The sequence below is a fragment of the Asticcacaulis sp. W401b genome (genome assembly GCF_046503825.1).
Taxonomy (GTDB): domain Bacteria; phylum Pseudomonadota; class Alphaproteobacteria; order Caulobacterales; family Caulobacteraceae; genus Asticcacaulis.
The window spans coordinates 339,825-439,803 of the sequence record NZ_JBKFEE010000004.1 but is presented as its reverse complement, the minus strand read 5'-3'; the positions used below and the strand labels follow the sequence as shown (position 1 = coordinate 439,803).

The 99,979-nt window shown below is 59.7% G+C and carries 98 protein-coding genes, 5 tRNA genes and 3 pseudogenes (1 of these 106 running past the window's edge); 57 read left to right on the top strand and 49 right to left on the bottom strand.

Annotated features, from left to right (window positions below; all coding sequences use genetic code 11):
• Positions 1–657: 657 nt before the first annotated feature.
• Together ACK8OE_RS11945 and ACK8OE_RS11940 are read left to right on the top strand one after the other, a co-directional pair.
• Positions 658–1,470, top strand: a pseudogene (locus ACK8OE_RS11945) (beta-N-acetylglucosaminidase domain-containing protein); the annotation flags it as partial.
• A gap of 169 nt (positions 1,471–1,639) precedes the next feature.
• A complete protein-coding gene (locus ACK8OE_RS11940) occupies positions 1,640–1,804 on the top strand; it encodes an Arm DNA-binding domain-containing protein (protein WP_410272676.1) in 165 nt (54 codons plus the stop codon).
• 114 nt (positions 1,805–1,918) lie between these two features.
• On the opposite strand, the gene ACK8OE_RS11935 is transcribed toward ACK8OE_RS11940, so the two are convergent.
• The 3 genes from ACK8OE_RS11935 to ACK8OE_RS11925 are packed head-to-tail and all read right to left on the bottom strand — an operon-like array spanning position 1,919 to position 3,938.
• Positions 1,919–2,734, bottom strand: coding sequence for an ion transporter (locus ACK8OE_RS11935; RefSeq protein WP_410272675.1), 816 nt, complete (start codon positions 2,732–2,734; stop codon positions 1,919–1,921).
• On the bottom strand, positions 2,731–3,711 hold the full coding sequence (locus ACK8OE_RS11930) for a TerC family protein (RefSeq protein WP_410272693.1): 981 nt from the start codon (positions 3,709–3,711) through the stop codon (positions 2,731–2,733). Before ACK8OE_RS11930 ends, ACK8OE_RS11935 begins: the two co-directional genes overlap by 4 nt.
• Positions 3,711–3,938 carry a zf-TFIIB domain-containing protein gene (locus ACK8OE_RS11925; protein ID WP_126419865.1) on the bottom strand — a complete coding sequence of 76 codons (228 nt, stop codon included), beginning with the start codon at positions 3,936–3,938 and terminating at the stop codon, positions 3,711–3,713. The genes ACK8OE_RS11930 and ACK8OE_RS11925 overlap by 1 nt, the downstream gene beginning before the upstream one ends.
• Before the next feature lie 253 nt (positions 3,939–4,191).
• Between ACK8OE_RS11925 and ACK8OE_RS11920 the strand changes: the two genes are divergently transcribed.
• From ACK8OE_RS11920 to ACK8OE_RS11905, 4 genes are all read left to right on the top strand, one after another.
• On the top strand, positions 4,192–4,947 hold the full coding sequence (locus ACK8OE_RS11920) for a Bax inhibitor-1/YccA family protein (RefSeq protein ID WP_410272674.1): 756 nt from the start codon (positions 4,192–4,194) through the stop codon (positions 4,945–4,947).
• A 15-nt stretch (positions 4,948–4,962) separates the two neighbouring features.
• Entirely contained in the window at positions 4,963–5,136 is a 174-nt protein-coding gene (locus tag ACK8OE_RS11915; RefSeq protein WP_013478614.1) for a hypothetical protein, read from the top strand.
• 226 nt (positions 5,137–5,362) lie between these two features.
• Positions 5,363–6,883 (top strand): ATP-binding protein, encoded by a 1,521-nt coding sequence (locus tag ACK8OE_RS11910; RefSeq protein WP_410272673.1) that lies wholly within the window; start codon positions 5,363–5,365, stop codon positions 6,881–6,883.
• Positions 6,880–7,584 carry a response regulator gene (locus tag ACK8OE_RS11905; protein WP_290792749.1) on the top strand — a complete coding sequence of 235 codons (705 nt, stop codon included), beginning with the start codon at positions 6,880–6,882 and terminating at the stop codon, positions 7,582–7,584. The genes ACK8OE_RS11910 and ACK8OE_RS11905 overlap by 4 nt, the downstream gene beginning before the upstream one ends.
• A 3-nt stretch (positions 7,585–7,587) precedes the next feature.
• Here the strand turns inward: ACK8OE_RS11905 and ACK8OE_RS11900 are convergent, their stop codons facing one another.
• Genes ACK8OE_RS11900 through ACK8OE_RS11885 form a run of 4 tightly spaced genes read right to left on the bottom strand, consistent with a single transcriptional unit; the run spans position 7,588 to position 11,746 of the window.
• Complete coding sequence (locus ACK8OE_RS11900) at positions 7,588–8,031, bottom strand: response regulator (RefSeq protein WP_290792747.1); 444 nt, start codon at positions 8,029–8,031, stop codon at positions 7,588–7,590.
• A 10-nt stretch (positions 8,032–8,041) separates the two neighbouring features.
• The gene (locus tag ACK8OE_RS11895) at positions 8,042–9,976 is read right to left on the bottom strand and encodes an ATP-binding protein (protein WP_410272672.1); all 1,935 of its coding nucleotides are present in this window, start codon (positions 9,974–9,976) and stop codon (positions 8,042–8,044) included.
• A complete protein-coding gene (locus ACK8OE_RS11890; protein WP_410272671.1) occupies positions 9,973–10,629 on the bottom strand; it encodes a response regulator in 657 nt (218 codons plus the stop codon). The genes ACK8OE_RS11895 and ACK8OE_RS11890 overlap by 4 nt, the downstream gene beginning before the upstream one ends.
• 10 nt (positions 10,630–10,639) lie before the next feature.
• Positions 10,640–11,746 carry a sensor histidine kinase gene (locus ACK8OE_RS11885; RefSeq protein WP_410272670.1) on the bottom strand — a complete coding sequence of 369 codons (1,107 nt, stop codon included), beginning with the start codon at positions 11,744–11,746 and terminating at the stop codon, positions 10,640–10,642.
• A 161-nt stretch (positions 11,747–11,907) separates the two neighbouring features.
• On the opposite strand from ACK8OE_RS11885, the gene ACK8OE_RS11880 reads away from it, so the two are divergent.
• The 3 genes from ACK8OE_RS11880 (at position 11,908) to ACK8OE_RS11870 (ending at position 13,891) form a co-directional block, all read left to right on the top strand.
• Positions 11,908–12,498, top strand: a complete 591-nt coding sequence (locus ACK8OE_RS11880) for a phosphoribosyl-AMP cyclohydrolase (protein ID WP_410272669.1) — start codon at positions 11,908–11,910, stop codon at positions 12,496–12,498.
• A gap of 94 nt (positions 12,499–12,592) precedes the next feature.
• Positions 12,593–13,267, top strand: a complete 675-nt coding sequence (locus ACK8OE_RS11875) for a DUF2490 domain-containing protein (protein ID WP_410272668.1) — start codon at positions 12,593–12,595, stop codon at positions 13,265–13,267.
• 12 nt (positions 13,268–13,279) lie between these two features.
• The gene (locus ACK8OE_RS11870) at positions 13,280–13,891 is read left to right on the top strand and encodes a hypothetical protein (protein WP_410272667.1); all 612 of its coding nucleotides are present in this window, start codon (positions 13,280–13,282) and stop codon (positions 13,889–13,891) included.
• A 13-nt stretch (positions 13,892–13,904) separates the two neighbouring features.
• Here ACK8OE_RS11870 and ACK8OE_RS11865 read toward each other — a convergent pair.
• From ACK8OE_RS11865 to ACK8OE_RS11840, 6 genes and pseudogenes are all read right to left on the bottom strand, one after another.
• A pseudogene (locus tag ACK8OE_RS11865) lies at positions 13,905–14,490 on the bottom strand (IS5 family transposase); the annotation flags it as partial.
• A 106-nt stretch (positions 14,491–14,596) separates the two neighbouring features.
• Positions 14,597–15,715, bottom strand: coding sequence for a pectinesterase family protein (locus tag ACK8OE_RS11860; protein ID WP_410272666.1), 1,119 nt, complete (start codon positions 15,713–15,715; stop codon positions 14,597–14,599).
• Between the two features lie 4 nt (positions 15,716–15,719).
• Positions 15,720–16,679 (bottom strand): alpha/beta hydrolase, encoded by a 960-nt coding sequence (locus ACK8OE_RS11855; RefSeq protein WP_410272665.1) that lies wholly within the window; start codon positions 16,677–16,679, stop codon positions 15,720–15,722.
• Between the two features lie 55 nt (positions 16,680–16,734).
• Positions 16,735–19,746 carry a TonB-dependent receptor gene (locus ACK8OE_RS11850; protein WP_410272664.1) on the bottom strand — a complete coding sequence of 1,004 codons (3,012 nt, stop codon included), beginning with the start codon at positions 19,744–19,746 and terminating at the stop codon, positions 16,735–16,737.
• A 123-nt stretch (positions 19,747–19,869) separates the two neighbouring features.
• Positions 19,870–20,835, bottom strand: coding sequence for a FecR family protein (locus tag ACK8OE_RS11845; RefSeq protein ID WP_410272663.1), 966 nt, complete (start codon positions 20,833–20,835; stop codon positions 19,870–19,872).
• Entirely contained in the window at positions 20,810–21,385 is a 576-nt protein-coding gene (locus ACK8OE_RS11840; RefSeq protein ID WP_410272662.1) for an RNA polymerase sigma factor, read from the bottom strand. The genes ACK8OE_RS11845 and ACK8OE_RS11840 overlap by 26 nt, the downstream gene beginning before the upstream one ends.
• Positions 21,386–21,734: 349 nt before the next feature.
• On the opposite strand from ACK8OE_RS11840, the gene ACK8OE_RS11835 reads away from it, so the two are divergent.
• The 11 genes from ACK8OE_RS11835 (at position 21,735) to der (ending at position 30,793) form a co-directional block, all read left to right on the top strand.
• Entirely contained in the window at positions 21,735–22,322 is a 588-nt protein-coding gene (locus tag ACK8OE_RS11835) for a hypothetical protein (protein ID WP_410272661.1), read from the top strand.
• Positions 22,253–22,567 carry an ABC transporter permease subunit gene (locus ACK8OE_RS11830; RefSeq protein ID WP_410272660.1) on the top strand — a complete coding sequence of 105 codons (315 nt, stop codon included), beginning with the start codon at positions 22,253–22,255 and terminating at the stop codon, positions 22,565–22,567. Before ACK8OE_RS11835 ends, ACK8OE_RS11830 begins: the two co-directional genes overlap by 70 nt.
• 16 nt (positions 22,568–22,583) lie before the next feature.
• Positions 22,584–23,894, top strand: a complete 1,311-nt coding sequence (locus tag ACK8OE_RS11825) for a nitrate/sulfonate/bicarbonate ABC transporter ATP-binding protein (protein ID WP_410272659.1) — start codon at positions 22,584–22,586, stop codon at positions 23,892–23,894.
• 43 nt (positions 23,895–23,937) lie between these two features.
• On the top strand, positions 23,938–24,285 hold the full coding sequence (locus ACK8OE_RS11820) for an ArsC family reductase (RefSeq protein WP_290792711.1): 348 nt from the start codon (positions 23,938–23,940) through the stop codon (positions 24,283–24,285).
• Between the two features lie 140 nt (positions 24,286–24,425).
• Positions 24,426–24,821, top strand: a complete 396-nt coding sequence (locus ACK8OE_RS11815; protein ID WP_290792709.1) for a DUF6249 domain-containing protein — start codon at positions 24,426–24,428, stop codon at positions 24,819–24,821.
• Positions 24,822–24,849: 28 nt separating this feature from the next.
• Entirely contained in the window at positions 24,850–25,437 is a 588-nt protein-coding gene (locus tag ACK8OE_RS11810; RefSeq protein ID WP_410272658.1) for an RNA polymerase sigma factor, read from the top strand.
• Between the two features lie 4 nt (positions 25,438–25,441).
• On the top strand, positions 25,442–25,867 hold the full coding sequence (locus tag ACK8OE_RS11805) for a hypothetical protein (protein ID WP_410272657.1): 426 nt from the start codon (positions 25,442–25,444) through the stop codon (positions 25,865–25,867).
• Positions 25,868–25,914: 47 nt separating this feature from the next.
• Positions 25,915–26,736 carry a 3-methyl-2-oxobutanoate hydroxymethyltransferase gene (gene panB, locus ACK8OE_RS11800; RefSeq protein WP_410272656.1) on the top strand — a complete coding sequence of 274 codons (822 nt, stop codon included), beginning with the start codon at positions 25,915–25,917 and terminating at the stop codon, positions 26,734–26,736.
• Between the two features lie 189 nt (positions 26,737–26,925).
• Entirely contained in the window at positions 26,926–27,657 is a 732-nt protein-coding gene (locus tag ACK8OE_RS11795; protein WP_410272655.1) for a tetratricopeptide repeat protein, read from the top strand.
• Positions 27,658–27,698: 41 nt separating this feature from the next.
• A complete protein-coding gene (locus tag ACK8OE_RS11790; protein WP_410272654.1) occupies positions 27,699–29,114 on the top strand; it encodes a PQQ-binding-like beta-propeller repeat protein in 1,416 nt (471 codons plus the stop codon).
• A gap of 92 nt (positions 29,115–29,206) precedes the next feature.
• Entirely contained in the window at positions 29,207–30,793 is a 1,587-nt protein-coding gene (gene der, locus ACK8OE_RS11785; protein ID WP_410272653.1) for a ribosome biogenesis GTPase Der, read from the top strand.
• Positions 30,794–30,828: 35 nt separating this feature from the next.
• Here der and ACK8OE_RS11780 read toward each other — a convergent pair whose 3' ends face one another.
• The 7 genes from ACK8OE_RS11780 to ACK8OE_RS11750 all read right to left on the bottom strand — a co-directional run bounded on the left by ACK8OE_RS11780 (position 30,829) and on the right by ACK8OE_RS11750 (position 39,416).
• Positions 30,829–31,665 carry a PhzF family phenazine biosynthesis protein gene (locus tag ACK8OE_RS11780; RefSeq protein WP_410272652.1) on the bottom strand — a complete coding sequence of 279 codons (837 nt, stop codon included), beginning with the start codon at positions 31,663–31,665 and terminating at the stop codon, positions 30,829–30,831.
• Positions 31,662–32,993, bottom strand: coding sequence for an aminotransferase class III-fold pyridoxal phosphate-dependent enzyme (locus ACK8OE_RS11775; RefSeq protein WP_410272651.1), 1,332 nt, complete (start codon positions 32,991–32,993; stop codon positions 31,662–31,664). Before ACK8OE_RS11775 ends, ACK8OE_RS11780 begins: the two co-directional genes overlap by 4 nt.
• A gap of 83 nt (positions 32,994–33,076) precedes the next feature.
• Positions 33,077–33,814 carry an SDR family NAD(P)-dependent oxidoreductase gene (locus ACK8OE_RS11770; protein WP_410272650.1) on the bottom strand — a complete coding sequence of 246 codons (738 nt, stop codon included), beginning with the start codon at positions 33,812–33,814 and terminating at the stop codon, positions 33,077–33,079.
• 20 nt (positions 33,815–33,834) lie between these two features.
• Complete coding sequence (gene purF, locus ACK8OE_RS11765) at positions 33,835–35,331, bottom strand: amidophosphoribosyltransferase (RefSeq protein ID WP_290792690.1); 1,497 nt, start codon at positions 35,329–35,331, stop codon at positions 33,835–33,837.
• A gap of 115 nt (positions 35,332–35,446) precedes the next feature.
• Entirely contained in the window at positions 35,447–35,944 is a 498-nt protein-coding gene (locus ACK8OE_RS11760) for a CvpA family protein (protein ID WP_410272649.1), read from the bottom strand.
• Positions 35,945–36,259: 315 nt separating this feature from the next.
• Positions 36,260–37,633, bottom strand: coding sequence for a DNA repair protein RadA (gene radA, locus ACK8OE_RS11755; RefSeq protein ID WP_410272648.1), 1,374 nt, complete (start codon positions 37,631–37,633; stop codon positions 36,260–36,262).
• A gap of 307 nt (positions 37,634–37,940) precedes the next feature.
• Positions 37,941–39,416 (bottom strand): replicative DNA helicase, encoded by a 1,476-nt coding sequence (locus ACK8OE_RS11750; RefSeq protein WP_126423676.1) that lies wholly within the window; start codon positions 39,414–39,416, stop codon positions 37,941–37,943.
• A 155-nt stretch (positions 39,417–39,571) separates the two neighbouring features.
• On the opposite strand from ACK8OE_RS11750, the gene ACK8OE_RS11745 reads away from it, so the two are divergent.
• Positions 39,572–40,063, top strand: coding sequence for a hypothetical protein (locus ACK8OE_RS11745; protein ID WP_410272647.1), 492 nt, complete (start codon positions 39,572–39,574; stop codon positions 40,061–40,063).
• On the opposite strand, the gene ACK8OE_RS11740 is transcribed toward ACK8OE_RS11745, so the two are convergent.
• The 4 genes from ACK8OE_RS11740 to ACK8OE_RS11725 form a co-directional block, all read right to left on the bottom strand.
• The gene (locus ACK8OE_RS11740) at positions 40,064–40,432 is read right to left on the bottom strand and encodes a hypothetical protein (protein WP_410272646.1); all 369 of its coding nucleotides are present in this window, start codon (positions 40,430–40,432) and stop codon (positions 40,064–40,066) included. It abuts the gene before it with no gap.
• Entirely contained in the window at positions 40,432–42,066 is a 1,635-nt protein-coding gene (locus ACK8OE_RS11735; RefSeq protein ID WP_410272645.1) for a S41 family peptidase, read from the bottom strand. Before ACK8OE_RS11735 ends, ACK8OE_RS11740 begins: the two co-directional genes overlap by 1 nt.
• 127 nt (positions 42,067–42,193) lie before the next feature.
• Positions 42,194–44,590, bottom strand: coding sequence for a TonB-dependent receptor plug domain-containing protein (locus ACK8OE_RS11730; RefSeq protein ID WP_410272644.1), 2,397 nt, complete (start codon positions 44,588–44,590; stop codon positions 42,194–42,196).
• Positions 44,591–44,910: 320 nt separating this feature from the next.
• Positions 44,911–44,994, bottom strand: a tRNA-Leu gene (locus tag ACK8OE_RS11725).
• A gap of 134 nt (positions 44,995–45,128) precedes the next feature.
• On the opposite strand from ACK8OE_RS11725, the gene ACK8OE_RS11720 reads away from it, so the two are divergent.
• On the top strand, positions 45,129–45,665 hold the full coding sequence (locus ACK8OE_RS11720) for a DUF1697 domain-containing protein (protein ID WP_290792669.1): 537 nt from the start codon (positions 45,129–45,131) through the stop codon (positions 45,663–45,665).
• On the opposite strand, the gene ACK8OE_RS11715 is transcribed toward ACK8OE_RS11720, so the two are convergent.
• Together ACK8OE_RS11715 and ACK8OE_RS11710 are read right to left on the bottom strand one after the other, a co-directional pair.
• Positions 45,666–46,976 carry an MBL fold metallo-hydrolase gene (locus ACK8OE_RS11715; RefSeq protein WP_410272643.1) on the bottom strand — a complete coding sequence of 437 codons (1,311 nt, stop codon included), beginning with the start codon at positions 46,974–46,976 and terminating at the stop codon, positions 45,666–45,668. It abuts the gene before it with no gap.
• Positions 46,973–47,665, bottom strand: a complete 693-nt coding sequence (locus ACK8OE_RS11710) for a class I SAM-dependent methyltransferase (protein ID WP_410272642.1) — start codon at positions 47,663–47,665, stop codon at positions 46,973–46,975. The genes ACK8OE_RS11715 and ACK8OE_RS11710 overlap by 4 nt, the downstream gene beginning before the upstream one ends.
• Positions 47,666–47,845: 180 nt before the next feature.
• Between ACK8OE_RS11710 and ACK8OE_RS11705 the strand changes: the two genes are divergently transcribed.
• Together ACK8OE_RS11705 and ACK8OE_RS11700 are read left to right on the top strand one after the other, a co-directional pair.
• Complete coding sequence (locus tag ACK8OE_RS11705) at positions 47,846–49,090, top strand: dicarboxylate/amino acid:cation symporter (protein WP_290792663.1); 1,245 nt, start codon at positions 47,846–47,848, stop codon at positions 49,088–49,090.
• A gap of 3 nt (positions 49,091–49,093) precedes the next feature.
• The gene (locus ACK8OE_RS11700; RefSeq protein WP_410272641.1) at positions 49,094–49,432 is read left to right on the top strand and encodes a hypothetical protein; all 339 of its coding nucleotides are present in this window, start codon (positions 49,094–49,096) and stop codon (positions 49,430–49,432) included.
• Positions 49,433–49,474: 42 nt separating this feature from the next.
• Here the strand turns inward: ACK8OE_RS11700 and ACK8OE_RS11695 are convergent, their stop codons facing one another.
• Positions 49,475–50,017 (bottom strand): hypothetical protein, encoded by a 543-nt coding sequence (locus ACK8OE_RS11695; RefSeq protein WP_410272640.1) that lies wholly within the window; start codon positions 50,015–50,017, stop codon positions 49,475–49,477.
• A gap of 219 nt (positions 50,018–50,236) precedes the next feature.
• Here ACK8OE_RS11695 and tig point away from each other — a divergent pair, with 219 nt between their 5' ends.
• The 3 genes from tig to ACK8OE_RS11680 all read left to right on the top strand — a co-directional run bounded on the left by tig (position 50,237) and on the right by ACK8OE_RS11680 (position 52,985).
• Positions 50,237–51,577, top strand: a complete 1,341-nt coding sequence (gene tig / locus ACK8OE_RS11690) for a trigger factor (protein WP_290792657.1) — start codon at positions 50,237–50,239, stop codon at positions 51,575–51,577.
• A 121-nt stretch (positions 51,578–51,698) separates the two neighbouring features.
• Positions 51,699–52,220 carry a DUF2059 domain-containing protein gene (locus ACK8OE_RS11685; protein WP_410272639.1) on the top strand — a complete coding sequence of 174 codons (522 nt, stop codon included), beginning with the start codon at positions 51,699–51,701 and terminating at the stop codon, positions 52,218–52,220.
• A 135-nt stretch (positions 52,221–52,355) separates the two neighbouring features.
• On the top strand, positions 52,356–52,985 hold the full coding sequence (locus ACK8OE_RS11680; protein ID WP_013480178.1) for an ATP-dependent Clp protease proteolytic subunit: 630 nt from the start codon (positions 52,356–52,358) through the stop codon (positions 52,983–52,985).
• Here ACK8OE_RS11680 and ACK8OE_RS11675 read toward each other — a convergent pair.
• Positions 52,982–53,584, bottom strand: a complete 603-nt coding sequence (locus ACK8OE_RS11675) for an HAD-IB family phosphatase (protein ID WP_410272638.1) — start codon at positions 53,582–53,584, stop codon at positions 52,982–52,984. The two genes, ACK8OE_RS11680 and ACK8OE_RS11675, sit on opposite strands and share 4 nt — an antisense overlap.
• A gap of 259 nt (positions 53,585–53,843) precedes the next feature.
• Between ACK8OE_RS11675 and clpX the strand changes: the two genes are divergently transcribed.
• From clpX to ACK8OE_RS11660, 3 genes and pseudogenes are all read left to right on the top strand, one after another.
• Positions 53,844–55,103 (top strand): ATP-dependent Clp protease ATP-binding subunit ClpX, encoded by a 1,260-nt coding sequence (gene clpX, locus ACK8OE_RS11670; RefSeq protein WP_013480180.1) that lies wholly within the window; start codon positions 53,844–53,846, stop codon positions 55,101–55,103.
• A gap of 213 nt (positions 55,104–55,316) precedes the next feature.
• Positions 55,317–55,748: pseudogene (locus ACK8OE_RS11665) on the top strand (PAS domain-containing protein); the annotation flags it as partial.
• Between the two features lie 24 nt (positions 55,749–55,772).
• Positions 55,773–56,831, top strand: coding sequence for a methyl-accepting chemotaxis protein (locus ACK8OE_RS11660; protein ID WP_410272692.1), 1,059 nt, complete (start codon positions 55,773–55,775; stop codon positions 56,829–56,831).
• Positions 56,832–56,927: 96 nt separating this feature from the next.
• Here ACK8OE_RS11660 and ACK8OE_RS11655 read toward each other — a convergent pair whose 3' ends face one another.
• From ACK8OE_RS11655 to ACK8OE_RS11645, 3 genes are read right to left on the bottom strand one after another with little or no spacing between them, the layout of a single operon-like run.
• Positions 56,928–57,062: a hypothetical protein gene (locus ACK8OE_RS11655; RefSeq protein WP_410272637.1), complete on the bottom strand. Its 135-nt coding sequence runs from the start codon at positions 57,060–57,062 to the stop codon at positions 56,928–56,930.
• Positions 57,063–57,070: 8 nt separating this feature from the next.
• Entirely contained in the window at positions 57,071–57,319 is a 249-nt protein-coding gene (locus ACK8OE_RS11650) for a hypothetical protein (RefSeq protein WP_410272636.1), read from the bottom strand.
• On the bottom strand, positions 57,316–57,492 hold the full coding sequence (locus ACK8OE_RS11645) for a hypothetical protein (RefSeq protein WP_410272635.1): 177 nt from the start codon (positions 57,490–57,492) through the stop codon (positions 57,316–57,318). Before ACK8OE_RS11645 ends, ACK8OE_RS11650 begins: the two co-directional genes overlap by 4 nt.
• Between ACK8OE_RS11645 and ACK8OE_RS11640 the strand changes: the two genes are divergently transcribed.
• From ACK8OE_RS11640 to ACK8OE_RS11625, 4 genes are all read left to right on the top strand, one after another.
• Positions 57,491–58,018 carry an RNA polymerase sigma factor gene (locus tag ACK8OE_RS11640; RefSeq protein WP_410272634.1) on the top strand — a complete coding sequence of 176 codons (528 nt, stop codon included), beginning with the start codon at positions 57,491–57,493 and terminating at the stop codon, positions 58,016–58,018. The two genes, ACK8OE_RS11645 and ACK8OE_RS11640, sit on opposite strands and share 2 nt — an antisense overlap.
• Entirely contained in the window at positions 58,015–58,950 is a 936-nt protein-coding gene (locus ACK8OE_RS11635; protein ID WP_410272633.1) for a FecR family protein, read from the top strand. The genes ACK8OE_RS11640 and ACK8OE_RS11635 overlap by 4 nt, the downstream gene beginning before the upstream one ends.
• A gap of 117 nt (positions 58,951–59,067) precedes the next feature.
• Positions 59,068–62,226, top strand: coding sequence for a TonB-dependent receptor (locus ACK8OE_RS11630; RefSeq protein ID WP_410272632.1), 3,159 nt, complete (start codon positions 59,068–59,070; stop codon positions 62,224–62,226).
• Positions 62,227–62,285: 59 nt separating this feature from the next.
• The gene (locus ACK8OE_RS11625) at positions 62,286–63,647 is read left to right on the top strand and encodes a fibronectin type III domain-containing protein (RefSeq protein WP_410272631.1); all 1,362 of its coding nucleotides are present in this window, start codon (positions 62,286–62,288) and stop codon (positions 63,645–63,647) included.
• Between the two features lie 124 nt (positions 63,648–63,771).
• Here ACK8OE_RS11625 and ACK8OE_RS11620 read toward each other — a convergent pair whose 3' ends face one another.
• Genes ACK8OE_RS11620 through ACK8OE_RS11605 form a run of 4 tightly spaced genes read right to left on the bottom strand, consistent with a single transcriptional unit; the run spans position 63,772 to position 68,700 of the window.
• Positions 63,772–64,098: an ArsR/SmtB family transcription factor gene (locus tag ACK8OE_RS11620; protein WP_290792613.1), complete on the bottom strand. Its 327-nt coding sequence runs from the start codon at positions 64,096–64,098 to the stop codon at positions 63,772–63,774.
• Positions 64,095–67,337, bottom strand: a complete 3,243-nt coding sequence (locus ACK8OE_RS11615; protein ID WP_410272630.1) for an efflux RND transporter permease subunit — start codon at positions 67,335–67,337, stop codon at positions 64,095–64,097. Before ACK8OE_RS11615 ends, ACK8OE_RS11620 begins: the two co-directional genes overlap by 4 nt.
• The gene (locus ACK8OE_RS11610; RefSeq protein ID WP_410272629.1) at positions 67,334–68,335 is read right to left on the bottom strand and encodes an efflux RND transporter periplasmic adaptor subunit; all 1,002 of its coding nucleotides are present in this window, start codon (positions 68,333–68,335) and stop codon (positions 67,334–67,336) included. The genes ACK8OE_RS11615 and ACK8OE_RS11610 overlap by 4 nt, the downstream gene beginning before the upstream one ends.
• Positions 68,336–68,349: 14 nt before the next feature.
• Positions 68,350–68,700, bottom strand: coding sequence for a rhodanese-like domain-containing protein (locus tag ACK8OE_RS11605; RefSeq protein ID WP_290792604.1), 351 nt, complete (start codon positions 68,698–68,700; stop codon positions 68,350–68,352).
• Positions 68,701–68,838: 138 nt separating this feature from the next.
• On the opposite strand from ACK8OE_RS11605, the gene ACK8OE_RS11600 reads away from it, so the two are divergent.
• The 3 genes from ACK8OE_RS11600 to ACK8OE_RS11590 are packed head-to-tail and all read left to right on the top strand — an operon-like array spanning position 68,839 to position 70,687.
• The gene (locus ACK8OE_RS11600) at positions 68,839–70,128 is read left to right on the top strand and encodes an NAD(P)/FAD-dependent oxidoreductase (RefSeq protein WP_410272628.1); all 1,290 of its coding nucleotides are present in this window, start codon (positions 68,839–68,841) and stop codon (positions 70,126–70,128) included.
• 11 nt (positions 70,129–70,139) lie between these two features.
• Positions 70,140–70,343 carry a DUF2892 domain-containing protein gene (locus ACK8OE_RS11595; protein WP_410272627.1) on the top strand — a complete coding sequence of 68 codons (204 nt, stop codon included), beginning with the start codon at positions 70,140–70,142 and terminating at the stop codon, positions 70,341–70,343.
• The gene (locus ACK8OE_RS11590; RefSeq protein ID WP_290792594.1) at positions 70,340–70,687 is read left to right on the top strand and encodes a carboxymuconolactone decarboxylase family protein; all 348 of its coding nucleotides are present in this window, start codon (positions 70,340–70,342) and stop codon (positions 70,685–70,687) included. The genes ACK8OE_RS11595 and ACK8OE_RS11590 overlap by 4 nt, the downstream gene beginning before the upstream one ends.
• Positions 70,688–70,859: 172 nt before the next feature.
• Here ACK8OE_RS11590 and ACK8OE_RS11585 read toward each other — a convergent pair whose 3' ends face one another.
• From ACK8OE_RS11585 to ACK8OE_RS11570, 4 genes are all read right to left on the bottom strand, one after another.
• Complete coding sequence (locus tag ACK8OE_RS11585; protein WP_410272617.1) at positions 70,860–71,249, bottom strand: hypothetical protein; 390 nt, start codon at positions 71,247–71,249, stop codon at positions 70,860–70,862.
• A 153-nt stretch (positions 71,250–71,402) separates the two neighbouring features.
• Positions 71,403–71,597: a hypothetical protein gene (locus ACK8OE_RS11580; RefSeq protein ID WP_410272626.1), complete on the bottom strand. Its 195-nt coding sequence runs from the start codon at positions 71,595–71,597 to the stop codon at positions 71,403–71,405.
• Positions 71,594–71,815, bottom strand: coding sequence for a hypothetical protein (locus tag ACK8OE_RS11575; protein ID WP_410272625.1), 222 nt, complete (start codon positions 71,813–71,815; stop codon positions 71,594–71,596). The genes ACK8OE_RS11580 and ACK8OE_RS11575 overlap by 4 nt, the downstream gene beginning before the upstream one ends.
• Before the next feature lie 26 nt (positions 71,816–71,841).
• Positions 71,842–72,159: an HNH endonuclease signature motif containing protein gene (locus tag ACK8OE_RS11570; protein ID WP_410272691.1), complete on the bottom strand. Its 318-nt coding sequence runs from the start codon at positions 72,157–72,159 to the stop codon at positions 71,842–71,844.
• 381 nt (positions 72,160–72,540) lie between these two features.
• Between ACK8OE_RS11570 and ACK8OE_RS11565 the strand changes: the two genes are divergently transcribed.
• Positions 72,541–72,810: an excalibur calcium-binding domain-containing protein gene (locus ACK8OE_RS11565; RefSeq protein ID WP_410272624.1), complete on the top strand. Its 270-nt coding sequence runs from the start codon at positions 72,541–72,543 to the stop codon at positions 72,808–72,810.
• Between the two features lie 5 nt (positions 72,811–72,815).
• On the opposite strand, the gene ACK8OE_RS11560 is transcribed toward ACK8OE_RS11565, so the two are convergent.
• On the bottom strand, positions 72,816–73,433 hold the full coding sequence (locus ACK8OE_RS11560; RefSeq protein WP_410272690.1) for a recombinase family protein: 618 nt from the start codon (positions 73,431–73,433) through the stop codon (positions 72,816–72,818).
• A gap of 545 nt (positions 73,434–73,978) precedes the next feature.
• On the opposite strand from ACK8OE_RS11560, the gene ACK8OE_RS11555 reads away from it, so the two are divergent.
• Together ACK8OE_RS11555 and ACK8OE_RS11550 are read left to right on the top strand one after the other, a co-directional pair.
• The gene (locus tag ACK8OE_RS11555) at positions 73,979–76,495 is read left to right on the top strand and encodes a hypothetical protein (RefSeq protein ID WP_410272623.1); all 2,517 of its coding nucleotides are present in this window, start codon (positions 73,979–73,981) and stop codon (positions 76,493–76,495) included.
• Between the two features lie 121 nt (positions 76,496–76,616).
• Positions 76,617–78,257: a hypothetical protein gene (locus ACK8OE_RS11550; protein WP_410272622.1), complete on the top strand. Its 1,641-nt coding sequence runs from the start codon at positions 76,617–76,619 to the stop codon at positions 78,255–78,257.
• Positions 78,258–78,420: 163 nt separating this feature from the next.
• Here the strand turns inward: ACK8OE_RS11550 and ACK8OE_RS11545 are convergent, their stop codons facing one another.
• Positions 78,421–79,425 carry a DNA-methyltransferase gene (locus tag ACK8OE_RS11545; RefSeq protein WP_410272621.1) on the bottom strand — a complete coding sequence of 335 codons (1,005 nt, stop codon included), beginning with the start codon at positions 79,423–79,425 and terminating at the stop codon, positions 78,421–78,423.
• Positions 79,426–79,630: 205 nt separating this feature from the next.
• Between ACK8OE_RS11545 and istA the strand changes: the two genes are divergently transcribed.
• The 5 genes from istA to ACK8OE_RS11520 all read left to right on the top strand — a co-directional run bounded on the left by istA (position 79,631) and on the right by ACK8OE_RS11520 (position 83,345).
• Positions 79,631–81,124: an IS21 family transposase gene (istA, locus tag ACK8OE_RS11540; RefSeq protein WP_410272620.1), complete on the top strand. Its 1,494-nt coding sequence runs from the start codon at positions 79,631–79,633 to the stop codon at positions 81,122–81,124.
• Positions 81,121–81,888, top strand: coding sequence for an IS21-like element helper ATPase IstB (istB, locus tag ACK8OE_RS11535; protein ID WP_410272619.1), 768 nt, complete (start codon positions 81,121–81,123; stop codon positions 81,886–81,888). Before istA ends, istB begins: the two co-directional genes overlap by 4 nt.
• A 125-nt stretch (positions 81,889–82,013) precedes the next feature.
• Positions 82,014–82,145, top strand: a complete 132-nt coding sequence (locus ACK8OE_RS11530; RefSeq protein WP_410272618.1) for a hypothetical protein — start codon at positions 82,014–82,016, stop codon at positions 82,143–82,145.
• A gap of 153 nt (positions 82,146–82,298) precedes the next feature.
• Positions 82,299–82,688 carry a hypothetical protein gene (locus ACK8OE_RS11525; protein WP_410272617.1) on the top strand — a complete coding sequence of 130 codons (390 nt, stop codon included), beginning with the start codon at positions 82,299–82,301 and terminating at the stop codon, positions 82,686–82,688.
• A gap of 48 nt (positions 82,689–82,736) precedes the next feature.
• Positions 82,737–83,345: a DUF6538 domain-containing protein gene (locus ACK8OE_RS11520; RefSeq protein WP_410272616.1), complete on the top strand. Its 609-nt coding sequence runs from the start codon at positions 82,737–82,739 to the stop codon at positions 83,343–83,345.
• Positions 83,346–83,440: 95 nt separating this feature from the next.
• Here the strand turns inward: ACK8OE_RS11520 and ACK8OE_RS11515 are convergent, their stop codons facing one another.
• From ACK8OE_RS11515 to ACK8OE_RS11505, 3 genes are all read right to left on the bottom strand, one after another.
• Complete coding sequence (locus ACK8OE_RS11515) at positions 83,441–84,388, bottom strand: toll/interleukin-1 receptor domain-containing protein (RefSeq protein ID WP_410272615.1); 948 nt, start codon at positions 84,386–84,388, stop codon at positions 83,441–83,443.
• An 85-nt stretch (positions 84,389–84,473) separates the two neighbouring features.
• Entirely contained in the window at positions 84,474–85,862 is a 1,389-nt protein-coding gene (locus ACK8OE_RS11510) for a DUF6538 domain-containing protein (protein ID WP_410272614.1), read from the bottom strand.
• A gap of 300 nt (positions 85,863–86,162) precedes the next feature.
• A tRNA-Thr gene (locus ACK8OE_RS11505) sits at positions 86,163–86,238 on the bottom strand.
• A 183-nt stretch (positions 86,239–86,421) separates the two neighbouring features.
• Between ACK8OE_RS11505 and metG the strand changes: the two genes are divergently transcribed.
• Both metG and ACK8OE_RS11495 read left to right on the top strand, forming a co-directional pair.
• Positions 86,422–88,140 carry a methionine--tRNA ligase gene (gene metG / locus ACK8OE_RS11500; protein WP_410272613.1) on the top strand — a complete coding sequence of 573 codons (1,719 nt, stop codon included), beginning with the start codon at positions 86,422–86,424 and terminating at the stop codon, positions 88,138–88,140.
• A 63-nt stretch (positions 88,141–88,203) separates the two neighbouring features.
• Positions 88,204–88,575 carry a DUF805 domain-containing protein gene (locus ACK8OE_RS11495; RefSeq protein ID WP_410272612.1) on the top strand — a complete coding sequence of 124 codons (372 nt, stop codon included), beginning with the start codon at positions 88,204–88,206 and terminating at the stop codon, positions 88,573–88,575.
• Between the two features lie 17 nt (positions 88,576–88,592).
• Here ACK8OE_RS11495 and ACK8OE_RS11490 read toward each other — a convergent pair.
• A tRNA-Gly gene (locus tag ACK8OE_RS11490) sits at positions 88,593–88,666 on the bottom strand.
• A 45-nt stretch (positions 88,667–88,711) separates the two neighbouring features.
• Positions 88,712–88,795 (bottom strand) — tRNA-Tyr (locus ACK8OE_RS11485).
• 161 nt (positions 88,796–88,956) lie between these two features.
• On the opposite strand from ACK8OE_RS11485, the gene rlmB reads away from it, so the two are divergent.
• Positions 88,957–89,925, top strand: a complete 969-nt coding sequence (gene rlmB / locus ACK8OE_RS11480; protein ID WP_410272611.1) for a 23S rRNA (guanosine(2251)-2'-O)-methyltransferase RlmB — start codon at positions 88,957–88,959, stop codon at positions 89,923–89,925.
• Here rlmB and ACK8OE_RS11475 read toward each other — a convergent pair.
• A complete protein-coding gene (locus tag ACK8OE_RS11475; RefSeq protein WP_410272610.1) occupies positions 89,873–90,493 on the bottom strand; it encodes a class I SAM-dependent methyltransferase in 621 nt (206 codons plus the stop codon). The genes rlmB and ACK8OE_RS11475 overlap by 53 nt on opposite strands.
• Positions 90,494–90,710: 217 nt before the next feature.
• On the opposite strand from ACK8OE_RS11475, the gene ACK8OE_RS11470 reads away from it, so the two are divergent.
• Both ACK8OE_RS11470 and ACK8OE_RS11465 read left to right on the top strand, forming a co-directional pair.
• Complete coding sequence (locus ACK8OE_RS11470; RefSeq protein ID WP_410272609.1) at positions 90,711–91,481, top strand: YjbE family putative metal transport protein; 771 nt, start codon at positions 90,711–90,713, stop codon at positions 91,479–91,481.
• Between the two features lie 153 nt (positions 91,482–91,634).
• Positions 91,635–92,498 (top strand): dienelactone hydrolase family protein, encoded by an 864-nt coding sequence (locus tag ACK8OE_RS11465; RefSeq protein WP_410272608.1) that lies wholly within the window; start codon positions 91,635–91,637, stop codon positions 92,496–92,498.
• Positions 92,499–92,509: 11 nt separating this feature from the next.
• Here the strand turns inward: ACK8OE_RS11465 and ACK8OE_RS11460 are convergent, their stop codons facing one another.
• Positions 92,510–92,926: a DUF805 domain-containing protein gene (locus ACK8OE_RS11460; protein ID WP_290792576.1), complete on the bottom strand. Its 417-nt coding sequence runs from the start codon at positions 92,924–92,926 to the stop codon at positions 92,510–92,512.
• A gap of 164 nt (positions 92,927–93,090) precedes the next feature.
• Between ACK8OE_RS11460 and ACK8OE_RS11455 the strand changes: the two genes are divergently transcribed.
• The 7 genes from ACK8OE_RS11455 to nusG all read left to right on the top strand — a co-directional run bounded on the left by ACK8OE_RS11455 (position 93,091) and on the right by nusG (position 98,898).
• Positions 93,091–93,441 carry a YbaN family protein gene (locus ACK8OE_RS11455; protein WP_410272607.1) on the top strand — a complete coding sequence of 117 codons (351 nt, stop codon included), beginning with the start codon at positions 93,091–93,093 and terminating at the stop codon, positions 93,439–93,441.
• Positions 93,442–93,515: 74 nt separating this feature from the next.
• Positions 93,516–95,741 (top strand): S9 family peptidase, encoded by a 2,226-nt coding sequence (locus ACK8OE_RS11450; RefSeq protein ID WP_410272606.1) that lies wholly within the window; start codon positions 93,516–93,518, stop codon positions 95,739–95,741.
• A gap of 109 nt (positions 95,742–95,850) precedes the next feature.
• Positions 95,851–96,693, top strand: a complete 843-nt coding sequence (locus ACK8OE_RS11445; protein WP_410272605.1) for a GIN domain-containing protein — start codon at positions 95,851–95,853, stop codon at positions 96,691–96,693.
• A gap of 242 nt (positions 96,694–96,935) precedes the next feature.
• A complete protein-coding gene (locus ACK8OE_RS11440) occupies positions 96,936–97,733 on the top strand; it encodes an SPFH domain-containing protein (RefSeq protein WP_410272604.1) in 798 nt (265 codons plus the stop codon).
• A 105-nt stretch (positions 97,734–97,838) separates the two neighbouring features.
• A tRNA-Trp gene (locus ACK8OE_RS11435) sits at positions 97,839–97,914 on the top strand.
• 98 nt (positions 97,915–98,012) lie between these two features.
• Positions 98,013–98,315: a preprotein translocase subunit SecE gene (gene secE, locus ACK8OE_RS11430; protein WP_290792561.1), complete on the top strand. Its 303-nt coding sequence runs from the start codon at positions 98,013–98,015 to the stop codon at positions 98,313–98,315.
• Between the two features lie 13 nt (positions 98,316–98,328).
• The gene (gene nusG / locus ACK8OE_RS11425) at positions 98,329–98,898 is read left to right on the top strand and encodes a transcription termination/antitermination protein NusG (protein ID WP_126423915.1); all 570 of its coding nucleotides are present in this window, start codon (positions 98,329–98,331) and stop codon (positions 98,896–98,898) included.
• Positions 98,899–99,426: 528 nt separating this feature from the next.
• On the opposite strand, the gene ACK8OE_RS11420 is transcribed toward nusG, so the two are convergent.
• Positions 99,427–99,979, bottom strand: the 3' portion of a protein-coding gene (locus ACK8OE_RS11420) for a hypothetical protein (RefSeq protein ID WP_410272603.1). Its footprint extends 212 nt past the window's final position; 553 of the gene's 765 nt are visible here — the last part of the coding sequence; its start codon lies off the right edge, out of view; it ends in the stop codon at positions 99,427–99,429.

Below are 99,979 nucleotides of genomic sequence, written 5' to 3'. Positions count from 1 at the left end.
GGTCGAAACATGGCGAATTTTGGGGTACATAGTACCGTAAAAATTTGAAAAGTTGAAGGCTTAAGGATTAAATATATTATTTGGAAATCTTTGTTTACGAGGCGAAATTCAATAGATGCAGATGGCGGTTGATAGTAAAAATAGCGCGAAAAATGCCCTAGATAAAAATACCGTTGAGAATCAAGAATAGTTTATTTTGACGGTATATTTTGCGGTTCAAGTTATCCACAAAAATTAATTCTCGAGCCGTTTCAAGTAACTAGTAGGGCCGTCATTATCGAGTGGGATAAGTCCACCGGGATCGGCCACCCCGTTCTCTTGCATCGACCGGGAAACCTTCGACGCCGTGGCGGCGAGCCCGGATCAGCGCGCCTACATGAACATCGACCGGACGAGACTCGGACACTGAGGTTACTCCTTAGAAAAACACTCGCCCAGAAGAGGTGCCATGATGGCTCGACGATGTTACTCCAGGATTAAATCCACCACCATAACTTGTAGGTGAAGATCTGCCGTTCCACGGTGGGGGGACAGTTGGAGACAAGAGGCGGGACCTGGGTGCAGGACGGCTATAAGCGATTTGGGCGGGTTGCTGGAAGATAGGGAGAACACGGACCCTCCCTCCCATGACCCCCACCAAAATCCTTTTCGGGGACGGACACCGTGCCGCCGTCGATTTCGGTGGCCGATGCGCGTAACGCCACCAAGGCCTTCGGGGGCAAGACCCTGCTATGGGACAATTATCCGGTCAACGATTTTGGCGAATCCGCCGGTCGTCTGCTGATGGCGCCTTATGCGCGGCGTGAAGCCGGCCTGTCGGCAGAGCTGAGCGGCATTGTCTCCAACCCTATGAATCAGGAGGTGGCCAGCCGCCCGGCGGTGACGGGGCTGGTGGCCTTTGCGTGGAACGATCAGGCCTATGACGGCGAACGCACCTGGCGGGCAGCGGCGCGTGATCTGGCCGGGAATGATCCGCAGGTGACCCAGGCGCTTCTGACCTTTTTCGATACGCAGCATCTGGCTCCCACCTTTGGTAATCAACCGTGGCAGACACAGGTGCCACAACTGAGGGCCGCCATCAACCGCGTGCGCGACGCGTTGGCCGGGACGGATATGGCCGAGCGTCAGGCAGCGCTGAGCGCCCTGTCGCAATGGGCCGATGATCTGAGCAACGCGCCGGACCGCATCCGCGCCGGGGTGACGGACAAAGGCTTTGTCGAAGAGGCCACTCCTTGGCTGACGGCCACCGCCCTGTGGTGCAAGGCGCTGCGCCTGACCGTCGATGGGCTTCAGGCCGCCGATGCCCAAACGGCTGCGGACCACTTTGCGGCGGCGCAAGGCCTGGCGGCCGAGGCCTCCAAACTGCGCACCATACCCGGCGCCACGCGCCCCGAAGGCCCGATCAGGATCGCCGACGGGGTGCTCGATGTGTTTATCACTGAGGCCCCGAATCTGGTCTACTGGCCCTGACTATCCTTTTGCAGGCGGTGACGTAGATGCAGGCTAACACCGTGCGGTGCTCCGGTCTTGACCCACACCGCGTCGTAGCGGACCTTGAAACTGAAGGCGTTCTTCATAATTCGCGACGAACCTCAAAAGCAAGATCCCAAAATGTCACTTTCGGACGCCGCAATCCGTTGTGTTAAAAGCAAAAAAAAAGGAATTCAAACTGTTCGATGAGGCGGGGCTTTACCTGCTGATTAAGCCCCCTGGATCGAAGCTTTGGCGATTCAAATATCACATCCACGCCACGGCTTTGAGGCTGCGCACCTCGACCACCTCACTGGGTTCGTCTGGCGGGTGAAACAGGCCCGCGGGCGTGTTGATACCGATCAGAAAATGCTTCGTGAGGTCCAGTCCAACGCAGGATAATGAAGCCTCTTACCTTCTGGTGGATCGATTTGGCCGTAGTGGCGGGTTACCTGTCCGGACGCGTAAGTATCCAGGTGAGCGCTTCGATCTGTTCCTTCAGGGCGGCGACTTCCGTCGTCAGCTCGCCAATGGCTTCGGCCTCCGTGGCAGGGGGCGACGGCGTGCCCTTGTCCGCCTGAACCCGCTGCATGGCCTCCAGCATCACACCGATAAACAGGTTCAGCACGGTAAAGGTCGCCACCAGAATGAAGACGATCATGAAGGGAATGGCGGCGGCGTGGGTGGCCGCCAGACTGCGCGCCATGTCGGCCCAGCCTTCGAGCGTCATGATCTGAAACAGGCTGAACAGGGACGCATCCAGCGTGCCGAACCACTGCGGGTGCGTGGCCCCAAATAGCTGGCTGGCCATCACCGCCGAGACGTAATAGATAATCACCAGTATAGCGCCGATGGACCCAATACCGGGCAGGGCCGCCACTATGCCGCCGATGACGCGCCTCAAGCTGGGGAAGACGGAAATCAGACGCAAGACCCGCAGCACCCTGAGGGCGCGCAGGACGCTGAAGGCACCTGCGGCCGGAAGCAGAGACACGATGATGATGCTCGCATCAAACAGGTTCCACGGGTCACGAAAGAACCGCCAGCCCTGAGCAAACAGGCGCAGACCCAATTCCAGCACAAAGACGGACAGCAGGATCTGATCAATGGACGATAGAAACGCGCCCGCCGAAGCCATGATGGCGGGATAGGTCTCCAGCCCCAGAACGAGCGCGTTGAGAATAATCAGCGTGACGACCGTCGCGGTAATGGCAGGGTGTTCGATGATCGTCAGGACCTGACGCCGTGCGGACCTGAACGTCATGGCCTGTGACCTCCCGGTTTGTGGGTCTTGATGAGCGAAATAATCACACCGGCGGCAATCAGGCCCAGCGTTACCCCCAGCGAGATATTGGCGGGAAACTTCTCCAGACCCATGGCATCGGCGATAAAGGTCTTCGAGCCAATGAAGATCAGCACGATGGCCAGAGCGGGTTTCAGATAGCGGAAGCGATGGATGATCGCCGCCAGCGCAAAGTACAGCGCGCGCAGTCCGAGAATAGCGAAGATATTGCTGGTGAAGACGATGAAGGGGTCCAGCGTGATGGTGAAGATGGCCGGCACGCTATCAACCGCAAAGATCAGATCAACAAATTCGATCAGGGCCAGCGCGACCAGAAGCGGCGTGGCATAGGTGCGCCATTTGCCGGTTTTGGGATCAGGCTGTCGGGTCAGGAACTTTTGCCCGTCGAGGCCCGCGCTGATCGGAAAGACGCGCCGCATCAGCTTCAGCAGCGGATTGTTGCCGATGTCCGGGTGCTTGTCGCCGACAAACAGCATCTTGATGCCGGTGAAAATCAGGAAGACGGCGAAGACGTACAGCACCCAGCTGTATTGCGACACCAGCGTGGCCCCCAGCGCGATCATGAAGCCGCGCAGGACGATCACGCCCAGTATCCCCCAGAACAGCACGCGGTGCTGATAGAGGGGCGGGATGGCAAAATAGGTGAAGATCAGCGAGATAACGAAGACATTATCGAGCGCCAGTGTCTTTTCGACGATAAAGCCCGTCAGATATTCCTTACCGGCCTGATCGCCCAGCGACCACCACACCCAGCCCCCAAAGGCCAGTGCGATGGCAATATAGAAGGCCGACATCCACAGGCTTTCGCGGATGCTGACCTCATGCGTCTTGCGATGCAGAACGCCGAGGTCGAAGGCCAGAAGCGCGATAACGATGCCGATGAAACCGGCCCACATCCACAGGGGCTTGTCCATCACCGGCGTGACGAGAAAGTCCATCATACGGATCGATCCTGTTCATCAGAAAAGCGGGCGGTGTGGGGGCGCGCCGGACGCTGACGGGCATAGATGGGCATCAGTCCGTCGAGATTGAGCGCCACGATCTGGTTCATTTCGCCCTTATCGAGCCAGACGCCGCGGCATTGCGGGCATTTGTCGATCCGGACGGGTCCATGAGTCTTTTCCTTGAGCGGTATCTGGCAGTCGGGACAGCAGCGCAGGGGCATGGGGTCGCCTGTTTGGAGTGAATATCAACCTGTCATTTTTAGCGCGGCCCGATGCTGCATTTCCGTTGGGAAGTCAGGCCGATGGCGCTGTTTTTCCGTGGCGTCATTTTTACGGCGCGTTTACAGCCCGGCGGCGCGAAAACAGCGAACTGAGGCCCTGTTCGATACAGCGCCTTGGCGTATCGGCACGCTAGGGTGAAGGGGCTCAGAACGAAAGCGAGCCTTTCAAGCGAACCCCTCAAAGGAGATGACAATGCAACCCCGCGGCCACTCCCGCGACCTGTTCAGTGGGAGCGGAGCCACCACCAGAACCCTGAGCATGGACGGCGATCTGCGCCGCTACATGATGGGCATATATAACCGTATGGGTCTGGCCTTGCTGATCTCAGGCGGTGTCGCCTTTCTGGCGGCGCAGTCCCCCGGCTTCATCAATGCGGTATACGTCATGTCGGGCGACCGCATCAGCGGCCTGACGGGCCTCGGATGGGGTCTGGCCTTTGCGCCCCTGGTGATGGCCATGGTGTTAGGCTTCGGCGTGATGCGCATGAGCCTCGCCACAGCGCAGTTCAGCTTCTGGGTCTTTGCCGCCATTATGGGCCTGTCGCTGACCTCGATTGTGCTGGCCTACACCGGTGCGTCCATCGCGCAGGCCTTTCTGATCACGGCGATCACCTTCGGCCTGACCAGCTTCTGGGGCTACACCACCAAACAGGACCTGACGCGTTTCGGCGGGTTTCTGATGATGGCCGTCATCGGCCTGATCGTCGCCAGTCTGGTCAACCTGTTGCTCCAGAGTTCGTGGCTGCAACTGGCCTTGTCGGCTCTCGGCGTGCTGATCTTCACCGCGCTGACGGCCTATGACACGCAACGCCTGAAGGGTCTCTATTGCGATCTGTCCGATCAGGGGGAGACCCGCGGCAAGATCATGATCCTGGGGGCCCTGTCGCTCTACATCAACGTCATCAACATCTTCACCAGCCTGCTGCACCTTACCGGTGAGCGGCGATAACCGGGAGAGACGACCATGGACTACGATGATTTTTACTTCGACGAAACCGGCAATCCCTACCGCGAGCGCCGCTCCCGCCGGGCCGCCGAACGTGAAGAAGACATCCTGATCGACACTCTGAGTTTCCGCTCCTCGCGCCGCGAGGCCCGCAAGCGCACCGAGCGCATGAACAACAGATTGTTGCGATAAAGGGATCGGTTCCCGCGCCATCGCCCCCCCAGCGCAGGGAACCGTTTTCGCCCGGATCGGCTGAATAAAGCCGGATCACGGGCCGTCCAGCGGTAGGAGAGACCGCTGCCGGAAGCCGCCGGGCTGGTGCACCGGCGGCTTCCATTTTTTTGATGGATCGCCTCTCAGGGGTTTCGACCGACAGTTCCGCTATCCTTTCGCCCCAAACGGATTTAGGCTCAGCCTCATGCGTCTGCCGCCCTTTCTGGATCATCCTCCCTTGCCGGTGCTGCGCGGCCAGCGCGCCTTGTGGCAGGAAGCGCTGCTGAGCCTTGTCATGGTGTTTGCGGCCGCCTGCGTCAGTTATGTTCTGATGCAGTCCGGCTTTCCCTCGCCCGAAGCCTTGAGCATCCTGTTTGTCCTGCCCGTTCTGGCGGCGGCGATCTTCCTTGATCTGCGGCTGGCGCTGGTGACCGTGGCGCTCAGCGTCATCACCTACAATCTGGTGCTGCTGCCGCCCTTCTGGACTTTCGACCTGACCAACCCGCAGGCGGTGGCCAAGATCGTGGTGCTGCTCATCGTCACGCTTGTGGTCAGTGCCCTGACGACGCGCCTGCGCCGCATCACGGGCGAAAGTCAGGCGCGCGAAAACGTCCTGGGGGGACTTTATCAACTCAATCAGGACCTTGTCGGCAAAACCACGGTGGCGCAGGTGCAGGCGGCCAGCGAAGCCTGTCTGAGCGCCCTGACCACCGTGCCCTGTCAGATCTGGTATAAGGATGTGCCCGTTGATGACCCGCTGTTGTCCGAAGCGGCGCAGGAAGGCGCGTCAGCCGGGGCCGGTCAAGTGCTGGCGCCGCACGACCCGCGCCTGATCCTGCCCCTGATCGATGGCGAAAACACGCTGGGGGTGCTGGTCTTTACGCCGCAAGACCATGCGCCGTTTCCGGTCGAATTGTTCCCCCCCAGCCTGTTGCCGACCCTGGCCGCGCAGGTCGCCAGTGCCCTCAGCCGCGCCGCTTTGGCCGAAGCGCACGAACAGCAGGTGCGTCAGGCCGACCGCGAGCGCTTCATGAGCGCCATGCTGTCCTCGCTGTCGCATGACTTCAAGACGCCGCTGGTCGGCATAGTCGGCGCGCTGGAAGCGCTGGAAGGCCGCGTGGATAGCGAGGCGCGGGACATTGTCGCGGATGGTCTGGCCGAAGCTCTGAGGCTGAACCGCTATGTGGTCAATCTGGTCGAAATCAGCCGGCTTGAGTCCGGTGTGCGACCACGCAGCGAGCCCTTGCATATCCGCGACGCCGTTTCCGGGGTTCTGCGTACCCTGCGCCCCCTGATCGGCCGCCAGAAGTTTCGCATTACGGTCGAAGCGGGGTTTCCCCTTCTCAACCTCAATGCCTCGCTGTTTGACCTTGTCCTGCTGAACCTGATTGAAAACGCCCTCAAATACGGCCCGCCCGAAGGCGAGATCACCATTGATGCCCGCGTCACTTCGGACGGCGTTGAAATTGACGTCGATGATGAGGGGGCAGGCATTCCGCCGCCATTGCGTGAGCCGGTTTTCACCAAGTTTTATCGGGCCGTAGAGGGTGATCGCAAGATAGCCGGCACCGGGCTGGGGCTTTACATCTGCCGCGAGATCGTGGCCTCCTATGGCGGGCGTATCGAGGCCATAGACCCACCCGATGGCACAGGGGCCTGTATGCGCGTCTGGCTGCCGGAAGCGGCGACACTGCGTCTGGCGACCCTTGAGGAGGAGACGGAATGAGCGGTTTGCAGCCCAAGGTGCTGGTCATCGAAGACGATCCGCAGGTGCGCAAATTTTTGACCATCACACTGACCTCTCACGACTACACGGTCATCCCGGCCGAGACAGGACGCGAAGGCATTCGTCTGGCGACCTCGGTCAAGCCGGACGCTGTGCTGCTGGACCTCGGTCTGCCCGATATCGACGGCACGGAGGTCATAGGCTCCATCCGCAGCTGGTCCAAAATGCCGATTCTGGTCGTGTCGGTGCGCGATCAGGAAGAGGAAAAGGTGAAGGCCTTTGATCTGGGGGCCAATGACTACGTCACCAAACCCTTTGGCACGGCGGAACTGATGGCGCGCCTGCGGGCCTCTTTACGCGACTCCATCGTCGCTTCCGTCGAAGATACGCGGGTCGAGGTCGGCGATCTCTGTATCGATCTGGCGGCGCACAAGGTGTCCGTCCGCGACACCCCCATCAAGCTGTCGCCCAAGGAGTTCGCCCTGCTGAAGGTTCTGGCCACTCACGCCGGAAAACTGCTCACCCACAAATATCTGATGCAGAAGGTATGGGGCGAGGCTCAGGCCGACGACAACCAGTATCTGCGCATCTATATCGCCCAGTTGCGTCAGAAGCTCGAAATCGACCCGGCGCGCGATCAGTTCATCGTCAATGAGCCCGGCATTGGCTACCGGCTTGAGGCCACGTCAAAGACCAGCTGAAACTCAGGTTTGTTGCGCGCGCAGGCGCTGGTACAAAAGCCGGGTTTCCAGAAGGTTCGAAATGCGTAAAGCCACTTCGATCACGTCGAAAGGCTTGGCCACAAAGTCCTTGGCCCCCAGCGACAGGGCGCGGCGGCGGGCCTGAAGCGTCGTATCCGCCGTCAGCACCAGAACCGGGCGGTATTCATCGGCGCGTTCGTGGCGACCAAAGGCTTCCAGAAGCTGAAACCCGTCCACTTCGGGCATCATCAGGTCGAGTAGCACCAGATCAGGCGCGAGGTCGATATAGGCCTGCATGGCACGCGCCGGGTCGGTAATGCCGTGCACATCATTATAGCCTTCGCGTTTCAACAGCGCGATCAGCAGCAGCACATTGGCCTCTTCGTCGTCGATGACGAGGATACGGCGTGACAGAAGGTCTCCCGGTGCGATCAGGTGTCCCGGCATGGTCGTGGTCTCAGGTCTCTGGTTTATCGGATGTCGATGAGGCTGCGGGCAGGGTGAACCAGAAGCGCGCGCCCTGCGCCGGGGCCTCATAGCCAATCTGCCCGCGCATGGATTCCACAAGGCGCTTCGACAGGGCCAGCCCCAGCCCCGTCCCCTCAACCCGCGTCTTTGATTGCTGACCCAGCCGGTCAAACGGCGTGAACAGGCGTGAGGCCGCCGACGGGTCGATGCCTTCGCCATCGTCTTCGACCTCGATGCGAATGTCGTCGCCCTTGCGCCCATAGGCCAGACGCACGCAGGTGCCGGTACGGTTATATTTGGCCGCATTGGCAATCAGGTTCAGAAGGACCTGTATCAGCCGCCGCCGGTCGGCCTGGGCGATCAGGCCCGGCTCGGCCGCCTCAAGCTGGAAGCTCAATCCGCCCGTAGCCACAATCGGCGCGGCCAGCGCGTGCACCTCCTGCACCACGTCGTCCAGATCGACCGCTTCGATCGACATGTCGGTCGCCCCGGCCTCGATGCTCGAAATATCGAGCAGGTCGTTGATCAGCGACAAAAGATGCCGTCCGGCCTTCATGATCTGCTGCACGGCGGCCCGGTGCGGCGGCGACAGCGTCTCTTCATCCAGCTCCAGCAACTGCCCGAAGCCCAGAATGGCGCTCATCGGCGTGCGTAGTTCGTGGCTGGTCCGCGACAGGAATTCGCTCTTGGCCAGATTGGCGGCAATGGCGTCCTCACGCGCCATGCGCAGCGCCTCTTCGCTACGGCGGCGCTCAGTCATGTCGCGCGTCACCTTGGCAAAGCCGCGCACCTGACCATTATCGTCGTGCAGGCTGGTGATCACCACATTGGCCCAGAAGCGCGAGCCGTCCTTGCGCAGACGCCAGCCCTCGTCTTCGACCGTGCCGCGGTCGCGTGCCCGTTGCAGCATCTGGGCGGGCAGAAAGTCGCGCGTTTCGTCGGGGTAGAAACGGCTGAAATGCTGCCCCAGAATTTCCGGTGCCGTCCAGCCCTTGATGCGTTCCGCCCCCAGATTCCAGCTCGTCACCACGCCATCGGGATCAAGCGCAAAAATGCCGTAGTCACGTACCTCTTCGATCACGAGGCGGAAGCGTTCCTCGCTTTCGCGCAAGGCCTGTTCACGGCCACGCAGGAGCGCGCTGGCGCGCGTCAGGCGCTGCGCCAGCCGCCCGATCTCATCGGCGTCCTGCGGCAGGTCGTTCAGCGCCTCGCCCTGCGCCAGTCGCTCGGCATTGTCCTCAAGGTTGCCGATACGGCGCACAATGCCGGTCGAGAACAGATAGACGGCCGCCAGACTGCCCAGAAGGCCGACAATGGCGCTGATGGCCGTGAGGAACAGGAAGCGGTTGCGCACCTCTTCCACGCGGCGCAGCCTTTGATCGAGAAGTGCGTTTTCGCGCACCTGAATGCGGTCGATTTCCTGCCGCATGGCGTCGAGCACGATCTTGTTGGACACCAGCGCGGCCTCGATCTCAGCCGTATGGCGTCCGTTACCGGGCCGCCCGTCGGCCAGTTCGACAATGGTGTGCAGGCCTTCGCGTTTGCGCACCGCCAGCGAGCGGATGCGCTCAAAACGCTGACGGATTTCGGCGTCGCGGATGATGCCATCCAGTCTGTCAAAGGTCGACGGCAGATCGGCCTCGGCCTTGCGATAGGGTTCGAGAAACCGCGCCTGCCGCGTCAGCACATAACCGCGCACCCCGGCGGCGGCTTCGGCCAGAAGGGCGTGCACCTGATAGGTGTCGCGCTGCACGGCGAAGGCGCGGCGCACATCGTCTTCGGCCTCTTCCTCGGCATGGCTGGCCTGAAACAGCAGGCTCAGCGACACCAGCAGGATGGCCAGCGGCAGAGCCACCACCACCAGTCCCTTGAGCGCCAGCGGCCGGTCGGCCCAGAAGCGGGTGAGAAAGCGCGCCAGCCTCATGCCTCACGCCCCCCCGGCAGATGCCGCGATGCCAGCACCGCCGCCTGTGTGCGGTCTGTGACCCCCAGCTTGGCGATCAGGCGCTCGACATGCGCCTTGACCGTCGCCGGGCTGATGCCTAAGGACCGCCCGATCTCCTTATTGGTCATACCTTCGGCGATCAGATGGACGATTTCGCGCTCGCGCCCGGTCAGGCTGGACAGGGTAGCCGGGTCGCGTTCAACCGGTTCTGGCGCGCGCATGGCGGCGCTGACCAGATCGAGCGGCAGGGCGGTCTGCCCCTGCGCCACACGCACAATGGCCGCTTGCAGATCGTCAATGGCGGTATCTTTCAGGACATAGCCCGCCGCACCCGCCGCCAGAGCTTCGCGCACATAGGCGGGCAGGTCGTGCAGGGTGAGCATCAGCACGCGCGCCGACAGCCCCAGGGCCGCGATGCGTCGCGTGGCTTCAAGGCCGTCCATATCGCCCTTCAGGCGCACATCCATCAGCACCACGTCCGGGCACAAGGCCTCGGTCAGGGCAATGGCGGCCGGGCCATCGGCGGCTTCGCCCACCACGCTGAATCCGCTGCTGGTCAGCACGGCCTTCAGCCCCTCACGCGCCAGGGCGTGGTCGTCAACAATCAGGATGCGCAAGGGATCGGCGGTCAAAAGGATACCTTCACAAGGGTTGGGGGAGGTGGGCGGTAACGCTGACGCCTTCGGGACCGGCCTCCCACAGGAGGTGTCCGCCAATGGCCAGCATGCGTTCGTGCATGACTTCACGCCCCACATGCATCCCCTGCTGCGCCTGCGTGCCGGTGGGCTCCGTGTGACTCAGGCCGCGCCCGCCATCGCTTATACGCAAGGTGATACCCGCAGGCGCATCGGCGCTTAAGCTCAGGGTGACCGGGCAGGGGCCCCCGGCGTGCTTACGGATATTGCTGACAGCCTCCTGCGCCACACGAAACAGGGCGGTTTCAACGGCGGAGGGCAGGGGCATGGCCCCCTCGGGCACGTCAAAGGTCACGGTATAACCGTCCGTCTCCAGTGCCTCGGCCAGATAGCGCAGGGCAGCACGCAGCCCCAGATCGTCGAGCAGGGTGGGGCGCAGTCCGCCGATAATGGCGCGGATTTCCTGCACCAGCTCGCGCGCAATCTGCGCCAGACGCGCCCGCTGCGGTCCGGCGACGGGTTCCTGCGCGCGATCCGTCCCGCCTTCGAGCAGGCGGACCAGCGCCGTCGCGGTCTGAGCCACGCCATCGTGCAGTTCGTGCGAAAGGCGGCGGCGTTCGTCTTCCTGCGCTGTGAACAGGCGTCCGACGACGTATTCCAGCCGCTGTTCGCGCTCACGCAAGGCGGCGGTCAGGCGGCCGCGTTCGGCCTCACGCTCGATGCGGCTGGCCGTGGCCCCCATCAGTTCCAGAACGAGCCGCACCGCTTCGCGGTCCTCGCCATCCGGAATGTCGCTCAGATCAGCGAAGCCGTCGATAATGACGAAGGCGAAGGGAGCCGTAGCCATGCCTTCGCTCTGACCCGGCGCGCGCAGACCCAGCCCCGGCCCCTGTGGCGCGATAGACGCCCGGCCCCGCCCCAGAAAATGCGCCAGTCGCCCGGCGCAACTCTGAAGCACGGTCTCGACCGTGGTCATCTCGGCCAGCGCCAGTTCGCCCCCGGCCTGCGACAACAGCCGCAGACGCGCCGCCCGCGCCTCGGCTGCGCGATAAAGCTCGCGCAGTTCGGCGACGGTTTCAATCTGCGCAGATAGCAAAGGGGAGGCGCTTTCCATTGCCTGTCTCTATACCGGGAAAGCCCTGTTGTGCATAGGCCATCCGGCCTAGGCCGCAAGGCGCGCCAGTCGGCGGATGCGCTGCCGTCCCGTCTGCCCCTACCTTCTCCTCACAAGCCGCAACGACGTTGATGGCGTTTGAAGAGGAAAGGTGCAACATGATGAAAAAGATGAACTTGAAGGCCGCCTGTCTGGCTCTGGCCCTGCCGCTGGCCTTTGCCGGCGCCCCGGCGCTTGCGGCTGGTAATGCGGCTCAGATCAGCCCGGCCGTCTATGCCCCGATCACCGTGGCCGAAGTCGAAGCCGCTCAAAAGGCCTGGGGCGAGGCGCTGGTCGCCATTTCGACCGAAAATGACAAGAACGGCTACGCCGCTGCCAAGCGTCTGGCGGAAAAGGTGCTGGATAGCGCCTATGGCTACAATTACGGTCCGGTGCTGTTCAAGCCGACCCTGACGGTGGCCCCGCAAACCTTCCGCACGACCCGTGACGGCGCGCTGGCCTATTTTGTCGGCGGCGACACCAGGTTCCCGAACGACAAGGGCTTTGCGCTCAAGAGCTGGCGTAGCTTCAAGATCGACAATGCCGGCATCGTCATCACCGGCGACAGCGCCATTTCCATGGGCAATGTCACCCTGACCGATGCCAAGGGCAATGTCACCGTGGTGGACAAGACCTGGGGCTATGTGCGTGACGGCGAAGGCAAGCTGCGCATCGTTCTGCACCACTCCTCCCTGCCCTATTCGGCTAAGTAATACCCCCCCTTACTTAAGCCGTGCGCAGGCGGGTCAGGCGCTGACCCCCCGTCTTCTGACCCGCCTGCGTCTTTTTTCTTTCAAGGTCCGTTTGATGTTTCGCATAACCCGGCTGGTGCCGCTCGCTTTTGGTTGTCTTTTGCCTTTTGGCGCTCAGGCGGCGAGCGAAGACACAGCCGTGTGGGGTGGCCTGCATTCCCAGTTCAAGCTGAACGACCGGGTCTCCGCGACGGTAGAAGTGCAGAAGCGCTTTAACAATGACGCCTCGCGTCTGGGGCAGTATCTGATCCGCCCCAGCGTTAGCTATGCGTTCAGCCCGACCACCCGCGGGAGCTTGGGCTATGCCTTCGTGCAAACCAATCCGCCGGGACCGGCCAAGACGGATGAACACCGTCTGTGGCAACAACTGACTTACCGCGTGGCGGCCTTTGAGGGCGGCGCGGTTCTGAACGGGCGCACGCGTCTGGAGCAAAGGCAAATAGATGGGCGCGACGACATGGGCTGGCGTCTGCGTCAGCAGATACGTTTCAGCAAGCCGCTCACTCAAAAAGTCACGGGCGTGGTGTGGAGCGAGGCCTTCTGGGCCGCCAACACCACGGACTGGGGGCAACGCGAAGGCCTTGAGCGCTGGCGCAACAGTGTGGGCGTATCTGTTCCTCTGACGTCCCGGCTGACGCTTGAGCCGGGCTATATCCATCAGTGGGTGCGCCGTCCCCGCGAAGACGCTGTTGACCATATTGTCAGCCTCAGCCTGACCGCGCAGTTTTAAAGGATTTTTCGTATGAGTGCCGTGCATCTGGCCGTCATGGCCGCGTTTTTCTTTGCCCCGTCTGACTCGACTCCGGTCGAAAACATGCGCCTGTCCAAGGGCCTGGCGAAGCTTGAACCGGCGCATTTTGCCCGCCGCGCCCTCATCAAGGGCGACCACCTCGACGACGCCATTCTCTTGTCCACCGTGAAAGCGACGCGCAAACCGGGGCCAGCTAATGGGGCCTATATCTGGGACGGCCACGTTCAGGTGCGTATAGAGCGGCAGACGGGTCAGGCGCGCTGGGAGGTCTGGCACGACCTGACCTATAGCGGGGCGCGCCGCGAGATATCAGAGGTGCGCTATCAGATCGGTGACCGCCTCGTGAAGGTCAAACCGAGCACGGTGACGCACTGGATCGACTACTGCCCGGCGTTTGAAATGCCCGGCGAATGCAGCCAGTTCACCCGCGTGGTGTTCGAGGTACCCGAAGAGGATATCCGTGCCATGGCCCAGTCCTATCAGCCGCAATCGCGCGCGCCGTGGCTGATCCGTCTGAAAGAAGCCCGTGGAGAAGATGTGACGATCGGCGTGGCCCCCGCTGAGGTGGCGGGTGCGTGGCAGGCGCGCTATGCGTTGAATTAGGGTTTGTGGGGATTCATTTTGAGTTTATGACGGCGGCTGCGAGATAGATCATGGCCTTGAAGCTGTTATCGGTTTTGTCTGCTCTCATGGCGATGCGTTTGAACTCTTTGAGTTTGCAAAAGAAGTTCTCAACCAAGTGTCGCCATTTGTAGATTTCTTTGTCGATGTCCAAAGGCTTTGAACGCCGTGGATGTTGGGAAATGACGATCTTCGCCCCGCGTTCATTGAGATTATCGACGATCGAGTTGCTGTCAAAAGCCTTGTCGGCCAACAAGGCTCCGAAGCTGATGTCTGTCAGAAGCGGTTCAACGCCCACCGTATCGAACCGATGCCCAGGCAACAGTTCAAAGCGCACGAGATTGCCAAGAGCATCCGTCAAGGCGAGGATTTTGGTGGTCATGCCGCCCTTTGAGCGGCCTATGGCGTGGCTCTGAGTCCCCCTTTAGCGCCCGGCCATGACGGTGGACCTTGACTATCGTGGCGTCGATCATCGCGTATTCCATATCTGGATCATCCGAGGATGCATCAAATATCCTTTTAAAAACATCGGCTTTGCGCCAGTCACTGAAGCGGCGAAACGCTGTGCTCCAGTTGCCGTAAAGTGGAGCTTACTTTTCGGCATGAGGTTCTAAAAAAAACCGCCCTGTCGTGAGACAAGGGCGGCCAGTGCGACGCATCAACGGGGAGCCGAAGCGTCAGGAAGGGTTATTTCACCTGCGGCCAGCCGTCGGAGAGCTGACGGCGTACCGTGGCCATATCCGGGGCGTCTTTCCAGCGGATGCCGATGTCGCGGTGTCTGGCGCCCGGTCCGGTCGAGCCGCTTTCAAAAAAGCGTGAGTCCTGCGGATGGAAGACGGCGGTTTTGGTGCCGTCGCGCGCCGTGCCGCCCATGCTGGTCCAGTGGTCGGGGTGGATATGGGCGTCCATCACGCAGTCGATAAACAGGGCCTGCCCCACGGCGTTGGGATCGGCATAGCGTCCGTCCGGGAAGGTGGTCGTCGGGTGCCAGGGCCGGGCCAGCGCCACCGCGCCGTCGGGCACACCGGCTTCGCGCGTCAGGCGCGACCGATAAACGACGAGGCCGATGGGCTGGCTCAGGGGCGTGGAGGGGGCCAGCAGGAAGGAATGGAACTCCCCCGGCGGGGTGGGCGCGCCGCGATTGCGGGTGCGCAATTCGCTGTCTTCGATCAGAAGCTGCCCATTGCCGAAGATGAAGTCGATATTGCCGGCGATCAGGCTGTCGCGGATCACCGCCCGCTTGCCATTGGCGAACAGCGTGTCCTGATAGCCGAGCATCGCGGTCTTGCGGAACAGCACGCGGTCGCTGTCGATATCGAGCAGCACGGCGACACCTTGCGAATTCTTGATCTTCAGCGGGTCGTCGCTCGGTCGCGCGTCGTTGCTGAGATAGTCGAAGGTGTTTTCGATGGTCAGGCCCTCGACCGTCACCTGATCGGCATTGAGGGTCAGGGTGGCTGAGCCGGGCGTGCCCCAGTTGCGGCGGTGGTACTTGCCCGCCGTTTCAGCCACCGCGTTAAAGTGCAGGCGGGTGCGCGTCGCCCCAGCCCCTCTCAGGCGCACCTTGGGGCGGCTGACCGTCACCTTTTCATAATAGTCGCCCGCCGCCACCTCGATCACCACCCAGGTGTCGCTTGTGTCCTTTTGCGCGGCGTCGAGCGCGGCCTGCACCTTTGTGAAACAGGCTTTTTGCGTGCCGCAGTCCGGGCGCACTGTAAAACGGGTGGCGGCCTCGGCGGGGAGGCTCAGCGCCGCAAGGGTCAGACAGGCGACGGCGCTGGCGAGCAGGGTGGGGCGTACAGACATGAGCTCAGTGTTCCGACAGAAAACCGTCAATCAGATCGACAATGCGGCTGAACCACGGATCGAACAGCCAGATGTCGTGGGGGGCGTTGTCAAACGCGGTATAGCGATAGGCGATGCCCTGCGCTTTCAGCTTGGCCTCGACGTCTTCGTGACCGGCGGTAAAGCGCGTCAGGCCGCTGCTGATGACGAGGGTCGGCGGCGCGGCGGCGCTGACGTGCTTCGCGGCACTGGCTTCGCGCCAGCGGTCGGGCACCTTTTCCATCGCACCGCCCAGCCACAGACCGGCGGCAGAGCTGTCCCCGGCGGCGTTTTCGTATTGCAGGGCCAGTGGTGTGGTGAAGTCGAGCACGCCGTCAATGTCGATCAGGGCGCTGACGCGCGTATCGTCGCCCGCCTGGCTTTTGTAGAGTGGGGTGTCCGCCGTATAGGCCAGAAGGGCGGCCATCTGCCCGCCGGACGAGGCCCCGCCAAGGGCCAGCCGCTTGGGGTCGATGCCAAAGGTCTGCGCCTGCCATTTGACCCAGACAAGGGCGTCATTGACGTCGATCAGACCCGCCGGATAGGGGGCTTCGGGCGACAGGCGAAACTCCGGCAGGAAGACGGCATAACCGCGCTGCGCCAGCCGGCTGGCCAGAGCGTAGAAATGCGACTTGTTGCCTGAGCGCCAGCCACCACCGTGCACCAGCAGGATACCCTTGCCATTGGCGCGCCCGGCGACCGGCAGGAAGACGTCGATATGCAGTTCGCGCCCGCCGATACTCTTGTAACGGCTGTCAAACAGCACCTTTTGCCCGCTCTGGAACTCGGCCACGGGCCAGCTGATGCCTGCATACTGATCCTTATAGCGCTCAAACCGCTGCGAGACGGTGTAGCTGTCGTCCACGGGGATCAGGTCGGCGGCGAGGGCAGGGGTCAGGAGCCCCAAACCCAGCGCGGCGACGGTAAGGGCGGGCAAAAGCCGCATGGTTTACTCCTGTAGAGGCGGCCACCGGCGGGTGCCGATGGCCGCTTTATGTTTATCAGTACTTATAACGCAGACCGAGGATCCACTGCGCTCCGGTGTGGGTATATTCGCGCGTCAGATCCATGTCGCCCGTATCGCCGGTGCCATAGATGCGCTCCACTTCGTCGGTGATGTTGATACCCTCAAAGGTCAGGGTCAAGCGCGGCGTGACGTTGTAGAAGGAGGCGAAGTCTACGTGGGTGGGGCCGTATTTGCGCTCCTGCACGTGACCATTGCCGCCCGGTTCGCTGAGCAGATAGTCGTCACGCTTGTTGACCGACAGACGCGCCCCGAAGGTCTCGGTGTCGTAATAGACGGTCAGGTTATAGGAGTTGGGCGACAGGCCCGTGGAGTCTTCGGCCGAGACGTGGGTGTAGTTGGACGCGATGCCCAGCTTCGACCACGGCCCCGGCAGGAAGGTGAAGGGCTGGTTATAGGTAAGTTCGAAGCCCTTGACGCTGTTGCCCTTGTCGCTGTTGACCGGAATGGTGAAGGTGTAGGGCACCTTGGCCGGGTCGGCATTGTAGGAGGTGTCGTACAGCGGGTCGGCATAGATGGCCGGCCAGAAGGACGGGTCGATCATCTGCTTGACCACATCGGTCTTCAGCGAGCGTACAATGTCCTTATGGAACACAGTGAAGGCCAGAAGCCCTTCGTCACCGAAGTACCATTCGACGCCCAGATCCACATCGTTCGATTCATAGGGCTTCAGCGACGGGTTGCCGACATTGCCCACGGTGCGCGTGGTGTAGCCGAAGACCGGCCCGGCGATGTTCAGCGAGCTGAGCCCCGGACGCGTCAGGCTGCGGCCATAGGAGGCACGCACCACAAGGTCGCTGCGCACGTCCAGCGCCGCATTGATCGAGGGCAGGTAGTTGTCGTAATCGACATTGACCTCGACCGGCGTGCCGCTGACGCGTGCCTTGGAACTGACCTTGGTCTTGACGTAGCGCAGACCGGCATTGGTGCGCAGGCGCATACCAGCGATGTCGTATTCGGCGTTCAGTTCGCCATAGGCCCCAAGCGTTTCTTCGCCGACGGTCCAGCCCGCCCCGGTGTTGTCCGTATAGCCGCCCTTGATGATCCCTGCGGCGGCAATGGCGTCGAAATCGGCGACGCGGAAGGGCAGCAGGCCCGGACCGTCCAGCCCCTTGCCGAAGTTGGAGACGGGGAAGGGACGGGTATAGTTCGACGGGTCGAAGCTGGGCGTTGCGCCCAGACCTTCGCCATAGCTCACCTTGCGGTCATTATAGCTGAGACCGGCCTTCAGCGACACGTTGTCGGCATTGTAGGTGGCGTCAAAGCGGGAGGTGAAGTTTTCCTTCTTGACCGTATTGATGCGGTTCGAGGCCGTCAGGGCGTTGATATAGTTGCTGGCCTTGTTGGGGTCGTAGGTGCCGAAGCTGATGCTCGGTACGTAAGCGTTGCCGCTGTAGTCATAGGCGTAATAGTGCGGCACCGACCGGTAGTAGAAGCGCAGTTCTGTGCGGTCGGCATCATCGACCGCCGACCCGGCCATGGCGTCGAGCGTCAGGCGCTCATTGAGCTTGAAACGGCCGGACAGGACGACCTGATCGAAGGTCGATTGCGAGTCCTGACGACGGCTTTCGTACCACGAGGTGACGTCGTTAAAGGCGGCGGCGACCAGGGTCTTGCCGTCGGCCCCGATCTTGAACGACAGCGGCGTCTGACCCGTAAAGTTACCGGCGGTGCCGTGCGTCAGCAGCCATTCCATCGAATTATAGCTGTCGCGGTCATTGGTCAGTTCCGAATGCAGGACGTCCAGCGTGATCAGGGCGTTTTCGGTGGGCTTGTATTGCAGCGAGCCGGTGACCCCGATGCGCTTCTGATCATTGCCAAAATAGTCGGCGCGCGGCAGGCGCGGGGCCCACAGGCAGTCCAGCGCACTGGCGGCCCCGCAGGCCTTCGGCGTCCCCGTTACGGTTGGATTGCTCTTTGCCCACGAGTCGCCGTTGACGTAGGGCGAGGTCCAGCGGACGCTGGAATAGCCTTCCTGATGCACGGTGCGGTTGGAAGCCGCCACCGACAGCAACGCACCGAACTTACCGTCGGCAAACGTCTTGCTGACCAAAAGAGCGACGCGCGGATCGGCCTTCTGATTCAGAGTGTTGTAATTGGCCTGCGCCGAGGCGGAGACGGTAAAGTCGTCGCGGAAGTCGAACGGGCGCGCCGAATAAAGGTTGACCGTTCCGGCAATGCCGCCTTCTTCGGTCGAGGCCTTCTGCGATTTTTCGATGTCGATACGGTTGAACAGTTCCGAGGCGAACAGGTGGAAATCGAAGGCGCGGCCCGCATTGAGGGTGACGCCGCCGCTGTCGAGGCCGTCGCTGCTGGCCGGGACCTCCATGCCGTTCAGCGTGGTGCGCGTAAAGTCCGGACTGAAGCCGCGCAGGGTGATGTTGCGCCCTTCGCCGCCTTCGCGCGACATGGCCACCCCCGGTACGCGCTGGATGGACTCAGCCAGGTTGAGGTCCGGCATCTTGCCGATGTCTTCGGCCACAATGCTTTCGACCGCATTGGCGGCGCGACGCTTGATCGAGCGCGCCTTGCTCAGCGACCCACGGATGCCCTTGACCACGACCACGGTTTCTTCGGGGGCGGCGGCGGGCTCGTCAGAGGCGGTGGTGTCGGCCGCATAGGCGGTGCGGGTGATGGGGATGGCGTTGTCGCGCGCTGCCGGGATCTGCTCAGCCAGAACAATAATGCCATTGGAGCGGGTAACCGGTGTCAAATTCGTGCCCGCTAACAGGCGCGACAGGCCTTCGCGCACCGGCATATTGCCCTGCACGGCGGCGGTCTGCTTGCCCTTCACGACCTTTTCCGGCGCCATAAGCTGGATATTGGCCTGCTGGGCGAACTGAGGAATGCCGCGTTCGGCCGCCTGAGCCGGGACATTGAACGACTTGACCGCGTCCTGTGCCTGAGCCGGCACGGCGGAAACCATAAGCAACGTGCCGCCGGCAAGCAGCAACGGGCCATTAAACGCGCGCATAAATGCATTCGTCATTAGAATTTTCCCTGTAGAAGCGCCCCGTGGTGCGCATTATTATTATTGAAGGTCCCGGTTATTTTAAATCTGGGCCTTCCTGAGTTACGATGTCTGGCAATCGGAATTCCGTATGCGGCGTATTTATTTTTTTGTACCGATCAGGATGGCCTTGTCGGTCTTGTGGATATTTGCGCCGAAGGCTTCGACCAAGGCTCCCGAAAAGGCTTCCGGATCATTGGCGCTCAGCCGTCCGATCAGGCGCTCGCGCCCCAAAGCCTCGTCCTCAATGACGATCTGGATGCGGTTATAGCGATTAAACTCTGCCGCCACCTGCGACAGGGTCTTGCCGTTCAGGGCAATCTGCCCTTCGCGCCACGCCAGATCGCTGTCGATGGCGTCCGGGGCGTGGACGATCTTGACCGGCTGATGTTCACGCAGGACGGTGCGTTCCCCGGCGTGCAGCAGGACGGCCTCACGACCATCGGCGACCGACCAGGCCTGCACCGTGCCTTCGGTCACCAGCACCTCAACCCCATCGGGATGTTTTTTGACCGAAAAGGCAGTGCCGACGGCCTTGATGCGGCTCTGACCGGCGCTGACGATAAACGGACGCTGCCGGTTGTGCGCCACCTTGAACCACGCCTCGCCCTCGATCAGCTCGATGCGGCGCTCGCTTTCGGCCATGTCGATACGCAGGCGGCTATCGGTATTCAGCGTGGCGATCGAACCGTCGCTCATCGGCAGGCGGCGGATTTCGCCCATATGGGTTATGGCCTCGTCCTGACGCAGGGCAAAGACGGCCAGAAGGCTGGCGGCGATCAGCCCGCCACCGGCCGCCGCGGCGGTCAGGAGACGCCGGCGTGACGGGAGGGGAAACAGACGGGCGGCCGTGTCCTGCCAGTGGGCGGACGGCCCCAGAGCCCGCGCCCGCGACAGGCTGTGCCAGCCGGCCTCAGCCCGCAGCAGCGCCCCGCGCCGCCGCGGATCACCGGCCAGCCACGCGTTCAGCGCCGCCGCGTCCTCCGGCGAGAGCGGACGTGGCTTGACCGCCCACAGGCTGGCCGCGTGCGCAATCTGCTCGCTAGTTTCGACCGGCGTCGGTGCCACGCATAAACTCCTTTCGCGGCTGGAGACGGGGTTCGTCTTCGGCCATGGCCTTCATGATCAGACGCAGCGCCTTGGCCGCGTCATTTTCCACCATATGCTCACTCAGGCCCATACGGCGGGCGATTTCCTTTTGCGGCAGGCCCTCGATCTTGCGCATCTCGAACACCTGACGGCAGCGCGCGGGCAGGGTGGCGATCACCCGCTTCAGACGCGCCAGATCGGACCGGGCGACGCTGACCTGTTCCGGCGAGGGCAGGTCGCTCATGACCTCCAGCCGGTCGATCTCGTCCACGCTTTCGATGCGCACGATGCGCGCCCGCCGCAACCGCATCAGGGCGATATTGCGCGCCACCGTGAAGAAGTAGGCGCGCGGCGAGGTGATGTGCTCGATATGGCTTAGCTCCGCCATGCGGCAGTAGGATTCCTGAAGAATATCCTCAGCGTCGTCACGCCCCAACCGGGCACGCATCAGCCACGCCCGCACATCCGCCTCATGAGGCAGGATCTGCGAAGCCACCCAGTGAATGATGTGATCCGGCGCGGACTCCATTCAGGCCTCCCGATACTATGATGCCTGAGCGGGTGACTTCCGTAAATTTATGTTTGGCGATGGCCGAAAGGCACGCCGCAATAGTTTTGATCTTAAAGGCCTGTGCGCCGCTCACGGGTCGCGTGGGAACCACCCCTTTTCGTTTGACAACGATTGCGCGCGGGCCTAATGGCCGCGCGCAATCCTGTTTCCGAGGGTATCCTACCCTTCGGAACAGGCTTATCAGGAACCTAAACCCATGCCCGACGACAGTCGTCGATCCACATTGCCGCAAGGACCGCGCATCGGGTAAACGGGTTTCCGGCTTACCGATACCGGGCTTTGCGGCCTCAGTATCAAAGGTAAGCCGATGGTCTTCTTTTTCGAAGATAGTCAGGGCGCGCGTCCGCTCGTGCGTGCCTCCCGCGCCGACCGCTACGGTGTGTCCTTCGCCGATCTCGCCGCCTTCCTGCTGCTGGCCGGGGTCGCGGTGCTGGTCTTTCATGGTGCGTCCGCCATGGATCAGCCGCTTTCCCAACTGCGTTCCGCACCGGTAACGCTCGATCTGGCGCAACTGCCTGAATATGCCCTGCGCTCGACGCTGCGCATGTTTGCGGCACTGGCGGCGTCGCTGGTTTTCACCTTCACCGTGGCCACTCTGGCGGCCAAGAGCCGCCGGGCGGCCCTTCTGATCATTCCGGCGCTCGATATCCTTCAGTCCGTCCCGGTTCTGGGCTTTCTGACCTTTACCGTGACCCTGTTCATGGGCCTGTTTCCGGGCAATCAGTTAGGGGCCGAAGCCGCCGCTATCTTCGCCATCTTCACCAGTCAGGCGTGGAACATGGCCTTCAGCGTCTATCAGTCGCTGACCACCCTGCCGACACGCAGATGTTCCGCACCCGGGGCTGGCAATGGTGGCGTCAGATCGCCCTGCCGGCGGTGTTTCCCTACTATGTGACCGGTGCCCTGACGGCTTCGGGCGGGTCATGGAACGCCAGCATCGTGGCCGAGGCCGTGGACTGGGGCCATACCCACCTCGAAGCGGCGGGCCTTGGGGCCTATATCGCCCGCGCCACTGCGGCGGCCGACTATCCCCGCGTGGTGCTGGGCATCGCAGTGATGAGCCTGTTCGTCATCGCCTTTAATCGCATCGTGTGGCGCCGCCTCTACGTCTTCGCCGAACGCCGCCTGCGTCTGAACTGAGGAAAGGTACTTTCCCATGACCCACACCCAATTCACCCCCGCTTGCCCTCTGGTCGAACTGCGTCAGGTGTCGCACGTCTATGAAAAGGGCAAATCCACGGGCCACACCGTGCTGGACAATGTCGATCTGACCCTGAATGCCAATGAGATCGTCGGTCTTCTGGGGCGCTCCGGCTCGGGCAAATCGACCCTGCTGCGCACCGTAGCGGGCCTGATCGAGCCCAGCGCAGGCACGGTCCACTTCCCCTCTGCGCCGGACGGGCAGGCGAATGTCGGCATGGTGTTTCAGAGCTTCGCCCTGTTCCCGTGGCTGAGCGTGCTGCAAAACGTCGAGGTCGGCCTTGAGGCGCAGGGCGTAGCCCCGGCGATCCGCCGCGAACGCGCCCTGAAGGCTATCGACCTGATCGGGCTCGACGGCTTTGAAAACGCCTACCCCAAGGGGTTGTCGGGCGGGATGCGTCAGCGCGTCGGTCTGGCGCGGGCTCTGGTCGTCGATCCGGATATCCTTTTGATGGATGAGCCCTTTTCGGCGCTCGACGTGCTGACGGCGGAAACCCTGCGCACCGATTTGCTCGACCTGTGGTTCGAAGGGCGCACGCCGCTCAAGTCGATCCTGATCGTCACGCACAATATCGAGGATGCGGTGCTGATGTGCGACCGCATCCTTGTCTTTTCGTCCAATCCGGGGCGGGTAGTGGCTGAAATCACCGTCGATCTGCCGCAACCGCGCGATCGTCTGGACCCGGCTTTTCGCGCGTTGGTCGAAGACATCTACCGCCGCATGACCACGCGCACGCCCAAGGCTCCGGTGCAGGAAGGCCTGTTTGCGGGCATGGGGATGGCCATGGTGCTGCCGCGCGTTTCGACCAATATTCTGGCCGGTCTGATGGAGGCCCTGGCCGGGACGGCCTATGCCGGTAAGGCCGCCCTGCCGGCGCTGGCGGCGGAGCTTCAGTACGAGGCCGACGAACTCTTCCCCATTGCCGAAGTGTTGCAACTGCTGCGCTTTGCCGAACTGGAAGGCGGCGATCTGCTGCTGCTGCTCGCCGGTCAGGCCTTTGTCGAAGCCGATGTCGATGGCCGCAAGTACCTGTTCCGGCAACAGCTTCTGACCCATGTGCCGCTGGCGACCCATGTCCGTCACGCGCTCGAAACCGGCGGCGAGGCCGGGCTGAGTGCGCGGCGCGTGCGCGACCAGTTGCAGACGCACATGTCTGAAACCTTTGCGCAGCAGACCCTGCGTTCAGTGGTTCAGTGGGGGCGTTATGCCGAGGCCTTCGACTATGACGAAAAGGCGGACCGTTTCAGCCTTGAGGACGTGGTGTAAGCCGTTTAGGGAGGGGGCTCAGTTCACAGACAAGAGTCCCCTCATGGCCTTAACCCTCTACGGCATCAAAAACTGCGATACGATGAAGAAGGCGCGGCTGTGGCTGGACGGGCAGGGGCTGGCCTATGCCTTTCACGACTATAAGGTCGCGGGGATTGATGAGGCGCATCTGAAGGATTGGGTCAAGGCGGTGGGCTGGACCGTCCTGCTCAACAAGGCGGGCACGACCTTCAAGGCTCTGCCCGAAGCCGATAAGGCTGACATTGACGAGGCCAGGGCCATCCGCCTGATGCTGTCCAATCCGTCGATGATCAAACGCCCGGTGCTGGACAAGGACGGTACGATTACCGTCGGCTTCAAGCCGGAGGTCTATGCGGCGCTGTTTGCCTGATGTCAGAGAAGCGGCTCGACACCCGCTCTGCGGGATGAATTTTATTTAATACTTATCTGTGCATCCAAATGGCACTGTCCGCGCCTCTTATCCTACAGAGGCGGATTTTCGCCTGACACTTTCTCAAGGGAGATCGTAACATGCACGATTTCGAAGCGGCACTTCTCATCCCCATCATCTCTATCCTGATGCCTATTTTTATCGTGGGCATCGTCATGTACTTCCGCGCCAAGGACCGGGCGGAAGTGCAGAAGACCATCCGCATGGCCATCGAAAAGGGGCAACCCCTGCCGCCGGAATATCTGGACAGCCTGCAAAAGTCCGGAGCTTCAATGAACAAGATCAAGACGCCGGTGAACGATATTCGTTCCGGTCTTATCCTGATGGCCGTGGCTCTCGGTCTGGTGGTTCTCGACTTTGTGAAAAATGATTATGTTTTTGAAACCCTGTCGGGCGTCGCGGCCATTCCCGGTTTTATCGGGGTCGCCCTGCTGATCATGGGCATTGTCGGCCTGAACAATCAGAAGAAGTCCTGAACCGTAACGCTTTCAGGATCGACCCGCCATGTCCGCCCCTTCCACCGCTGCCGGTTACCGACATCTGAGCGATCATGACCTGATCGCTCAGGCGGTGCTGGGCGCGTCTGACGCCTTCGGTGAGCTGGTGCGACGACACTCGGCGGCCCTGCGCACGCACCTGCGGCGCATGGGGGCGCAGGGGGCCGACGCGGACGATATGGCGCAGGAGGCCTTTATTACGGCCTATGAGCGTCTGACCGAGTACCGGGCCGATGGTCCGTTTCTCAACTGGCTCAAAATGATCGCCGCCCGCCGCTATCTGCGCAAGGTGAAGACCACGCAGAAATATCTGCTGGTCGAGGATGTCACCCCCTATGAGGCCGCGCCCGACCTGCATCAGGCCGGCCGGAACGAGGGGGCGGCGCGTGATCTGGACGGGGCCCTGTCGCGCCTGAAACCGGCGGAGCGCCTGTGCGTCACGCTGAATATTTCCGGCGGGCTCAGCCATCAGGACGTGTCGAATGAGACGGGCCTGCCGCTGGGGACGGTCAAGAGCCATATCAAACGCGGACTGACGCAGTTGAGGGCTATGCTGGACATGGCCGAAGCCGTGCCCGCGGTTATCGAAAGGTGATGTCATGAAGGATGAAGACCTCTACCATCTGTTCCAGACGCCAATGCGTTTCGATGACGAACCGGCGTTTCAGGATCGGGTGATGCGCCGCCTGGGCGCCAAAAACTGGCTGCGTCAGGGCCTGATCGCTCTGGCCGGTCTGCTGGGCGGGCTTTACGCCCTGACCCAGCTTGTGCGGCTGCCCGGCCTGTCGTCCACGGCGCAGGCCGCCACGCGCCCGGCGGCGGCCCCGGACGCCACCTTCGAGGCCAGCCTCGGCTTTGGGCGCGAACTGGTGGAAAACGTCGCCAACGGTCTGGCGCTGGCCTTAAGCAAGTCCACGGATTATTTGGCCTTCGCCCAGTCGCCCCTCTTTTTTTGGATCAGCTTTTCGCTATGTATGAGCATCGTTGGCCTTTACCTCGTCAACATGCGTGAAGAGGGGATATAGGCCTACTTCCTGCCGGTCCTCCCGGCTGAGCGAAAGGTGCCCTTAAGGTGAGCAGCTATACCCCATCCCCCGTCAAGCGTCTGACCGCGCCGGAAATCTATGCGCGTAAGGGCGGCACGCCTCTGGTCAGCCTGACCGCCTATGACGCGCCGATGGCGGAAATTCTCGATAATCACTGCGACATCCTGCTGGTCGGTGACAGCGTCGGCATGGTGGTGCACGGCCTGCTCAACACGCTGGGCGTGACGATGGAGATGATGATCCTGCACGGTCAGGCGGTGATGCGCGGGGCTAAACGCGCCTTCGTTGTCGTCGATATGCCGTTCGGTTCCTATGAAGGCGATCCGGAAGTGGCCTTTGACAATGCCGCGCGCCTGCTGAAAGAAACCGGCGCGCAGGCGGTCAAGGTCGAAAGCGGTCCGACGGTCGCGCGCACCATCGCCTATCTGACGCAGCGCGGCATCCCGGTCATGGGGCACATTGGTCTGCGTCCGCAGGCGGTCAATGTCGATGGCGGCTTCCGTGCCAAGGGCCGCACCCCCGAAGAGCGCGAAAAGGTCCTTCAGGAAGCCCGCGACACCGACGCCGCCGGGGCCTTTGCCATCGTGATCGAGGGCGTGGCGGCCGATCTGGCCGGGGAAATCACCGCGGCGGTCAAGGCCCCCACCATCGGCATCGGCGCCTCGGCGGCCTGCGATGGGCAGATACTGGTCGTAGATGACATGTTGGGGCAGTTCGACTGGTCCCCCAAATTCGTGCGCCGCTACGCCGCCTTGCGTGAAACCATCAGTGAGGCCGCTGCCGCCTACGCCAAAGATGTCAAAAGCCGCGACTTTCCGGCCCCACAAGAGACATATTTTGCGAAGTAGAATGATAACCCTGATGGGGTGTCCTCTTTAAGGGGGCGTATGCCCTGTTGGAAAAACCGGTTTCCACTTTTTCGGGGCATGCTTTAATGATCATTGCGCATCCGGCCTGTTGCGGCTAGGTTCGCGCCAGATTTACCGGTGACCGCCGCGCTGCGGTCCCGTCAGTGTGTTCTGAGACAAGGAATAAACGTGAGCGATATTTTCGAGGAAGCCGAAGAAGGTCTGCGTCAGGACCGTTGGGCCGCCATCGCGAAAAAGAGTGCCCCTTTCGTGGGTGGCGCACTGGCTGTGGCGCTGATCGGGGCTCTGGGCTTCTGGGGCTATACGTCGTGGGAAGCCGGGCGTATCAGCAAGGCGTCTGAGTCCTATGTGGCCGCTCAGGACGCCCTGACCAAGAACGACAAGGGCGCTGCGCGCACGGCGTTACAGAAGGTCGTGGATGCGGGCGCGCCGGGCTATAAGGCGCTGGCCCTGTCGCAACTGGCCGGGCTGGCCGTTGAAGACAACAAGACCGACGAAGCTGTTAAGCTGCTGGAAGAGGCGTCGAAGGCCTCTTCGGACCCCTTGATTGCCGATCTGGCGGCGCTGAAGGCTACCTTCCTGATCATGGACAAGGCGTCTTTTGAGGATGTCGAAAAGCGCCTGACGCCGCTGACCAAGGAAGGGCGTCCCTACGCGCCTCTGGCCAAGGAAGCGCTGGCCATGGCCAAGATCCAGAAGGGCGACCTTCAGGGCGCGCGCGGCGACCTTCAGGCGCTGGCCTTCTCGCTTGACGCCTCTGATCCGCTCAAGCAACGGGCCCAGATGGCGGTGGCCCTGATCGATTCCGGTGGTGCCGAAGTGGCGCGTCAGGCGATCAAGCTGCCCGAAGTGAAGGCGCAGCCGCAGATGGCCGCCCCGCTCACCCTGCCGCAACAGTAACCGACACACCCGACTAACTTCGCCTTGATGAGAAAGCCCTGATGACGGCAAAGACTTCCCACCATAATGGCCACCATACCGGTCGTATCCTGACCGCCACGGCTATGGCGCTGGTGCTGGGCGCGGGGCTTTCGGGCTGCTCGACCATCCAAAACCTCAACCCGCTCAAAAAAGAAGAGCCGAAAGAGGTCGCCACGCAGGGCGAGCGCATCTCCATCGTCGCCTTCGAGCAAAAGGTGCAGCCGTCCGAACGTCTGGCGGGCAAGGACTTCTACCTGCCGTCGCCGCAGCCTGTCGCCGACTGGCCTTTCGCCAGCGGCCCAACCACGACGGTCGAGCACGCCGCCGCGGCTGAGCAGTTCAAGATCGCCTGGTCGAAGTCGGTGGGGGCGGGCTCGTCGCGCACCACTCAGGTCGTCGCCTCGCCGGTATCGGATGGCAAGCTGATCTACGCCATGGACGGCGAAGCGCGTATTCGCGCCTTCGACGTCAATTCGGGCAACGAGGTGTGGACGCGGAACCTCAATCCGGACATCCGCCGTGACAAGGACGCCTTTGGCGGTGGTCTGGCCGTTTCGGGGGGCAAGCTCTACGTGACTTCCGGCTTCCGTCTGGCCGCCGCGCTTGATGCTGCGTCGGGCGAGGTTCTGTGGACCAAGACGTTCGACAGCCCGCTGCGCGCTGCGCCGGCGGTGAACGGCAATGTGGTGGTCTTCAGCGACGTCGATAACCAGATGATTGCGCTGAACAAGGAAACGGGGGAGCCCGCCTGGACCTATCAGGCGCTGGTCGAACCGGCGCGCATCCTGCGCACCACCGCTCCGGCCATCTATGAGAACCTGTTTATCGCGCCGTTTTCGTCGGGCGAACTGGTCGGTATCGACGCCAATAGCGGTCAGCAGGTGTGGAACCAGACCCTGGCGCAATCGACGCGCACCAACGCCCTGTCGGAAATCCGCGACATTTCCGGTCGCCCGCTGGTCGCCAATAACCTCGTCTATGCCGCCAGCCATTCGGGCGTCTTCTCGGCGCTGGATGCCAAGTCGGGTCAGCGTCGCTGGTCGGTCAGCGCCGATTCGACCAATGCCCCGTGGGTGGCCGGTGATGCCGTCTATCTTTCGACCCTGCAAAGCGAGCTGATGGCGGCCAATGCCGCGTCGGGTCAGGTCTATTGGCTGGTCGATCTCAATCAGGGCCGCGCCAAGACCAAGAAAAGCTTCTTTGGTATGGGCGGCGAAAAGAAGGTCAAGAACCTGCCGGTGTGGACTGGCCCGATTCTGGCCTCCAACCGCCTGGTCATGGTCAATTCTGAAGGCGAAATGGTCGCCTTCGACCCCAAGACCGGGGCGCGCAAGGAGACGCTGAAACTGGGTGACGCGGCCTATCTGGCCCCCATCGTGGTGGGGGACAAGCTGTTCGTCCTGACCGACAAGGCGAAGCTGATCGCCGTTCAGTAAGCGATCCCCCAGCGATGACCATTCGGATGCAGGAGGCGAGCCTCCTGCATCTTTTCTTTTTTTTACACGGTATCTCCTGTAATAACCCCCTCATGACCTTAAAAATCGCCATTGTCGGCCGTCCGAACGTCGGCAAATCCACCCTGTTCAACCGCCTTGCGGGCAAGAAACTGGCCATTGTCGATGACCAGCCCGGCGTGACGCGTGACCGCCGCTACGCTTCGGGCCATATCGGCGACATCGATCTCGACCTCATCGACACTGCCGGTTTCGAGGACGTGGCCGATACCTCGCTGGAAGCGCGGATGCGCCAGCAGACCGAAAAGGCCATCGAGGAATGCGACGTCGCCCTGTTCGTCATGGACGCCCGCGAAGGCGTGGTGCCGCTTGATCGCATCTTTGCCGACATCCTGCGCTTCAAGGACAAGCCGGTCATCCTGATCGCCAACAAGGCCGAGGGCCACGCCGGTTTTGCCGGGGCCGAAGAGGCGCACGTTCTGGGCTTTGGTGCGCCGCTGCACCTGTCGGCCGAGCACGGGGAGGGGATTTCCGAGCTTTATGAGGCGCTGGAAAAGTACCGCCAACTGATCGAAGGCGATTTCATTGCCGATGAGGACGAAGACGAGGATGAGGACACCAAGCCCGTCCGTATCGCCATTATCGGCCGTCCCAATGCCGGTAAATCGACCCTGATCAACCGCCTTTTGGGCGAAGACCGCCTGCTGACCGGACCGGAGGCGGGCATTACCCGCGATTCGATTTCGGTCGATTGGGAGTATGAAGGGCGCAAGATTCGCCTCGTCGATACGGCGGGTCTGCGGCGCAAGGCGCGCGTGCAGGAAAAGCTGGAAAAGCTTTCGACCGCCGACACCATCCGCGCCATCACCTTCGCCGAGGTGGTGATCCTGGTCATGGATCAGGAAAACGCCTTTGAAACGCAGGACCTTCAGATCGCCGATCTGGTCGAACGCGAAGGCCGCGCCCTGATCTATGTCATCTCCAAATGGGACACGGTCGAAGAACCGCAGGCGCGTTTGCACGAACTGAGCGAGATCGCCGAGCGCATGTTGCCGCAACTGCGCGGGGCCCCGTTCGTGGCCTTGTCGGCGCTGAACGGCCGCGGGCTCGACCGGCTGATGCCCGCCGTGCTGAAGGCCTATCGCAACTGGTCGGCCAAGGTGAAGACGCGCGACCTCAATGACTGGCTGAAACTGGCCATTCAGCGTCACCCGCCCCCCGCCGTGGACGGCAAGCGCATCAAGCCGAAATATATGGCGCAGACCAAGGGGCGTCCGCCCACCTTCGTGCTGTTCGCCAGCCGCGCCTATGCCATGCCGGCCCACTACCAACGCTATCTTATCAATAGCTTGCGCGAATCTTTTGATATGCCGGGCGTGCCTATCCGCCTGAGCGTCAAGGCCAATGCCGGGGTCAATCCCTTCGATGAAGGTGGCAGCAAGGATACCAGCGGCCCACCGCGCGTGCGCGCCAAGCCGAAGGTCAAGCCGGGCGAAAAGCCAGCCCACCCCAACCGCGTCAAGCAGAAGCCCAAGGGTATGCCCGTGACGCCCAAGGTGGTGGTCAAGGCGCGTACCTCGCGCAGCCTTGGGCCTTCGACCAAGCCCGGTGCCGCCGCGCCCGGCGGCCGCAGCAAACCCGCGGGCAAGGGTAAGCGGTAAATACACCCTCCCCTGTCAAGCAGGGGAGGGTGAAATTAAAAGCTCCCTGTGCCGCTGAACAGGGTGCGCGTCTCGCCGCCGATCCAGATATTGCCGTCGGCTTCTGACACATGGATGCGCCCGGCGCGGCCCAGCTTCGTCCCCTGAGCCGCCACATAGGGGGCGGTGGCGCGACCATCGGCCAGCAGGCACTGAGCGACCGAGGCATTGAGCGAGCCCGTCACCGGGTCTTCGATAATACCGCCCGTGGCGTCGCTGAACAGGGCGCGGATTTCAAACGCCGTCTCGTGGCCCGCCGGATGCGCGCCGACCAGACCGATTTCAACGCGGCGATCCAGATAACGCAGCGGATCGACGGCCAGCACGGCGTCGGCCGAGGCCAGTTGCACCAGCACCCAGCCGGGGCCATTGTCGGCCCATTCGGCGCTGACGATGTCGTCCGGTTCGATGCGCAACACTTCGACAATTTCGGACCGCTTGGCCGCATCAACCGGGCCCTTGCGGACCAGCGGCGGCGCGGCAAAGGCCGGCCGGTCGCAGTCAAAGCGCACGCGGACCAGACCGACCGCGGACTCTTGCACCACCTCTGTCTTGTCCGAACCGGTCGCCAATCGCCACGCATGGGCCGAACCCAGAGTCGGATGACCGGCAAAGGGCAGTTCACGGTCCAGTGTAAAGATACGCACGCGGTAGTCGGCGTCGGGCGTCTCCGGCGGCAGCAGGAAGGTCGTTTCCGACAGGTTGAACCAGCGCGTGATGCGCTGCATGTCTTCGGTCGTCAGGCCCTCTGAATCGAGCACCACGGCCACCGGATTGCCGCTGAACGGCCCAGAATGGAAGACATCGACTAACTGAAAACGGCGCTCGCTCATAATTGCCCCAGCAGTCTGCCCAGTTTGCGGATAAGCTCGTCGATCTCGGCCTCCGTCACATCCAGAGGCGGGCGGAAGCGGATCGAGTCGGTGCCTGCCCCCAGCAGCAACAGCTTCTCCTGCTCCAGCGCCATGTCGATCAGCCGCCCCTTGTTCGGCGCGTAGAGCAGGCTGAAACCCTGATAGAGGCCCAGTCCGCGCACATTGCCGAGGGTGTCGGGGTATTTTTCAACGAGGCTGTTCAGCCCGCCAAACAGGCGCGCGCCCTTGCTTTCGACGTTTTGCAGCAGGCCTTCGTCCTCGACAATCCGCCATTCCTCGCAAAAGCGCACCATGTCGGACAAGGTGCCGCCCCAGGTCGAATCGAGGACGCCGACATCGTCCATCGAATTGAGCATATAGACGACGCCATTGCCGAACTTCTTGGCCGTGGCGACGGCCTGCGGCGGGTGGGGGACGTCAAACAGGTCGATGGAGAAGACCTCACCCGTCTGTCCACCGGAGGTCTGCACCTCATCCAGCCCCCAGGCGATGCCGTGGTGGTGGCACAGGCGCGACAGCTCCTGATAGAAGCGCGGCAGGGCCAGACGATGGCCACCGGCCCCCTGAAGCGGCTCAAGAATAACCCCGGCGATTTCATCGCGATAGGTGGACATCAGATAGTCGAGTGTCGCCAGACACTTATCGACTTCACGCTGATTGTCCGCTTCGCGGCGGCGGCTGTCATATTCCGGGAAGGGCACCTGAAGATTGCCCTGAATCAGGCCCTGATAGTCGCGCGTGGCGATGGGGTCGTTCGACAGCTTGGTGATATTGAGCGCATAGACGGTGCGCCCGTGGAAGGCCTGCTCAAAATAGATGAAACGGTGATTGAGGACCGTCTTGCCCTGCGCCTGCATCTTCTTGTGGTGGAGATTGATGAGGTATTTCATCATGTTCTCAACCGCTTCGGCGCCGGAATTCACCGCATAGACCTCGACGCGCTCACCGCGCATACATTTGGGGCGCAGGGCGTGCAGCAGGCGGTAATAGTCGAGACATTCGCGCGTCAGGAAGTCCGGATTGGCCATCTTGGTATTGGCCGCGACCACCAGCCTGCGCATATAGTCGGGCTCATACAGGCGCGGGTGGTTGTAGCCGATCAGGCGCGACCCATAGAGGCCGCACCAGTCGGTGATGCGGTCGCCATCGACGGTCGCCAGCTCCAGACCGCGCGACGCTTCCAGATCGACGACGAACGGATAGGGCTCGGCGATGACATACTGCGACAGTTCGTCCAGAAGCGCGGCGCTGTCGGGTTTGGGGAAGGTGAGTTTGGTCGTGAGCATGGCCTGGGTCATGCGTTTATTTGACCCGAATCCCGCAAAAAGTGAACCGGAAACCTTTGTTTTTCTGGAAAAATCTTGACCGGTTATGCGTGGCCGGAATGAGCCCATTCCCGGAACGCGATCATCTCCAGCGGCGGGACGCGGTCGGCGCGCGCCAGCTCGACCATCAGCGGGATGATCTCTTCGGGCAAGGGCAGGGTTTCGGGGTCTTCGCCCGGAAATGCCTCGGCGCGCATCCGCGTGCGCATGGCCCCCGGATTGACAAGGGCGCAGCGGATGGAGGTGACTTCCATCTCGTCGGCCCAGGTGCGCACCAGCGCCTCCATCCCGGCTTTTGAGGCGGCATAGGCCCCCCAGAAGGCGCGCGGGTTTGAGGCCGCGCCCGACGACACGAAGATGGCGCGCGCCGCATCCGACAGCTTCATCACCGGCTCAAGCTGACGGATCAGACGGTAGGTGGCGTTGAGGTTCAGCGTGATGACGCGGTTAAAATCCTTGGGCTCATAGTGCGAAACGGGGGTCAGCGACCCCAGAGTGGCCGCCGCATGGACAAAGATGTCGAGTTTCTTGAAGCGTTCATAGATCGCCCCGCCGATACGCTCCAGCGCGGCCCCGTCGGCGAGGTCAAACGGGATCAGGGTGGCGTGACGACCGGTTTCGGCAAATATCTGATCATCCAGCTCTTCGAGCGCGCCGGTCGTGCGGGCACAGGCGATCACATGCGCCCCGGCGCGCGCCAGACCCAGCGCCGTCGCCCGGCCAATGCCGCGCGACGCGCCGGTGATCAGGGCGATACGCTCCTGCAAAAGGGTATCGGTCATCGCCCTGTCCTTCTTATTTTTTAGTGGGTATTGGCCAGAAGCGACAATTGCTGACCGCTGGCTTCGGCCTCGGCAGCGATCTCCTTGTCCGTCAGACGGGTCGGATAGTCGCCGGTAAAATAGTGGTCGGTATATTGCGGCTGATCGTTGTTGCGGCCGTCGTGGCCCATCGCCTTATACAGGCCATCAACCGAGAGGAAGCCCAGGCTATCGCATTCCAGCATCTGGCGCATTTCCTCGATGGAATGTTGCGCCGCCAGCAGCTTGGCGCGGTCGGGCATATCGATGCCGTAATAGTCGGGCCACAGGATAGGGGGAGAGGCCGAGCGCAGGTGGACCTCCTTGGCCCCGGCGGCACGCACCATGCGCACAATCTTCACCGAGGTGGTGCCGCGCACGATGGAATCGTCGATCAGGATGACCTTCTTGCCTTCCAGTACGACGCGGTTGGGCGAATGCTTCTTTCGCACCCCCAGATCGCGGATATTCTGGGTGGGTTGAATGAAGGTGCGGCCGACATAGTGGTTGCGGATAATGCCCAGTTCGAACGGCAGGCCCGATTCTTCGGAAAAGCCCAGCGACGCGGGTACACCCGAATCCGGCACCGGCACGACGATATCGGCATCGGCAGGGTGCTCGATGGCCAGTTGACGGCCCATCGCCTTGCGCACCTCGTAGATCGACTTGCCATTCACAACCGAATCCGGTCGGGCGAAATAGACATATTCAAACAGGCAGGGGCGGGCGGCTTTGCGCTCAAACGGCTTGAAGGATTTCAGGCCCTCTTCGTCGATCTGCACCACTTCGCCGTGCTCGACATCGCGCACGAAAACCGCGCCGATCATGTCCAGCGCGCAGGTTTCCGAAGCCAGCACATAGGCGTGGCCCAGCTTGCCGATCACCAGCGGGCGGATACCCAGCGGGTCGCGCGCCCCGATCATGCCCTTGCGCGTAATGGCGACCAGCGCATAGCCGCCTTCGATATCGCGCAGGGTGTCAATGAAGCGGTCAATGATCTTGATGCTGCGCGACCGCGCGATCAGGTGCAGGATGACTTCGGAGTCCGAGGTGGACTGGAAGATAGCGCCTTCTGCCACCAGCTTGGTGCGAAGGAACATGAAGTTGGTCAGGTTGCCATTGTGCGCAATGGCGATGCCGCCCGAATCGAGATCAGCGAACATGGGCTGCACATTGCGCAGATGCGATCCGCCGGCGGTGGAATAGCGCGTATGGCCGATGGAGGCGTGACCTTGCAGGCGCTTGATCAGGTCGGCATCGGTGAAGACGTCGCTGACCAGACCGTGCGAGCGTTCGGTGTAGAAACGGCGGCCGTCGCACGAGGCGATACCGCAGGCTTCCTGTCCGCGGTGTTGCAGGGCGTGCAGCCCCAGCGCGGTGACCGCCGAAGCGTCCTCCATGCCGTAGATGCCGAACACGCCGCATTCAAGGCGCAGGCTGTCGTCGTCGGGATCGCGTGAAACGAAGCTATCCGACAGTTCCGAGGGCGAGGTCAGCATGGTGATACCTTTGTGGCCGGTAAAGGCCTGACGCGAGACAGGGGAGGCGCCGCCTCCATATAGTCGGTATAAGGAGAAATGGAAGCCCCGGTTACGTCCCGCAGTCCCATATCACCTATTGGTTGGGCGACGCCACGCTGTCGGCATATTTCGCCCAGGAAGGCGCTACCGACACGATGGCCTTGGCGCACTGAACGCTCAAAGGATAGACCTTGGCTTCGGTGAACCAGTCGGGCTTTCCTTTAGGCAGTACGACCGAAAAAAGCAAATGGATAAAGCCCAGAATGGCCAGGGCGCGCAATACGCCAAACGCCACCCCAAGGGTGCGGTCGGCATAGCCCATCATCTGCTGCTTGTTGACCTTTTCCGACAGTGAGTTGCCCAGCGCCCGGATGCCAAAATAGGCAGAGATAAACACCACGATGATCACCACCAGCGCGAACATCTCACCCAGATTAAAGGTCTTTTGCAGCCACGGTGCCAGCCAGATGGCGATCAGTATCGCCAGAATAAAGGAGGCCGTGCCGACGATTTCGCGTGTCGCGCCGCGCGTAAAACCCGACAGGCAGGAAAACAGCAATATACCCAGAAAAATCAGATCGTAGCCCTGCATGTGCGTCCCCTCACAATGGCTTTAGAGCGGATTTCGTTCAGGTAGAATCGAAATCCGCTCTAATCTTTTGCTTTGTCGCGCATTTGATTCCGAAAACCGTTGCACACTTTTCGGAATGCGCTCTAAACCCGTACCGATGTTACGGATGGTCGTTAACCATTCTGGCCTTTTTTATAAAAAAGCGATAGCCCTGATTTAAACCTCATGCCGAAACGAAGTTCGGCGAAGCCAAAAGTGGACACCACTTTTCGGAAATACATGAGGTGTTACAAAAAATTAGAGCCATGCGGCGGCTCAACTGAGCCGACGAAGGCTCTAACTTTGGAGGTCAAAGGCGCTCATGGCATTGACCAGATGCGAGTAGGTCTTGACCTCGAACGGCGCATTGTCCTGAGCGGCGACGGGGGCGATGGCGTTGGAAAAGCCCAGTTTCAGCGCCTCCTTCATGCGAGCTTCCATGCGCGACACGCCGCGCACCTCGCCCGACAGGCTGATTTCCCCGAAGATGACCGACGCTTTCGGCAAGGGTTGATCGAGCAGGGCCGAGACCAGCGCCATGGCGGCGGCCAAATCAGCGGCGGGTTCGTTGATCTTCAGCCCGCCGGCCACATTGAGATAGACGTCCTTACCGCCGAAGCCCAAGCCGCAGCGCGATTCCAAAACGGCCAGAATCATGGCCAGCCGTCCGGAATCCCAGCCCACCACGGCGCGGCGCGGCGTGCCCAGGGCTGAGGGGGCGACCAGCGCCTGAATTTCGACCAGTACCGGACGCGAACCTTCGATACCCGCGAACACCGCCGAACCCGATGAACGCTCATCATTGTCGCCGAGGAACAGAGCCGAAGGGTTGGGCACTTCGCGCAAACCGCCATCGCCCATTTCAAACACGCCGATCTCATCGGTCGCCCCGAAGCGGTTTTTGGAACCGCGCAAGATGCGGAACGGATAGCCGCGCTCGCCCTCAAACGATAGCACGGCATCGACCATGTGTTCGACGACGCGCGGCCCGGCGATCTGGCCTTCCTTGGTGACATGGCCGACAAGAATCATGGCGATGCGGTTCTTCTTGGCCAGACGCACCAGTTCACCAGCGCAGGCCCGCACCTGGGACACTGAGCCCTGCGCCGCGTCGATGGCGTCCGACCACAGGGTCTGGATGGAATCGATGATGACGAGGTCGTAGCTGTCGCGTTTCAACGCATCGAGAATGGTGCGCAGCGAGGTTTCGGCCGCCAGATCGACGGGGGCCTTGCTGACGCCCATGCGTGAGGCGCGCCCACGCACCTGCTCAACGGCCTCTTCGCCCGAAATATAAGCGACCTTCAGGCCACGCAGCGCCGCATGGGCGGTGACCTGCAACAACAGGGTCGATTTGCCGACGCCGGGATCACCGGCCAGCAGGATGGCCGAGCCCGGCACAATGCCGCCGCCGCACACCCGGTCGAATTCCTCTATGCCCGTCACCATGCGCTGCGGGGCCTCGTCGGGCGCATCAAGAGTTTCGAAGTTCAGCTTTGAAAGCCTTGATATTTTTGACGGTGAAGTCTCGGGTTTCAGACTGCCCGGCGGCGCGGAAAAACTCTCCTGCACCAAGGTGTTCCAGCTCAGGCACCCCGAACACTGACCCGCCCACTTGGTGTGGGTCATCCCGCAGGACTGACAGACAAAGACGGCCTGAGCCTTGGACATGATTCGCTCGCGCAACGGGGTTTATGCTGCGCAACCGATAGCCCGAGCGGCTGCAGAAATCCAGAACAAATTGCGAACTTTTATCTTGGGGCGGTTCTCCACAGAGGCACGCGGGTAGCCTCAGCGTGTGGCTCTGGTAAAGTGAAGTTCAAACCACAGATTACACAGATTTCACAGATTTCGGTGTGTCAAGCGGGCGCCCAGAGCGGTGAAGGCTAAAAGGCGCGAAGCGCCAATCTGTGAAATCTGTGTAATCTGTGGTTGCCAAATACCTTTGTGGCCATCTGTGGAGGAAATCGCCACTCTGCTATTCGTAGCTGCTATACCGGTCCTGACGCGCAAGGTTGCCAAACCGCGTGACGTTTTCGTCGAACGACAGGCGTACCGTGCCGATGGGGCCGTGACGCTGCTTGCCGATGATGACTTCGGCGGTGCCGCGCAGCTTGTCCATATCCTCCTGCCATTGCAGGTGTTCGGGCGTGCCCTCCTTGGGTTCGGCGCGGCCCAGATAGTAGCTTTCGCGATAGACGAACATGACGATATCGGCGTCCTGTTCGATCGAGCCGGATTCGCGCAGGTCCGACAGTTGCGGGCGCTTGTCGTCGCGGCTTTCGACCTGACGCGAGAGCTGCGACAGGGCAATGACCGGCACCTGAAGCTCCTTGGCCAGAGATTTCAGCCCCATGGTGATGGTCGAGATTTCCTGCACGCGGTTCATGTTGCTGTCGCCCGTCGTGACCAGTTGCAGGTAGTCCACCACGATGAGGTCAAGGCCGGCGGTGCGCTTCAGGCGGCGCGCGCGCGCCGTCAGTTTGGCGAGGCTGAGGCCGCCGGTATCGTCGATATAGAGCGGATAGGAGGCGATCTCCATCGCCGCGTCCTTGAGCCGCCCGAATTCCACGGCGTCGATTTCGCCCTTACGCAAGCGGTCGGAGGAGACGCCGGAGGCATCGGCCAGCAGACGGGTCGCCAGCTGGTCGGCGGACATTTCGAGCGAGTAGAAGGCCACCACGCCGCCATCGACCGTCTTGCGCGTGCCGTCGGGTTGAATCTCGAAGCGGTATTTCTTAGCCACGTTCATGGCGATATTGGTGGCCAGTGCCGTCTTCCCCATCGACGGACGCCCGGCGAGGATCAGCAGGTCCGACTTATGCAAACCACCGATCTGCCGGTCGAGGTCGTCGAGGCGGGTGGCCAGACCCGACAGGCCACCGTCGCGGTGGAAGGCCTCTTCGGCATTGGAGATGGCCCCGGTGACGGCTTCGGAGAAGGTCTTGAAGCCGGTCGAAGAGGTGCCCTTTTCAGCCATTTCATAAAGCTGGGCTTCGGCGCGCTCGATCTGCTCGCGGCCATTGCCTTCCTGCGTGGCCGAACGGGCGATTTCGCCGCCCAGACGGATCAGGTCGCGGCGCAGGGCGAGATCGTAGATGACGCGCGCATAGTCCGAGGCATTGGCCGAGGGCGGGGCGCGATCGACCAGATCGGCCAGGTAGCGGATGCCGCCCAGATCGTTGAAGGCCTGATCCGTCTTGAACTTGTCGAGCAGGACGATGGGTTCGGCCAGATGCCCGATACGGATCTGTTCTTCGATGGTGGCAAACAGCTTCTGGTGAAACGGCTCATAGAAATGCCGGGCACTCAGACCATCATACAGGCGCTCATAGGCCCCGTTGTCGAACATGAGCGTGCCGAGCAGGGCCTGTTCGGCTTCGAGATTGTGCGGCAGGGCTTGGGGCGTGTCAGCCGAAACCGGCAGGGGGGCGTCGAGCAGGGTGGTGTTCATAGCGGTGTTTAAGCAGGTCAGGGACGGGCTGTCGCTGCCCCTATGCGGCGCAAAGGCGGCTGTCCACTTAACTCCGATTCACAGCCTGTGAATAACGGGGATAGATGCATTCTTCAGAGTGTTGATGTATGGTGATCTGCTGATTAGGGGGTGTTATGAAAAAACATAATTTTCTAAGGATCGCAGTAATCACTGCTACGTATGTGATTGCCTCTGGCTGTTCAGCATTATCCGATTGTCATGCAACGCGCGACGAATGGTACACCGACTTTGGCAATACAGAGATTGGTGGTTACGAATCGAATACTGCCGAAGTGGTGTTTGCAGAAGTAAGCCCCGATCATATGTCAGAGGTGACCTCTCGTTTGGGGGCTAAAACTGTTATTTCACTGACACCCGAAGAAGCCCGCCAACTTACCACGCAAAACCCGCCCGATACGCACGGTCTTCGACCTTATCTCGTCCGGGCTTTGAGTTATAGACAAGAGACCGGCGCATACGGTGTATGGCTGGGGGAGAAGGCGTTGTACGTGACTTACGGTATGCTTGGACGGCGCAATTGCTACCCCGTGTATCGTGAGGGTCTGATTGTCTGGCTGGCCAATCCGCCCAAGACGGTTATCATCACGACAGGGATAGATGAATAATTAACGGCTGCTTACCGGACGGCAGGTGACGCCTTTCAACTCGGTTTCGACCCCTGTATCGTGCCGCACGGCCAGACACTTGCCGTCTTTAAGCACCACATCGAAGACAGTCGGCACGGCAGTGGAATGGGTTTCCAGCGGCCCCAGAGGCGGCGGCAGGACACCGAGCAGGGTGGTCTGAGCCGCAGCAGAGGGGCCGAACTCGATATTAGCCCGACCGATGACCGGGGCCAGAGCGGCCTTGAGACGGCTGACGGTTTGCGGATCGCTTAAATCGACGCTGGCCGGTACGGCCTTTCCGGCGGCCATCGTCTGACAGCCGACCAGCCCCAGCGCACACAACAGACCGGCAGGGAGGAGCCCGCGCATCAGCGGCCTCCCGGCAGGGTCATGTCACGGTTGACGTCCATGATCCATTTGGGCGGGACTATGGCCGGGCCTGAGCCGCCGCTGACCGGGCCCGCCGACTGGACCGCCGAACTGGCGGCCGCGAAGGCGGTGGCCGAGGCCGGGCACGAACTGGTGCGGCGATAACTGAGCGCCGTGCTGACCAGCCCCTCGGTCGCCAGACCCAGCTCCTTGCTCAGGTCATCGCTGGCGACGCAGCCGGGCAGTTTGACGCCCGTGGTCGAAGTGGTGTTGTTCGGCACGAAGCCGTCGGCATAGTCACCGAAGCCGAGGTCGTTCACGCCCTGAAACTGAATGGTGTAGTAAGTCTCACCGCAATTGTCCTGCGGGTAGAAGCCATAGGGTTTGCCGCAGGTCTTGCCGCCGATCAGGACGACTTCGACGCCGACGCCGCGCAGGCCGTTAATCACCGCTTCCGAGGCACTGCACGTGTCTTCGGTAGCCAGCACATAGACGCGCGACAGGTTAAGCGTCGGCAGAGACGTCCCCGCCGTGACGGTGAAGCCGAGCCCTTGATTATAGAAGGGGACGGGATTGTTGGCCTGACCTGTTACCGGGTTGGTGTTACCGGCGGCCGCGTTGAATTTCAGCGTTTCAAAGGTGCGGTTGGCGGTGCGCGTATTGCCGGCGATCATGTAGCTGAGCTGCGACGCCACCGCCAGCAGACCGCCGCCATTATAGCGCAGATCGAGGATCAGGTCGCTGACCCCGGCGGTCTGCATGTCGCGCATGGCCGAAACGATCTCGGTTTCGCTGGAATAGGGGCTGAAGGTGTTGAACAGAATATAGCCGATTTTCGAGGAACCATCCGTCAGGATGCTCGTCTTGTTGACCGGTTTGGGGCTGACATTGGCCGAGGTCAGGGTGACGGTCTTTGTAGACCCATCGACCAGACGCAGCCCGAAGGTCGTGGAGGTCCCGGTCGCCGTTGGGAAAAGCCCGGCATTCAGTGCATTAACACCCGCCTGCGTATTGTCATTGACGAGGTCGATGCCGTTGACCGTCAGGATGCGCCCGCCGCGCGGCACCACACCGGCGGCGGGCGAGCCCGGCTCGGTATAGACGACGCGGAAATCGCGCGGTGTGGTGGTCGAATAGGCCGTCAGTTCCATCCCGTAGCTGGCGGTGGCCGCCGCATTGCGCCGCGCCAGATACTCCGTTGTCGGCTCGCTGAAATGGAAATTGTCCTTGTCCTTGCCTGAGGCGGTTTTGCTAAAGGTCTTCAGGCCTGCAAAATACTGCGTCCGCGTGCCGCCGCTGGCCGGATCGGTGTCGGTAACCTCCGTGTTCCACAGGTAGGTTTCGCGCGTCCAGGAGCGCAGCCAGTTCTTTTCGTCGAGCGCCGTACCGGCCTTGTCCGGGAAGCGGTTGCCCTCGATATCGACACCGCTGCGCACGGTTTCGCACTTGTCCTTGAAGGTGCTGGCGGCCTGAAACACGCCGCTGACCCATCCTGCGACGCCGCCGCCGCCGCTGCTTCCGCCACCGCTCGATCCCGTTGCGGTCGAACCGCCGCCACCTCCACCGCCTCCGCCGCCACAGGCGGTCAGGGCCGCCGCGGTGGCGGTTAGAACGAACATGCGGGCGAAGGTCATCAGGCGCTTTGTCATGGCGCGATGATGCCACGAAGTTGGCAGACCGCAAGTCCCTCTTTCTTGGCAGGCGGGCTGCAAAAAACCCCGCGGATCGCTCTGCGGGGTCTGGAGAGGTTGCGGTTTTCGCTTACCAGTTGTGCGTTACGCGCGCATACAGATAGCGGCCATTGAAGCCGAACGGCGAGAAGCGCGAGAAGGCCAGCGCACCCTGCGACCCTTGCAGCGAAGCGATGGTCTTGTCCGGATAGACGTCGAAGACATTGTCCGCGCCGTAGGTGACCGAGGTCTTGTCCGTCAGCTTGTAGCTGGCCGATAGGTCGAGCAGGGTCTTTTCGCCGGTGTGGATGTCGCTGGGGAAGGTCGCCGCCGCGTCGATCACGTCGTCATAATAGGTGGCGCGACCGTTGACGCTCCACTTGCCGCCCTTCCAGTCCACCGTAGCGCTGCCCTTGTTCTCAGGCGTCGAGTTGGTGAGGATGTACTGACGGATGCGGGCGAACAGCACCGGCGGATTTTGCAGGCTCGACACCGTATTGGCGCCCGGCAGGCGGGTGATTTCGGTATTGCCGGTGTTCCAGGCGAGGTTGAAGTTGAAGCGGCCGTAATGGTCGGTCGGCAGGCGATAATTGGCCACCAGATCAATACCGGTCGTTTCGCTGTCCACGCCATTGGTGAAGAAGCGGGCGGCCGTCACGCCATAGGGCTTCAGCAGGGCGGTGATTTCCGACGTGCCCGACAGGTTTTCCGTCAGGACGATGCGGTTATCAATATTGATGCGGTAGGCATCAAGCGTCAGTTCGAACGGGCCCTTGCGATAGACAAAACCGGCCGCATAGTTGGTGGACTCTTCGGCCTCCAGCGCCGGGGCGCCGAGCGCTCTGGCTACCGCAGACGACGCCGGGAAGGTGCCGGTTTCAACCACCACGCCGCCCGACACGACCGAAGCCGTCGAGGTGAAGTATTGCTGTTGCAGGGACGGCGCACGGAAACCCGTGGACACCGAACCGCGCAGGGCCAGATTATCGGTCAGTTCATAACGCAGCGACAGCTTGCCCGACAGGTTGTCGCCAAAGTCCGAATACTTTTCCGCGCGGGCGGCAAAGTCAAAGCTCAGTTGCGGTACGACCGTGGCGCTCAGTTCGGCATAGAGGCCGAAATTGTCACGGTTGACATCGACCGCATTTGACGGCTGGAAGCCGATAAAGCCCTGCGCCCCGGCGGTGGCCGACGTGATGGGGCCCAATGCCCAGGACTGTTGTTCGCCGGCCTTGATCTGATAGTTTTCGTGGCGGCCTTCGACGCCCAGCGCGAAGGTCAGGGGGCTGTAGAAGCCAATCGGGAACTCACGGCTGATGTCGGCATTGAGCACCAGTTGGTCATAGATCACTTCGCCGTCATAGAAGCTGGTCTTGGAAGCGGTGCCGTAAGAGGCATTCACCGAATTGAGCGTGTTATATTCCAACTCGTTGCGGCCCCAGTTGACCGAATAGTCGGACGTCCAGTCGCCCCACTGACCGCGCGTGCCAAAGGTCGCGGAATAGTTCTTCGACTTGACATTGATCAGCGGCAGGTAGCCGTTGGGATAGATGGCCGCGACATTGCCGCTGTTGCCCGGTTGACGGAAGAAGGCCGCGCTTTCGGACTCAAGGCTCTGTACGCCGCCGAAGCTATACAGCTTCCAGCCGTTCTCCAGCGGCTTGGCGGCATTGGCGAACAGGGCGATGCTTTCCTGCTCCGGATCGCCGTAACGACCGGTGACGCGGTTGGGCGTGACGCGCGGATCGGTGTCGGCGCGGTTGGTCGCTTCGCGGTTACGGTACTCACCCGATACAGTCAGGAAGCCGTCTTCGCCGAATGGCAGGCCGACCCAGCCGGCGACATTATAGGTGCGGCCGTCGTTTTCCTTGCGCGATGAACGGGCGGCTTCGACCTCGGTAGTGTACTGGCCATAGCTGGCCGACACGCTGCCGCCCGAACGGGCTTCGCGCAGACGCAGGTTGACGACACCGGCAATGGCGTCCGACCCGTATTGCGCCGAAGCCCCGTCGCGCAGGATTTCGACCGTGCTGAGCGCCGAGGTCGGGATGGCGTTGAGGTCGGCCGGAGCCGAGCCGCGACCGGCGGAGCCATTGGTGTTGACCTGCGCCGAGGTGTGGCGGCGCTTGCCGTTCAGCAGGACCAGAGTCTGGTCCGGGCTGAGGCCGCGAAGAGAGGCCGGGCGCACGCTGTCGGTGCCATCCACGGCCGACGGGCGCGGGAAGGTGAGGGACGGGGCGACGCGCGACAGGGCCTGCGCCAGTTCGGTCGAGCCCTGCGCATCCAGCGCGTCCTTACGGATCACATCGACGGGGGCAAGGGTATCGAGGCGCGAGCGCGGCTGGGTGCGGCTGCCGGTGACGACCACTTCGGTGACGTCGCTGTCAGCGGTGGCTTCCTGCGCGAAGGCGGGCAGGGATACGAAGCTGAGGGCCGTCGTCGCAGTGAGTGCGGCGGCCAGTGTGCGATGGGAGGCACGGATGGACATGGGGAATGCTCCTGAACAGATCATGGCTTGAACTGGGCCATATCTTGGAGCGGCATAGACCCGTTTAAAGAGCTGAGCCGAGGCATATGTTCTAAGGGAGACGATTAGTTTTGCTAATTGATGTCAAGCGTGGCTTTGAATAAAAATATATAAATCAGTAGTTTAATGTGAATATGTGTGAACATTAATAAACGAAGCGAGGGCGCGCGTACATATTTAAAATCAAATGAGTAGGAAATAGTGGCAATTATGCGACGCCATTCCGGCGGCATCGGGTCGGGATGGCGACCTGAACGAGCAGGTGTCTTTAAAAAGGGAGGTGGTGCGGCTAGAGGGACTCGAACCCCCACGCTTTTGGCGCCAGAACCTAAACCTGGTGCGTCTACCAATTCCGCCATAGCCGCGCTGGCTCTCCTTTAGACATATCGGCTCGCTTTGGCTAGGGGGCGTGGTGCAATTGCGATCTGTGTGCGGAAAAAGCTGTGGCTAACGCCCCCTTCCCGTTCTATCCGTTAAGCCAAAGAGACAGGAGGCGGGCATGACGGTCTATGTGGCGCTGCTGCGCGGGGTGAATGTCGGCGGCAACAACAGGTTGCCGATGAAGGACTGGCGCGAAAGCCTTGCGGCACTGGGCCTCGATAATCCGCGCACCTATATCCAGAGTGGCAATGCCGTGTTTGAAAGCGGAAAGACCGCCGAAAGCCTGCCCGATCTGATTACCGCCGACATAGGGGCGCGGTTTGGGTTCAGGCCCGTCTGCCACGTGCTGAGCCTTGAGCAGGTCCGCGCCGCGCGTCAGGCCTGTCCCTACGCGCCGGAGGGAGAGGATGGGCACAAAAAGGTGCATCTGATGTTTATCAAGGGCGGGATAAAGACCTATGACCCTGATGGCCTCGCGGCGCTGGCCACGCAGGGCGAGCAGTTCCACATGGGGGAGGGTGTTTTTTATCTCTACACGCCGCAAGGCTTTGGCAAGTCGGTGGTGGCCGAAAAGCTGCCGCGCTTCCTCAAGGCGGAACTGACGGCACGCAATCTCAGGACCGTCGATACGCTGATCGAACTGGCGCACGGCTGATTATCCGGCAGGCGGCGGGGCGCAGACCAGATAGTTCAGGCTGAAATCGACCGTCGGCAGGTAGAGGTTGGGTGTGCGTTCAAACAGGGCCAGACTGAGGAGCTGGTTCCAGTTCGACCGCCCTGACAGCCCTTTGATGAACAGCTTGCGATCCAGGTGAATGTTGAGGGCGTGGCCTTCGGCCCGGTGGTCGCTGAGGGTGAAACGCCCGATAATGTCATCCGATGGCACCCCGTCGGCGTCCACCCTCAGGCGTTCGTGCAGGATAAAGGTGACGGTCTGACCGATGACCACGCCGCCTTGCGCCATGCGGGCGCTGTAGCGGGCATAGGCGTCTGCAAACAGGGCGTCGAGTGCGGCCGCATCCACGTCACTGTCGTCGAAATCGTCGTGCGGATAGGGATCGCAGGCATGGGCCTTAACGGCTTCGGCCTTGCTTTGGGGCAGGGGGCTGAGGAGCTGGCTGAGCGTCAGATCGCTGAGGTTCAGACAAAAACCGCCTTCGATATCAAAGGCCTGCGCGCGCCCGTTAAGTCGTTGGTGCAGGGCTGGAAAATCCGGCTGAGCCACCCAGCGGTTGAGGGGCGCAAAGCGTCCCGGTATGATATAGGTGCCGCCCGCCGGTATGTAGAGGCGCGGTTGCAGCACGTCGATAATGGCCGAAAACTTGTCGAGGGAGCGCGCAATAACGGCGGCCTGTTCGGCGCGACGATCAATATTGACAAAATGCTGCGGATAGCCGCTCGCGGCCCCGGTCATCAGACAGGCGGCGTCCAGAGCGCCATAGGTGCGTTCAATGTAGTCGCGCACCGTGCGGTAGTTATCGAGCGAGAGGGGGTTATCGACCTGATTGAACAGTGTCAGACCGTCGCCGTGCACGATGAGCGATGTGTCGAGATCGTAGTCAATCTGATCCTCAAAGCCCGAGCTGTTGCTGGTCATCTGAGGCACGATACTCAGCGACAGGCCGCCGAAGTCAAACCGCGTCAGGCCCGTCAGTTCGATCACCCGCGCGGCCCCCAGCCTGAGAAGACGGTTTTTGAGCGTCTTAGTGGTGAAATCCTTTATAATAAAAGGCTTATCCAGAACACCTGAAGCTTTGAGCAGGGCCGGGTCGAAGTGATCGGCGTGGATGTGCGAAATATAGGCGGCGTCTGCCGAGCGCATGAAGGCATAGAGGGCATCGGGGTCATATTCCGGAAAGCTGTGCCAGCCGCCTTCATTCGCGACGCCCGCCCACGGGTCGCACAGGAGGCGCGTGCCGCCCGCTTCGATCATCAGGAACGAATTGTTCAGGTGGGTGATCTTCACAGCGGCTTTCGTCCTATGGCGAACATGGAGGTCGCGCGGCCCTTGAGCCAGTCGGGCGCCAGTCGGTTATCGCCGCGAAACGGCAGCAGATAGCGCGCCTTCCAGAAGCGGTTGTTCCCCTGATAGTACCAGTCCGGCTTGCATCTTAGGCCCGGATAGACCTGAACGTCCGCAAAACCGGCCAGCTTCAGCACAAGGGCCAGACTGTGGGGGGTGTAGGGTTTGACGTGGGTCGGGTCGTTATAGAAGTTGCGGAAATCCTGCTGGAAGTTGGGGGTGGAGATGACCACCGCGCCACCGGGGCGTAGAAGGCGCAAAGCCTCGGAGAGGAACAGGCCGGGGTCGCGCAGATGTTCGATCACCGCCAGAGACACAAACAGGTCAAGGCTTTGCGCCTCCAGCGGAAAGGCGTCGCTTTCGAAATTCAGCGTGTCGATATCGTAACCCTGATAGGCGAAGCCGCGCGCGACCGCGCCGCTTTCCAGATAGCGGTCGCCGCATCCGGCATCGACGACACACCCGGTGGAGGGCTGCATCACTTCGCCATAGCCGCTCAGGCGGGTGAGGGTTTCCAGCGTGCGCCATTCCCGTTCGCCCTGTGCGGCGCGGTCAGGCCCTGCCGACTGACGCAATTGGGCATTGCGGCGGTCAAAATAGCGGTTTTTCAGGGCATGGGCGGCGTCTGACATGGGCGGAATCCGCCGCCGATTCTGACCGCAGAGCAAGCCTGCGGCCGCCCAAACCCCGCGCGCAGGGGCCTGAATTCAGGACCGGTTTCCTGTGCAGTGAATGGATTCATGGGGCGTACCCCTTGCTAATACGCCGCACATGGGTAGTGTCAGGTGCAATTAGCTTAACCGGAGCCCTCCGTGAAAAACAAGTTCGCCCTCTTTATCATCGCGGCCATGGTGCTGGGTGTGGCCACCGGATGGGCCAGCAACCAGTATCTGGATGCGGCGCAACTCGAACAGGCCATTTCGATCTATGGCCTGCTGACCAAGGTCTTTCTGCTGCTGATCAAGATGATCATTGCGCCCTTGGTGCTGTTCACGCTGGTGGCGGGGATTGGCCATATGGAAGACGCGGCGGCCGTGGGTCGCATCGGCGGCAAGGCGCTGGGCTGGTTCATCGCCGCCTCCATCGTGTCGTTATTGCTCGGTATCGTGATGGTCGAATGGTTGCAGCCGGGCGCGGGTATGAACCTGCAAACCGCAGCGGACGCCATCAACGCGCCCAACACGTCGAACTTCACGCTGGAATCCTTCATCACCCACATGATTCCGTCGTCGATCATCGACGCCATGGCCAAGAACGAGATCCTTCAGATCGTTGTCTTCTCGGTGTTCGTCGGCACTGCCATCGCCATGCTGGATGACAAGTCGCCCGACATCATGCGCCTGGCCGAACAGGGCGCGTCGATCATGCTCAAGGTGACTGAGCTGGTGATGAAGTTCGCTCCGTTCGCCATCTTCGGTTCGCTGGCGGCGACGGTGGCCAAGCAGGGCCTGCCCATCCTTGTCACCTATGCCAAGTTCATCGGCGGCTTCTATTCGGCGCTGGGCGTGCTGTGGATCGTGCTGATTCTGGCCGGTCTGATCTTTGTTGGCGGGCGCATCTTCAAAATTCTGGCGGCGTCGCGTGAGCCGGCGCTGCTGGCCTTTTCGACCGCTTCGTCCGAAGCCGCCTATCCCAAGCTGCTCGACGGCCTGCCCAAGGTCGGCGTGTCGCGCAAGATCGTCTCCTTCGTCCTGCCGCTGGGTTATTCGTTCAACCTCGACGGCTCAATGATCTACTGCACCTTCGCCACCCTGTTTATCGCGCAGGCGCACGGGGTTGATTTCACCACAGGGCAACTGGTGATGATGCTGTTCCTGCTGCTCGTCACCTCAAAGGGCATCGCCGGGGTGCCGCGCGCCTCGCTGGTCGTCATTATGGCGACGCTCAGCTATTTTGGACTGCCGGATGCGTGGATCGCCATTGTGCTGGGGGTCGATCATCTGCTCGACATGGGCCGCTCAGCAACCAATGTGGTGGGCAATACCGTCGCCTCGGCGGTGGTGGCCAAGTGGGAAGGCCAACTGGGCGACCCGGAGCCGGAAACTCCCAAGGTCTAAGCTATGCGGCGGATCGTTTCGCAATCAGATCTGGATAGGGAATACAGGTGGCAAAGTGCAGGAACGTGGTCATTGGTCTGGATGTCTCCGTTCCTCGCTGCCCTGCCCATAACGCTTGTCTGGTGGCTTTTTGACAGGTCGTCTGATATTGAGACGATCTGGAGACATTTTTTTTTCACCTCGGGCGTCATGATCATCGTGCTGGCGGTGAATGTGTTTTCCGTGTCGTGGAAAATGGCATTGGGAAGCGCTCTGGCTCAAATCGCGACCGTAGCTCTGCTGTACGTGTTGTCTCCATATCTTCTCAAGCTGCTGATGGCCGCGCGGGCTCTTTTTGCCTAAGCTGACCGATTGCCGCGAAAGGCAGTTGGGCGACCCGGAGGTTCAGCCGGAAAAGGGGTAGAAACCGCTTTCGTCGCCACTCAAGGCTGTCCTAAGGGCAACCTGCATTTCCTCGGCCTTGCCGTGGAAATGTGTGTAATGCCAAGTGCTTGTGAGCAAGAGTGTAATGAGAAACGCTACTACCCCTACCCACAAACCTGAAACATTCCCTTCGACGACGAATCTCCAGCCACCAAAGAAAAGGAACATACTCAGTGCGGAAAAGACGCAGATGCCGATATTCGCGTTGTTCGGTTTAATGAATATGATAACGCGTGTCGCCTCATCGAGAGCCTCAAAACGTCCACTCAAACGGGGCGGAAAAAAGTTTCGACCGTAGTTTTGCCTTTTCAAACCCAGATTGAAGCGACCCTCATGTATACTTCCTCTGAACAGGCCAACATCCTGATCAAATAGCCTGTACTGTGGACGAGGATCGGTGGCGCGCTTTAGGCGGCGCTCGGCTTCTAGAATCGGCGCATCGACACGCCAGACGATGCGACATGTTGGTAAGAAGAGGCCTAACAGTCTGCTGAGCAATGACATCTGGGTTCGTGGGGCGACAAAAATCTATCTCATTTTAGTCTCAGGCGAATTTCCGTCAAACCCGCTTTTATCGTTGACCTTATCCCCGCTCATGCCATAAGAGCGCATCTTTAAATTTGCCGCCTGCGGTCTGCGCGGGCGGTTGTTTGTCTCTAACGGCGAACCGCGGAACGAACGCGATGTTCGGTAGCTGCCCTTCGCAACAGGTAAAATAGATCGATGCAAGTCGTTGAAAAACTGAATGAAGGTCTGTCGCGCGTCTATGAAGTGACCGTGGCCAAGGACGTCCTGGCCGCCAAGCTCGACGCCAAGATCAAGGACATCGCGCCCAAGATGCAAATCAAGGGCTTCCGTCCGGGCAAGGTGCCCGCGGCGCACGTTCGCAAGCTGTATGGCAAGGAACTGATGAGCGAAGTCCTTCAGGAGCAGCTCAACGAAACCTCGCAGGCGACGCTGGAACAGCACAAGGTGCGCCCGGCCAGCCAGCCGGAACTGAACCCAATCGGCGACATCGACGCCGTGATCAAGGGCGAGGCCGACTTGGCCTATGAAATCTCGGTCGAGCAAATGCCGGAATTCGAGCCGGTCGATCCTTCGACCCTCGAACTGAAGCGTCCGGTCTATGAGCCGACCGATGAGGAAGTGAACGAGCAACTCGAAAACATCCTCAAGCAAACCAAGTCGTATGAGCCCAAGGGCGGCAAGGCCCCCAAGGCGGCTGACGGCGACAAGCTGAAGATCGACTTCGTGGGCAAGATCGACGGCGAAGTCTTCGAAGGTGGCTCGATGGAAGGCGCTGAACTGGTCATCGGTTCGGGCCAGTTCATACCGGGCTTCGAAGAGCAACTGATCGGCGCCAAGAAGGGCGAAGAGCGCGTGCTGAACGTGACTTTCCCGGCCGATTACGGCGCGGCCAATCTGGCCGGCAAGGCGGCGACCTTTGAAACCACCGTGCACGAAATCTCGGCCCCCAAGGACGCCGTGGCCGACGATGAGTGGGCCAAGGGCCTCGGCCTCGAAGGTCTTGACGCGCTGAAGGACCTGCTCAAGGGCCAGTTGCAACAGCAATACGCTCAGGCCGCCCGTTTCAAGATGAAGCGCGCCCTGCTGGACATCCTCGACGAAAAGCACTCGTTCGAACTGCCGAAGAAGATGCTGGACGCCGAATTTGCCGGCATCTGGCAGCAGGTCGAGCAGGACAAGGCCGCTGGTCAACTGTCCGAAGAAGACGCCGCCAAGTCGGAAGACGAGCTGAAGGGCGAATATATGAAGATCGCCGAGCGCCGCGTGCGCCTCGGTCTGGTCCTCGCCGAAATCGGCACCAAGAACAATGTGCAGGTCTCCGAGCAGGAAGTGGCGCAGGCCATCGCCCGCGAAGCCCGCAACTTCCCCGGTCAGGAGCGTCAGGTGTTCGAGTTCTATCGTCAGAACCCCGCCGCCGCCGCTCAGATCCGCGCCCCGATCTATGAAGAAAAGGTCGTCGATCACATATTCGCCATCGCCAAGGTGAGCGAAGAGCCGATCAGCAAGGAAGACCTGCTGGCCGACGAAGAGGACTGATCCCGTTTCGACGGTATTGCCGGAATAAGAAAAGCGCAGGAGAAGCATCTCCTGCGCTTTTTTGTGGGCACGCCGTATGTATCTGCTATGCAAGGCTGTCATTTTTTTAGGGGGGAAGGCCATGCGCCGTTTTCTGATTGCTGTCACACTGTTTTTCGCCGCCGCCGGCCTGACCCCTTCGGCCATGGCTCAGGAAGCCGCCACGCCGGAAAAGATCGCGCTGGTGAAGCGTTATTTTGCAGCCATTGAGTTCGATCAGACGATGGATCGCATGACCAAGGCCATGGTCCCGATGATGGTGAAGCAGGCTAAGAACCTGGACCCTAAGGCGGACACCAAAGATATGGAGGCGATGATGTCTATCAGCCTCGAGATCACCAAAGAGCATATGCCCCAGATTCTCGATAGCATGACCAAGGTCTATGCCGAGGCCTTCACCGAGGATGAACTGAAATACATGGTTTCTTTTTACGAGGACCCGCGCGGCCGTGCCATTATGCGAAAGACAGCGGACATGACGCCTAAGATGATGGAGGCCATGTCGAATGTTATGCCGGACATGATGAAAAAAACGCGCGAGAGGATGTGCGCCAAGATCGACTGCCCGAAACCGGTGGAGTTCAAACCGGAGGGAGGCCAGTAAGGCGCTTTGCGTTTCTCCACTTGAAAACGCGCAGGCAAATTGCCAATTTAAACGCGACAGGGACTGCGCATACCTTCGGTTAATCAAATCAGCCTTAGATGCGGTCTCATAACCCATAACGCTTTAGGGACTTCCATGCGCGATCCAGTCGAAAACCTGACCAGCTACCTGATCCCCACGGTCATCGAGCAATCGAGCCGCGGTGAGCGCGCCTACGACATCTATTCGCGGATGCTGAAGGAACGCATCATCTTCCTCACCGGTCCGTTTGAAGACGGCATGGCGACCTCGATCTGCGCTCAGTTGCTGTTCCTTGAATCGGAAAACCCGAAAAAGGAAATTTCCATGTATATCAACAGCCCCGGTGGTCAGGTGACCTCGGCGCTGGCGATCTACGACACCATGCAGTACATCAAGTCGCCGGTCACCACCGTGTGCATGGGCATGGCCGCTTCGGCGGGCTCGCTGATCCTGCAAGCCGGTGAAGCCGGTCAGCGTATCTCGCTGCCCAATTCCAAGATCATGGTGCACCAGCCGTCGGGCGGGGCGCGCGGTATGGCTTCGGACATCGAAATCCAGGCCGAAGACATTCGCAAGACCAAGAAGCTGCTCAACGAAATCTACGTCAAGCACACGGGTCAGCCCTATGACGTGATCGAGCGCACGCTGGACCGCGACCGTTATATGACGGCCGCCGAAGCCAAGGAGTTCGGCCTGATCGACCACGTTTATGAAAAGCGTACCGATCCGGTCAGCAACGCCTAAGCTGGTTTTTGTTTGAACCGTCTGTAATGACCCTGCCGGGCGGCCTTGAGCATCTCAAGGTCGCCCGCTGTGTCTCCATAGGCTGCTTCGAGGTCCAGCGCTGCGCCATAGACCTCACGCAGGCGACGCATCTTTTCTTCGCTGCGGCAGTTCAGACCGTTCAGATGCGGCGTCAGACGGTCCTGAGCATCGAACCCAAGCCGCGTGCCGATGGTGCGCTCAGCCCCCAGTCTGTTGCCGAACTCCTCCACCAGCATTTCAGGGGAGGCGGTGACGATCACCCTTTCGGCGTGCTGACCCACCTCGGCCCAGGTGCGCAGGGCGTCCGGCCGGAACAGGCCATCACCCATCGCTTCGGCAAAGGCGCTAAAGTGCGCTTGCAGATCGTCCCGGCGGACGGGCCCCATCAGGTGGAACAGCAGATGCGATTTCAGCGCCCCCCGGTCACGGGTGCGCAGATAATCCGTCAGCATGTAGGGATGGCGCACAAAGGCGAGGGCCAGACGGGCATGGCCACATTGCCACACCAGAAAGGCGGTAAAGCTGTCTTTATAGGTCAGGGTGCCGTCGAAATCGAAGGCGTGGACGGGGAGGGGCATGGCTGACAATCCGGTTCCCTCTCCCCATATAGGCAACAGGGTTCGCAAAAAAGCCCCTTAACCATAGCTCTCGGTGCGGGGGTGGTTGAGGGCTGGTCTAATCTGTGCATAGATGGCCAAAGCGGTGTGGGTCTGGCCCAAAATCGTACCGGAATGACCTTTTCTTAAGGGTCAAAGGTGCATAGTATCGGTTGAATAGTGCCTCGGCTTTTTCTCCGGAGAGGGAAACGGCCGGCGCAAACGAAGGTGAGAAGCGCTTATGACGAAAGCCGCCAGTGGCGACAGCAAGAGCACCCTCTACTGCTCCTTCTGCGGAAAGAGCCAGCACGAGGTGCGCAAACTCATTGCCGGTCCGACCGTTTTCATCTGTGATGAATGCGTCGAACTGTGCATGGATATCATTCGTGAAGAGCACAAGATCGCCTTCGTGAAATCCAAGGACGGCGTCCCCACGCCGAAGGAAATCCGCGAAGTTCTTGACGATTATGTCATCGGTCAGGCGCAGGCCAAGAAGGTCCTGTCGGTCGCCGTGCACAATCACTACAAGCGCCTGAACCACGCCGCCAAGGGCAATGACGTGGAACTGGCCAAGTCGAACATCATGCTGATCGGGCCGACCGGTTCGGGTAAGACCCTGCTGGCGCAGACCCTGGCCCGCATTATCGACGTGCCGTTCACCATGGCCGATGCCACCACCCTGACCGAAGCCGGTTATGTGGGTGAAGACGTCGAAAACATCATCCTGAAACTGCTTCAGGCCGCCGATTACAATGTCGAACGCGCTCAGCGCGGCATCGTCTATATCGACGAAGTGGACAAGATTTCGCGCAAGTCTGACAACCCCTCCATCACCCGCGACGTGTCGGGCGAAGGCGTGCAGCAGGCCCTGCTCAAGATCATGGAAGGCACCGTCGCCTCCGTGCCGCCGCAGGGCGGGCGCAAGCATCCGCAGCAGGAATTCCTGCAGGTCGATACAACGAACATCCTGTTCATCTGCGGCGGCGCTTTTGCCGGTCTGGAAAAGATCATTTCGGGCCGCGGTAAGGGCACCTCGATCGGCTTTGGTGCCACCGTCAAGGACCCGGAAGAACGCCGTCTGGGCGAAGTCCTGCACCAGGTCGAACCCGATGATCTAATGAAGTTCGGCCTGATCCCGGAATTTATCGGTCGTCTGCCGGTTCTGGCGACGTTGGAAGACCTAGACGAGGCGACTCTGGTCAAGATTCTGACCGAACCGAAGAACGCGCTGGTCAAGCAATATGCCCGCCTGTTCGAGATGGAAAACGTCACCCTGACCTTCACGGACGAGGCCCTTTTTGCCGTCGCCAAGAAGGCCATTGTGCGTAAGACCGGCGCGCGCGGTCTGCGTTCGATCCTCGAAGGCATCCTGCTCGACACCATGTACGAACTGCCCAACATGCAGGGCGTCGAAGAGGTGGTGATCAATGCCGAGGTGGTCGAAGAACGGGCTCAGCCCCTGCTGATCTATGCGGAAAAGCGTGGCGGCGGCGCGGCCTAAGCCTGTGGTGAGTGGCCGATCTGGGCCGTCTCAAAAGGATTACAGATAAAAAAAGAGCGGCTCTGGAAACAGGGCCGTTTTTTTTGTGAAAAAAGGAGAGTTTTTTCCGCTGGCCTGTGAACCAAGGTGGCAAGGGCAGCGTGTGTTTGTCCTTAAAAATTGTAACGATGTTATTGCCTCGTTAACGACTCGGCGACACTCTGTGAACAGTGCGTGCACAGAGTGGCGACGGGAGGGTCGGCCGTGCTTCTTAATAAAACCAATAAAGTCTCCAGCCGGGGCAACGGCGTTACAGCGGAAAACATCCTGAAAGCCGTGGAAACCTCCATGGCGGTTATCGAATTCAAGCCCGACGGGAGCATTATCACCGCCAATGAGAGCTTTCTGTCTGTCGTCGGCTATTCGCTGGCAGAGGTCGCGGGACAGCATCACCGCATGTTCATCGAAGCGGACTACGCACAGTCATAAGATTACCGTCAGTTCTGGGAGGCTTTGCGCGCCGGCAAGCCGCAAAAGGGGGAGTTCAAGCGCCTCAACAAGGCCGGGCGTCAGGTGTGGCTGGAGGCCAGCTATTGCCCGGTCTTTGACGATAGCGGCCGCGTGGCTTCGGTGACGAAGTTCGCCTTCGACATTACCGACAAGAAGAACGAAGTGACGCGCCTTCTGACCATGATCGACGGTATGCCCGTAGCGGTCATGACGGTCGATCCGAAAAACGACTTCAAGATCAACTATCTCAACGAAACTTCCAAAAAAACGCTGAAGTCGATCGAACAGTTCCTGCCCATCAAGGTCGATCAGATGCTGGGCTCCTCCGTCGATGTGTTCCACAAAAATCCGGAACATCAGCGGCGTATGCTGACCACCGACGCCATGCTGCCCTTTTCAACCAAGATCAGGATCGGCCCGGAAGTGCTGCGGCTTCAGATCACGGCGATCAAGGACTCCTTCGGTGCCTATATCGGCCCCATGCTGACCTGGGCGGTGATTACCGCACAGGAGACCGTCGCCAGTGAGGTGACGAGTGTGGCCGATGCCCTTCTGGCCTCCTCGATGTCGATGAGCGATTCGTCTCAGGGCCTGCGTGACGCGGCCGAAAACGCCAGCCAGCAGGCGGCTTCGGCGGCCGCCGGTGCGGAGCAGATGTCGAGCGCCATCCACGAAATCGTGACGCAGGTCACGCGGGTGTCCGACCGCGCGTCGGAAATCGCCTCTCAGGCGCAGTCGATGGATGATCGCGTCAAGGCGCTGGCCGACAATGCCAGTCAGGTGGACTCGGTGGTGGCTCTGATCAAGGACATTGCCGCCCAGACCAATCTGCTGGCGCTCAACGCCACCATCGAAGCGGCGCGCGCGGGCGAGGCGGGCCGAGGCTTCGCCGTCGTGGCTTCCGAAGTCAAGGCGCTGGCCTCACAGACCAGCAAGGCGACGGACGAGATCACCCAGCAGGTGCTGGCCATTCAGACGTCGAGCCACGAAGCGGTGAAGTCGGTCGAAGAAATTTCCAACGCCGTGGCCGAACTGTCGGGCCTGACGACCTCGATGGCCGGCGCGATGGAAGAGCAGGCGGCCACCACCCAGCAGATGTCGAGCAATATCGGCAATGTCTCGCATTCGGCCACGGAAACGGGCACCCTGGCCTCCAGCGTGCAGGAAACCGCATCCGGCCTGTCTGGTCATGCCGAGCGCATGAAAACCAGCATTCAGGGCCTTCTGAAGGCAGGTTAACTTCTGAATTAGCGCGCTTTTTTCCCGAAAAGGGCGTCACAGTTTTGGCTTCGCGCAACTCCGATTTGGAAAGCGCTCCAGCCACTGTGACGCGGGTCACCATCCCTGATCATCCCCGGCTTGTCCGTCCGGCCGGACCTCTTGCGTCCTGTCGTCCTCATCGGATTTGCCGTCCGGGGCCTTGCTCCAGTCATAGGTTTCGCTGGTAAGGTGGCTGAGGAACCAGTCCATGTGCTTGTTCACCTGAAACAGACGGTGGCGGAGTTCAGCGAAATTGTGCGGTTCGCGCGGGGGCGAGATAAAGCTCGGTCTCGACGCCCAGCGTTTTCAAAGCGCGGTAAAGCATGATCGACTGGGTAGGAGGGGGTATAGTCTGCCGCTGCGGTGCTGATCGAGCCGATGCCGAACGGATTGACCGGCACGCAGCCCTTGGCACGTGCGGCGACATCGAGACAAACGATCTGGCCGTCCACCTTCGTTGCCTTCATGGCGTCGACAGGTTTTCATACTGCGCGACTGTTTCAATATCCGGGCGAATTGTCGGGTTTTGCGCAGCAGGTGCATCTCTCTTCGTCGGTGCTTTTGCGCCGACGCAGAAAAACCTGTCATAAACGGCGGTTAAGAGGTGCGCCTTGACGATACTCTGGAGGCGGTCCCGCATGTCTGCGGCCCGGTGCACTCACCCTATGGCCGAAGACTGGGCAGATCTGCGACAGGCGGTGGCGCGCTACGCGCTAAGCCTTTCGCGCCATCGTGACCTTGCCGAGGACATCGCCCAGCAGACCGTGCTCAAGGCGATTGAGTATCAGCAGTCTAACATCGTCATCAGTATGCACGCTCTGGCGTTTCGCATCGCCGGCAATCTGGTGCGGGAGCATTACCGGCGGCAAAAGCCTCTGGCTGACCTTGAAGCTGCCAGCGAACTGGCGTGCAACAACCCGTTGCCAGATCGGGTTGTCGAAGACCGCGCCGAAACCCGCGCCCTTATGCAGGTGCTGAACGCTATGCCACCTTTGCGACGTGACGTGTTTATGCGCCGCCGGGTTGAAGGCCAGAGCTGTCAGGAGATAGGTCGCGCCCTGGGGCTCAACCCCAAGGCTGTCGAAAAGCACATTACCCGAGCGCTGATGGATTTGCAGGTGGCCCGGCAACGCTGGCAGGCCCGGCACGAGGAGGGGGACCAATGATCCACGTAGCGGACTCTGAAACCCCTGAAATGCAGGCAGCATACTGGGTCGCCGTCATGTCTGAACCGGACGTGCCGCCGCATATCGAGCGTCAGTTTGAACTTTGGATGAGCGCCGCTCCCGAACACGCGGGCCTCTATGCCGACTGTCTGGCCGCCTATGACGCCCCGGCCCTGGGTAAGGCCTTGACACAGGTGCGGGCTCAGCCTTGGCGGCCCTGGCTGCCCTATCCGGCCGCAGCCGCGGCGGTGCTGGTCGCCGGGCTGATCGGGTGGGGCGTTTGGAGCCTCAGACCGATATCGACCCAACCGGCACATCTGATGGCGCTGACCACCGGTCCGGGCGAGCACCTGAGCGCACCGTTACCCGATGGGACGCGCATCGAACTGAGCGGCGGCACGGCGTTGAAAATCCGGTATGGGGCGAAGCGTCGCGTCGTCGAGATGCTGCGCGGTGAAGCCTATTTTGACGTGGCCCATGATGCGGCCCGCCCCTTCGTCATCGCCGCGCACCAGACCGAAATCGAGGTCGTGGGGACGGCCTTCAACACGGATCTTCTGCCCGACGGCGCTGAGGTCTCTGTCTATCGCGGTCATGTCCGCGTCCGCGACGAGGGGCGCACCCACGACCTGCATGCCGGAGATCGTTATAACGCCGCGGGCACACCCCCGCTGTCGCATTTCGATGCGTCGGCCGAACCGGACTGGCGATCCGGCTGGTTCGAGGCGGACGCCGTGCCGCTCAGCCGTCTGGTGGAGGAGATCAACCGCTTTTCCAAGGTGCCTGTGCGCCTGCGCCACGCCGCGACAGGCCGGGTGATCGTGTCCGGGCGTTATCACCTGTCAGACCCCGATCTGGTGCTCAAGGCGCTGGAAAACGGCTACGATATCCGCGTCACGCGTACCGGTGACGCGATCCTTCTGGATCGGTGATACAAAACTGACGCGTAAAATACATAATTAATTCATATAATTATTTGTCGGGCCGGGAGTGTCGTTCGCATCTTTCCCTTAAGCGGGCCGTGGGGGCCGCGTGAGTGGAGAGATAAGGTGAAGACGAAACTGAAACTGATCTGCGGCCTGTCGGTGGTGGCTTTGGGGGTATTTGGCGCGCTGGTGCCGGCTGAAGGTCTGGCTCAGCCCGCCGCGCGGGCGGCGCAGACCTTTACTATCAAGTCCAAGGCCCTGTCGGGCGCGCTCAATGATTTTTCGCGTCAGTCGGGCCTTCAGGTCGTGGCCGATCCGACGCTGCTGAAGGGTAAGACGAGCAGGGCCGTCGCCGGGACTCTGACGCCGCGCGCTGCATTGGACGCACTGCTGGCCGGGACGGGCCTGAGCGCCGATATCCGCGACGGTTCGGTCATTCTGCGCAAGGCCGCATCAACGGTTCCGGCCCCTGCGCCGGTCGCGGCTATCGACGAAGCTCCCGAAACCATCGTGGTGCGTGGCTATCGCAAAGCCATGCTCGACTCGCTGGAAGACAAGCGTCGTAACAAGAACGTCTCCGATCGCGTCAGCGCCGATGACATGGGCCGTCTGCCGGTTGAAAACGTCGCCGAAGCCCTGGCCAAGGTGCCAGGCGTCAATGCCGTGCGTGACGCGCGTACCGGTGAAGGCGACCGCATCACGGTGCGTGGCCTTTCGACCGAACTGAACAACTACACCATGAACGGCGTCAAGATGTCGGGAGCCGGGTCGCGCGATGAGCAGTTCTATCGCGGCGTCCGCCTTAGCTTCCTGCCGCCTGAAGGCATTGCGGGCATCACGGTGCACAAGACCCTCCTGCCCAATATGGACGGCGACGCCCTGGGCGGCACGGTGGAAATCGACACCCCTACGGCTTTCAATGTGAAGCCTCTGTTCTTCGGTCTGTCGGTGCAGGGTGCGGTGATGGACAAGTTCGAAAACCCGACATCAGGCAAGGCTGCCGTCTCTTTTGGGCGTCAGTTCTCTGATCGTCTGGGCCTGTTTGTCACCGCCTCCTACGCCAAGCGCAAGACGCAGTTCGAGGAGAATGGCGGCGACGGCGACTCTCAGCCACGCACCTGGTACTCAAACTCAGAGACGCTGGACGCCAATCTCAATGATTTCGTCTTCCGCGGCATGCAGATTGCCACCGGGCATACCGAAATCGAGCGCAAGGGCATCAATTCCTCGCTCGACTGGCGTGGCACCGATCACGACTTCCACCTGCGCGGCACCTATAACGAATATAAGGAAAAGGAATTTTCCACGCGCCTGAACTTCCGTAACGACACGAGCAAATTCTCGACGCGCCTGTCGCAGGTCAACAAGGCCGACAAGACGCTGAAAACGCCGGACCAGATGATCATTGGCTCGGACAGCCGCGGTAACATCTATGGCTATACGACGGCGCAGATCGTGGACCGGGACAAGGACGGCGTGATCACCGACAAGGACAAGTCCACCAAGTCGCTCTATTCGCTCGACGGCGCATCTGGCGTGTGGGACCCGCAAGGCTTCCGCCTGCGCCGCTTCTGGGAAGGCAGCTATTCCACCGGCCTGCTGTCTTCGCTGAATTTCGGCGGCAAGAGCCGTTTCGGCAAACTCACCCTCGACTATGACCTTTCCACCTCGCAATCGGAGGATCAGGCCGATGGTGAGTACGAACTGGAATTTCGTTCGGACATGTATCACTGGCTCGGCAATAACGGGGTCAGCGTCGATAACAGCGCGGATTCGCGCTATCCCAAGTGGGGGCTCAATGCCGCCGGCCTGAAGGCGGTGCAGGACCCGTCCAACTATGCCTTCTCAGGGCTCGAAGCCGGGGTGTCTTCGGTCAAGGAAGACCTGAAACAGGCGCAGATCAACCTGACCTATGAATTCGATCACCCCTATTTGCGCACAGTGAAGGGCGGGGCCAAGATTTACAAGTCTGAGCGCACCAAGTTCGAAGGCTCTTTCCTCAACCTCGACAATGATGGGACTCTGGCGGATTTTGCTGCCTTCTACGGCAAGCCGGTCGATAGCCTGTTCGATGGGCAGTACAGCGGGGATTATCGCCTCGGCATCGTGCTGGACGACGACAAGATGCTGGCCGAACTGGGCCGCGCCACAGCGGGCACCTCGACCTTTTTCAAAGGCGATGCCCTGACCCCGGATGAGGCGACCATCTCAGACGAAGACAGCTTTGGCTTTGATGAAAAGGTTAGCGCCGCCTACGTCATGGCGGAGGCCCAGTTTGGCAAGCTGAACCTGATCAGTGGTGTGCGCGTCGAAAAGACCGAGAACCTCGTCCGCGCCTGGATGATGGACCCGAAGCGCGGCAACCAGTATTCGGCCACCGAAAGCGAATTCACCAACGTCCTGCCGTCGATCCACGCCAATTATCGCGTGCGTCCCGACGTCATATTGCGCGGTGCCATCTGGACCAGCTTCGCGCGTCCGGACATCGCCCGCATGAGTTCCGCCGAAGAATACAGCTACAACACCGATCCGGACGGTAACGGCAAGCAGAACCCTGTCGCCGAGTGGCTGCTGGTGGCTATCGAAAAGGGCAATCCAGATCTGAAACCGATGAAGGCGACGAACTTAGACCTGTCGCTGGAATGGTATAACGGCAAGACGGGTGCCTATTCGGTGGCAGCCTATTACAAGGATATCCGCAACTTCCTGTTCCGCTCGTCCTCGTCCAATATCCGTAACGGCACGGCCGGCGAAAACGAAGACCCGAACGGCGTCCTGATCACCATGGCCAATAATGGCAAAAAGGCCAGGGTGCAGGGTGTGGAACTGAGCGCTCGTCAGGTCTTTTACTGGCTGCCATCGCCTTTCGATGGTCTGGGCGTAGCGTTTAACGGCACCTTCCAGACCTCTGAGGCGGTGACCGGCATCAACTGGCACCCGGATGGCTACAAGTTGCCGCTGATGGAGACGCCGGAGCGGGTCTATAATCTGGAGCTGTTTTACGAAAAATACGGCTGGGAGGCCTATCTGGCCGTCAACCATCAGTCGGAAATGCTCGACGGCATTCAGGATTTCGGCAACAACCCCTACCAGCAGGACTATACCTTCGTGGACCTGAACCTGCGCAAGGACATCACGAAGAACGCCAAGCTGAGCCTCAACGTCCAGAACATGTTCGACGAACATACCTACTGGCTGTCCTACGGTCCGACCGAGGCGTCTTCGCGCGCCTTCGTCAAGAATGGCCGTACCGTCTCGCTCAGCTTCTACTGGCTCTACTGAACCTGAAACCCGCAGACCTCTCGGGTGGAGAGGTCTGCCTGTTATCTCAAGGAAAACCCATGCGATTGTCTTTGATCGCGGCCGTGTCGTGGCTGGCTCTTGTGGCCGTGGCCTCCGCACAGATCCCTGCGCCTGAACCGTTGACTGCCGCCACCGTTCAGCCTGAGCGCATCATTCTCAACCTGACGGCGGACCCGCAGCATGAAATGGCCATCACCTGGCGTCAGGCGGCGAACAGCCCGCCGGGCTGGGTGCAGTATGCCGTTTCCGAAGCGGGCCCTGACTTTCAGACCCGCACCACCGAGGTCGCGGCTAAAACCGAGACCCTGACCCTTGATGTGCAGGAACAGGCGGGGTTTCAGGCCACCTATAATTCCGTCGTGCTCAAAGGGCTGAAGCCTTCGACGCGCTACGTCTATCGCGTTGGCGATGGCACGCACTGGTCGGAATGGTTCCAGTTTTCGACCGCTGGCAAACCGGGTGAAAAGTTCAGCTTCATCTATCTGGGCGACGCCCAGAACAATGTGCTGGAGCACTGGTCGCGCGTCCTGCGTGAAGCGTTGCGCGAAGATGGTAAGGCGGCCTTCATGCTGCACGCCGGGGACCTGATCAATCGTCACAGCGCGGACAAGGAGTGGGGCGAATGGTTCGCCGCCGGCGGCTTTATCCACGCCCAGACGCCTTCGATCATGACGCCGGGCAACCACGAATATGGTCGCCCCGTTGACGACACCGGCGCGCGCCTGTCGCCGCAGTGGCGAGCGCAATATACCCTACCCGAAAACGGCCCGGAAGGACGCGCCAAGCTGAAGGAAACCGCCTTTTACGTCGATTATCAGGGGGTGCGCCTTATCTCGGTTGATGCCCCACTGCTGCATGGGGATGAGGCTGAACGCGCGGCGCAGGTGGCGTGGCTGGACAATATTCTGGCGCACAATCCGAACCGCTGGACTATAATCAGCCTGCACTTCCCGCTCTATTCGTCAGAACCGGAACGCGATAATCCGCGGGTGCGCGAAGCGCTCAAGCCCCTGATCGACAAGTATAAGGTCGATCTCCTGCTGCAGGGGCACGACCACGGCTACGCCAGAGGGGCCGCTCCGACGCCCAAAGGGGAGGCGCGTCCAGATGACGACGCCACCATCTATGTCGTATCGGTCGCGGGTCCCAAAATGTACGCCGTCTCCGACCTCGCCTGGGCCGATCGCAAGGCGTCACGTACCCAACTGTTCCAGTTGCTGAGCGTCGAAGGCGATCGCCTGACCTATAAGGCCTACACTGCCAATGGCGTGCTTTACGACGCCTTCGCGCTTCAAAAGGACAAGGCGGGTCGCAAAACCCGTGTTGAGATGAAACCGGGGACGCCGGAACTCTGGGCGCCGGGCAAGGAGAAAAAGGCAAACGGCGATCTGGCGCAGTGAGGCCTGTGAAGACTCCGCGGGGCGGGTTTGCGACCTTTAAATCGCTTAATGCTTTTGGTGATTGTAAATAATTTTCAATATATCTGAGGCTTATAAGGAGTATTTCACAAGTGTCTTTGGTGCGTCAGGCCGTTATTGAGTCGTTGCCCTTGTATATGTGACACAAGGTGCTGACGACAGTTTTGGCGGCAGGGTCGCTGAGGGCGTAGTAGATGGTCTGGCCGTCGCGACGCGTGGCGACCAGATCTTCGGCCCGCATCTTGGCCAGATGCTGCGATGTACCCGCGATTGACTGCCCCAGATGCTCCGCCAGATCGGAGACACTGGCTTCGCCCTCAAACAGCCGGCACAGGATCATCAGGCGATGTTCGCTGGCCAGCAGTTTGAGCAGGCGCGTCGCCCGCTGCACATTGGGTTGCAGGCTTTGCATATCAGACGCGCTGCTGGTCATGTTTCACGCGGTTGAGACATATCGTCCTTGAAGACGATATAGATGGCAGGAATAACCAATACGGTCAGAAGCGTCGAGGACAAAAGCCCGAACAGCAGCGAGATGGCCAGCCCCTGAAAGATGGGGTCAAACAGGATGACGCTGGCCCCGATCATGGCCGCCAGCGCCGTCAGCAGGATGGGCTTGAAGCGCGTGGCTCCGGCCTCCAGCAGCACCTCGCGCAGGGGGCGTTTGTGGCCATCCGTGTCGATTTCGGCATGGCGGATGAAATCGACCAGCAGGATCGAATTGCGCACGATAATCCCGGCCAGAGCGATAAACCCGATCATCGAGGTGGCGGAAAATGGCGCGCCAAACAGCAGGTGCCCGATGACAATACCAATCAGCGTCAGGGGCACCGGCGTCAGAATGACCAGCGGCAGGCGGAAGTTTTTGAACTGCGCCACCACCAGAATATAGATGCCCAGAAGCGCCACTCCAAAGGCCGCGCCCATGTCACGGAAGGTGACCCAGGTGATCTCCCATTCGCCGTCCCACAACACGGTGGGACGGGTTTCGTCTTCGGGTTGACCATTGAGGCGGATCACCGGCTTGGGCAGGTTCCCCCAATCGGCGGCATTGATGGCGTCATTGACGGCACTGAGGCCATAGATAGGCGCCTCATACCGTCCGGCCAGCTCGGCCATGATCATGTCGGCATCACGTCCGTCGCGGCGGAAATAGGCGGTCGAGCCCTGTCCGCGTTCAAAGGCGGCGATCTCATTCAGCGCCACCAGTCGTCCGCCAGAGGTGGCCACGGGCATGGACGCAAGGGTTTCGCTGACATAGCGCGCATTCTGCGGCAGGCGGAGCGCGATCTCCAGCGGTTCGCGACCTTCGCCGCTGCGCCCGGCCTGCTGGGCATAGCCCAGAACCTGCCCGTTCATCAGCGTATTGACCGAGGCATAAAGTTCGCCTTCCGACACGCTGAGGCTTTCCAGGCGGGCACGATCAGGCACGACGTTCAGCGTCGGACGCGGCAGACCATAGGAATCGTCCACATCGACGATGAAGTCGATGTCCTTGAAGATGGCCTTGACCTTTTCGGCCACGGCGCGGCGCGTGGCGGCATCCGGCCCGTAGATTTCAGCCAGCAGGGTGGCCATGACCGGCGGCCCCGGCGGCGCCTCGACCACCTTCAACACCCCACCCGCGGGCAGGGCCACGGCTTTCAGCCTCTGGCGCAGGTCCAGCGCAATGGTATGGCTGGCGCGCGAACGCTCGCCCTTGGGAGCCAGCAGCACATTGAGATCGCCCTGTTCCGGACGGCTGCGCAGATAGTAGTGACGCACCAGCCCGTTGAAGTTGAACGGCGTGGCGGTCCCGGCATAGGCGTCGATGGCTTCAACCTCTTTCAAACCGGCGCTCACCCGCGCGGCCTCGGCCAGCACGCGCTGCGTCATCTCCAGTGATGTGCCTTCGGGCAGGTCGGCAATGACCTGAAGCTCCGACTTGTTGTCGAAGGGCAGTAATTTGACCGTCACCACCTTGAAGCCGAACAGGCTCATCGACACGAGCGTGGCGGCCCCGACCAGCAACAGGAAGGTCCAGGCCGTCTTTTTCGTGGCGATGACCTTCGACGCCACACGGCGATAGAGAAGACCAATAAAGCCTTCGTGGTCGTGGGAATGGTCGTCGCTCAGCGTCTTGCGCGCAAAGCGGATCATCAGCCACGGCGCAAGGATTACTGCGACAAAGAACGAGAAGACCATGGCCGCCGAGGCATTGACCGGGATGGGGGCCATGTAGGGGCCCATCAGGCCGGAGACGAATAGCATGGGCAGCAGCGCCGCCACCACGGTCAGGGTGGCGACAATGGTCGGGTTGCCGACCTCGGCCACGGCTTCGATGGTGGCCTGAGCGCGGCTTCGCCCATCGGGTTTCCCCACATCCGGCATACCCCAATGCCTTGCGATGTTTTCGATCATCACGATGGCATCATCGACCAGAATGCCGATCGAGAAGATCAGGGCGAACAGGCTGACCCGGTTAATGGTGAAGCCCATCAGGTTCGAGGCGAACAGCGTCAAAAGGATGGTGGTCGGGATCACCACGGCGGTGACCGCGGCTTCGCGCCAGCCGATGGCAAAGCCAATCAGCACCACGATCGAAGCGGTAGCCAGTCCCAGATGGAACAGCAGTTCATTGGCCTTTTCATTGGCCGTTTCGCCGTAGTCGCGCGTAATCGACGCCTCAACCCCCGACGGGATCAGCGTGCCTTTGAGCGCCTCGAGTCGCTTATGGATGGCCTCGGAGACGATGACCGCATTGGCCCCCTGACGCTTGGCGATGGCCAGTGAGACGGCAGGCGCGGCCTCAATACCCTGCGCCGTCTGGCGATAGCGGGTTACCCGCGCCTGATCCTCGCGCGGGGCCTGCACGATAGTGGTGACGTCGCGCACCAGCACCGGCCGACCGCTGACCGAGGTCACGGTGATCTGTCCCACGTCGAAGACGCTGTTAAGCGAGCGCCCGGCCTTGAGGTCGAGCGTCTGGCCTCCGTCGCGCACCACGCCGGCGGGCAGGGTCTGGTTGGCCGCTGAAATCGCCTGGGTGAGTGCGGTCAGGGACACGCCGTGCAGGCTCATGCGCGCTGGGTCCGGCTCGATGCGGATTTCTTCCGGGCGACCGCCGGTGAGGAAGGTCAGGCCGACATTGTCCACCTTGGCCAGTTCGCTGCGCAGCTTGAGCGCCAGTCCGTACAGCGCCACATCGTCAATGCGCGCTCCGGCACCGGCGGTGGGCGACAGGGTAATGATCATCGACGGCACGTCATTGATGCCGCGCGTCGAAATAAGCGGTTCGGGGATGCCCTTTGGCATCTTGTCGGCATTGGCCCGCAGCTTTTCATGGATGCGCACGGCGGCGGAATCGGGATCGGTCCCCACCTTGAAACGCGCCGTCACCATCACCGCATCGTCTTCGATAAAGCTATAGACGTGATCGACGCCGTTGATGCTTTTGACAAGGGTTTCGAGTGGCCTGGCGATCAGTTCCTTGGCGTCATTGACCTTCAGCCCGGCCGCCGCCACCTGAATATCGACCATGGGCACCGAAATCTGCGGCTCCTCCTCGCGCGGGATGGACATGACCGCCATCAGGCCGACAAACACGGCCACCAGCAGGGCCAGAGGGGTGAGGGGGGAGTTCAGCGTCGCCTGCGTCAGGCGGCCCGACAGTCCTGATTTGGCGTCGCTCATTTCGCCGCTCCATAGGGGGCCAGTGTGTCCCCGTCCTTGAGCCCGCTGAGGATTTCGACCTGTCCGGCTGAAAGCGGCGCGGTCTGCACCGGTATCTCGCTGAAGGTGCGGTCAGGGGCGACCAGACGCACATAGTCGAGGCCGTAGCGCGTGGCGACATAGGCGGCCGGCACCCGAATGCCCCGCCGTTTACCGAGGCTGAGCGAGGTAATGACGCGCTCACCCACCAGAACCTGATCGAGCCCTGCCGGAGTGACATCGGCAATGACCTGCCCCTTATCGACCGCCGGATAGATCTGGCTGAGCGTGCCCGAAGCGGTGAGGCCATTGGCCTCCAGTTGCACGCCTTGCCCCACACTGAGGGCGCGCGCCTGCGGTTCGGGCAGTTGCAGGCGCACAACGCGCGGCCCGGCGGTTACCGTCGCCACCGACTGACCGGCCATGACCACGGCCCCGGCGGGGATTTCGGCCTTTACCACCACGCCAGAGGCCGGGGCGCGAATGACGCCCTGTCCGGCCAGTTCACCCGCCGCCGCGCGCTGCGCCTGCGCCGCCTTCCAGGCCGATTCCGCCTGCTCCAGCCGGGCCTTGGCGTAGATGCCCTTGTCATACAGCGTCTTGATGCGTTTGTAGTCGGCCTCCGCCTGAAGCGCGGTCGCCGTATAGGCGCTGGCTTCGAAATTCAGCCTCTGGTCCTTGACCACGCCGATGACCTGTCCCTTGGCGACGGTGTCGCCTTCGCGCACATTCAGGGTGATCAGCACGCCGGGAATCCGCGCCACGGCCTCGCCCATATCGCGCGTCGTCAGCGTAGCCGACAGACGCTTGATATCGTCGATATCCGTCGTGGCGACGGTCAGCAGGTCGCCGGCGGCCGTTTGCGGCGCGGCGCGCTCGACCGGCTTTTTGTCGTGCCCGTCTGAGCAGGCGCTAAGACTGGCAAAAGCGAGAGCCGTCAGGGCCGATGCGGCGAACAGGCGAAGGAAGGGGCGGGGCATGGCCATAGCCTTTCTCAGCGAACCGTGGGCAGGCCTGCGGCCTTCCACGCATTAATGCCGCCCTGAAGGTGATGATCGACCTGAGCGCCAAAGTCGCGGCAGGCCTTGACGCCCTGCGCCGAGCGCCCGCCGGCCAGACACTGCATGACCACGGTACGCTCACCGGCCCCGGCAGTGACCGTGGCAAGCGCCTCAGACGACAGGCTCGACAGCGGCAGGTTGATGGCGCCCTTGATGTGTTCGGCGCGAAACTCCGAGGGCTCACGCACATCAATCAGTAAGAGGGTCTTCGTCTGAAGCCCTTTATGCACCTCGGCCGGGGTCAGGTTGGTGATGGGGGTTTGCGGTTTGAACAGTCCGAACATGGGGCCTCAAAAAAGCGCTTGAAGTTTCTATATTGCATATTCAAGATAATATGCAATTAAAAACAAGTCCACTGTTTTTAATGCGCCTCCGCCGGAGCGGGCGGGCGGTAAACCGGGTGGACACCAGGGAGGTCAGTCATGGCCACTACAGGACAAAAGCCGCGCATCGTGATTCTGGGCGCGGGGTTGGGCGGGACGATTGCCGCCTTTGAGATCAAAGACGCCGTCGGCAGCAAGGCCGATGTCACCGTCGTCAATAAGGGCGACACCTTCCATTTTGTACCGTCAAACCCGTGGGTTGCCGTCAAATGGCGCACGCGCGAAGCTATTGAAGTCAATCTGACCAACATCTTCCGGCGCAAGGGGATCGAATTCTTTACCTGCGGGGCGAAGGCCATCTATCCCAAAGACAACAAGATCACGCTTTCGACGGAAATGGAGCTGTTCTACGACTATCTGGTCATTGCGACAGGACCGGAACTGGCCTTTGACGAAATCGAAGGCTTTGGTCCGGAGCATTTCACCCAATCGGTCTGTCACGTCGATCATGCCTTGGCGGCATCAGATGTGTTTGAGGCCTTTGCCAGGGACCCGAAGCCCATCGTGGTCGGAGCCGTGCAGGGGGCCTCGTGCTTCGGTCCTGCCTATGAGTTTGCTCTCATCCTCGATACGGAACTGCGCAAACGCAAGGTGCGCGACAAGGTGCCGATGACCTTTGTGACCTCCGAACCCTATGTCGGGCATCTGGGGCTGGATGGTGTGGGGGATACAAAGGGTCTGCTGGAAAGTGAACTGCGCCAGCGCCACATCAAATGGATCACCAATGCCAGGGTCGAAAAGGTCGAGGCCGGTCTGATGCACGTCGAAGAGGTCAATGAAGACGGCTCAACTAAGGGGAATCATCAGTTGCCCTTCGGTTTTTCGATGATGCTGCCGGCCTTCCGGGGCGTTGAGGCCGTGCGCGGGCACGAAGGCCTGACCAACCCGCGCGGGTTTATTCTCGTGGACAAGCATCAGCGCAATCCGACCTATCCCAATATCTTTGCGCTGGGGGTCTGCGTTGCCATCGCGCCCACGGGTAAGACCCCGGTGCCGGTAGGCGTGCCCAAGACCGGGTTCATGATCGAGTCCATGGTCACGGCCATTGCGCACAATTTCAAGCTGATACTGGCGGGCAAGGCCCCGACGCACGAAGCGACCTGGAATGCCATCTGTCTGGCTGACTTTGGCGATGGCGGCGTGGCGTTTTTCGCACAGCCGCAGATTCCACCGCGTAACATCAACTGGTCGGCATCCGGCAAATGGGTGCATCTGGCCAAGGTCGGCTTTGAAAAATACTTCATTGGCAAGGTGAAGTCCGGCAAGTCCGAACCCTTCTATGAAAAGCTCGCGCTCGATCTGATCGGCGCCCACAAGATCAAACCTTAAGGAGAAATCGCATGTCTCTCGATCGTCTCGTTCTGGCCTTTGCCGGAACCGTCGTGCTGGTGTCCGTCGCGCTGGCGCATTTTGTTCACCCGAACTGGGTGTGGCTGACCGTCTTTGCCGGGACCAATATGATTCAGGCCAGCTTCACCGGTTTTTGTCCGGCGGCGATGGTGTTCAAGGCGCTGGGCGCCAAGCCGGGGGTGTGCTTCAAATGAGCAAGTCCTATCCCGAAATCACCGCGCGCCTGTCGGCCCATATCAAGACTCTGCGCAAAGATATTCCGGAAACCATGGCAGGGTTTTCGGCGCTCGCCAAGGCTGCCACCGCCGATGGTGCTCTCGATAAGAAAATGAAGGAGTTTATCGCTCTGGCCATTGGTGTCGCGACGCGCTGCGATGGCTGCATCGGCTATCATACCGAGGCACTCGTGCGACTGGGGGCGACGAAACAGGAGGTTGAAGAGGTGCTCGGCATGGCCATCTATATGGGAGGCGGGCCTTCGCTGATGTATGCGGCTGACGCCCTCATGGCGTTTGAGCAGTATTCGGGGGCAACATAACCGTGCCGCCCCTGTCTGCGGCATTTTGCCAGAAATGCGGCGAGAGTGACCGGATATTTATCCAGATATACAGACGTAAGTAGATTATGATTTCTAAATAATTTTATGAATTTAAAGGATATACAGACGATCAAACACTTCAGCGAGTGGTGAGATGGTGCGGTTGCAGGCTTCAAACCCGCGCATTTCTCGCGTCCCAGCCCTGCTTTTCATGACCCAGTGCGCCGCGCCAGTGTCGGCGACGTTGCCGGGTATAAGGGCTTTTCGGCTTGCTGACGGGCTTCTTGAACTTGATCTCCGGGCCAAGGTCTCGACGAACGCCTTTGAGCCATTTCAGGAAGGCTCTTTGCTGCTCGACATCGACCTTTTTGGTCGGCTTCTCTATTCGGCTGCTCACCAGTTTGATGACGCTATCGATGGTCTGTACTGCGCCCGGCTGGTCTCGATCTCGCAGGAGATCATGGACGAGACGCTTGGCGTGGGGCCTGTAGTCGATCTTGGGGTCGAACCATTGGCCGATATATTGGAGGACAAGAGCCTCGTTTTTGAAGGCGGAACGCATACGCTTACTCACTTAGTTGCATAATGCAATTTTACCATATCGCATTGTTCTAAAACAATTTTAATCGGATATTCGGATAGAAAAAGGCCTCCCTGAACCTTTTATTGGAGTGGTGTTCAGAGAGGCCGGGGTAACGCTCATGGACCCTGAGCGTTAGTCGTATAACTGCCACGCCGTGTGGCAAAAACGGTCGAGGAACCGTTGGGCCTCGAACGGACAGATGAAGTGGAAGCGATAATCGCCGTTGGCCACCATCTCTTTCCAGTAGCCTTGTGCGACGCTGGTGCGGCACCAAGCTTCGGCCTCAGCCAACTCATGAGGCCAGCCTTCGAACTTCATGGTCGTCATGACCGTTCTCCCAGCAGGTCGGCCAGCAGGATGGCTGCCAACTCGTATTGTTGCTCGTCTTGGAGAGCGCGCCACAAGGTCAGCGCATCGGCCGCAGACAGGTCGGCATCTTTGTTCTGGGACAGGTAGTTCTGGCCGCGCTCAAGCCAGACCGCACTAAAGTGGCGCTGGCTGTCTGTAAGGCCCCTCGTTTCCATGAGGGTATAGATTTCGGTCATTCGCATGATCACCTTCCATGATTGGTTCATGGATATTTAGGCTGGTGATCTGGGTAGATAACGGCGGCTTTAATATCTAGGGTCGCGGCATAAGGATGCCATTTTCCCTGTGCTATTCGGTGTCGGACATATCGAAGGTAATCATCCGGTGTTTTAGGTTTTCCAACCCGGTGCCGCCTCATATTACAGGTCCAGCAGGCTGCCACGATGTTATCAGGGACATCTCTTCCCCCCTCACTTTCGGGGATAAGGTGTTCTGCGGTGCACTTTAATGTGCGGGCCTCACGTTCGGTGAATCCGTATTTGCTCACGAACTGATCGAGGCCATCAACCCAGATCGGCATCTCACAATAGTAGCAGCGCCAGTCCTGACGTTTAACAGCTTCAAGTCTCAGTTTTTTTAGGCGACTAGTCATGACACAACCTCGTTTCAATGAAGAAACGGACGTGCAGCTATCGATTACGACAGCCCCTCGGTTGGAAGGTCAGTTGCCTTGCACGAGACAGCACCAGCTTAGCGCCACTCCGTAGTCCCTATCAGTCCTCTGCTAAAAGCAGGATCGAAGGGCCATTGGCCCACACGCACTTATGTTGCGACGTCTGACTTGGTGACGATACGTGGTCAGTGGTCAAAAGTCAAAAGTGGCATCAAGACGAGCGCCTCTGGTGGTGTGTTAACCGAAAACGCAATCAATGATTTAACCGCCTAATGTCATGCTCTGATAATGAGCAGACGCAGACCAGCTTTTCAGGCCAGACATTATAAGCGCCGATCCAATCCGGCGCGATATGCCCCGCTTTTCATTCTCGTCGGCCTTGCCACGTATCTGAGCTATCCGCGTGTTGTGCGCCTCATTAAGAACGAGCCTGCCTACTATTCAAACTGTTCAACCGCAAAAGCTGCGGGCGTGGCCCCGATATATAGATGGGAACCCGGCTATCGTGCGGCGATGGATCGTGACGGCGATGGCGTTGCCTGTGAGCCTTGGCGATGATGGGATCAGGTCTTCCCTGACATCTTCAAAAGCTTTTCGCCGTCAGGCCGCAGTTCCCCGGCCGGGCTAACCAGCCTGTACAGGGTGTTTCTCGTAATCCCAAGCTCGGCACAGAGGTCGCCGACGTTCGTATCCCTATGGCGCATAGCGGCTTGTGCTCGGCGCAGGCCGGATGGTGTTAGGGCGAACTTCCTTCCACCCATTCGTCCACGGGCGCGGGCTGCCTGTAGCCCGGCAACGGTGCGCTCACGGATAAGTTCGCGCTCGAACTCTGCTAATGACGCGAAGATGCCGAACACGAGCTTCCCAGAGGCAGTCGTCGTGTCGATGCTGGCACCATGCCCCGCCAATACCCGCAGCCCAATGCCCCGCGCCGTCAGGTCATGTACGGTGTTGATCAGATGTCGAAGATCGCGGCCCAAACGGTCTAACTTCCAGACGACGAGCGTATCGCCTTCCCTGAGGGCTTTGAGACAGGCAATCAGCGCCGGACGATCATCTTTCTTCCCGCTGGCAACATCTTGGTAGATGTCCTCGACCCTGACACCATGCTCGACGAGAGCATCCATCTGAAGGTCCGTCTGCTGATCATGGGTGGAAACGCGCGCATAGCCAATCTTCAAAAACCACCTCGCATAAAGCCTGTCATTCAAACGTTCGATTACATGACTCTTCGCGCAAACCCTTGTGTGGTCTGCATTTGCGTCACTAAACCCGTCTTTCAAATTGTCTCATGCAAACCCCAATCTGTCTAAGAATCCGGGACAAGATTCTTGCTGGATAGCCCGGATGCATGATCTCGCCCGGCATTGTGATGTATGCTCTTCTGAAAATGCTCCGGATCGTTGCCTTGACGGCGGTGCCATTGTTCACGCAATCCTTGGGTGCGGACCCAATCATCGCTGGGAGAAGAGGAGAGAGAAAAAAGAAGGAGCGCAGCGAACAGACATCGAGCCACATGGCACACAGACAAAAACACTCACATTCTTTCTAATACCTCTTTAGAAGAAACGTGAGTTTTTTTAGACCAGTTCTCATATAAATGATCGAATAGATAACTTAATCCGCATTTTTTCGAACAACATTTAAATACCAAATCGCTTCAAGCGTGTGATATAATATTCAGGAAAGGAAAATTACTTCCGCGAAGTTTGTAAGATATTTTAGTATGCGCAATTTGGTTTCGTTCTCATTGATGAATGACTTCATCGGTTATGGAGATCATGAAGGAAAACTTCATAAAGGCGTTATAAGCAGCGTTGTTCATTACGCTACATTCCATGATCTCGCTGATATTGTCAGGTGGATGGCGGATGAGGGGAGAGTTCATAAGGGGGTGGAGCCTTATGGGATTGTGCCGAGCCGATTTGTTCCATGCCGGGCTGAGCAAAAGAAGTTCGCGGGAATGAGGTATGCCCGTAAGGCCACCTATGAGAAAGATGAACTCAGCTTTTTCTATATCGACATCGACAACTCCAAGCCGTCTGTGAAGGTCAATATGGACTTGGCTTTGGCCAAGATCGAGGCCGCCGGGCTTTCATACGTGGCATACACGACGAGAAGTCATACTCAGGAGTGCCATCGATTCCGTGTCCTGTTCCCGGTAGATCGTGTCATTTGCCGCGCGGAGGCGGTGAAGATTGCGGTCGCCATGAATGCGAAATGGATCAGCGGTCAGGCGGACCTGAGCGTGTATGATGGGGCCGATTTCATCTACCTGCCACTACCGAAGGCCGATGTCCGTTGTAGGTTAGATGGCGAAGCACTGGATACCGCGTCACTCGTGCAGGATGGCGAGGCGTTGATCGCTCAATGCCCCCTCAGGCAGATCGGCGTTACGAAGGCTGGTAGTCAGAAAGAACGCAAACGAGTTGCCAAAGATGTAGCGACCTTGGCGGTGCGGCCGTCTGTCGATGATCATTCTATAAGGCCGGAGATTGGGGTCCATAACCCCGATGTTTTTTGCCCGGCATGGCTTGAGCTATATCTGAATTCCGACAGCCATTGGGAGACCATGAGAGCCATTCTTGGCAAGGTCTGGAAGCGCACAGATGGCACCCTGACGTTCGGGGAAACGCGTAAGATTTTCGGCGACATTGATGCTGCCGAAGGCGACTACTTCCTTAAAAAGTATGGCGAAGACAGCGTTCAAGAACTTATTCGCTGGTATTTCACGTTACCCCCCAGTGGGGCAAACGATAACTGGCAGCCGATCCTTTCGGAAGAAGACATTGGCCTGACGATAGACGTGATGGAGGCGGAATGCGGGGCTGGCAAGACCTATGTGACGGTCGGGGACATGGCCGCATCATGGGACAACTACGTGTTCGCCGCACCGAAGATTTCTGACCTTCGGGCAATCAGAGAGCAAATCGGGGCGGTCTATGGTGTTAGGCCCCAGATCATCGCGATACACAGTGAGGCTGGGGACGACAGGGTCCCATCGCAACTTACGCAGTGGCGTCGGCAGCTTGATCGTCGCACGGATAAAAAGCCTGTCGTCGTTTTGACCACCCATGCCGCCCTTATGATGCATAATTGGAGGGACTGGTCAGATTTTCGTCTTGTGATTGACGAGGTCCCAGAGGTTTTCATGACCCAGACCATCAATATCAAGAATAACCCGGATGTCTTGGCGCGGCACGTGCGTGTTTCGAAAATGACGGACGGCAGGTGTCATCGAGTGGCCATGCGAAAGGCTGGCCGTGAAGCCTTGGCCAGCCATGACTTTGACGATAGCCAATCGATCAACAAGGAGGTTCTTGGCTACCTATCTTCCCGGAACCTAAAGACGTGGGTGGCAGCGGAGGACTGGGCAAAGCGGGATAAACAGGCGATTACATTCTTCTCGATGATCACGCCGGAAAAACTCATCGGCTTCAAGTCTGTACGGATGTTGGGGGATGAGGTGACGAAGTCTATCACCTTGAGAGCGTGGGCCGCAAAGTGGGGAGTCAAGGTCAAGAAGTTAAACCCGCCAGCGCGCCACCGCAAAGTGGCAACCGGTGATCGGGTCACTATCAGATACTTCGCTGAATCCGGAGATGCGTCCCTCTCCCTATTTGGTGATAAGCAGCCTGACCTCTTACACAAGATGAGTGATTTCATCGAGGCCGAGCATCCGGGTGAAGACGTTTTATGGACAGCGAATGAGCGGTTCCGAGCCGACGCGGAGATCAAGGGCGGCACCTACTTGACACCCCGGACGCATGGGCGGAATGACCTCCAACGTCATACCGTCTTGGCATGGCTTGCTGCGATGAAGCCGAGCACGGCCACCGGCGCGGCGGTTCAAGGTGTTTGCGGCATGACCTATGACGATGTCGTCGAGTGGCGCGAGTACAATTGTATGTATCAGTTCGCCATGCGCGGGAATCTTCGCGACCCGGATAGCGCCTTGCCGGTTTCCATATATGTATATTCGCGTAAGCAGGCCGACTACCTGCACCGGCGATTAGGCGGAAAGGTGGAGCATGTCGGCGACAGATCGGGGCTGCCGGTGGCAACAAAAGCGTCTTTGTCTTCCTCTCAACGCAAACAGGTCCAGACATGGTCAGATAAGATGGTGGCGCATGGCTGGCAGAATTGGGCTGAGGTCCCGGCTTCTAAGACGAAATCGAAGGTGGCAGTCGAACTGGTGGCAAACATTGAGAGAGCCGTTGCTCGAAAGCTGAAAGACGGCTGAACAGTCACTCCGGAATAGGTCCGAAGGGGAGTGTCGAAAGGGACACAATTTAGGGTTTTTGACTTTCCCGACTGGCAAAGAGTTAATGCCATGTTAACTTCGTGTCGGGTTGAGGGAGGGCATGGTGCGCAATCCGCAGTTTCTTGATCGCGTGGTTTTTTTCGTTGCTTTCGTCCGCGTCTCCCGGTCCGGATATAACCGGTTTGCGAACTTTTGGACCAAGCTGGGCGAGCGGTTCGGCGTTCGTCTTCCGAAAATCTATTGGACCAAGACTCGCTCAAAAGCGAACGTAGGCGTTAATAGACAGACATGGGAAGATGTTACGGCTTCACGTTCGCCAGTGGTGATCACTGTCCATGGCACCGGTGATGGCGATGACACCTTTGACTTAAATGGTGTATCCGCATTTGACGACGAAGGTAAAAAGTGGTGGCAGCGAAACGGAGACTTCCGAAAAGAGGTTGAAACGCACCTCGAAGGAGAAAAGCCGGGCTGGCTTCCGTTTCACTGGAGTGGGGAAAACTCTGAGTTTGACAGACAGCGGGCAGCAAAAGGCTTAGCTAAAGTTGTTGGTTCACTGGCTCAACGCAGTATTCCTTATATAATTTTGGCTCACAGCCACGGGGGAAATGTTGTTGATTTGGCCATCAAAATCCATCCGTCTGTCTGTGGGGAGGCGGAATACTGCAGAGCTATAATAAGTTATGGAACGCCGTTTTTTCGCAGATCAGAAGAGAAGAAGTTTTCAGCAAAGATTCTAGAAGTCGCTTTGGAAATTTTTAAATTCAGCATTTTTATTTTAGCAATTAATATTATTTCATTTTTTGTGAGAATTTTGTTTATTGGCGAAGAATATACCAATATATATTATGCTATTTTATTAATTACAGGCATGTTTTATCTTTTTTACTATTATATTGACGTGAATAAACATCATACTTCCATCAATATATGGAAAGAAAGAATCGAGGCAATCTGGCATCCGATAGTGAGCCATAGAGATGAGGCAATCGGATTTTTGTCTCTTTTTTCTAGAGAGAATTTTTCCAATAACAAAAAATACTTGTTCTCACGGCTAATAAAATTGAAAATATCTTTTAATTTAATTACAAAGATTTTTGTATCAAAATTCAATGAATACTCTAATTTTTTTATACTTTATGCAAGTATTATTTCTGTTTTTATTATAAGAAAAGATAAAGCCATTTCTTCTGAGGAGAATAAATTAAACACGTTTTTATTTTCAATAGATTTCAGCACATATCAATTTGAAACCAATGAAATATTTTTATATTTTATAAGTTTTGGAAGTTTTTATATTGACGTTTGTATATCATATATTTTAATTTTTGCATTGTGTGCGTTTTTTTACTTTTTGTTAAAAGTTCTATTTTTATTTGAAAGGTTATCTGCTGGTATATTTTTCAGCATGTCTTCAAGTATAGCATTTGGAGATGATGGCTTTTTTCAAGTTAATTCTATTGGAGAAACGCCAGAACATATGCCGTGCAGGCCTGTATTATTAATAAATAGGAATGATTTTGGTGATTTAAGTGAATATAGACTAATGACCTCTAGAGATTTTATATACACTAGCGTAATAGAGTTAAGGAGCTTAAAAACTTTAATAGATAAGCCGGATGATTTTATAAAATCTTTTTTTGAGGGCATTTATCATAATGCCTACTTCAAAGACTCGGAAGTTGTTAAAATCACCTCAAATATCACCAACGACGGCCTTTCGGGAAATTTTTCATTATAAACTCTGGATTTTTTGATTTTTCGCTTTTCTCTTAAATGAACGCCAGTGAGGCAAAAAATCGTGAAAGAAAAAGAGCGCGGTTACGCCTCAACCTGAACGAAGCGTCCTCTGATGTACTTCTTGCCGATGTTGGACGGTATGTCCGATCGTTTTCTGTTGTTTTTCATTCCGCCGCTATAGCCATCGGCTGGTCGGCCGCGTCCTCAGGCGCAATCTCTTTCTTCGTCTCGAACAGATGTCCGTAACGTTTCGAAACCTGCTCTCGTGATAGGCCGACCATCTCCGCGATGAGCGTCTTCGTGATCTTCAACCGCTGCCGTTTGGCCGACTTGATCGCCTCCTGAATGGCCTTCTCGTGTTTGGAGGCCCTGATGAAATGGGTGGTCTGCGCGCCGCGCTGGTGCGGGTTGTCGCTAACCTCGACATTTGGCAGAGCGTATATGCGGCGCTTGGCAAGTTCGTAGAACTTACGGTCTTTCTCGATCCCGATGAACTTACGGCCGGTATTCACAGCGGCCACGCCGGTCGTGCCACTGCCCATCGTGTTGTCGAGGACGACGTCGCCCGGCGCGGTGTACGTTCTGACCAGATATTCCATGAGCGCGACCGGCTTCTGGGTAGGGTGCTCCGCTTTTGTCTCACAGGCGAAATTCAGAACTTGTCGGGGGTAGCCGGTGATCGTCTGGACATAGTCCCGGTGCGACGGTCTTTGAGCAAAGACTGACGCACCGTTCAGCTTTCGACCTTTGCGTCGGGCTGGCTCCATATCGCTTAGCCCCTGCGGGTTGTAAGTCATCCGGTTCCGACTGTGGTCATGAACTTTACCCGTTGAAAACACACATATTTCTTCGATGTCTCTCAAGGGCATGTTCTTAGCATGTACGAAACCGGAGGGCTTTGGCTTGTGCCAATACCAATTATACTTGAAGCGCTCGACCTGAGAGCAAATCAGCCTAGCGCTGAAAGGCGGGATTGCGAAAAGGACCACAGCAGCATTGGGCTTGAGGACTCGCCAGTATTCCGACCACATACTTTCAAGGTCTATTGGCCGGTCCCACTGCAGTTCCGTCATGCCAAAAGGCGGGTCACAGATGATCGCATCAACGCTGTTATCGGGGAGGTTCTTCATGACCTCCAGACAGTCGCCGTGAAAAAGCTGAACTCTCATCTCGCCCCCTACATCGTATCGGCATACCGTAGGGATTGATGGTTAAAGGGGCGTTATTCGTGAAGTATGGCCGTGCTTGGGATCTGTAAGCGGCGGTGCAAAAACCGACCACGGAAGCGCCGGGATCGTGCCGGTGCGGGCGGCGTAAAAATCGTCCACCTATGTTCTGTCTGCAGGTCGCAGGGAGGACGGAAGGATTTATACCGTGGAATTGTATTTGAAGGTTCGGCTGGCGTGTTCCGGGGGCATGAGCCAGCGGGAAGCGGCGAAGCATTTCAACCTCTCGCGTGACAGCGTACGCAAGATGCTGTCGTTTTCGGTTCCGCCAGGCTACCGTCGGCAGGCGCAGATCAGACGTCCGAAGCTGGACGGTTTCATTGACATCATCGACAGCATTCTGGAGGCGGACCGGACAGCGCCCCGCAAGCAGCGTCACACGGCCAAACGGATATTTAACCGGCTGAGGAAGGAGCATGGCTTCACGGGCGGCTATACGATCGTGAAGGACTATGTTCGCGACCATGAGCGGCGCCACCGGGAGATGTTCGTGCCTCTGGCGCATCCGCCGGGCCATGCGCAGGCCGACTTTGGTGAAGCTGTGGTGATCATCGGCGGCGTTGAACAGAAGGCGTATTTCTTTGCCTTTGACCTGCCGCACAGCGACGCCTGTTATGTGCGGGCCTATCCGGCGGCCACAGCCGAGGCGTGGGTCGACGGCCACGTCCATGCCTTTGCCTTCTTCGGCCTGAAGCCCCTGTCTATCCTCTACGACAACGACCGTTGCCTGGTGGCGAAGATACTGCCCGATGGGACGCGCAAACGGGCGACCTTGTTCAGTGCCTTCCTGTCGCACTATGTCATTGAGGACCGTTATGGCCGTCCCGGCAAGGGCAATGACAAGGGCGCCGTCGAAGGCCTGGTGGGCTACAGTCGTCGCAATTTCATGGTACCCATACCGCGGTTTGCGACGTGGGAGGCCTTCAATGCGTGGCTGGAAGCGCAGTGCCGGCTGCGCCAGAACGACACCCTGCGCGGTGAGAGCGAGACGATTGGTGAGCGGCTGAAGCGTGACCTGGCGGCTATGCATCCCCTTCCGGCCGCCGCCTTCGAGGCCTGTGACCAGACCAGTGGGCAAGTCTCGTCACAGGCTCTGGTGCGCTACAAGACCAATGACTACTCCGTCCCGGTAAGCTTCGGCCATCAGGAGGTGTGGATCCGGGGTTATGTCGGCGAAGTCGTCATCGGATGCCGGGGGGAGATCATTGCCCGTCATCCCCGTAGCTATGACCGGGAAGATGTCAGTTTTGATCCCTTGCATTACCTGCCTTTGATCGAACGCAAGATCAACGCCCTTGATCAGGCGGCCCCTTTACAGGGTTGGGATCTGCCCGATGTGTTCGCCACCCTGCGCCGTCTGATGGAGGTACGCATGGGTAAGCACGGCAAGCGCGAATATGTTCAGGTCCTGCGCCTTCTGGAGACCTTTGAGCTGGCCGAAGTGACCGCCGCGGTGAAGCAGGCCCTTTCTCTTAGCGCGGTCAGCTTCGACGCCGTCAAGCATCTGGTTCTGTGCCGTATCGAACAGCGCCCGCCACGGCTGGACCTCGATGTCTATCCCTATCTCCCGCGCGCAACCGTCGAGACGACGCGCGTGTCGGCCTATATGGGCCTGCTGGGGTGTGCGGAGGCGGCGGCATGAGCACGGACGTCCCGGAAATCCTGCTGGGCGCCCAGCTCAAGACGCTGAAGCTGCCCACCGTTCTGCGCGAGCATCAGAAACTGGCCCGGCTTTGCGCCCTCGAAGGCGTAGACCATGTCCGCTACCTGTCCCGCCTTATTGAGATGGAGCTGATCGATCGTGAACGGCGCATAGTCGAGCGGCGGATCAAGGCTGCGCGATTCCCGGCCAAGAAGAGCATCGACAGCTTCGACTTCGCCGCCATCCCAAGGCTCAACAAGATGCTGGTTCTGGAACTGGCGCGTTGCGAGTGGATCGAGCGAAGGGAGAACGTCATTGCCCTTGGACCCAGCGGTACCGGCAAGACCCATGTCGCCATAGGGCTTGGCATGGCCGCCTGCCAGAAGGGCCTGTCCGTCGGCTTCACAACAGCGGCGGCCCTGGTCAGCGAGATGATAGAAGCGCGCGATGAGCGCCGACTTCTGCGCTTCCAGAAGCAGATGGCGGCTTACAAGCTCCTGATCATCGACGAACTGGGCTTTGTGCCTCTGTCGAAGACCGGGGCGGAATTGCTGTTCGAACTGATCTCACAGCGCTACGAGCGCGGATCGACCCTCATCACCAGCAATCTGCCCTTCGATGAATGGACCGAAACCTTCGGATCCGAGCGGCTCACCGGTGCCTTGCTGGACCGCATGACCCACCACGTCAGCATCCTTGAGATGAATGGCGACAGCTATCGTCTGGCTCATAGCCGCGCCCGCAAGGCCAGACCCACTCCCTAATCCCCCGAAAAACGAGCCGCCCGCGTATGGGAGCCCCTTACGGGCTACGCCCTCCAGGCGCTCCCATACGCGCGCCTCAACTGGCCTGATTTTGCGCCGCCCCGTGGCCGGATTTTGCGCCGCCCTTGACAGTCGCACAAGGCTACTGGAAAGAGATGGTGGCCAACGGCGATTATCGCTTCCACTTCATCTGTCCGTTCGAGGCCCAACGGTTCCTCGACCGTTTTTGCCACACGGCGTGGCAGTTATACGACTAACGCTCAGGGTCCATGAGCGTTACCCCGGCCTCTCTGAACACCACTCCAATAAAAGGTTCAGGGAGGCCTTTTTCTATCCGAATATCCGATTAAAATTGTTTTAGAACAATGCGATATGGTAAAATTGCATTATGCAACTAAGTGAGTAAGCGTATGCGTTCCGCCTTCAAAAACGAGGCTCTTGTCCTCCAATATATCGGCCAATGGTTCGACCCCAAGATCGACTACAGGCCCCACGCCAAGCGTCTCGTCCATGATCTCCTGCGAGATCGAGACCAGCCGGGCGCAGTACAGACCATCGATAGCGTCATCAAACTGGTGAGCAGCCGAATAGAGAAGCCGACCAAAAAGGTCGATGTCGAGCAGCAAAGAGCCTTCCTGAAATGGCTCAAAGGCGTTCGTCGAGACCTTGGCCCGGAGATCAAGTTCAAGAAGCCCGTCAGCAAGCCGAAAAGCCCTTATACCCGGCAACGTCGCCGACACTGGCGCGGCGCACTGGGTCATGAAAAGCAGGGCTGGGACGCGAGAAATGCGCGGGTTTGAAGCCTGCAACCGGAATCGAACTGGATAATCGTCTAACCCGCTGTTTTTATGCAGGATCGACTCGAATCCGGGATCAATCCTATGCCAATCTTGCCAAGACGAATCCTGCAACCGGCACCATCTCACCTTATCACCTACAATTTATCGTTTAAAATCAACCGCAAAGCACAATGGTCGCATTTTTTTGCGGGTTATTGTGCCACGGAACTGTGCCACACGAACAGTCTTCCATCGTCCGCAAACCCTTATCCTAAAAGGGTTAGAGACGACTCCGACTGTGCCACACGACTGTGCCACACGGGTGATAATCCACGATCCGCAGAAGTGTCCGGGGCATCGTCTGGAAGCCGCGTCAAGCGCTCTGGCACGATCCGGGGCAATACTCGACGGCATCGTCGCCTCAATGATCGACAGAGGGTCTTGGGACTGTTCGCCCCGGATGATGGTCCAGATCGTCCTCAAACCATCCGTAAAGGCTCCGGACTCATCGTCAGGGGGCGGATGCTCTATGTGAAATGGCGGGTGCCTAAGGATTTGCAGGAGATCGTTGGGAAGACGCACTTCGTCAGGTCATTGCGGACAGGGCGCTTGAGCGAAGCTATTCCCAGCCTTCTCGGTAATCTGTCCTATTGCATTCGGGACACCTTATCCCTGTGATAATAGTATTTCTTCTTTCAGCTTCCCGAACCTCTTCTGGAGAAAGAACCTGCTTTTCAAATCTGTGACCGCAATTTAAACACCGATACCGAACGTTACGCATATGTTACCCCCGCGCTCTCTAAGAGTAATTTCCAAAGACTTTCAGCAACTTCTATTGCTGTAAGCCGTTCTTCTTTCATTGAAAATCCAAACGAAGCGGTCCAATAAAGCTCATAGTCATCTGACTTTATTGAGAATGAGCCATTACACGTATTCGTAGGGGCGTTTTCTGTATTGGAATAATACAAATCTCCGAATCCGCTTGAACCAGAATGGCAATGAACAGTGATTGCACTGGTCCCGTTACGCAATAGCGCATTCAATAGTGTGCAAGAGAATGAACTGGAGCCAAGGTCACTGAAACGCGCTTTCAGTCCCTCAACCCCGTTTATTTCAGAAACAAGAGATTTGAAATGGGCTTTAATCTCTTCGAAGGACTTAAACTTAAAGTCTGATCGATCAATTCGGTCAAATTCTTTCTTGGCCCGATAAATCCTCGCGGATGTTTCTAGCTGAGGCGCGAGAGTGGCGTCTCCAAAGGATTGCGAGGTTATCGCCTGACCGAAAACGTCTATGGCACGGCGGATTTCACTCACAACGTCAAGGAAAGCAGTGTTCTGGTTCTGCCACTCTGACACAGGCTGGCCATCCCTCGGAGTTGCCTTCAACTCTTTGATTGCTGACATCTTCCATTCGCAAGGTTCTAGCACAACCGGCACCAAGCGAATTTTTCCAGCTTTGTGACGCTCAAGTGCAACAGCAAGCTCAACGTCCATACAGTATCTGGAGGCAAGGTAATCCGGGCTAATCATCGCAATAAAAACGTCAGAAGACTCCAATTCGGACCTTATTTCTTTGCTGAGATCGCTTCCTGCCGTTATCTCGTGGTCGAACCAAACTGATATTTTTTCTTCCCGTTGAAGCTGGCTGAGATGGACACAGAGTCTGTCCGTGTAAGCTCTGTCTTTGTGACAGTAAGAGATAAACAGTTTCGATGCCATTCTGTGCCTCGCAATGAATGGTAGAAACTTGCTTCGATTCGCTTACTGGCTCAAGTATTTGTTCCCGTTTCGTGCGCGTGTGCCGCTATTTGCCCTGCAGATTCGACTTCGAACGGCGGGGGCTTAGTGGTGAAAGGCTGTCGATTGCCTTCTTGAGTATCGTTATAGGAAAGCCGCTTCCGTAATTTTTATGGACTTCGCGCCTACTGGAGTCTGCCCAACCCCCTAGGGCTAAGGCGACGTCTATTCGAACGCCCGCAGTGCGGAGGGCATCTCGGAAGACATGCCTCAGGCTATGATAGCAGGTGCGATCCCCGGCGATCTGTACGCCAATCTTCCGAACATAACGCCCATACCACTTGCTGAATTCTTTTCCGTACGAGCCGTTTGAGGCACGAGCTAACTCCGGGAATAGCTTTCGTTTTCCGCTTTGGCGACGGAGATCAATAAAAGCGCTGAAGCCCATTTTCATAAGGTCTTTATGAACAGGTATGATCCGCTTACTAGCCTCAGTCTTAAGAGATTTATCGCTGCTCTCACTAACTACGAATGCGAGGATGCCATCGATCTCCGCGACGTCGGCGGTATCGAGGGCGCAGGTTTCATTCAACCGCATGCCCGAATACAGCCCGATAAGCGGCACCCAGAACTTCGCCGTGTTTCGGTGGGCTTCCGCCTCGGTCGTGTAGATCGGACTGCTGAAAATCTTTCGTAGCTGTTCCTCGCTGTACGGCATCCGCTTATCTTTGAGCTTTACCGGGTCAATTACCCGCAGCCCTCGGCATGGGTTCTTCTGGATGTATCCCTCGTTGGCTGCGAAGGTCATCAGGCTCGATAGTAAGCCCATGTATTTATTGATGCTTACTGGGCTTAGCTTGTCTTTGATTTTGCTGCGTTTCACCATCTCTGCCACGGCTTTTGCCGACATGTCGGGATAACGTTTCGACGAATTGGGAGGCAGCACTCGCAGGACAGAGAGGACCGATTTCGCGGCATCCCGGTCGATCTTCTCGATGGCGGTATCACGACCGATTACATCGAAGATCACCTCAATCATCTGTCGATATTCAATCGAAACGGACTCCCGGCGATTTTTGGCAGGATCGGCAAGAAACTCGTCGAAGACCATCTCCACAGTGCGCACAGGGATCGTCTCTTGGACCATTTGCACAGGCTGGATAGCCATTGGCTGTGGGGCAGGGGGGATCGTCCTTTCAGGCTGTCCCGACAGTTGGTTCTCAAACCCTTGTAGCCAGCTTTCGAATTCATACGCCATGGCTCTGAGCCTTCTAGCGGCTTCGCTCAAGCGCCCTGTCCGCAATGACCTGACGAAGTGCGTCTTCCCAACGATCTCCTGCAAATCCTTAGGCACCCGCCATTTCACATAGAGCATCCGCCCCCTGACGATGAGTCCGGAGCCTTTACGGATGGTTTGAGGACGATCTGGACCATCATCCGGGGCGAACAGTCCCAAGACCCTCTGTCGATCATTGAGGCGACGATGCCGTCGAGTATTGCCCCGGATCGTGCCAGAGCGCTTGACGCGGCTTCCAGACGATGCCCCGGACACTTCTGCGGATCGTGGATTATCACCCGTGTGGCACAGTCGTGTGGCACAGTCGGAGTCGTCTCTAACCCTTTTAGGATAAGGGTTTGCGGACGATGGAAGACTGTTCGTGTGGCACAGTTCCGTGGCACAATAACCCGCAAAAAAATGCGACCATTGTGCTTTGCGGTTGATTTTAAACGATAAATTGTAGGTGATAAGGTGAGATGGTGCCGGTTGCAGGATTCGAACCCGCGACCTGATGTTTACAAAACAACTGCTCTACCAACTGAGCTAAACCGGCACGCTGCGAGTCATTGAGGCTGTCGCAGACAGGGCCGTCCTTATGCCGGGAGCCATCGCAGAACGCAACGGATTTGCCGCCTTCGCCACAGATTTTTTCGTGCTTTGGGCATCAAACCTGTGTGCAGGGCGGCAAAATGGTCTAAAGGACAAGCCGATTTCCTGAGTTTTAGACGGTCTGAGCATGTCCCGCATTCTGATCACTTCCGCGCTGCCCTATATCAACGGCATCAAGCACCTCGGCAATCTGGCCGGGTCCATGCTGCCGGCCGATGTCTATGCCCGGTTCATGCGGGCGCGCGGTCATGAGGTGCTGTATATCTGCGCGACCGACGAACACGGCACGCCGGCTGAGCTGGCCGCCGCCAAGGCCGGGCAGGACGTGAAGACCTATTGCGACGAGCAGCACCTGATCCAGAGGACCGCCGGTGAGGCCTTCGGGCTCAGCTATGACTGGTTCGGCCGGTCAAGCTCGGCTGAAAACCGCCACCTGACTCAGGCCTTTTGCGAGGCGCTGGATCGTAACGGCCTGATCGAGGAACGCACGGACAAGATGGTCTATTCCATCGACGACGGGCGTTTCCTGCCGGATCGCTATGTCGAAGGCACCTGTCCGCATTGTAAGTTCGAAAAGGCGCGCGGGGATCAATGCGACAATTGCGGGCGGCTGCTCGATCCGACGGACCTGATCAATCCCTATTCGGTGGTGTCGGGGTCGCGGAACCTTGAGGTGCGCGATACCAAGCACCTCTATCTGCTGCAAACAAAGGTCGAGCCGCAGTTGCGGGCGTGGATCGAGTCGAAGACGCAGTGGCCGCAACTGGCCAAATCCATCGCCATGAAGCACCTCGAAGAGGGGTTGATCGACCGCGGCATTACGCGCGACCTGAAATGGGGCGTGCCGGTAACCAAGGACGAAAAGCCCAGAGAAGGCTTTGAAAACAAGGTCTTCTACGTGTGGTTTGATGCGCCGGTGGAGTATATCGGCGCCACGCAGGAATATTTCAATGCGAAGGGAAACGCCAACGGCTGGCAAAGCTGGTGGCGTCTCGATGAGGGGGCGGACGACGTCACCTATGTGCAGTTCATGGGCAAGGACAATGTCGCCTTCCACACAGTGAGCTTCCCGGCGACCATTATCGGGTCTGGTGAGCCGTGGAAGATGGTCGATACGCTGAAGGCGTTCAACTGGCTGAACTGGTACGGCGGCAAGTTTTCGACTTCGATGAACCGCGGCGTGTTCATGGATCAGGCGCTGGAGCTGCTGCCGGCGGATTATTGGCGCTGGTATCTGATTTCGCAGTCTCCGGAAGGCTCGGATTCGTCGTTTACCTGGGAGCAGTTCCAGAGCGCGGTGAACAAGGATCTGGCCGATGTGCTGGGCAATTTCGCCAACCGTATCCTCAAATTCACCGAGTCGAAGTTCGGCGGCGTCGTGCCGGAAGGGGGCGAGGCGGGCCTGCTGGAACAAAAACTCTATGCCGATCTGTCGGCCTTGCTGGCGGAGGCGACCGAGGCCTTCGAGGCCATGGAGATGCGCAAGGCAGCGCAAGCCGTTCGGCGTATCTGGGTGCTCGGGAACGAGTATCTTCAGGAGGCCGCCCCGTGGACGGCCTTCAAGACCGATGTCGAGCGTGCGAGCGTGATTGTGCGCCACGGCCTCAATCTGGTGCGCCTCTATGCGGTGCTCGCTCAGCCGCTGATGCCGTTTGCGGCGCAGTCTATCGCCGACTGTGTAGGCGTCGAGCTGCCGCTCGATTGGCCGACGACGGACGCTCAGGCCGAATTGTCCAAACTGCCGGCCGGTGCAACGGTCCGATCCGGCGAGGTCCTGTTCAAAAAGATCGACGACGACATGGTCGCCGACTGGGCCGCGCGCTTTGGCGGCAGCGACGCCGCCTGAACAATAATTCATTAGCGAACAAAGGCGTTCGGACGTATCCATAAGCGACGGAGGAGTCCCGTTATGGATTTATCGAACGCCTTTTTCAGCTATCGCGGACGCTTTCGCCGCCGGGATTTCTGGCTCTATAGCGTGTTTTTGTGGCTGATCAGCTCGGCCTTTGTGGCCCTGTTCGGCGGAGACGATCACGGGATCAATTTGCTGCGGCCCTATCGCTTTGACGGGGTGGGGCTGATCGGCTTTGTTGCCTGGCTGGGCGTGCTCTATGCCACCTTCGCTGTACAGGTCAAACGCTGGCACGATCGCAACAAGTCGGGGTGGTGGGCGTTGATCACGCTTGTGCCGCTGATCGGCTGGCTATGGGTGCTGATCGAGTGCGGCTTTCTGGAAGGTACAAACGGCGATAACCGCTACGGGGCGGCGACCAAACTCTGAGGTTTCAGGGAAGATTTTGGAGCGGGTAGACGGGATCGAACCGACATCCTCAGCTTGGAAGGCTGCTGCACTACCATTGTGCTATACCCGCCCTTGAGGCAGGGCCGTGGCCGAACAGCGTTTCAAGGGCGCGCGGTGGTGGGGGAAGCAGGACTCGAACCTGCGAAGCTTACGCAGCGGATTTACAGTCCGCCCCCTTTGCCGCTCGGGACATTCCCCCAAGCGCGCCCGTTGAAACGAGGTGGTCCTTAAACTCAATCTTTGAACAAAGAACAAGTCCAAAAACAAAAAAACTTTTTGGTTTCTGTGGATGCCCGCATTAAACAGACCGCCAATCTCGCCAAAAAGCCTTATCGGCCTCATATCGGAGCGCGTCTTATAGTGTCAAGCCAACGCGAACGCAACGACCCTAAATCGCGGAAAGGGGCCAATAGCCCTAAAAAATCGGGGTCGAAGACCGCTTTTTCGGGACAATCCAAACCTTTTGCCAAGGACAAGCCGCGCGACAAGGGCGGCAACGCCCCGGCTCAATCGGCGCGCGCCCAAACGCAGGCCCACTCTCAGACACGACCCAAACCGTCGGTGCGGGTGTCCGAAGACGGCTGGATCTGGGGCCTGCACGCGGTAGAGGCGGCGCTGAAAAATCCGTCCCGCCACGGACCGATTCGTCTTTATGTCACGCCGGGGCGTCAAAAGGCGCTGGAGCAGGTGGCCCCAAAGCGCGGCGACCTGCACGTGCGCCTGACCGAGATGGCGGAGTTTTCCGGCTTTCTGCCGCAAGGCGCGGTGCATCAGGGCGTGGCGCTGAACGGGCCACCGCTGGAAGGCGACGACCTGAACGGCCTGATGGAAGGGGCGCTGAGGCAGGCGCACCCGGTGCTGGTCATGCTGGATCAGGTGACCGACCCGCAAAATATCGGGGCCATATTGCGCACCTGCGCCGCCTTTGGCGCGGCCGGGCTGATCATGCAGGACCGCCATTCGCCGGTCATGCAGGGCGTGCTAGCCAAGACGGCAGCGGGGGCGATGGATAGAGTGCCTTTCGCGCGGGTGACCAATCTGTCGCGGGCGCTGGAGTCCCTGACGGAAAACGGCTTTGTCAGTCTGGGCATGGCGGGGGAGGCTGAACACAGTCTTCAGGCCGTGCTGGAACAGCAGGGCTGGCGTCAGTCCGGCAGCCCGCGGGCGTTGGTCATCGTCATGGGCTCAGAAGGCGAGGGGCTGCGGCGACTGGTGGCCGAACACTGCGACCATCTGGTCAAAATCCCCATGCCGGGTGGCTTTGAGAGCCTGAACGTCAGCCATGCGACGTCGATTGCGCTGTATGAGGCTCTGGGGCGCGCGGTTTGATCGCCTCGTAATAGTGGTTGCCGCCCTCATCGCTGTGGCTGGCGACGAGGGACAGGCCGCGAGCGTCCAGAAGCGCCGCATAGGCGGCCTGACCCAAGGCGCGAGAAAGGCGTCCGGTCAGGTTGTCCGACCATTCGCAGGCCTGAAGCGGTGCCGTAAACAGAAAGCGCCCGCCGGGTTTCAGCGCCTGGGCCACCCGACCGATCAGGGCCGCCTGATCCGCCTCCGATAGCAGAAAGATCAGACCCACGCAGACTGCCGCGTCGAAAGTTCGGTCAAAGAAGGCGCTGACCTGCGCCGCTTCGCAGGCGACCGGCGCGTCGGGAAAGCGGGCGCGGAAGGCGGCGGCCAGACGGGGCGAGGCGTCTATACCCGACACGGCAAACCCCGCTCCGATCAGGGCTTCGGCAATGGGCACGCCCGATCCGCAACCCACATCGACAATGGCGCTGCCGGGGGGCAAATGCGCTATGGCCCAGTTCCGCACCAGATCGGCTCCGACGCCGGAGCGCATCTGCATGAAGCGCTGGGCAAGCGCGTCCCAGCCTTCGGAGGGATCATCGGGCATGGTCGGGCTCCGGTGCGATTTAGAGCGTTTTTCGCTTAAGTGGATACCGGTTGAGCGTAAAAAAACGCGACAAAACAGAAATTTAGAGCGACATTTCGATTCAGAATGAACGAAATGCGCTCTAAGGTTTCTCCAGCCTGTCATGCGTTCTGCCTCTGGACAAGGCGGGATGTGAAAACTAGGAGGGTGTGCAAACCTTTTTATTTACGGGCCCGTCATGGACTTTTTCAGCAATCCTGAGTTCGCGTCTCAGGTCTCTGCCTTTTTTCAGGTCGTCTTTATCGACATCGTCATGGCCGGTGACAATGCCGTGGCGGTCGGTCTGGCGGCGGCGGGTCTGGCGGCCAGTGATCGCAAAAAGGCCATCCTTTATGGTCTGATCGCCGCGGTCATCATGCGCATCGGCTTTGTGCTGGTGACGGCCCAGTTGCTGCTGATCGTCGGCCTGCTGCTGGCGGGCGGGCTGCTTCTGCTGTGGGTGGCGTGGAAGATGTGGCGCGAACTGCGCGAGCCCGATACCCACGCGCAGGAACACGCCGAAGCGGCGCTGGAAGACGCTACCGGGGCCGATATCAACGGCAATCCCACCACGGGCGGGGCGACGGCTCCGGCACCCAAACGCAAGAGCTTCAAGGCCGCTGTGGTTCAGATTCTGATCGCCGACCTGTCGATGTCGCTCGACAATGTGCTGGCCGTGGCCGGGGCGTCGCACGCCCACCCGGAAATCATGGTCTTTGGCCTGATTCTGGCCATCGCCCTGATGGGGGTCGCCTCGCACTTTATCGCCAAGGTCCTGCACAAGTACCGCTGGATCGGCTTCTTCGGTCTGGCCGTCGTACTCTACGTGGCGCTGAACATGATCTGGGAAGGCCACCGCGACATCGTGGTCGATACAGGTAAGGTCGCGGAATATAACCAGATTGTGCCGGACTTTATGGATATCACCGAAAAAGACATCAAACACTTCGGCCCGAAACCGGCGCATTGAGTTTTGACTGCACAAATTGTCCGATAAGAGGGGCACTTTATCGGATTGCGTTCTGAAAGCGGTTCCTGATCTTCAGGGGCCGCTTTTTTTTTCTGGGTGATGTCCGAAGGATGGGCGGGGTTTGGGCGTAGAAACCTCAGACTGGAGGGCTTTATGGACAAACCCGTTGTTACACAGGCGATGATCGACGCCTATGATGAATTCACCCATACCTCATTTGATCGCCGCGCCTTTATGAGCCGCCTGACAGGCTTGACCGGATCGGCGGCCGCCGCCGCAGCGGTCCTGACGCTTCTGAGTGCCGGTCAGGCGGCGGCAGAAGTTGTATCGGCCGATGACAGCCGTCTGGTGACCGATGAGGTGACGATTGAGGGGCTGAAAGCCTATCTGGCGCGGCCCAAAGCTGTGTCGCGCAGGCTGCCGAGCGTGCTGGTCATCCATGAGAATCGCGGCCTGACGCCGCATATCCGCGATGTCACCCGAAAGCTGGCGCTGGAAGGCTTTGTGGCGCTGGGTGCGGATTTCCTGTCATCTGTGGGCGGCACCCCGGCCAATGAGGACGAGGCGCGCACCCTGATCGGCAAGCTGGACGGCACGCAGACCGTGGCCAATGCTGAAACCTATCTGAATTGGCTGAGCGGTTATACAAAAGGCAACGGCAAGACCGGGGCGATGGGCTTTTGCTGGGGCGGCGGTCTGGTCAACCGTATCGCCACGCGGTCGAAGGCACTGGATGCTGGCGTTGCCTATTATGGCTCACACGCGCCTCTGGCCGACGTGCCCGGCATTCAGGCCCCGCTGATGCTGCACTATGCCAGTCTGGATGAACGTATCAATGCCGGGATCGAAGCCTACCGGGCGGCGTTGACCTCAGCAGGCAAGCGTTTCGAGATTCACATGTACGAAGGCGTCAATCACGCGTTCAACAATGATACCTCACCGGCCCGATACAACAAGGCGGCCGCCGATCTGGCATGGCAGCGAACGGTTGGTTTCTTCAAGGCAAATCTCGCGTGAAGTCAAAGCTTTCAGGGCATGTCTTCGGGCATGTCCTCAAGGCGATAGGCGTTGAGCATCGGGCGGTGGCCTTCGGGCGAGGGGCCAAAGCGGTTGCCGCCCCTTTGCCCGGCCAGAAAACCGCATTCGATCAGGGTCCAGAGCTGCCCCAGCACCGGCACGAGGCCGACCATCAGCCACCAGCCGGACTTGCCCCGATCGTGCCAGCGTTTGACGCTGAGGCAGAAGCCGATCCACAGGAGCGGCAGCCCCAGAACCAGCCACAACGGGTCCAGCCCCTCGACCGGGCTGAGGCCGATACGCTCGCCGTAATTGGCCCTGAGCCACCACAGGGTCAGGCAGATGACGGCTATGCCGAAGCTCCAGCCCCAGAAGCCGATGCGCGACAACCGTCCGTTGGGGCTGAGCAGGGTGTTGATGATATTCACAGGTTTCCTCCCGGCCGCATGAGGGCGACTCTCTTATTCAACGAATTTACCATAACGCGGTTCGGGACAGCAGGGGCGTGGCGGTAAACTTATCGGGAGCGGCGAAACCGCACATCTTGCAGAACAGAGATGCGCGCGCCTGTAATCGGGGCTATGCTGTGCGAATGAGAGTGGTTCTGAACCTGCTTGGCCTGTGTTTCGTGGCGCTTGGCGTCATCGGCATGTTTGTGCCGGTTCTGCCGACGACGGTGTTTCTGATCATCGCCGCCGTCATCTTTGCCCGCTCCAATCCGGAATGGGAGCGGCGCATCATGGCGCACCCGAAGTTTGGCCCACCCATCCGCGCCTTCCGTGAACGCGGTGTCATCGGCCCGGCGGCCAAGATCGCTGCGGTCAGCGGCATGGCCGTGTCGTCGGTGATCGGCTTCGTCACCCTGCGCGGCGTGTGGGGCTTTGTGCCAGCCGGGGTGTGCCTGCTGTGCGCCCTTTACGTGCTGTCGCGGCCGTCGCAGTGATAGTTACCCGTGTGACCGCTTGACCCGTTGCGAGGGAAGGGGCTAGCTTCCGGCAGTGATTTCCGGAGCGCCCCATGCCGTCCAAGCTGACTATTGCCGTCTCTGCCGTTGCCCTCATGGGTGCGGCGGTTGTTTCCCCCGTCTTTGCGCAGGCCACGCTGACCCCTGAGCGGGTGTTTGCCAATCCTGACCTGTCCGGGCCGAAGGCGGTAGGCGCGCGCCTGTCGCCGGACGGCACGCTTCTGACCTTCCTCAAGCCCAAGCTGACCAATGCCACGGTGCAGGACCTGTGGGCCGTCGATGTCAAAGGCGGCGCGCCCTATGTGCTGGTCGATGCCGACAGCCTGTCGTCCGAGGGCAAGGAGCTGTCCGAGGCCGAAAAGGCGCGGCGTGAGCGGATGCGCGTGTCGGCGCGCGGCGTCGTGGCCTATGACTGGGACCCGTCGTCCAAGACCCTGCTGGTGCCGCTGGATGGCGACATCTATCTGGTCGATCGGGCGACCAAAAAGATCAGCCGCGCCACCGAAACGCCGGGCGATGAGGTCGATGCTAAGCTCAATCCCAAGGGCGGGCAGGTGGCCTATGTCCGTGATCAGACGCTTTATGTGCGCGACCTCGCGACCGGCAGTGAGCGTGCCGTTACGCCGAAGGGTGAGGGCGTCATTTCCTATGGCGTGGCTGAGTTCATCGCGCAGGAAGAACTGAACCGCTATACCGGCTACTGGTGGTCGCCGGACGGCACGAAGATCGTCTATGCCAAGGTCGATGAAAGCCCGGTCGATATCGTCGAACGCTTTGAGATCAGCGGCACGGGGACGCGCACGGTTGATCAGCGTTACCCGAAGGCCGGGCGTCCCAATGCCATCGTGACCCTGTTTGTGCACGACCTGAAAACCGGTACCGATGTGCCGCTCGATCTGGGGGCCAACAGCGACATCTATCTGGCGCGCGTCAACTGGAGCCCGGACGGGCAGTCCGTCTTTGTGCAGCGCCTGAGCCGCGATCAAAAGACGCTGGACCTGCTGCAATATCCGCTGACCGGCGGCGCACCGCGCACCGTTCTGACCGAGACCTCGGACACCTGGGTCGAGTTGAATAACGACCTGCGTTTCCTGAAGGACGGGCGTTTCCTGTGGGCCTCGGAACGCGACGGCAATAACCACCTCTACCTCTATGACAAGGACGGCAAGCTGATCCGTCAGGTGACCAAAGGCGACTTCCCGGTGGCGAAGGTCGCGGCGGTCGATGAGGCGAAGGGTGAGGTATGGTTTGAGTCGTCCTATAAGACCGTGGTCGAGATGGGGCTTTACAAGACCTCCTACCTCAAGCCGTCTGAGCCGGTGGCCGTGACCAAGGCCGGCGGCTGGTGGTCCACGGACGTGTCGCCCAATGCCAGGGCCTTTATTGGCACCTATGCCGACCCGCAAACCCCGGCCCAGACCGGTCTTTATGACGCGACGGGCAAGCGCGTGCGCTGGATCGAGGAAAACGCGCTGGACGCCAAACACCCGTATTTCGCCTATAAAGACACCTATAGCGCACCGGAATTTGGTACGCTGAAGGCCGTCGATGGCGAAGACCTGCACTGGCTGATGCTCAAGCCGCGCGGCTTTGACCCGGCGAAAAAGTACCCTGTTATCGTCTCCATCTATGGCGGCCCGGCGCGTCAGGACGTGCGACGCGGCTGGGTGTCGCCCGCCAACCGCCTGTTTCAGGAGGCCGGGTACATCGTCTTTACGCTGGACAACCGCGGCACGCCCAACCGCTCGGTAAAGTTCCAGCGCGCCATCTATAAGCAGTTCGGCGGCCCGGATATCGACGATCAGATCATGGGCGCGAAGTGGCTGCAAAGCCTGCCCTATGTCGATCCGGCGAAAATCGGCATTATGGGCTGGTCGCAGGGCGGCTTTGTCACCCTGATGGCCCTGACGGCCAAGGACACGCCGTTTGTCGCCGGCGCGGCCGGCGCGCCGCCGACCGAGTGGGGGCTTTATGACACCGCCTATACCGAACGCTACATGTCCACGCCGCAGGCCAATGCCGAGAACTACGCCAAATATGATGTGGTCAACCGCCTCGATAATCTCAAGCCGGGCAGCCTGTTGCTGATGCACGGCATGGCCGACGACAACGTCATCCTGCAAAACACCACGCGCGTCGTCGATGCCCTGCAAAAGAAGTCGATCCCGTTTGAACTGATGCTCTTTCCGGGCGACCGCCACGGCATCCGCAGCAATGAGAAAAACCTGTTCCGCTACCGGTTGTATCTCGACTTCTTCGACCGCAAGCTGAAGAAGTAAGGCCCCAAAACCCCGTTATATTACAATTGCTTCATGACACGTAATTAAGTTGTTCTGAACGCCCGCCTTCTTCATGCTTGGCCTATCGAAACCAGTCAGGGGTTGAACAATGGGCACGGGCATCAAGGCGGGCGTTTTCGTCGCCATAGCCACTATGGCTGCCGCGGCAGGCGCGCAGGCCGCCACGCAGGTCGAACTGAAACACATGGCGGCGCGTGTCATCGTCACGCCGGAAAACCGCGCAGACGTGAAGCTCACCGTCACCTACGGCAAGGCCGATCTGCCGAAAATCATGGTCAGCACCAAGGGCGACAAGCTGGTGGCCTCGGGTCAGTTGCGTAAGCGTAGCTATGGCTGCGCGGGCAATCAGACGGTCCGCATCGATGGTAAGGGGCAGATCGCTGTGGCCGATCTCCCCGTCGTCTATCTGCGCGTACCTATGGATGCCAGGGTGGCCTCGGAAGGCGCCGTCTATGGTCGCATCGGGACGGCCCAATCGCTGGAGTTCGCGCTGGGCGGCTGCGGCGACTGGACGGTGGATACGGTGCAGGGCAAGGCCGAGCTGAATATCGGCGGGTCGGGCAGCATCCGCGCCGCCAATGCCGGCGATGCCGAGGTGGCCGTCGGCGGCTCCGGCGACATCTATCTGGGTCGCATCAAGTCCCTGTCGGGCGCCATCGGCGGGTCGGGCTCGATCAATGTCGCCGAAGTGGCCGGGCCGGTCGAAATCGCCATCGGCGGTTCCGGTGATGTGCGCATCGACAAGGGCACGGCCCCCAAGGTGGACGTCTCCATCGCCGGTTCAGGCAATGTGCGCTTCGGCGGTGAGGCGGTCGATGTCGATGTCTCTATCGTCGGTGCGGGCGACGTTTCGGTACGTAAGGTCACCGGTCACGTCTCACGGTCCGTCATGGGCTCCGGAAAGGTGCGCATCGGCGAAGGCAGCCGCTGACAGAAACAGGTATGTGTCGGGTTATAGTCTGACCCGATCACGAAATCTCCGCCTGCGCTTTCCGGGGCAGGTGGCGATCAGGAGACGGGCCTGATCCTTTCGGTCTGGCACTCTCTGGTTCTCCATAAACTCAGACGCGGCGGCCCTCGTGACCGTCGCGTTTTTTTTGTCATCGTACCGTCTTTTGACAACCGGCCCCGACTGCGTTAACCCTTTAGGCTGGATTTGGGGGGAGGGGTGTCATGCAGACCCTGCTGGACGGCCTGTCGGCGCTTGGCGGATGGCGCATCAATTTTATGCAGGTCGCGACGATCGCCGTCATCCTGTTTGTCTTCGTCATTCAGGGCTTCCGCATCAATCAGGAATACCAGCGCGCCGTCGTCTATCGGCTGGGGCGCTTCGTCAATGTGCGCGGGCCGGGTCTGTTCTGGATCATCCCGTTCATCGAATGGAGCACCAAGGTCGATGTGCGTATCCTTTCGGTTAATCTCCAGACGCAGGAAACCCTGAGCCGCGACGGCGTGGCGGTGAAGGTGAACGCCGTGGTCTGGTACTGCATCAACGATCCGGCCAAGGCGGTCAACAGCGTGCTCGACCCGCATACGGCGGTGCTTCAGGCCGCCGAAACTTCGCTGCGGGATGTGATTGGTCAGCACGATCTGGACGCCATCCTCAAAGGTCGTGAGCAGATCAACGCCCTTCTGATGACGCAACTCGACCGTGCCGCTAACAAGTGGGGCGTCGATATTGACGCTGTGGAAATGCGCGATCTCGACATTCCGGTGCAGATGCAGCGCGCCCTGGCTCAGGAAGCCGAGGCCACCCGCGAAGCCAAGGCCCGTCTGATCAAGGCGCAGGGCGAGCAGGCGGCGTCCGAAACCCTGCGCGCTGCCGCCATGGCCATTGCCGAGGCACCGGGCGCGATGGAACTGCGCCGCCTTCAGACGCTGCAAGAGATCGGCACCGAGCAGAATTCGACCATCATCCTTGGCTTCCCGCAGGAACTGCTGCACGCGGCGAAGCGTCTGTCTGGCGAATAACAAGTTTTTGGTGGATTTTGCGTAGCGGTGGCTTGCCCTTTGCGCCAACCGCTGATACACGCGACTTCCTCTGAAACCGCCTGTCACAACAGGTCGGCTTCACACAGGGGTATAGCTCAGCTGGTAGAGCGCCGGTCTCCAAAACCGGAAGTCGTGGGTTCGAGTCCCTCTGCCCCTGCCATTTCATCGCAAATGAGGCTTGAAATCGCGATTTCGAGCCTCATTTGTGCTGGAAGCGCCTGTTACGCGCATCCCTTGAGAAAGCTGGACGAGAAACCTATGGCTAAAAAGCCCCCTTCGACCCCGACGGTAGAAAGCGCGCGCAAAGTCGCGGTCGCCCCCGTGGCTGCCGCCAAGGCCGCCGGCAGCGAAGCCGTCACCCCGAAGAAGCGCACCAGCCCGGCCAAATTCTTCTCCGAAGTCCGTCAGGAAGCGCGCAAGATCACCTGGACCTCGCGCAAGGAGACCTGGATCACCACGGTAATGGTATTCATCATGGTCGTTGTCGCCTGTGCGTTCTTCTATATCGTTGACGGCGGACTGGGATTCGCGGTCAACTCGCTCATCAATATCGGACGTTAAGGGCTCACAACACATGGCCGAAACCCTGGAAGCGACGCTCGCACCGAACCCCAAGCACAAGTGGTACATCGTCCACGCCTATTCCAACTTTGAAAAGAAGGTGGCCGAATCCCTGCGCGAGCAGGCCAAGGCGCAGGGCCTTGAGGACAAGTTCTCCGAAATCCTCGTCCCCACCGAAGAAGTCGTCGAAGTCCGTCGCGGCCGCAAGTTCAACTCCGAACGCAAATTCTTCCCCGGCTACGTGCTGGTGAAGATGGAACTGACCGACGAAGCCTTCCACCTCGTCAAGAACACCCCCAAGGTCACCGGCTTCCTCGGTTCGGGCTCAAAGCCCATGCCGGTCTCCGAAAAGGAAGTGCAGCGCATCGTCGGTAACGTCGAAGTCGCGGCCGAAAAGCCCAAGACCGTCCTGTCCTTCGACATCGGCGAAAAGATCAAGGTCATCGACGGCCCGTTCGCCTCGTTCGATGGCGTGGTCGAAAGCGTCGATCAGGAACATGCCCGCCTCAAGGTCTCGGTGTCGATCTTCGGTCGCGCCACCCCGGTCGATCTGGAATTCGGTCAGGTCGAAAAGACCGTCTGATCATCTTCGTAAATCCGCTGACGCAAACCCCATGTAGCCCGGCTACGTGGGGTTTGTTTTTTGCGCGTTTGGGTTCTGGGCAAGGGTAATAATCCGGGGTCAGTTGACCCCGGACCCCGGATGTGGGTGCGCGATTTCTGCGGGCGGTGTGCGGGGCGAGGGAAGATTTTAGCCACGAAACGTAGTTCGGCGAAGCCAAAAACACAAAAAGCACGAACGGGAGCCTGTGGCACAGGTCTGCGTCTAACTTGTCAAATGCAGCGCTGTGCCACGCGAGATTTTAGGAACCACAGATTTCACAGATTTCACAGATTATCCGTGTCTGCGTCACGCAGGGGCGCGCAGCGCCTATCTGTGTAATCTGTGAAATCTGTGGTTCAAATCCCTTCGGCGCGCAGCGCCCCTCACTCGTGCAGGCCGCACGAAGGTAAGGGCCCTGCGGGCCGGGCGCTTCAACGGTTCTTTTGGCTGCGCCGAACTTCGTTTCGTGGCTAATCTTCAGTGGCCAAATCTTCAGGGTTAAACCCTTCACCCCGTATCCAGCGGGAATAGGTCGGGCCACAACAGATTGAGGTCTTCGCGGCTATAGGCTTTCAGCGCTTTCAGCAGCGTGTCGCGCGTCTCGCCCATTTCATACAGGCGGGGGAGCCGGTCACCGTGCAGGATTTCCACATCCTCATCGCGGATCAGGCCGTAATCGTGCGCCGTTAACGGCGTATCCTGCGGCCGGGGGATGGCGACCGTGTTCAGCACGCGCTCCCGCAGAGCCATTTGCTGCGGCGTCAGGGGCCGCGACGGGGCCGCAGGTTCAGATTTCGGCTTGGGCTGGGGTGTAACCGCGACCGGCGCGACAGGCGCGGGTTCAGGCTGCGGCTGGGGCTTGGGTTGCGAAGCGGCCTTGATCTGGTTGATCTGGGCCTTGAGTTCGCCGACGTAATCGCGCGGCGGGCATGGCCACTGCATCCCTTTCAGCGCATCGGATTTGAGCGTGATGAAGGGCACGTCCGGCGCCTTGTCCAGCCAGTTTCCGGACCATTCGAGTTTGTTTTTCAGCTTCACCTGATCCTCGATGGCGGCGATG

Bases quoted from the DNA above. Each gene is read 5' to 3' on its own strand.
- ACK8OE_RS11700 (WP_410272641.1), top strand. From the start codon at position 49,094: ATGCGGCGGATCGTTTCGCAATCAGATCTGGATAGGGAATACAGGTGG.
- ACK8OE_RS11610 (WP_410272629.1), bottom strand. From the start codon at position 68,335: ATGCCCCGCCCCTTCCTTCGCCTGTTCGCCGCATCGGCCCTGACGGCT.
- ACK8OE_RS11750 (WP_126423676.1), bottom strand. From the start codon at position 39,416: ATGAACACCACCCTGCTCGACGCCCCCCTGCCGGTTTCGGCTGACACG.
- ACK8OE_RS11930 (WP_410272693.1), bottom strand. From the start codon at position 3,711: ATGGACTTTCTCGTCACGCCGGTGATGGACAAGCCCCTGTGGATGTGG.
- ACK8OE_RS11575 (WP_410272625.1), bottom strand. From the start codon at position 71,815: ATGACCGAAATCTATACCCTCATGGAAACGAGGGGCCTTACAGACAGC.
- ACK8OE_RS11615 (WP_410272630.1), bottom strand. From the start codon at position 67,337: ATGAGCGACGCCAAATCAGGACTGTCGGGCCGCCTGACGCAGGCGACG.
- ACK8OE_RS11870 (WP_410272667.1), top strand. From the start codon at position 13,280: ATGAGTGCCGTGCATCTGGCCGTCATGGCCGCGTTTTTCTTTGCCCCG.
- ACK8OE_RS11475 (WP_410272610.1), bottom strand. From the start codon at position 90,493: ATGCCCGATGATCCCTCCGAAGGCTGGGACGCGCTTGCCCAGCGCTTC.
- ACK8OE_RS11590 (WP_290792594.1), top strand. From the start codon at position 70,340: ATGAGCAAGTCCTATCCCGAAATCACCGCGCGCCTGTCGGCCCATATC.
- ACK8OE_RS11635 (WP_410272633.1), top strand. From the start codon at position 58,015: ATGATCCACGTAGCGGACTCTGAAACCCCTGAAATGCAGGCAGCATAC.
- ACK8OE_RS11885 (WP_410272670.1), bottom strand. From the start codon at position 11,746: ATGGAAAGCGCCTCCCCTTTGCTATCTGCGCAGATTGAAACCGTCGCC.
- ACK8OE_RS11515 (WP_410272615.1), bottom strand. From the start codon at position 84,388: ATGGCATCGAAACTGTTTATCTCTTACTGTCACAAAGACAGAGCTTAC.
- ACK8OE_RS11760 (WP_410272649.1), bottom strand. From the start codon at position 35,944: ATGCAGGGCTACGATCTGATTTTTCTGGGTATATTGCTGTTTTCCTGC.
- ACK8OE_RS11470 (WP_410272609.1), top strand. From the start codon at position 90,711: ATGGACTTTTTCAGCAATCCTGAGTTCGCGTCTCAGGTCTCTGCCTTT.
- clpX (WP_013480180.1), top strand. From the start codon at position 53,844: ATGACGAAAGCCGCCAGTGGCGACAGCAAGAGCACCCTCTACTGCTCC.
- metG (WP_410272613.1), top strand. From the start codon at position 86,422: ATGTCCCGCATTCTGATCACTTCCGCGCTGCCCTATATCAACGGCATC.
- ACK8OE_RS11790 (WP_410272654.1), top strand. From the start codon at position 27,699: ATGACGGCAAAGACTTCCCACCATAATGGCCACCATACCGGTCGTATC.
- radA (WP_410272648.1), bottom strand. From the start codon at position 37,633: ATGTCCAAGGCTCAGGCCGTCTTTGTCTGTCAGTCCTGCGGGATGACC.
- ACK8OE_RS11620 (WP_290792613.1), bottom strand. From the start codon at position 64,098: ATGACCAGCAGCGCGTCTGATATGCAAAGCCTGCAACCCAATGTGCAG.
- ACK8OE_RS11695 (WP_410272640.1), bottom strand. From the start codon at position 50,017: ATGTCATTGCTCAGCAGACTGTTAGGCCTCTTCTTACCAACATGTCGC.
- ACK8OE_RS11650 (WP_410272636.1), bottom strand. From the start codon at position 57,319: ATGAAGGCAACGAAGGTGGACGGCCAGATCGTTTGTCTCGATGTCGCC.
- ACK8OE_RS11910 (WP_410272673.1), top strand. From the start codon at position 5,363: ATGCGTCTGCCGCCCTTTCTGGATCATCCTCCCTTGCCGGTGCTGCGC.
- ACK8OE_RS11805 (WP_410272657.1), top strand. From the start codon at position 25,442: ATGAAGGATGAAGACCTCTACCATCTGTTCCAGACGCCAATGCGTTTC.
- nusG (WP_126423915.1), top strand. From the start codon at position 98,329: ATGGCCGAAACCCTGGAAGCGACGCTCGCACCGAACCCCAAGCACAAG.
- ACK8OE_RS11645 (WP_410272635.1), bottom strand. From the start codon at position 57,492: ATGCGGGACCGCCTCCAGAGTATCGTCAAGGCGCACCTCTTAACCGCC.
- ACK8OE_RS11520 (WP_410272616.1), top strand. From the start codon at position 82,737: ATGCAGGATCGACTCGAATCCGGGATCAATCCTATGCCAATCTTGCCA.
- ACK8OE_RS11925 (WP_126419865.1), bottom strand. From the start codon at position 3,938: ATGCCCCTGCGCTGCTGTCCCGACTGCCAGATACCGCTCAAGGAAAAG.
- ACK8OE_RS11445 (WP_410272605.1), top strand. From the start codon at position 95,851: ATGGGCACGGGCATCAAGGCGGGCGTTTTCGTCGCCATAGCCACTATG.
- ACK8OE_RS11775 (WP_410272651.1), bottom strand. From the start codon at position 32,993: ATGCTCACGACCAAACTCACCTTCCCCAAACCCGACAGCGCCGCGCTT.
- ACK8OE_RS11685 (WP_410272639.1), top strand. From the start codon at position 51,699: ATGCGCCGTTTTCTGATTGCTGTCACACTGTTTTTCGCCGCCGCCGGC.
- ACK8OE_RS11860 (WP_410272666.1), bottom strand. From the start codon at position 15,715: ATGTCTGTACGCCCCACCCTGCTCGCCAGCGCCGTCGCCTGTCTGACC.
- ACK8OE_RS11450 (WP_410272606.1), top strand. From the start codon at position 93,516: ATGCCGTCCAAGCTGACTATTGCCGTCTCTGCCGTTGCCCTCATGGGT.
- ACK8OE_RS11850 (WP_410272664.1), bottom strand. From the start codon at position 19,746: ATGACGAATGCATTTATGCGCGCGTTTAATGGCCCGTTGCTGCTTGCC.
- ACK8OE_RS11875 (WP_410272668.1), top strand. From the start codon at position 12,593: ATGTTTCGCATAACCCGGCTGGTGCCGCTCGCTTTTGGTTGTCTTTTG.
- ACK8OE_RS11820 (WP_290792711.1), top strand. From the start codon at position 23,938: ATGGCCTTAACCCTCTACGGCATCAAAAACTGCGATACGATGAAGAAG.
- ACK8OE_RS11905 (WP_290792749.1), top strand. From the start codon at position 6,880: ATGAGCGGTTTGCAGCCCAAGGTGCTGGTCATCGAAGACGATCCGCAG.
- ACK8OE_RS11935 (WP_410272675.1), bottom strand. From the start codon at position 2,734: ATGACGTTCAGGTCCGCACGGCGTCAGGTCCTGACGATCATCGAACAC.
- ACK8OE_RS11920 (WP_410272674.1), top strand. From the start codon at position 4,192: ATGCAACCCCGCGGCCACTCCCGCGACCTGTTCAGTGGGAGCGGAGCC.
- ACK8OE_RS11880 (WP_410272669.1), top strand. From the start codon at position 11,908: ATGAAAAAGATGAACTTGAAGGCCGCCTGTCTGGCTCTGGCCCTGCCG.
- ACK8OE_RS11545 (WP_410272621.1), bottom strand. From the start codon at position 79,425: ATGAGAGTTCAGCTTTTTCACGGCGACTGTCTGGAGGTCATGAAGAAC.
- ACK8OE_RS11555 (WP_410272623.1), top strand. From the start codon at position 73,979: ATGCGCAATTTGGTTTCGTTCTCATTGATGAATGACTTCATCGGTTAT.
- ACK8OE_RS11525 (WP_410272617.1), top strand. From the start codon at position 82,299: ATGCGTTCCGCCTTCAAAAACGAGGCTCTTGTCCTCCAATATATCGGC.
- secE (WP_290792561.1), top strand. From the start codon at position 98,013: ATGGCTAAAAAGCCCCCTTCGACCCCGACGGTAGAAAGCGCGCGCAAA.
- ACK8OE_RS11840 (WP_410272662.1), bottom strand. From the start codon at position 21,385: ATGGAGTCCGCGCCGGATCACATCATTCACTGGGTGGCTTCGCAGATC.
- der (WP_410272653.1), top strand. From the start codon at position 29,207: ATGACCTTAAAAATCGCCATTGTCGGCCGTCCGAACGTCGGCAAATCC.
- ACK8OE_RS11915 (WP_013478614.1), top strand. From the start codon at position 4,963: ATGGACTACGATGATTTTTACTTCGACGAAACCGGCAATCCCTACCGC.
- ACK8OE_RS11600 (WP_410272628.1), top strand. From the start codon at position 68,839: ATGGCCACTACAGGACAAAAGCCGCGCATCGTGATTCTGGGCGCGGGG.
- ACK8OE_RS11655 (WP_410272637.1), bottom strand. From the start codon at position 57,062: ATGGACTGGTTCCTCAGCCACCTTACCAGCGAAACCTATGACTGGAGC.
- ACK8OE_RS11465 (WP_410272608.1), top strand. From the start codon at position 91,635: ATGGACAAACCCGTTGTTACACAGGCGATGATCGACGCCTATGATGAA.
- ACK8OE_RS11780 (WP_410272652.1), bottom strand. From the start codon at position 31,665: ATGAGCGAGCGCCGTTTTCAGTTAGTCGATGTCTTCCATTCTGGGCCG.
- ACK8OE_RS11580 (WP_410272626.1), bottom strand. From the start codon at position 71,597: ATGACGACCATGAAGTTCGAAGGCTGGCCTCATGAGTTGGCTGAGGCC.
- ACK8OE_RS11730 (WP_410272644.1), bottom strand. From the start codon at position 44,590: ATGTCCATCCGTGCCTCCCATCGCACACTGGCCGCCGCACTCACTGCG.
- ACK8OE_RS11815 (WP_290792709.1), top strand. From the start codon at position 24,426: ATGCACGATTTCGAAGCGGCACTTCTCATCCCCATCATCTCTATCCTG.
- ACK8OE_RS11680 (WP_013480178.1), top strand. From the start codon at position 52,356: ATGCGCGATCCAGTCGAAAACCTGACCAGCTACCTGATCCCCACGGTC.
- ACK8OE_RS11735 (WP_410272645.1), bottom strand. From the start codon at position 42,066: ATGACCTTCGCCCGCATGTTCGTTCTAACCGCCACCGCGGCGGCCCTG.
- ACK8OE_RS11625 (WP_410272631.1), top strand. From the start codon at position 62,286: ATGCGATTGTCTTTGATCGCGGCCGTGTCGTGGCTGGCTCTTGTGGCC.
- ACK8OE_RS11440 (WP_410272604.1), top strand. From the start codon at position 96,936: ATGCAGACCCTGCTGGACGGCCTGTCGGCGCTTGGCGGATGGCGCATC.
- ACK8OE_RS11855 (WP_410272665.1), bottom strand. From the start codon at position 16,679: ATGCGGCTTTTGCCCGCCCTTACCGTCGCCGCGCTGGGTTTGGGGCTC.
- ACK8OE_RS11640 (WP_410272634.1), top strand. From the start codon at position 57,491: ATGTCTGCGGCCCGGTGCACTCACCCTATGGCCGAAGACTGGGCAGAT.
- ACK8OE_RS11830 (WP_410272660.1), top strand. From the start codon at position 22,253: ATGTTCCGCACCCGGGGCTGGCAATGGTGGCGTCAGATCGCCCTGCCG.
- ACK8OE_RS11825 (WP_410272659.1), top strand. From the start codon at position 22,584: ATGACCCACACCCAATTCACCCCCGCTTGCCCTCTGGTCGAACTGCGT.
- ACK8OE_RS11565 (WP_410272624.1), top strand. From the start codon at position 72,541: ATGAGCAGACGCAGACCAGCTTTTCAGGCCAGACATTATAAGCGCCGA.
- ACK8OE_RS11455 (WP_410272607.1), top strand. From the start codon at position 93,091: ATGAGAGTGGTTCTGAACCTGCTTGGCCTGTGTTTCGTGGCGCTTGGC.
- ACK8OE_RS11570 (WP_410272691.1), bottom strand. From the start codon at position 72,159: ATGCCGATCTGGGTTGATGGCCTCGATCAGTTCGTGAGCAAATACGGA.
- ACK8OE_RS11675 (WP_410272638.1), bottom strand. From the start codon at position 53,584: ATGCCCCTCCCCGTCCACGCCTTCGATTTCGACGGCACCCTGACCTAT.
- ACK8OE_RS11740 (WP_410272646.1), bottom strand. From the start codon at position 40,432: ATGCGCGGGCTCCTCCCTGCCGGTCTGTTGTGTGCGCTGGGGCTGGTC.
- ACK8OE_RS11605 (WP_290792604.1), bottom strand. From the start codon at position 68,700: ATGTTCGGACTGTTCAAACCGCAAACCCCCATCACCAACCTGACCCCG.
- ACK8OE_RS11495 (WP_410272612.1), top strand. From the start codon at position 88,204: ATGGATTTATCGAACGCCTTTTTCAGCTATCGCGGACGCTTTCGCCGC.
- ACK8OE_RS11770 (WP_410272650.1), bottom strand. From the start codon at position 33,814: ATGACCGATACCCTTTTGCAGGAGCGTATCGCCCTGATCACCGGCGCG.
- tig (WP_290792657.1), top strand. From the start codon at position 50,237: ATGCAAGTCGTTGAAAAACTGAATGAAGGTCTGTCGCGCGTCTATGAA.
- ACK8OE_RS11595 (WP_410272627.1), top strand. From the start codon at position 70,140: ATGTCTCTCGATCGTCTCGTTCTGGCCTTTGCCGGAACCGTCGTGCTG.
- ACK8OE_RS11585 (WP_410272617.1), bottom strand. From the start codon at position 71,249: ATGCGTTCCGCCTTCAAAAACGAGGCTCTTGTCCTCCAATATATCGGC.
- ACK8OE_RS11900 (WP_290792747.1), bottom strand. From the start codon at position 8,031: ATGCCGGGACACCTGATCGCACCGGGAGACCTTCTGTCACGCCGTATC.
- ACK8OE_RS11550 (WP_410272622.1), top strand. From the start codon at position 76,617: ATGGTGCGCAATCCGCAGTTTCTTGATCGCGTGGTTTTTTTCGTTGCT.
- ACK8OE_RS11720 (WP_290792669.1), top strand. From the start codon at position 45,129: ATGACGGTCTATGTGGCGCTGCTGCGCGGGGTGAATGTCGGCGGCAAC.
- ACK8OE_RS11745 (WP_410272647.1), top strand. From the start codon at position 39,572: ATGAAAAAACATAATTTTCTAAGGATCGCAGTAATCACTGCTACGTAT.
- ACK8OE_RS11710 (WP_410272642.1), bottom strand. From the start codon at position 47,665: ATGTCAGACGCCGCCCATGCCCTGAAAAACCGCTATTTTGACCGCCGC.
- istB (WP_410272619.1), top strand. From the start codon at position 81,121: ATGAGCACGGACGTCCCGGAAATCCTGCTGGGCGCCCAGCTCAAGACG.
- purF (WP_290792690.1), bottom strand. From the start codon at position 35,331: ATGCTGACCTCGCCCTCGGAACTGTCGGATAGCTTCGTTTCACGCGAT.
- ACK8OE_RS11835 (WP_410272661.1), top strand. From the start codon at position 21,735: ATGGTCTTCTTTTTCGAAGATAGTCAGGGCGCGCGTCCGCTCGTGCGT.
- ACK8OE_RS11810 (WP_410272658.1), top strand. From the start codon at position 24,850: ATGTCCGCCCCTTCCACCGCTGCCGGTTACCGACATCTGAGCGATCAT.
- ACK8OE_RS11895 (WP_410272672.1), bottom strand. From the start codon at position 9,976: ATGAGGCTGGCGCGCTTTCTCACCCGCTTCTGGGCCGACCGGCCGCTG.
- ACK8OE_RS11660 (WP_410272692.1), top strand. From the start codon at position 55,773: ATGATCGACGGTATGCCCGTAGCGGTCATGACGGTCGATCCGAAAAAC.